Source organism: Janibacter sp. FSL W8-0316 (genome assembly GCF_038004165.1).
GTDB classification, from domain to species: Bacteria; Actinomycetota; Actinomycetes; order Actinomycetales; family Dermatophilaceae; genus Janibacter; species Janibacter indicus.
In genome coordinates this window covers 1,807,731-1,919,669 of record NZ_JBBOQX010000001.1, presented here as the reverse complement: position 1 = coordinate 1,919,669, position 111,939 = coordinate 1,807,731, and the positions used below count along the sequence as shown (strand labels likewise).

Below are 111,939 nucleotides of genomic sequence, written 5' to 3'. Positions count from 1 at the left end.
GGTGGCGAACATGTCCTCGTTGTCCTCAGGGCCCACCCCCTCGACCTCCCACGGCAACTGCAGCTCGCTGGGGCGAGCGAAGGTCTCCCCGAAGTAGCCCAGCTCGCACGCCGCGGAGTGCTTGACGAGGCCGAGCAGGTTGGTGCCCGTCGGCGTGCGCGGCCGGCGGGCCTCGTAATCGTCGAGCCCCTCGAGCTTGAGCAGCAGTGCCGCCCGCTGCACGCGGAGCATGTCGTGGAGCTGGGTCCTGAGGTCCGCCATGCGACCAGCCTGCCACCGGTGGCCGACACGGGGGCGGACGAAGGGGGGAGCGGTGGCAGCCCTCCTCAGCGGGCGGGCTGGCGCTCTTCAGCGTGCTCCAAGGTGACGGGCCTACGGTGCATCGAATGGCACACATCTCGCACCCCGCGCGCTGGCTGACGGGGTTGACCCTGCTCCTGCTCGCCGGCACCGCTGCGGCGGCCGGGCTGCAGAACGTGCGCGCCGACCGCACCGGTGCCCCCGTCTTCGCCTTCCTCTTCTGGAACCTCTTCCTCGCCTGGGTCCCCTACGTGCTCGCGCTCGTCATGACTGGGCTCGACCGGCTCCGGGCTCCCGGCTGGCTGCTCGCAGGCGTCGGCGTCGTGTGGTTGCTCTTCCTGCCCAATGCGCCCTACATCCTCACCGACTTCATCCACCTCGGGGCGATCCCGGGGGCGCCACGGTGGTTCGACGCGCTGCTCATCGGCTCCTTCGCCGCGACCGGGCTCGCCCTGGGCCTGGCCTCGCTGCTGCTCGTGCACCACCTCGTCGCCGCTCGGGTCGGCAAGGTGACGGGCTGGGTCGTCGCGATCGGGTCGCTCGCGCTGTCGTCCGTCGGGATCTACCTCGGGCGCTTCCCGCGCTTCAACTCCTGGGACGTGGTCACCAACCCGCACGGACTCGTCGAGGTCATCACCTCCCGGCTCGCCGATCCCCTCGGCAACCCCTTCCTCCTCCAGTTCGCCGTGCTGATGACCGGTGGGCTCGTCGCCTCCTACCTCGTGACGTGGGGCCTGAGCCGGGCCCTCGCGGGTGGTCGCCGGACCGGGGTGGCACGGTACGGCGGGTGAGCACCCCCGCCCTCCCCGCGCAGGAGCGGCCCGCCGTACCCGTCGAGATCAAGGTCCTCGTCGCTGCGGCCTTCGTCATCGCCGTCGGCTTCGGCCTGATCACCCCGGTCCTGCCGCAGTTCGCCCAGAGCTTCGACGTCGGCGTGACCGCCGCGTCGGTCATCGTCTCGGCCTTCGCCTTCTTCCGGCTCCTCTTCGCCCCCGCGGGCGGCTCGCTCGTCGCCCGCCTGGGTGAGCGGCCGGTCTACATCGTCGGGCTGGTCATCGTCGCGCTGTCGACGGGAGCCTCGGCCTTCGCCCAGACCTACTGGCAGCTGCTCATCTTCCGCTCGCTCGGCGGCATCGGCTCGACGATGTTCACCGTCTCGGCGATGGCGCTGCTCGTGCGGCTGGCCCCGCCGAGCATTCGCGGGCGGGTCTCGTCGATGTACGGCAGCGCCTTCCTCATCGGTGGCGTCATCGGCCCCGTCATCGGCGGCGCGCTCGGCGAGCTCGGCATGCGCGTGCCCTTCGTCGTCTACGGCGTCGCGCTCCTCATCGCCGCGGCCCTCGTCGCGATCATGCTGCGGGGGACCCCCCTTCGCGCCGATCCGCTCCAGGGGGCGCTGCCACCGATGACCGTCCGCGAGGCCCTCGGGGACAGCGCCTACCGGGCGGCGATGGTCTCGGCCTTCGCCAACGGCTGGACCAACTTCGGTGTGCGCGTGGCGATCCTGCCGCTCTTCGCCGTCGCGGTCGTCGGCGAGACGTGGGCCGCGGCCGTCGCGCTCGCCGTCGGGGCCGCGGCCACCGCGCTGACGCTGCAGTTCTCCGGTCGGGTCGCCGACACCCTTGGCCGACGGCGCCCGATCCTCGGCGGCCTCGGCCTCAGCGCCGTCGGCATGGGGGCGATGGGGCTGTCCGGTGACCTCGTGCCGACCCTCGTCCTGACGACCGTGCTCGCCGTCGGGGCCGGCCTGCTCAACCCCGCCCAGCAGGCGACCGTCGCCGACGTCGTCGGCAACGGCCGGTCCGGGGGCAAGGTGCTCGCGGCCTTCCAGATGTGCCAGGACGCGGGCGGCATCGGTGGTCCGGTCGTCATCGGGGCGGTCGCCGACCTCTGGGGTTGGCAGTGGGCCTTCGCCCTGAGCGGGCTGGTGTCGGCGCTCGCGATCCTGCCGTGGCTGCGGGCCCGCGAGACCCTCGTCGTCCACGCGGGATGATCCGCGGGCGCCCCGACGTTGCGGCCAGCATGCAGATCGACATCTGGTCCGACATCGCCTGCCCCTGGTGCTACATCGGCAAGCGGCGTCTCGAGACCGCCCTCGCCGACCACCCGCACCGCGACGACATCCAGGTCACCTGGCACAGCTACCAGCTCGACCCGTCGCTGCCGGAGCACTACGAGGGCACCGAGGCCGACTACCTCGCCTCGCGCAAGGGGATGCCGGTCGAGCAGGTGCGCGAGATGTTCGGTCACGTCGCCGAGCAGGCCGCAGGCGAGGGCCTGGCCTACGACTTCGACCGTCTCGTCGTCGCCAACTCCGCCCGCGCCCACGAGCTGCTCCACCTGGCCAAGGAGCGCGGTCTGGGTGACGAGGTCAAGGAGGCACTGCTCTCCGGTCACTTCGAGCACGGCCTCGACATCGGTGACGTCGACGCGCTCGCACGGGTCGGTGCCGACGCCGGTCTGGACGAAGGGGAGGTCCGCGCGGCCCTCGCGGACGGCCGCTACAAGGCCGCCGTCGCCTCCGACATCGACATGGCTCGCCAGATCGGGGTGACGGGCGTCCCCTTCGTCGTCGTCGACATGAAGTACGCCGTCTCCGGCGCCCAGCCGCCAGAGCTCTTCCGCGAGGTCGTCGACAAGGCACTCGCCGAGCGGACCCCGGCCGTGCAGGTGGTGCAGTCCGGCGACGTCTGCGGCCCCGACGGCTGCTGAGCGCCGCGACCGGGGCGTAACGTCGGGGGCATGACTCCTGCACAACTGCTCATCGACTGCTTCGGCCGGGTGCGCGAGGGCGCGCTGGCCGCCATCGACGGTCTCACTGAGGAACAGCTGACGCACCGCGTCACGCCCGACGCCAACCCTATCGCGTGGCTGGTCTGGCACGCCTATCGCGTCCAGGACGACCACGTGGCCGACGTCGCCGGTCTTCAGCAGGTCTGGGCCGCCCGAGGTTTCATCGAGTTCTTCGACCTCGACCTGGACGAGGACGACACCGGCTACGGGCACACGAGTGCGCAGGTGGGCAAGGTCGTCGCCAGTGCCGAGCTGCTCGCCCGCTACGTCGAGGCCGTGCACGACCAGACGGTGACGTGGGTCGCCGGGCTGGATGAGGACGACCTCGACCGCGTCGTCGACACCTCGTGGGATCCGCCGGTCACGCTCGGGGCGCGGCTGGTGAGCGTCGTCAACGACGACACCCAGCACGTCGGGCAGGCGGCCTACGCGCGGGGCCTGCTCACCGCGTGAGGACGATCGTCGTATCCGTCGAGACCGCGCACCCGCCCGCCGAGGCGTGGGCGCGGCTGTGGGACCTCGATCGCCACACGGACGTCATCCCGCTGACGACGGTGACGCCCCATCCGCCGGCGACGCGGTTGGGCACGGGGGTCTGTTTCACCGGCAGGACCGCGCTGGGCCCGCTCGGCTTCGACGACGTCATGCGGGTCGAGACGTGGGCCCCGCCGGAGTCGGCGACCGTGGTCAAGGTCGGCCGGGTCGTCGGCGGACGGATCGAGGTGACGGTGGCCCCCCTTCGTCACGGCTCGCGCGTCGTCTGGCGCCAGACGGTGCAGCTGCCGTGGCTGCCGGCGCGACTGCGGTGGGCCGAGGCGCTCGCCGCCCGGGTCATGGCGCCCGGCTATCGGCAGGTGATCCGGACCCTGCTGGCGTGAGCCGATGGGGCCGGCGGCGAGCACAACAGGTCGTCCTGGTGCATGTCGTGCCGTTCGCTGGGGCGTGGAGGCCCCATCCGCTACCGGTTGTGCACGGTCTCTGGGACCGCCCGTGGGGGCTGACCGACGTCCGGGTGCACGACCCTGATGGGTACGACCTGCGGATCACCGACCGTCGCTGACGCCAGGGCTCAGGTCCGGCGCTTCGTGCGGGCCGTCGCCGGGGCGGTCCACGGGTCCTCCGGCCACGGGTGCTTGGGATAGCGGCCGCGCATCTCAGCCCGCACCTGGGCGTAGGGCCCGGACCAGAAGGACGCGAGGTCGTCGGTCACGGCGAGCGGGCGACGGGCGGGGGAGAGCAGGTGGAAGAGCACCGGCACGCGGCCGTCGAGGAGCCGCGGCGTCTCGGCGAGGCCGAAGCACTCCTGCAGCTTGACCGCGAGCACCGGTGCGGCAGAAGGCTCGTCGTGCGGCGGCCAGGTGATCGCGGCCGTCGACCCGCTCGGGACCGGCAGGCGCTCGGGGGCGAGCTCGTCGAGCCGGGTCGCCTCGGGCCAGGGGAGCAGGCGACGGAGCGGGTCCGTCAGGTCGAGGCGGGCGAAGGGGGTGCCCGTCGCCACCCGCTGCAGCTCGGGGCCGAGCCACTCGTCGAGCCGAGCGGCCAGCGCCGGGTCGGACACGTCGGGCCACGGGTCGCCGAGGTGGTGGTGGAGCACGGCGAGGCGTCGACGCAGGGTGTCGGCTGTGGGCGACCAGGTGAGCAGGTCGAGGCCGCGGACGGCGAGCGCGCGCCGTACCGCGTCGGCCCCGGTCGCCAGGTCGGCCCGGACCGGGGTCGAGCTGAGCTCGATGGCGCCGAGGGCGTCGACCTCGCGGGCAGTGACCCTTCCTTCGCCCAGGTCGGCGCGGACCTCACGGACCCGCAGCCCGGCGCCGGCGGTCTCCGCCTCGTCCCGGGTCAGGGCCGCGGCAAGCCGGATCACGGCACCGGTTCCGGCCGCGACGCGGCCGTCGGCGCGGGCGACGTCGGCGACGACGAGCCACTCGTGGTGGCGCACCGGGCTGCCGGCGGGCAGGGCCGCGCGGGTGCCGGACGCGAGGAGATAGGTGGGGCCGTCGCCGAGGCGCCGGGCGATCCGGCCGGGGTGGGCGAGGGCGGTCACCAGCCCTGCGCCACCGGGGCGCTCGCGCCCGCCGGGGACGAGACGGGCGAGGCGGTCGGCCTCGCGGCGCCACCGGTCGGCGTCGCGGGAGCGCCCGGAGCGCAGGTCGGCGAGCAGCCGGTCGAGGTCGCCGTCGTCGCTGCGCAGGTCGTCGGCGAGGGCAGCGACGACCTCCGCCGCTGCCGTGGCCCCCACGAGGCCGGCGCCGTCGAGCAGGGCGCGGGCGAGCCGGGGGTCGGCGGGGATGCGGACCGCGGCCAGGCCCTCGTCGGTGACCCGACCGTCCGCGTCGACGAGCCCGAGGCCGTGCAGCGTGGCCTCGGCTGCACCGATGGCGGGCGAAGGGGGCGGTGTCAGCAGCGGCAGACCCTCACCACGCGGCGACCCCCAGGCGGCCAGGGTCAGGGCGGTCTCGGTGAGGTCGGCCGTGGTGATCTGCGGGGTGACGTGCTCGGGAGCGCGGGACCAGACGGACTCCTCGACGAGCCGCACGGCGCGGCCGGGGCCCAGGCGCGCGGCCCGGCCGGCGCGCTGGGTCATCGAGGCCCGGCAGGCCTGCACGGTGACCAGCCCGGACATGTCACGGGCGGCGTCGCGACGGGGCTCGCGGGAGAGGGCCGCGTCGACGACCAGCCGCACGCCGGGGACGGTCAGCGAGGACTCGGCCAGGTCGGTGGAGACGACGATGCGGCCACCGCTCGTGGTGGGCTCGCCGCCGATCGCGCGGTCCTGCTCGCGCGGGGCAAGGCGGCCGTGGAGCGGGAGGACCTCGGCGCCGGGGACGAGTCGGCCGAGCACCTCGACGACCCGTTCGACCTCCCGGGCTCCGGGGACGAAGACGAGGGTGTGGTGGTCGGGGTCGTGGTGCCGTGCGGTCACCTGCGCGACGTGCTCGAGGAAGTCCCGGGTGACACCCCGCGCGTCGGTCCGCGGGCCCGGGCTCGGCTCCCAGAGGACCTCGAGCGGGTGCAGCGCGCCCTCGCTGTCGACGAGTGGGGCCGGACCGGCGTCGTCGCCGAGCAGCGCGGCGATGCCCGGGGCGTCGAGGGTGGCCGACATCGCGACGAGCGGCAGCTCCCGCAGCTGGCGCACCTCGGCGAGCATCCCGAGCAGCAGGTCGGTGTCGAGGGCTCGCTCGTGGACCTCGTCGAGGACGACGGCGGCCGTGCCGGTGAGCTCGGGGTCGGCGAGCAGCCGACGGACGAGCACCCCCGGGGTCACGAACTCCACCCGCGTGCGCGGCCCGACGCGGCGCTCGCCGCGGACGGTGTGGCCGACGAGGTCACCGACCTGCGTGCCGGTCAGGTGGGCCAGCCGTCGCGCCGCCGCACGCACCGTGACCCGCCGGGGGCCGGTGACGACGACCCTTCCGTCGACGCAGTCGGCGACGACCGGGGGCGCCAGTGTCGTCTTGCCGGACCCCGGCGGGGCCTGGACGACAGCGACACCCCGGGTCGTGACCGCCGCCCGCAGGTCGTCGAGCGTCTCGGCGAAGGGGAGTCCCTCCCCGATCGCGCGCAGGTCGAAGCCGGTCATGACGTCGAGCCTCGCACGAGCAGTGCCCGGGTCAGCGCTCGAGGACGAAGAGCCGCGTCGTCGTGGCGTAGTAGCGGTCCGTCAGTCCCTCGTCGCGCATGCCCAGGCGCCGGGCGACCCGCTGCGAGGGCTCGTTGTCCGGGTGGGTGACGGCGACGACGCGGGGGAGGTCGGCGGCGTGGTCGAGCACGCGGGTGGCGGCTTCGGTCGCGATGCCGCGGCCCCACACGTCGGGGTGCAGGTGCCAGCCGATCTCGACCTCCGGGCTGTCGAGCGCCAGCTCCGGGTTGCGCGGATCGGCCGCGAGAGGCGAGCCGCTGATCGGGATCGGCTTGAGCAGCAGTGTCCCGACGAAGCGGTCGGCGAGGTCGATCGCCCAGATGCCCTGCGGCGGCGGGTAGGGCACGTCGCGGCGGCGGGGGATCGAAGCGCGTGCCTCGGCGACGTCGGTCATCGGCTGCCCGTCGCCGATCCACCGCTGCACCTCGGGCCGCGAGTGCAGGTCGAAGAGCGCGTCGGCGTCCTCGTCGAGGAAGGTCCGCAAGGTCAGCCGGTCGGTCGTCAGCATCTCGGGCACGCCTCGAGCCTCGCACAGGTCGGCGCCTCGCACCCGCCCTGCTCTCAGAGCGACTCGAGCTCGCGCACGATCCGCTGCACGGTGAGCCAGGTCCTCGTGGTGATGTCCTTGCCGTGCGTGCGATCGAGCCAGCGCATGACGTCGGGCACCTCCCCGGGGGTGACGCCGTCCTTGAGCAAGGTCGCGACGAGACAGGTCCCGCGCCCGTGCGTCAGACCGTCGAAGGGGTCACGCTCGAGCAGGCCCCGCAGCTCCTTCACGGAGCGGATGATCGTGCCGCCCCGATGCCCAGCTCCCGACCCACTCCAGGCCGAGCCCTTCGTGACCGCCCGCAGCTCGGCATGTGAGTTGTGGGGCAGCGCGGGCGCGATCCCGCGCAGCAGAGCGACGTAGCGCGTCATGGCCGCAGGTGCGAGGCGCCGTTGAGGTCGAGCGTCGCCCCGGACGCCCACTGCGCGTCGGGCGAGGCGAGCCAGAGCACGGCCGACGCCACCTCCTCCGGTCGCCCCACCCGGCCGACGGGGGGAGTCCGCCCGGATCGCTTCTCCAGCAGGGGAGTCGAGTCGATCGGCGACCCGCTCGGTGTCGATGAACCCCGGTGCCACCGTCGCGACCGCGATGCCGTGCGGGGCGAGGGCGATCGCGAGCGATGTGTCCATCGAGTGCAGCGCGGCCTTGGAGGCCGCGTAGGCCGGGTACTCCGGTTCGCCGCGGTGGACTCCGCGGGTGCCGATGGTGATGACCCGCCCCGGGAGCCCGAGCTCGACGAGCCGGCAGGTCATCGCGTGCGTGACCATCGCCGTCCCGAGGGTGTTGATCCGCAGGTAGTCCTCCCAGCTGCGTTGCCACGCATGGGGATCCGTTGTCGCGGGTGGGTGAGCGAGTGCGGGTGTCGTCGCGATGCCGGCATTGTTGACGAGCACCGTGACCGGCGCGCCGAGGGCCTCCTCGGCTGCGGCCGGCAGGCCCGCGGCCTGGTCCGCGTCGCCCAGGTCGCCGACGACGAGGGCGTGCCCCTCGCCGGGGAGGGAGTCGCGCATCGCCTCCCCCTTCGAGGCTCCTTCGTCGCGCCTCGGGGCACCGCCTTCGTCGACCGCGGAGCGGACGTGCACGGCGACCCGATCTCCTTGTCGCGCAAAGGCGGTGGCGCGACCGATGCCGCGGGAGGCTCCGGTGACGAGGACGGCTCGGGGCTCGCTCATGCCGACAGTCTGCTCCCTGCGGCTGTCGTCGTGCTGGGCCGGGCGGCGCGGCGTCGTGCGTACGCCGCCCGGCCATGATGCCGAGCCACAGCTCGACCGTGAAGAGCCACGTCATCACCGAGCCGCCCAACGTGCCGAGCACCACGGGCACCCAGCGGTTTGATCCTGATGCCCCGCCATGCAGCCACCAGCCGCGACGAAGGGGGGTCTGCCCCCGCTCAGGAGCCGGTCGGCAGGACCATCGCGACGACGTCCGGGGCGTCGGCCTCGAGCCACGCGGGGCGGGTCGAGCCCACCTCGCGCCAGCCGGTGCGGCGGTAGAGCTCGACGGCGGAGCCGGTGGGGATGACGTCGAGGCACGGGGCGAGCCCGAGCGCGGCGACCTGGTCGAGGGCGGTGCGCATGAGGGCGGCACCGATGCCCTGGCCGCGCACGCGCGTCGCCGTGAAGTACACGCCGATCTCGGCGAGGCGCTCGGCCGGGAGGCCGTGGCCGGCCATCCACAGGCGGGAGAGGTCCGGCTCCCGGCTCACCGCGGGGTCGAGGACCGGCAGCACCGCGATGTGGCCGACGGGTTCGTCGTCGAGGAGGGCGGTCCAGGTCGCGAGCGTGCCCTCCCGCGCGACGAAGTCCTCCGGGGACATCGGCAGCGGCTCGCGGTGCGGGTACCCCGAGGTCGCCTGCTGCTCGACGAGGACGGCGCCGAGAGCGGGGAGGTCGGCGTCGGTGCGGGGGCGGATGACGAGGGGCACGGGCCCATCTTGCGGCATGCTGGGCCCATGGCCTTCGACGGTCCTTGGATCCAGCTCTTCCTCGACGTGCCACGGGACGGGTGCGAGAGGTCGGTGGACTTCTGGGCGGCCTGACCGGCGCTGCCCGGGGTCCGTGGCGTGGGCTAGGTTGCTCGATCAAACTCTCTTGCGCGAAGTGAGGTCTCGATGACCCGGACGGCCGCCTCGACGCGTCCCCGCATCCACCCCGCGTGGTGGGTTGCGGCCGTCGCCTTCCTCGCGCTGCTCGGGGCCGCCGGCTTCCGTGCCGCGCCCGGTGCGCTCATGGTGCCGCTCCACGAGGAGTTCGGCTGGTCGATGAGCACGATGTCGCTCTCGGTCGGCATCAACCTCCTGCTCTACGGGCTCGTCGCCCCCTTCGCCGCCGCGCTGATGGACCGCTTCGGCATGCGGCAGATCATCGCCGGCGCGCTCACCCTCGTCGCGCTCGGCGCCGGCGGCAGCACGCTGATGACCGCGTCGTGGCAGCTGCACATCTTCTGGGGCGTACTCATCGGGACCGGCACCGGATCGATGGCCCTCGTGCTCGCCGCGACCGTCGCCAACCGCTGGTTCGTGGCGCGAAGGGGGCTGGTCATGGGCGTCCTCACGGCCGGCTCCGCCACGGGGCAGCTGATCTTCCTGCCGCCCGTCGCGGCGCTGGCGGAGGGCGTGGGCTGGCGCCCCGCCTCCCTCGTCATCGCGGTCGCCGCGCTCGCGGTCGCGCCCATCGCCTGGCTCGTCATGCGGGACCACCCGCACGACCGGGGGGTCCTCCCCTTCGGCGCTGATCCGCAGACCTGGGTGCCGCCGGTAGAGGTGACCGGCGGGGCCATGGGCCGGGCGATCGACGGGCTGCGGTTCGCGGCGCGGCACAAGGCCTTCTGGGCGCTCGCGCTCGCCTTCGCGATCTGCGGCGCGACGACCAACGGGCTCATCGGCATCCACTTCATACCGTCGGCGCACGACCACGGCATGTCGCAGACGACGGCCGCCGGACTGCTGGCGCTCGTGGGCATCTTCGACATCGTCGGGACGATCGCGTCCGGCTGGCTCACCGACGTCTTCGACCCGCGGTGGCTGCTCGTCGCCTACTACTTCTTCCGCGGGGTGGGGCTGCTCGTGCTGCCGCTGCTCCTGTCCGACGCCGTGCACCCGAGCATGCTGCTCTTCATCATCGTCTACGGCCTGGACTGGGTGGCGACCGTGCCGCCGACCGCCGCGCTGTGCCGGGAGATCTTCGGCGAGCAGGGGACGATCGTCTTCGGCTGGGTCTTCGCCGCGCACCAGATCGGGGCGGCGCTCGCGGCCTTCGGTGCCGGGGTCATCCGCGACACCTTCGGCGCCTACACGTGGGCGTGGTGGGGCGGCGCGATGCTCTGCCTCATCGCCTCCGTGCTGTCCTTCGCCGTGCGGCGTGAGCCGGTGCTCGAGCCGGAGTCGGAGCGGGTGGCCGTCGGCTGACCGACGCGGCGGGGGTGGGGCTAGCGTCGGGGGATGAGCGCTGCCTTCCAGGACACCTATCCCGACGACGTCGCGCACTGCTACGGCTGCGGGACGCAGAACCCCGCCGGTCACCAGCTGAAGTCGCACTGGGACGGGGAGGAGACCGTCGCGCGCTTCACCCCGCGGCCCGAGCACACGGCGATGCCCGGCTACGTCTACGGCGGGCTCATCGCCTCGCTCGTCGACTGCCACGGCACGGGCAGCGCGGCCGCCGCCGGGCACCGCGCCCAGGGGCGCGAGATGGGCACCGCGCCCAGGGGCGCGAGATGGGCACCGAGCCCGCGCTGCGCTACGTCACCGCCTCGCTGCACGTCGACTACCTCGCGCCGACGCCAATGGGGGTCGAGCTGACGCTGCGGGGCGTCATCGAGGAGGTCACCGAGCGCAAGGTCGTCGTCGCCGAGACCGTGCACGCCGGCGAGACCCTCGTGGCGAAGGGGAAGGTCGTCGCCGTGCTCATGCCTGCCGGGATGGTCCAGGGCTGACCGGCCGCGTGTCGTCCTGCAGTTCGTCAGGCAGGGCGATGGGAGACCCCGAGGATCCGGGGGAGAGGCGCGCGCGAGTGGATGAACTGCAGTGCGACAGGCCGCGGGCTGCTCAGTCGAGGAGGCCGGCGGCGCGGGCGGGCTCGGCGTAGGCGACCGCCAGCGACTCGACCGTCTCGTGGGCGTTGAGCCCGCTCGGGTTGGGCACGACCCACAGCCGGGCGCCCTCGACGGGCTCGGGCTGCTCGCCCGTCTGCGCCTTGCGCACCCCGAAGGCCTGGCGGTAGGCGGTGATCCCGGCGACGGCGACGACTACTGGCCGGGTGCGGGCGATGGTGGCCAGCAGGCGTTCGCCGCCCTCGCGCAGCTCATCGGCCGTGAGCTCGTCTGCGCGGGCGGTGGCCCGGCGCACGAGGTTGGTGATGCCGACGCCGCGCTCACGCAGGTGCTCGCGGTCCTCGTCGGTCATGCCCGCGGCGGGGTCGACAGCCCGGGTGAGGACGCCCGCCCGCAGCAGCGCCGGGTAGAAGCGGTTGCCCGGGTGCGCGAAGTGGGTCTGCGTCGCCGCGGTCCACAACCCGGGGTTGATCCCGACGAAGAGCAGCCGCAGCTCCTGGCCGGGGCCCGGCAGCAGGTCGGGCACCTCGGCGTCGCGATAGGACTCCAGCTCGGCACGGGTGAAGCTGGGGCGGGCACTTGGCATGTCCGTCACCCTAGATCGGCCTCTGGGTGGAGGTGGGCGCGACCGGATAGTCGGACGCAGATACCTCTACCCGGGACGTAGGGCGAAGTGGGACCCGGCTCAGGCGCTCGCGCGGAAGGTCCGCAGCCGCAGGCTGTTGCTCACGACGAAGACGCTGGACAGGGCCATCGCGGCACCGGCGAGCATCGGGTTGAGCAGCCCGAGCGCCGCGAGCGGGATCGCCGCGGTGTTGTAGGCGAAGGCCCAGAAGAGGTTGGCCTTGATCGTGCCGAGGGTCTTGCGCGAGAGGCGGATCGCGTCGACCGCGGCCCGCAGGTCCCCTCGCACCAGGGTGATGTCGGCGGCCTCGATCGCCACGTCGGTGCCCGTGCCCATCGCCAGCCCGAGGTCGGCCTGCGCGAGCGCGGGCGCGTCGTTGACCCCGTCGCCGACCATGGCGACGACCTTGCCCTCGCCCTGCAGGCGCGTGACGACGTCGACCTTGTCGGCGGGCATGACCTCGGCGATGACCTCGTCGATGCCGACCTCGGCGGCGACCTGCTCGGCGACCGCGCGGTTGTCCCCGGTGAGCAGGACAGGGGTGAGGCCGAGCTTCTTCAGCCCGGCGATGGCCTCGGCGCTCGTCGGCTTGACCGTGTCGGAGACGACGAGCACGCCACGGGCCTGCCCGTCCCAGCCGACGGCGATCGCCGTGCGCCCCTCGGCCTCGGCGGCCGCCTTGGCCGCGGCCAGCTCATCGTCGAGCGCCATCGACCAGTCGGCGAGCAGCGACTCGCGGCCGGCGACGACGGCGTGGCCGTCCACGACGCCGGTGACGCCCTGGCCCTGCACGTTGTCGAAGCCCTCGACGCCCGGCAGGTCGCCGACCTCGGCGGCGGCTCCCTTCGCGATGGCCTGGGCGATGGGGTGCTCCGAGGCGTGCTCGAGGGCGCCGGCCAGCCGGAGGAGATCGGTGCGGTCCACCCCCTTCGCCGGGGTCGCGTCGACGAGGGTCATGGCACCGGAGGTGACCGTGCCGGTCTTGTCGAGGACGATCGTGTCGACCGTGCGCGTGGACTCGAGGACTTCGGGGCCCTTGATGAGCACGCCCATCTGCGCGCCGCGACCCGTGCCGACGAGCAGGGCGGTGGGCGTCGCCAGACCGAGCGCGCACGGGCAGGCGATGATGAGGACCGCGACGGCCGCGGTGAAGGCGGCGCTGACGGGGAATCCGGCGCCGAGCCAGGCGCCGAGGGTCGCGACGGCGATCGCGATGGCGACGGGGACGAAGACCCCTGACACCGTGTCCGCGAGGCGCTGCACCTCGGCCTTGCCGGACTGCGCGTCCTCGACGAGCTGGGCCATCTGCGCCAGCTGGGTGTCGGAGCCGACCCGGGTGGCGCGCACGACGAGCCGGCCACCCTCGTTGACCGTCGCGCCGGTCACGGCATCACCCTCGCCGACCTCGACCGGGACGGACTCGCCGGTGAGCATCGAGGCGTCGATCGCGCTCGTGCCCGAGGTGATGACGCCGTCGGTCGCGACCTTTTCACCCGGCCGCACGACGAACTCGTCGCCGACCGACAGCTCCTCGACCGGGATCCGTACCTCGGTGCCACCGCGCAGGACGGCGACCTCCTTGGCGCCGAGCTCGAGCAGCGCGCGCAGGGCGTCGCCGGCGCGGCGCTTGGACCGCTTCTCGAAGTAGCGCCCCATGAGGATGAAGGTGACGACGCCGGCGGCGACCTCGAGGTAGATGCTGCCGAGGCCGTCGGTGCGCGAGATCGTCAGCTCGAAGGCGTGCGTCATCCCGCGGTCGCCGGCGGTGCCGAAGAAGAGCGCGACGACCGACCACAGCCAGGCCGACAGCGTGCCGACGGAGATGAGCGTGTCCATCGTCGCGGCGCCGTGGCGCAGGTTGGTCCACGTCGCGCGGTGGAAGGGCCAGCCGGCCCAGAAGACGACCGGCGTCGCGAGCACGAGCGAGGCGAAGCCCCAGTAGTCGAACTGCAGGGCGGGGATCATCGCCATCGCGATGACCGGCACGGCGAGCACGGCCGAGCCGATGAGTCGCTGGCGCAGGGCGGTCAGCTCACGGTCCTGCGGCGCCTCCTCCACGGACGAAGGGGGTTCCGCCGCCGGGAGCGTCGCGGTGTAGCCGGTCTGCTCGACGACCGTGATGAGGTCCTGCGGGTCGGTGCCGAAGGGGGCGGTGACGGTCGCCTTCTCGGTCGCGTAGTTGACGCTCGCGGTGACGTCGTCGAGCTTGTTGAGCTTGCGCTCGATCCGGTTGGCGCACGACGCGCAGGTCATGCCGCCGATCTGCAGCTCGACGGTCGAGGTGGTGACCGGGCTGTTGGCCGGGGTGGTCTCAGTGGTCATGGTCGGTGTCTCCGTGCGAGGCGCTGGGGGTTGCGGTGCTGCCCTCGGGGCGGCTGCCTTCGGCGTCGACGACGAGGGGCGCCGTGTGCACCTGCCCGTCGACCTTGACGTCGAGGTAGAGCAGGTAGCGTCCGGGCGTCGGGGCCGTGGTGAGGAAGTCGATCTCGGGACCGCCGGGCTCTGCGGCGGTGGGGGCCTCGCCCTCCGGGTGGACGTGGAGGTAGGCCAGGTCGCCCTCGCGCAGGGCGACGAGGTGGCCGGCGGCGCCGAGGTAGGGCTCGATCGTCGTCACGGGCTCGCCGTCGCGCTCGACCCGCAGGGTCAGGCGTGACTCCTTGCCGGGCACGAGGTCGCCCTCGACACTGACATCGAGGCCGTCGACGCTCGCGGTGCGGGTCGGCTGCGACGCGGTGGGGGTGACATCGCCGGCGACGTCGACGGTGGAGGTGAGGGTCACCCCTTCGTCGGCATCGGCCGGGGTGGTGTCGGCGTAGAGACGGTAGGTGCCGGCCGCCTCCCAGGTCCACGGCAGCGACCACGTGCCGTCGGCGGCGCGCTGCGGGTGGACGTGGCGGAAGTGCTGGCCGTCGCTGCGCACGACGATCAGGTGCAGCTCCTCCTCGTGCTCGACCGTGAAGTCGGTGACCGGCTCGTCGTCGGGGCCGGTGACGGTCAGCTCGAGGCGGCCGCGCTCGTCGACCTCGGTCGGGGCGGAGACGCCGGTGAGGCGGTAGCCGTCCTGCTCCAGCGACAGGCCCGTGGGTGCGGCGGCGCCGTCGTGGGCGGAGTGCTCGTCGTCGGCGTCACCGGTGCCGTCGTCCGAAGGGGAGGCGTGCTCGCCGCCGTGGGTGGTGCTCTCCTGCGCCCAGACCCGCGCGGTCTCCTCGGGCACGACCGCGCGGGCCGTGACCGCGGCGAGCGCGAAGACGACCGCGAGGACGAGACCGAAGAGACCGAGACGAGCCGGGGCGCGCATCGTCAGGCCTTGGTAGCCGTGTAGCCGGCCTCGGTGACGGCGGCGATGACAGCCGCGTCGTCGACGTCGCCGGAGACCACGAGCTTGCCGGTCGCGGAGCTGACCTCGACGACCTCGGCGCCGGGGATCTCGCTGACCTCCTCGCGGACGGACATCTCGCAGTGGCCGCAGGTCATGCCGGTCACCTGGTACTCGGTGGTGGTCGCGCTCATCGTGAGTTCCTCTCGATCTATACCTATGGGGGGTATCCGATGAGGCCAACTGTATACCCCCTTGAGGTATTCCTGCACCGGAGTGTCGAGGAGGCGCGACTCAGTCGCGGGCGTAGCCGCCCAGGCCGCCCCAGAGGAAGTCCGCGTAGTGCTCGACCAGCTCGTCGCGGGTGAGTGACGGGTCCGCGAGCCACCAGTGGCCGAGGCGCTCGGCGACGCCCGACATCGCGTGCGCGGCGGCGGTGATCCGGGCCGGCGGGACGTCCGGTCGGGCGAGCCGGGTCAGCAGGCCCCGGATCATCTCGATCGTCTCGAAGCGTTGTGCCGCAAGCCTTTCCTCGAACTCCACCGGCAGCACGGCGCTGCTCGCGAAGAGCAGCTTCCACCGGCCGGGGCTGTCCTCGAGCACCGAGTAGAAGGCGTCGCCGACCCGCGCGAGCTGCTCGCGCGCCGGCAGCTCGGGGTCGATCGCCTCGACCATGACCGCCTCGTACTCCCGCCGGGCCCGCTCGAGGACCGCGAGGTAGACGCCCTCCTTCGTCCCGAAGTGGCGGTAGGGGACCGGTCGGGTCACGCCGGCGCCGCGAGCGACGTCCTCCATCGAGGTCGCCGAGTAGCCGCGCGTGACGAAGAGGTTCTCGGCGACGTCGAGCAGCTGGTCGCGCCGCTGCGCGGAGGGCATGCGGGCGGTCATCGCGGGGCCCGGCTCCTCGACGCTCATGCCGTCACCTTACGGCCCTTCCCCTGTGCTGGGTACACGGTGTAACCTCTCCTAAAGTTACAACATGTAACAACGCGAAGGGAGTCCCTGTGACCGCAGCAGCACCCACCCCGTCGACCGCGGAGCGCAGTCACCGCACCGTCCGCGTCGGTGCCCGCGACATCCATCTCACCGAGGTCGGTCCCGCCGACGGCACCCCGGTCGTCCTGCTCCACGGCGGTGGCCCGGGTGCCACGGGAGAGTCCAACTACGCGCGCAACATCGATGCCCTGTCCGGCGCAGGCCTGCGTGTCCTCGTCCCGGACATGCCCGGCTACGGCGGCTCGAGCAAGCACCTCGACCACGCCGACCCCTTCGGGGACCTCGCCGCCTTCACCCGGCAGCTCGTCGACGTCCTCGACCTGGGCAGCGCCCACCTCGTCGGCAACTCCTACGGCGGGGCCGCCGCCCTTCGCCTGGCACTCGATCGTCCCGACAAGGTGGCCTCCTTGCTCCTCATGGGCCCCGGCGGCATCGGCACGACCCGCGCTCTGCCGACGCCGGGACTCAACGCGCTGCTCTCCTACTACTCCGGCGAGGGCCCGACCCGAGACAAGCTCGCGAGCTTCATCCGCGACTTCCTCGTCTTCGACGGCGCGAGCGTCCCGGACGAGCTCATCGACCTGCGACATGCAGCCAGCCTCGACCCCGAGGTCGTCGCCGACCCGCCGCTGCGCCGCCCCGACCCCGGCCCGGCAGGTCTGCGCACGCTCGTGCGGATGGACCTCTCCCGCGACCGCCGTCTCACCCGCTGCGAGGTGCCGACCCTCGTCCTCTGGGGCACCGAGGACAAGGTCAACCGGCCGAGCGGCGGCCCGCGTCTCGCCGCCACGATGCCCCGCTGCGACCTCGTCATGTGGTCGCGCACCGGTCACTGGGCGCAGTGGGAGCAGGCCGATCGCTTCAACGCCCTGGCCATCGAGCACATCCGGAGGCACGCATGAGCACCGACGTCTTCGGTCGCGTCCACCTTGGCTACACCGTCGTCGAGACGCAGCGCTTCACCGACTGGCGGCGCTTCGGCGCCGACGCCATCGGGCTGCACGTCGACGAGCCGAGCCGCGACACGATGCGCTTCCGTCTCGACGACCACGAGTGCCGGTTCCTGCTGCGGCGGGGCCCGGCCGAGGACGTCACCGCGGTCGGGTGGCTCGTCGACGACCACGAGACCTTCGACGCGATCCTCGCCCGGGTCACCGCGGCCGGCCTGCCGGTGCTGGAGGGCACCGACGAGGAGTGCGCGCTGCGCGGCGTCGAGCGGCTGTGGCGCTTCGCCGGCCCGAAGGGGGTCCCCACCGAGATCTTCACGACCCCCCTTCGCACGGCGGCGCCGCTGCAGATGCAGGTCACGCAGTTCGTCACCGGTGACTCCGGCATGGGGCACCTCGCGATCACGACGAAGGACGCGCCGGCCCTGCAGCGGTACTACGCAGGCGTCTTCGACGCGCGGCTCACCGACCACATCGACGAGATGATCAGCGGGCTGACCCTGAAGATCCGCTTCCTGCGGGTCAACGAGCGGCATCACTCCATCGCCGTCGCCAACATGCGTGGCGTGTCGCTCGACCCGGTCCGCACGAGCATCCAGCACCTCAACACGCAGGTGGCGACGCTCGACGACCTGCTCGCGTCCCACGGGCGGGTGAGCGACCTCGGCTTCCGCATGGTGTGGGACGTCGGGCAGCACACCAACGACCGCGAGCTGTCCTACTACTGCCAGACCCCCTCGGGCTTCGAGTGGGAGGTCGGCTGGAACCCGATCCTCATCACCCCCGAGGTCGAGGCGACGTGGGAGCCGACGACGCACCAGGGCATCTCGATCTGGGGTCACACCCCGGTCGGCGAGACCGTCCTGACGAAGCTCGGCCAGTTCCGCCAGGCGCTCGCCAGCGCCCGCGAGCAGGAGATCGCCGTCCCCGAGCTGAGTGGAGGCGCGCGATGAGCGACGCGCAGATCATCGTCTCCGGTGCCGGCCCGGTCGGGACCTGCCTGGCCATCGACGCCGCGATGCGCGGCGCGCAGATCATCGTCCTCGAGGCGAGGGCCGCCGACGACCCGCCCGACGCGAAGTGCAACACCATCGCCGCCCGCACGATGGAGACCTTCCGCCGCTTCGGCATCGCCGACCGGGTGCGGGCGGCGGGCCTGACTGACGACTACCCGACCGACACGGTCTACGCGACGAGCCTGTCCGGCCCCGAGCTCACCCGCATCACCATGCCGTCGCGAGCCGAGCGCTCGCAGCCCGGCTTCCACGACAGTGCCTGGCCGACACCGGAGCCGATGGTCCGCGAGTCGCAGCTGTGGCTCGAGCCGATCCTGCGCGAGCGTCTGCTGTCGCTGCCGGGGGTGCGCTTCATGCCCCGCACCGAGCTCGTCTCCTTCACCCAGGACGAAGGGGGCGTGACCGTCACCTGTCGTGACCTGGACGCGGGTCAGGACCTGGACCTGCGCGCGGACTACCTCGTCGGCTGCGACGGCGGGTCGAGCCGGGTGCGCAAGGCGATCGGTGCCCGCCTCGTCGGGGATGCCGAGATCGGGCGCACCCGCACCAGCCTCATCCGCTCCTCCGCGGTGAAGGGCCTCTTCGGCGACCGGCGGCCGGCGTGGATGACGTGGGTCGTCAACCACAAGGTGCGGGGCAATGTCGTCGCCATCGACGGCGAGGACCTGTGGCTCGTGCACCGGGCCCTGCCCGCCGGGGAGAGCGACTTCGACGTCCTCGACCCCGACCAGTCGATCCGTGACGTCCTCGGGGTCGGGGCGGACTTCCCCTTCGACGTGGTCCGGCAGGAGGACTGGGTGGCGCGTCGCCTCGTCGCCGACCGCTTCCGCGACCGGCGGGTCTTCGTCGCCGGCGACGCGGCGCACCTGTGGGTGCCCTTCGCGGGCTACGGGATGAATGCCGGCATCGCCGACGCCGTGCACCTGTCGTGGCTGCTGTGCGCAGTGCTCGACGGCTGGGGCGACCCGGCGATCATCGACGCCTACGAGGCCGAGCGGGCACCGATCACCGAGCAGGTCTCGCGTTTCGCGATGAGCAAGGTCGAGGAAAATCTCGCGGCGCTGTCGGGCCGCTCCGTGCCACCGGTCATCGCCTCGCGCGGTCTCGTCGGACGGCTGCTGCGCCAGCGGCTGGGGCGCCGCCTCTTCGACATCAACCTGCCGCAGATGTCACCCGAGGGGCTGAACTTCGGCTACTACTACGCCGATTCGCCGATCATCGTGGCCGACGGTGAGGCGCCGCCGGCCTACGACATGGGTTCGCACACGCCCTCGACGGTGCCGGGGTGCCGCCTGCCGCACCTCGAGGTCGACGGCACGAGCATCCTCGACCTGCTCGGCCCGGCCTACACGCTGCTGCGCCTGGACCCGACGGTCGACGTCAGCCCGCTGCTCGACTCGGCGCTGCCCGTCGAGCTCGTCGACGCGTCGTGGCCGAGCGCCCCGGCCTTCCGCCACGCGCTGCTGCTCGTGCGGGCCGACGCCCACGTCGTCTGGCGCGGCGATGCCCTGCCGGCCGACGTCGACGCCCTCGTGGCGACCCTCCGGGGTGCGCGTGATGCGCAGCGATCCGAGCTACGGCGCAGGCTGCCGACGACGCCGGACGAGCAGGCCCGCCGCGAGCAGCCCGACCCCGCCGATGCCGGCGAGCACCCCCGACCGTGGTGGCGCGTACGGCGACCGGGTGCACCTGGCCCAGCCCGAGGCCGCGGTCGGGGTCCACGGGATCCGGTGGGAGTTCGCCGGCTAGCCCGGCCCCACCCCTTCGCCGCTACCCCCTGCGCATTGCCCTACGGCAATGCGCGTCGTGGTCGCATTGCCATACGGCAATGCGCGTCGTGGTCGCCTTTCCGCGAGGTGATGCGAAGGGGGTGGGGGCGTCAGCGGCGCAGGATCTCCGTCGCCATCGCCAGGCCGGCCTCGCGCTCGGGCTGGATGATCCGGCTGACCCCGAGGCGGGTGAGTGCCTCGACGTGCCTGCGCGAGCCGGCCTTAGCCCAGATCTCGCGGACGCCGAGCTCGTTGAGCGCCGTCGCGGTCATGAGCGAGGCGGCGACGGGGGCCATGCCGAGGACGACGAGGGTGTCGGGGCGGATGTCGAGCTGCCTCAGGGTCTCCTCGTCGCGGGCCTCGGCGATCGCGAGGTGGTCGATCCGGTCGGCGAGGGCGTCGACCGCGGCCTCGTCGACGTCGACCCCGAGGACCTCCCGCCCCTCCTCGACGAGACGCAGGGCGAGGGCCGAGCCAAACCGGCCGAGCCCGATGACGGCGACGTCGTACCTAGCCAACGAGGATCCTCTCCTCCGGGACCTCGAAGCGCCGAGGTCGGTTGCGCAGCGCCAGGGCGGCGCCGAGGGTGATCGGCCCGAGCCGGCCGAGGAACATCATCGCCACGAGGATCAGCTGCCCGGCCGGTGGGATGTCAGCGGTGATGCCGGTCGACATCCCGACGGTGCCGAAGGCCGAGATCACCTCGAAGAGCACGACGTCGAGACGAAGGGGGGTGAGCACGAGCAGCGCGCCGGTCGCGGCGGCGACGAGGCCGGTGCCGAGCAGGGCGACAGTGAGCGCCTGACGCATGTTGGCGGGGGAGAGGCGGCGGGTGAGTACGCGCACGGTCGGCTCGCCGCGCAGCTCGGCCCAGATGACGAAGCCGAGGATGGCGAAGGTCGCGACCTTGATGCCTCCGGCTGTGCCGGCGCTGCCGCCGCCGATGAACATCAGGCCGTCGAGGAGCAGCAGGCTCTCCTGGCGCACGGCCCCGATGTCGACACTGTTGAAGCCCGCGGTGCGGGCGACGACGGACTGGAAGGCGGCGGCGAGGATCTTGCCGCCGGTGCCCATCGGTCCGAGGGTGCGGTCGTTGTCCCACTCGACGACGGCGAAGAGCAGGGTGCCGACGACCCACAGCACAACCGAGCCCCAGATGGTGATCGTCGCGTGGATCGTCCACCGGCGATAGGGCTCGCGCCAGTGCCTGAAGAGCTCCCACCAGACGGGGAAGCCGAGTCCGCCGACCATCACCGAGATCATGAGCGGCAGGCACATCCACGGGTCCTGCGCCCACTGGACCGCGCTGTCCGGCAGCAGCCCGAACCCGGCGTTGTTGAAGGCCGAGACGGAGTGGAAGACGCCCGAGTAGATCGCCTCGCCCCACCCCTCGTGGTAGGCGATGCGCAGCCGGACGGTGAGCACAACGGCGGACACGAGCTCGACGGCGAGGGTGAAGCGCAGCACGCCGACGAGCACCTGGCCGGGCGTGCGCTGGGTGAGCGAGCGGGCCTCCGCGCCGGTGAGCACCCCTGCAGGAGCGCTGAGCCGGCGTCCGATGAGCATGACGAGCAGGGTCGCCACGGACATGACGCCGAGGCCGCCGACCTGGATGAGCGCGAGGATGACGAGCTCGCCGAAGGTCGACCAGTGGCCACCTGTGTCGACCGTGACGAGCCCGGTGACGCACGTGGCCGAGGTCGCGGTGAAGAGCGCGGTCAGCGCATCGGTCGACTCCCGGCTCTCGGCTGCGAAGGGGGTCATGAGCACGAGCGTGCCGAGCGCGATCGTCGCCGCGAAGCCCAGCATGACCGTGCGGGCCGGGTTCGCCACGAGACGGTTGAGCAGATGCGCGCTCGGCGCGGCCTGGTCCACGCCGCAGGACGCTACTCCTCCTCGGAGCAGACGTCGTTCTCCCGGTCCCTGAGTGGGTCCCACGTTCCGCGTGGGCAGTCGCGCAGCGACTGTCTCGAAGGGCGTCAGGGGGCAGACTGGGCTGATGCGCCGCGTCGAAGAGCTCGCCTGGAGCGAGACCCCCAGAGGTGAGATCAGCCTGCGCCGGCGGATCGAGCCGACGCTCAAGGTCGACGTCTACGAGGTCAAGCTGGGCGACGAGTTCCTCATGTCGAGCCTCTTCACGGTCGCCGAGATCGAGCTGGCCCGCCTCGGTCTGGCCAGGGCGAAGGGGGACCAGCTCGACGTCGTCGTCGGCGGCCTGGGCCTGGGGTGCACCGCCAAGGCGGCGCTGGAGGACCCGCGGGTGAGCTCGATGCTCGTCGTCGACGCCCTGCCCGAGGTCATCGACTGGCACGAGCGCGAGCTGCTGCCGGACGCGCCTGCCGTCGTGCGAGACGAGCGCACTCGCCTGCTGCTCGGCAACTTCTTCGAGCTCGCGGGGTCCGAGGAGGGCTTCGACCCGGACGAGCCGGGTCGGCTGCACGACGCGGTGCTCCTTGACATCGACCACACTCCCCGCCACCTGCTGCATCCGGACCACGCCCCCTTCTACTCCGTCGACGGCCTGCAGCGGCTGAGGTCGCACCTGCGTCCCGGCGGCGTTTTCGCCATGTGGTCCGACGACCCACCGGACGAGGACTTCATGGCCCTGCTGAGGCAGGTCTTCGACCGGGTGGAGGCGCACGTCGTGGACTTCGCCAACTTCCTCACCGGGGGCACGTCGAGCAACACCGTCTACGTCGCGGCCTGAGTCGGCGGGTGGAGGGGGCAGACCTTGGCGGAGGAAGGTGGGCAGCCATGAGCGACATCATCGACGGGCAGGCCGTCGATCCCGACCCCGCGGCGCTGGACGGCCGAGGGATCCTGCGCCCAGATCCCTGGCGAGCCGGAGGCGCGGCAGGGGCTTTTCGGTCCGAGGGCCGCTGTGCCGCAGGGATCTTCGGCGGGACTCAACTGATACGCGTGGCCGGGAACAACTTCCCGTCGCTCGTAGTTGAGCCAAGTGAACTCAACTTTTGAGCCACGGACTTGCGCAGGCCGCGGACCGGCTCCTAAGTTGAGCGACAGCAACTCAACTCGCGTCGGGGTGACCACCTCGACCACCCGAACAAAGGAGCGCCTCATGGCCCGTGCCGTTGGCATCGACCTCGGAACCACCAACTCTGCCGTCGCCGTCCTCGAGGGTGGCGAGCCCACGATCATCCCGAACGCCGAGGGTGGCCGCACCACCCCGTCCGTCGTCGCCTTCTCCAAGGGCGGCGAGGTCCTCGTCGGCGACATCGCCAAGCGTCAGGCGGTGACCAACGCCGAGCGCACCATCCGCTCGGTCAAGCGCCACATGGGCACCGACTGGACGACCGACGACATCGACGGCAAGAAGTACACCGCCCAGGAGATCAGCGCCCGTATCCTGCAGAAGCTCAAGCGCGACGCCGAGTCCTACCTCGGTGAGGACGTCACCGATGCGGTCATCACCGTCCCCGCCTACTTCGACGACGCCGAGCGCCAGGCCACCAAGGAGGCCGGCGAGATCGCGGGCCTCAAGGTCCTGCGCATCGTCAACGAGCCGACGGCGGCCGCCCTGGCCTACGGGCTCGACAAGGGCAAGGAGGACGAGCTCATCCTCGTCTTCGACCTCGGTGGCGGCACCTTCGACGTCTCCCTGCTCGAGGTCGGCAAGGACCCCGAGGACGGCTTCTCCACCATCCAGGTCCGCGCGACCTCCGGTGACAACCAGCTCGGTGGCGACGACTGGGACGAGCGCATCGTCGATCACCTCCTGACCCAGGTGAAGAACAACACCGGCGTCGACCTCTCCGGCGACAAGATCGCCATGCAGCGTCTGCGCGACGCCGCCGAGCAGGCGAAGAAGGAGCTCTCCTCCTCGACGACCACGTCGATCAACCTGCAGTACCTGTCCATGGGAGAGAACGGCCCCATCCACCTCGACGAGTCGCTCTCGCGCGCGAACTTCGAGCAGATGACCAAGGACCTGCTCGACCGGACCAAGACCCCCTTCGAGAACGTCATCAAGGACGCGGGCGTCCAGGTCTCCGACATCGACCACGTGGTCCTCGTCGGTGGCTCCACCCGCATGCCGGCCGTCAGCTCGCTCGTCAAGGAGCTGACCGGCGGCAAGGAGCCCAACAAGGGCGTCAACCCGGACGAGGTCGTCGCGCTCGGCGCGGCCCTGCAGGCCGGTGTCCTCAAGGGCGAGCGCAACGACGTCCTGCTCATCGACGTCACGCCGCTCTCCCTCGGCATCGAGACCAAGGGGGGCCTCTTCACCAAGCTCATCGAGCGCAACACCGCCATCCCGACGAAGCGCTCCGAGGTCTTCTCCACCGCCGAGGACAACCAGTCCTCCGTGCTGATCCAGGTCTTCCAGGGTGAGCGCGAGATCGCGCGGGAGAACAAGAACCTCGGCACCTTCGAGCTCTCCGGCATCGCGCCGGCGCCGCGCGGCGTGCCGCAGATCGAGGTCACCTTCGACATCGACGCCAACGGCATCGTCCACGTGACGGCCAAGGACCGGGGCACCGGCCAGGAGCAGAAGATCACCATCTCCGGCGGCTCTGCGCTGTCGAAGGAGGAGATCGAGCGCATGGTCAAGGAGGCCGAGGCGCACGCCGACGAGGACAAGGCCCGCCGCGAGGAGACTGAGGCCCGCAACAACGCGGAGAACCTCGTCTACTCCACCGAGCAGTTCCTCTCCGAGTCCAGCGACAAGCTGACCGACGAGCAGCGCAAGCCCGTCGACGACGCGCTCGCCGACCTCAAGGAGGCTCTCAAGCCGGAGTCCGGCGTGAGCGTCGAGGAGCTGGCCAAGAAGGTCGACACCCTCAACGAGGAGTCGCAGAAGATGGGCGCCGCCCTCTACGCGGCCTCCGCGGAGCAGGGCGAGGGCGCGGCCCCCGGCGGCGACGCCGGCGCCGAGCAGCCCGCTCCCGAGGGTGACGACGACATCGTCGACGCCGAGGTCGTCGACGACGACGAGGAGAAGAAGTGACCGACCCCAACCAGCCGATCGAGCCCGAGGTGACCGCCGACGCGGCCCACCCGGAGGCCGAGGAGCAGGTCGTCGAGGCCGAGGTGGTCGACGAGGCCGCAGCTGACGCTGCGCCCGAGTCGGCCACCCCGGCCGACGGGGCCACCGCTGCGGGCGAAGGGGAGGCCGTCGGCGACGCCGAGGTCCACCCCGACACGGCCCGTGCCGACCAGCTCCAGGACGACTACCTGCGCCTGCAGGCCGAGTACGTCAACTACAAGCGGCGCGTCGACCGGGACCTCCCGGTGCACAAGGAGCGCGCGGTCCACGACCTGCTCGAGTCGCTCCTGCCGGTCCTCGACGAGATCCACCTCGCCGAGCAGCACGGCGACCTGCCGGAGGGCAGCCCCTTCCGGGCGATCGCCGACAAGCTCGAGCAGGTCCTCGCCAAGCAGGGACTGGAGCGCGTGGGCGTCAAGGGCGAGGCCTTCGACCCCAACGTGCACGAGGCCCTCATGCACGGCGCGTGGGACGCCTCCGACCCGGAGCTGCCGAGCGACGCGACGGCCACGACGGTCGTCACCGTGCTCCAGCCCGGCTACCGCGCCGGCGAGCGCGTCCTGCGCGCCGCCCGCGTCGCGGTCGCCGACCCGCAGTAACCACCACCGAGAGGAGGAGACATGGCCAGTCAGGACTGGTTGGACAAGGACTTCTACGCGGTTCTGGGCGTCGCCAAGGACGCTGATACCACGGAGATCAAGAAGGCCTACCGCAAGCTCGCCAAGCAGTACCACCCCGACCGCAATGCCGGGGACGCCGCCGCCGAGCAGAAGTTCAAGGACGTCGGTGAGGCGCACGCCGTGCTCTCCGACCCGGAGCAGCGTCGTGAGTACGACGCCATCCGCTCGATGGCTGGCGGCGGTGCGCGATTCACCGCCGGCGGCCCGGGTGGGGGCGCAGGCTTCGAGGACATCTTCTCCGCCTTCGGCGGGGGTGGGGGCGGCTCGCGGGTGCGCTACAGCACCGGCGGCGGTTCCCCCTTCGCCGGGGGTGGGGCGGGCGAGCCCGACCTCGAGGACATCCTGTCGATGTTCGGCGGGGGCGGCGGCGCCGGCTTCGGTGGGCAGGGTGCGGGCTTCCGCGCCCCGCGGGGCCCGGTCAAGGGCCAGGACCTCACCGCCCGCACCGAGCTGTCCTTCCGCGACGCGGTCGAGGGGCGCACCATCGCCCTGAACGTCAACGGCGAGAAGGTCAACGCCAGGATCCCTGCCGGCGTCAAGGACGGCCAGAAGATCCGCCTGCGCGGCAAGGGAGGTCACGGCGACCAGGGCGGGCCCCGCGGTGACCTCATCCTCACCGTGTCGGTGGGCAAGCACCCGGTCTTCGGCCGCGACGGCGACAACCTGACCCTCGACCTGCCGGTGACCTTCCCCGAGGCCGCCCTCGGTGCCACGGTCGCCGTGCCGACCCTCGACGGGTCGCAGGTCAAGGTCAGGATCGCGCCGGGGACCCCGAGCGGCCGCGTCCTGCGGCTCAAGGGACGCGGCATCGCGACGAAGGGGGCCACCGGCGATCTGCTCGCTAAGGTCCAGATCATCGTGCCGACCGAGCTCAGCGAGGCCGAGCGCGAGGCCGTCGAGGTCCTGCGCGATGCCCGCACCGACGACCCGCGCGCCGCGCTGTTCGCCGCCGCGAGCGCCTGACCGCGTCGCACTGGTGACGCACCGATGACGAAGGGATGTAGGCACGTTGCAGGGATCTCCGGCATGAGAGGTGACGACCGCACGCCCGTCTACGTCACCTCCGTCGCCGCCGAGCTCACCGGTATGCACGCGCAGACGCTGCGCCAGTACGACCGGATCGGGCTCGTCACGCCCTCGCGCACCCGGGGTGGCGTCCGACGCTACAGCGCCGCCGACGTCACCCGGCTGCGCGAGGTGCAGCGGCTTTCCCAGGATGAGGGCGTCTCGCTCGCCGCGATCCAGCGCATCTTCGACCTCGAACACCAGGTCGAGGCGCTGCGCGAGCGGGTCGCCGAGCTCGACGACGAGCTCGACGCCGCGCGCGAGCAGCTCGGGCGGGGCCGGCGCTTCTTCGCGGTCGGCTCGCAGGGTGACATCGTCGCCCTGCGTCACGGGCAGCGCCCGCGACAGCAGACCGGCGGGCAGGCGCTCGTCGTGTGGCAGCCGTACGGCCGCGCCTGACCGCTCGCCCTGACGTCCGGGTTTCAGACCCGATCGAGTGCCTCGCCCCACGCCTTCAGGCGCCGCTCGACGGCGGCCTGCTCGGCGGCCAGTCGCTTGAGGCCGTCGGCTGGGTGGATCGGGTCCGGCCACTTGGGGCGCGTGGTGTCCCCTTCGTACTCCCCGCGCAGGCGGCGGCGCACCAGCGGCACGACCTCGCCACGGACGAACTTCGCCTCCGCCTCGATCGCCGCGCGCCAGCCCGAGGGCTCGTTGGGCACGAAGTTGCTCAGCTTGAGCGTGTGCCGCACCCCGATCCGCTCCGCGACGGCGGCCGCCATGCGCTTGTGCCCCGGCCGCGACATGTGGATCCGGTCCATGGCCCACAGCGCCCGCTGGTCGTACTCACCCATCCGCGCCTGGTCGACGAGCGTCGCGTCGTGCGTCGCCGCGAGGTCGCGGATCGCGGAGTTGAAGGCCTCGACCCGCCGCACGAGCGGCTTGAGCAGGCCGGAGGCCTGCGGGACGAAGGTCGTGAACACGACGACCTCGGCGCCGGTGTCGACGAGCCGCCGCAGCGCGGCCTCGTAGCGGGTCGCGATGCCGTCGACGTCGGCACGCAGCGAGAGCAGGTCGTTGCCGCCCGCGGCGAAGGAGATGTGCGTCGGGCGCATGGCGATCGCCAGGTCGAGCTGGTCGGTGACGACCTGGTCGAGGAACTTGCTGCGGATCGCCAGGTTGGCATAGCGCCAGGCGGGGTCGGCGCGGCCGAGCTGGCGGGCGAGCCGGTCCGCCCAACCCCGCACCTGGTTGGGGTAGTGGACGTGCGGGTCGCCCACGCCCTCGGTGAAGGAGTCGCCGACCGCGACGAAGAGCCCACTCATGTCGTGGTCATGCTGGCGGGGCGGTCCGCCCCTGATCAAGGGGAGCGGGGCTCCCTTCGCCATCTCGCCGCCGGGAGTTCACCCGCAGGACGAAGGGAGGGCCGTGGCCGTTGTCGGAGGGCGCTGGCAGGCTGTGCTCCATGCCACTTCCCCAGGACGCCGCCTCGATCTTCGACCGGAAGAACACCCCGCTCATGCGTCTCGTCGACGCCACCGACCCGCAGGCGCTCGCGGGCCCGAGCCCGTGCGTCGGGTGGTCGGGTCTCGACGTCGTGCAGCACCTCATCGACACCCAGCGCGACTTCCTGCTCAAGGCGGGCGCCGACCTGCCCAACCCTGCCCCGACGGTCGCGGCGCTCGGTCCGGCCACCGCATGGCGCACCCACGCAGAGGGCGTCGCCCGCCAGCTCGCCGACGACACCCTGGCGGAGCGGCCCTACGAGACGCCCTTCGGCACGACGACGGTGGGCGCGGCCTTCGACCGCTTCTACGGCTTCGACCTGCTCGTCCACCGCTGGGACATCGGTGCGGCCGCGGGCGTCCCGGTCGAGCTGAGCGACCGCGAGCTCGACCAGGTCGAGGAGGCGCTGGCCGGATTCGGCGACGCCGTGCGCAGCCAGGGCGTCTGCGGCCCGGCCGTGGAGGTCGGCCCCGATGCCAGCCGCCAGGAGCGGGTCATCGCCTTCACCGGTCGCGACCCGCGCGCCTGACCGGCCCTCGCCGCGTGGGCGGCGGCCTGGCGGCGTTGATGTCACCTGGTCCCCCGCAGAGGGGCAACCAGGCGACACCAACGACGCCGGGTGGCACCAACGCTGCCGGGGTCGCGGGCGGGCGAAGGGGGGCCGGGGTCAGGCGAGCGCTTCGCCCAACCCGGTGAGCAGCCGGTCGACGTCGGAGTCATCGGTGTAGGGCGCGACACCGACGCGGATCCCGACGTCGACGTCGAGTCCGAGCGCCCGGAAGGGCTCGTGCGCGTAGAAGGTCCCGGGTGGCGCGAGCACGTCCGCCGCGGCGAGCTTCGCGGCGACCGCGCGGGCATCACCGCCCGGCAGGGTGAAGAAGAGCGTCGGGGTGCGCTCGGCGGCCCGCGAGTGGAGCACGACCCGGTTGCCGAGGTCGGCGAGCGCGGCCTCGATCCGCTGCCGCAGGCGTAGCTCGTGGGCGTGGACGAGATCGTGCGCCGCCGCCAGGCGCTCCCGGCGCGACGGGCCCTGCGGGGCCAGCGACGCGATGACGTCGACCGCCACGGTGGCACCCGCCATGATCTCGTAGGGCAGCGTCCCGAGCTCGAAGCGCTCCGGCACCGCATCGGTCGACGGCAGCAGCTTGTCGGGCCGGAGGTCTTGCAGGAGAGCCGGATCCGCCGCCAGCGCCGCGCAGTGCGGGCCGAAGAACTTGTACGGCGAGCACACGTAGAGGTCGGCCCCGAGCGCCGCGACGTCGATGTGCGCGTGCGCCGTCAGGTGCACGCCGTCGACGTGCACGAGCGCCCCGACCGCGTGGGCCCGCTCGGCGATCCGGGCCACGGGCGGACGGCTGCCGAGTAGGTTGGACGCACCGGTCACCGCGACGAGCCGGGTGCGCTCGGTGACGATCTCGTCGAGGTCGGTCAGGTCCAGCTCGGCCGTCGCGGGGTCGAGCCGCAGCCACCGCACGCTCGCCCCGACGGACTCGGCGGCCTGGACCCACGGCCGCACGTTGCAGTCGTGGTCGAGCTCGGTGACGACGACCTCGTCACCCGGCCCCCACCCCTTCGCCAGCGCCCGCGAGATGTCGTAGGTGAGCTGGGTGGCGCTGCGACCGTAGACGATCCCGTCGGGGGAGGCCCCGAGCAGGTCGGCCATCGCGGAGCGAAATCCGGCGATGGCTGCCTCGGCGTTGCGCTCGCTCGCCACCGAGGAGCCGCGGTTGGACAGCGGACCGGTGAGCGTCGCGGCGATCGCCTCGCCGACCTCGGCCGGGGTCTGGGTGCCGCCCGGCCCGTCGAAGTGCGCGATGCCGGAGCGAAGGGAGGGGAAGCGGGCGCGAAGCGCGGCGACGTCGACGGACATGTGGGGATCATGCCCACCGACGTCGCCGCCGGGGAAGGGGGTCAACTCACCGCGGCCGCGAGGCGCGCCAGCGAGTCCTCGAGCTGCGACTCCTTGACGAGTGGGAAGCCGACCTTGTCCAGCAGGGCCTGGTCGGTGACGCCGCTCCAGTCGTAGGTGTGGGTGACGAGGGTGGTGTCCGAGCCCTGCGGCTCCAGCTCCCACAGCCACTCCCACCCGGGAGGCTCGGTGCCGGCGGGCGCGGTCTTCCAGCCGACCATCTTGTTGGTGTCGTAGGCGGTGACGTGGTTGTCCGTCTGGTACTCGCCGCCCATGTGGTCGCCGGACATGTTCATCGTGAAGACGTCGCCGACGGCCTGGATCCGATCGGTCTTCTCGTCCGAGCGGACGAAGCCGGAGCCGTCGAGCTCGGCGTGCCGCTCGGGGTTGGTGAGCACCTCGAAGACGTCCTTGGCGGAGGCGTCGATGGTGCGCTGGACAGTGATCTTCTGCTCCTGGGCCATGCCTTCGACGACACCACGCGCGCCGTCCGATGTCCACCCCCGTGGTCGTGACAGGCTGGTGCCATGTCCGAGCACCTGATGGTCTTCCCCGACCGTGACGACGCCGATCGCATCGCCGAGGACCTGCGCGACGAGGGCTTCACCGAGGTCCGCGTCGTGCGTGAGGCACTCGCCGGTGAGGACGACAGCGAGGACCACGAGTGGGCCGTCCACGTGACCGAGGAGATGGTCGCCGACGAGTCCGGGGCCGTCGCCAAGGGGCTGCGTGAGCGCTTCGCCAAGCTCGCCGAGGACCACGACGGCTGGTACGACCCGGAGCCGCGGACCTGAGCGTCGGCGACCCGCCGCGGGTGCCCTGGGATCGCGCGATGTTGTGGCCTCGGCACTCCCTTGTGTCACGATATGGTGACGAACTACCCACGGACCGTCCCCATTCACCCCGCGTCCACGGGTCCCGACATCGGAGGTTTCGCCCGTGGACACTGGCAGTGAGCCCGAGGGGCGCCATCGCGCCTTGGGCGAGCGCGGCATCGCCTCGCGTCGACAGGCCCGACAGACCCGTCGCTTCTACACGCTGACGGCAGCCAGCACGGTCATCCCCGGCCTCGGCCTGATCCACACCCGACGCCGCACCGGCATCGCCATGGTGGCCGGCTTCTTCCTCACGATCCTCGCCGTCTGCGGGTGGGGTCTGGCGAAGGGAGTGACCTCCTCGGTCATCGGCGTCGGCGTGAGCCGGCAGGCCTTGATGATCCTCATCCCCGTGGTCGCCGTCGGCGCCCTCATCTGGATCTGGGGCATCGTCACCACGGCTCGGGACAACATGCCACCGGGCATGAGCGGACGACCGCGCATCGCCATGGTGGTCTTCGCCTCGCTGGCGGCGCTGCTGATCTTCGCGCCGGCTGCGCAGTCGGTGCGCTACGCGGTCATCCAGCGCTCGCTGATCGGCACCGTCTTCGACCAGCTGCGCCCTGCGGGCGCGGCCGCGCCCGGCGATGGTGACGACCCGTGGGCCGGCACCGGCCGAGTCAACGTCATGCTCGTCGGATCGGACGCGGGTGAGGACCGCGACGGCATCCGCCCCGACTCGATCATGGTCGCGAGCGTCGACACCAAGACCGGCGAGACCGTGCTCTTCGGCATCCCCCGCAACTTGCAGAACATCCCCTTCTCGAAGGACAACCCACTGTCGAAGCAGTACCCAAAGGGGTTCAACTGCGGCGACCAGTGCCTCATGGAGTACGTCTGGACCCTCGGTCGGGACAACGCCGAGCTCTTCCCCGGCGACGACAACCCCGGCCTGACCGTCACCAAGGACGCTGCGTCGCAGATCCTCGGCCTCGACATCGACTACACCACCGTCATCGACCTGCAGGGCTTCACCCAGCTCGTCGACGCGATGGGCGGCGTGACGATCGATGTCAAGGAGCGGGTGTGTATCGGCTGCAAGATCGAGGGTGGCGTCGTCGTCGGCACGACCGGCTACATCGAGCCGGGCGTGCAAAAGCTCGACGGCTACCGAGCTCTCTGGTACTCCCGCTCCCGGGCCGAGTCGACCGATGGTGACTTCTCGCGCATGCGGCGTCAGCGCTGCATGGTCGGGGCGCTGCTCAACCAGGTCAACCCGACGTCGATGCTCGTGCGCTACCCCAAGCTCGCGAAGACGCTCGAGGACAACGTCAAGGTCGACATCCCCCAGCAGGACCTCAAGGCGTGGTCCGAGCTCGTGCTGCGCATCCAGGACAAGGGCAAGATCCAGTCGCTGCCCCTGACCAACAAGAACATCGACGTCAACAAGCCCGACTACGCCAAGATCCACGCGATGGTCGACGAGGCGATCAATCCCCCGCCCCGGGCTCCCAAGACGTCGACCCCGAAGAAGACCTCCAGCTCGACCACGCCGTCCTCCTCCTCGACGACCGATACCGACGAGCTGAGCGACATCACCGCCACCTGCTGACCCTCGAGACTCTGCATTGCCCAACGGCAATGCAGAGTCTCGATGTCAAGACTTCGTGGCCTGCTCTCGTGCGGGGTGGCTCTGGCCGAAGGGGAGCACGCGGCGGAAGGGGGTCGGTTCAGAGTTGAGCGGAATAGACTCAAGTCTGGCAAGGTTGACCGAAGAAGAGACCACCGCCAGACGTAGAGGAGACCCCATGGACTTCCAGCCCACCACCAAGGTGGCCGAGGCGCTCGCCTTGGCCCAGCGTTCGGCCCAGACCCAGGGGCACCCCGAGGTCACGCCCGACCACCTCGTGAGCGCCCTCGTGCAGCTCGACACACCGCAGTGCGACACCCTCCTGCAGGCCGCCGGGACCGGCGCCGGGCACGTCCTCGCGCAGGCCGATGCGGCCGTGCGCTCGTTGCCGACCACGAGCGGCGCGGCGGCCTCCCCGACGCTCGGGCGCAGCCTGCTCGCCGTGCTCCAGCACGCCGACACCCTCATGCGGGCGAAGGGGGATACGCACCTCGCCCTCGACCTGCTCCTGCTCGCGCTCGCCGAGACGGGCCACCTCGCGGCCGTCGAGTCCCGCGGCGCCCGCGACATGGAGGCGAAGATCGACGAGCTGCGCGCCGGGCGCAAGGTGACGTCCGAGACGCCCGCCGAGGGCGGCGAGTCGCTCGAGCAGTACGGCACCGACCTGACCCAGGCCGCCCGCGACGGCAAGCTCGACCCGGTCATCGGGCGGGACGCCGAGATCCGCCGCGTCGTCCAGGTGCTCTCCCGCCGGACGAAGAACAACCCCGTGCTCATCGGCGAGCCCGGCGTCGGCAAGACCGCCGTCGTCGAGGGCCTGGCCCAGCGCATCGTCGACGGTGACGTGCCCGAGTCGCTGCGCGACAAGCGGCTCGTGAGCCTCGATCTCGGCGCGATGGTCGCCGGCGCGAAGTACCGCGGCGAGTTCGAGGAGCGGCTCAAGGACGTGCTCGAGGAGATCAAGGCCAGCGACGGGCAGATCGTCACCTTCATCGACGAGCTGCACACCGTCGTCGGTGCTGGCGCGTCCGGTGAGGGCGCCATGGATGCGGGCAACATGCTCAAGCCGATGCTCGCCCGCGGCGAGCTGCGACTCGTCGGCGCGACGACGCTCGACGAGTTCCGCGAGCACATCGAAAAGGACCCGGCCCTGGAGCGGCGCTTCCAGCAGGTCTTCGTCGGTGAGCCGAGCGTCGAGGACACCATCGCGATCCTGCGCGGGCTCAAGGAGCGCTACGAGGCGCACCACAAGGTCGAGATCGAGGACAGCGCGCTCGTCGCGGCGGCCACGCTGTCGGACCGCTACATCACCGGCCGGCAGCTGCCCGACAAGGCGATCGACCTCGTCGACGAGGCCGCGTCGCGCCTGCGGATGGAGATCGACTCCAGCCCCGTCGAGATCGACGAGCTGCGCCGCGCTGTCGACCGGCTGAAGATGGAGGAGCTGCACCTGTCCAAGGAGTCGGATGCGGCCTCCGTCGACCGGCTCGAGCGGCTGCGCGCTGACCTCGCCGACAAGTCCGAGGAGCTCGCCGCGCTCACCGCGCGCTGGGAGGCGGAGAAGTCCGGCCTCAACCGGGTCGGTGACCTCAAGGCGCGGGTCGACGAGCTGCGCACGCAGGCTGAGCGGCTGCAGCGCGAGGGTGACTACGAAGGCGCATCCCGGCTGCTCTACGGCGACATCCCCGCCGCCGAGCAGGAGCTGGCGGCCGCGCAGGCCCAGGAGTCCGAGGCCGAGGCGAGCGAAGGCTCGCCGATGGTCAAGGACCGGGTCGGCAGCGACGACATCGCCGAGGTCATCTCGGCGTGGACCGGCATCCCCGCCGGGCGCCTGCTGCAGGGCGAGACGGAGAAGCTGCTGAACATGGAGTCGATCATCGGCTCGCGGCTCGTCGGGCAGGCCGATGCCGTGCGCGCGGTCTCCGACGCCGTGCGTCGCTCGCGGGCCGGCATCGCCGACCCCGACCGGCCGACCGGGTCCTTCCTCTTCCTCGGCCCGACCGGTGTCGGCAAGACCGAGCTGGCCAAGTCGCTGGCCGACTTCCTCTTCGACGACGAGCGCGCGATGGTGCGCATCGACATGTCGGAGTACGCCGAGCGGCACGCGGTCGCGCGCCTCATCGGTGCGCCCCCCGGCTATGTCGGCTACGAGGAGGGTGGCCAGCTCACCGAGGCCGTGCGCCGGCGTCCTTACTCCGTCGTCCTTCTCGACGAGGTCGAGAAGGCCCACCCCGAGACCTTCGACATCCTCCTGCAGGTCCTCGACGACGGGCGCCTGACCGATGGCCAGGGTCGCACGGTTGACTTCCGCAATGTCATCCTCGTCATGACCTCCAACCTCGGCAGCCAGTTCCTCACCGACCCACTGCTTGAGGGCGAGGCGCGCCGTGAGGCCGTCATGGGCGTCGTGCGGCAGGCCTTCAAGCCGGAGTTCCTCAACCGGCTCGACGAGATCGTCATCTTCGACGCGCTGAGCCGCGACGAGCTCGGCCACATCGTCGAGCTGCAGGTGCGCGAGCTCGCGAGTCGGCTCGCCGACCGTCGGATCCACCTCGAGGTCACTCCGGCGGCTCGCGAATGGCTCGCCGAGACCGGCTACGACCCGGCCTACGGCGCCCGCCCGCTGCGCCGCCTCGTGCAGCGCGAGATCGGTGACCGGCTGGCCACCGCCCTGCTCGCCGGCGACGTGCGTGACGGCTCGACCGTCGTCGTCGACCTCGACGAGGAGGGCGGCGGGCTCTCCCTTCGCTGAGGGGCGCCGGATGGTTGTGCGTTGAAGCGGTAGTCCCCGGTGCCGGCAGGTCCCCATGAGGGGCTGCCGGCACCGGTGACTTCCTTTTCGTCCCGGGGCTGGCAGGCTGGGGGCGTGCGAGCTCGCGAACACCTCCTCGTCGTCGGTGGCGGCATCGCCGGTCTGGCCCTCGCCGCCGCCCTCGACCCCCGCCGGGTCCGCGTGACCCTCGTCGAGGAGCGGCCCGAGCGGGCCGGTGCCGGCACGGTCCTGGCCCTGTGGCGCGGCGGGCGCGATGCCCTCGACGCGATCGGCGTGGGTGACCGGGTCCGCGCGCGATCGCTGCCCGTGACGGGAGGCGCCCTGCGGCGGGCCGATGGCCGGGCGATCCACGAGCTGCGACCGGCTGGGCACGGTGCGCCGCGCCTGTGGTTTGCCCCCCGCCCGAACCTCGTGGCGGCGCTCGAGGCCGCCCTGCCGCCGGCCGTCACACGACTCACCGAGCTCGTCACCGACCCCCGGGCATTGGCCCGTCAGGTCGGGGCCGACCTCGTCGTCGGCGCCGACGGCGTGCGCTCGGCGGTGCGGCAGCACGCCTTCGAGGGGGCGGCACCCGTCGTCACCGACTGGATCGCGCTGCGCGGCCACCTGCCCGGCCCGCCCGTCACGACCGCGACCGAGTGGTGGGGGCGCGGCGCGCTCTTCGGCGTGACGCCCGGGCCGCGGGGCGCGGCGTGGTTCGCCGCGGTGCGCGGCGACCACCGGGGTGTGGAGGTCGACCGGGACGATGCCGTCGCCCTGGTCCGTGGCCACCTCGCCGACTGGGACCCGCGGGTCGGTGAGGTGCTGACCGCGGTCGGCGACGCCGCCGATGCCCAGCGGGTTCTGCTCGCCCCGCCCTTGCGCACGCCGGTCGACGAAGGCCTCGTGCTCATCGGCGACGCGGCCCACGCGATGGGCCCCAACCTCGGGCGCGGGGCCAATGAGGCGCTTGCCGACGCGGCCGTCGTCGCCGACCTGATCCACCGCCACGGGACGAAGGGGGCTCCCCGCGCCTTCGCTCGACGCCGCCACCTGCGGGGGCAGGTGCTGCGGGCGGCGTCCCTGCCCGCCCTTCGGTTGGCGACGAGCCGGCTCTGGTCACCCGCATCTCCCTAGGGAGATGCGCGCGGGGTGCCCGTATTTCCCTAGCGAAAGGCGCGCGGGGTGCCGTATTTCCCTAGCGAAAGGCGCGCGGGGTGCCGTATTTCCCTAGGGAAATTCGGGGGCGGGGCGTCAGCCCCGGGTGACGAGGACCGGGACGGGGGAGTCGAGCAGGACCCGCTGCACGGTGGAGCCCATGATGAGCTTGCCGACGGGGGAGCGGCGGCGCGACCCGATGACGAGGAGCTCGGCCGAGGCCTCCGCCGCGAGCCCAAGGATCGCCTCGGCGACGTCGCCCCGGGTGGCCGCGCTCGCGATGCGGGTGGGCACGTCACCGGCGCCCTCGATCGTGCGGACGTGCTCGGCGATCGATGCGCGCACCGCGTGCTCGGCCTCGCCGTTCGCGCTCTCTGCACGGTCGACGACGTGCAGGACGACGAGCTCGGCTCCGCGGAGCACCGACTCGCGCAGGGCGAGGTCGAGTGCGGCCCGGCCGGCGGGGGTGCTGCTGTGCGCGACGGCGATGATCATGGGCGTCAACCTACTGGAGCAGCACCCCGTGTGTGATGTGGGTCATGCAATGCTGACATCATGGGGGACCCCTGTCCCCGCCGCTCCGGCTCTTCAACGACGAAGGTGGTCTCACCCGTGGTAGCCCGCGCCCAGGTCATGCGCATCATCGGGATCCTCGCCGTCATCATCCTCGCGGTCTTCGCCGTGCGGGACGCGCGCGGCTCCGCACAAGGGGCCGGCGCCCGCAGCCAGCTCACCCTCATCGCCCCGGCGGCCGTCGGTGGCGGCTGGGACCTCGTCGCCCGCGAGTCGCAGCAGGCGCTGCGCAGCGACGGCATCGTCAACTCCGTCAACGTCGTCAACGTGCCCGGTGCCGGCGGCACCATCGGCCTGAGCCAGCTCATCGGCATGGAGGGTGACGGCTCGACGATGATGGTCACCGGCACCGTGATGCTCGGCGGGATCACCCAGGCCGGTGGCCAGCGTGACCTCGAGGACACGACGGTCATCGCCCGCCTCGCGGAGGACTTCGAGGTCATCGCGGTGCCTGCGGACTCCGAGTTCAAGACCCTCGACGACCTGCTCGAGGCGTGGAAGAAGGACCCCGGCGCCATGCCCATCGGCGGCGGATCCGCCGGAGGCATCGACCACCTCGTCGCCGCGCAGCTGGCCCGGGCGGCAGGGATCGACCCGGAGGAGCTGCACTACACGCCGCACTCCGGCGGGGGCGAGCTGACCCAGTCCCTCACCTCGACCGCCCAGGGCACCGTCGGCGTCGGCATCAGTGGCTACAACGACTTCCGTGACCTCATCGAGGGCGGGCGCCTGCGGGCACTGGCCGTCGTCGCCCCCGAGCGACTCGAAGGTGTCGACACCCCGACGATGGAGGAGCTCGGCTACGAGGAGGTCGACCTCGTCAACTGGCGCGGCTTCGTCGCTCCTCCCGGCATCAGCGACGCGCAGCGTCGTGAGCTCGAGGACATCGTCGACGAGATGGTCGCGACCGACAGCTGGGGCGAGGCCGTGGAGACCAACCGGTGGGTCGTCAACCCCGCCGAGGGCGAGGAGTTCGAGGACTTCATCGCGAGCGAGCAAAAGCGCATCAACGAGCTGATGAAGGAGCTGGGGCTGGTATGAGTTCCGCGCCCGACACCACCACTGCCACCGTCCGCCCCAAGGTCGACCTCGGGGCCCTGATCATCCCGGCCGTCGTCGCCGCCGTCGGGGTCTTCCTCGTCGCCGGCATCCTCGGCATGCGCGTCGCCGGGGACGGCGGGCTCTTCGGGCCCAAGGCCTTTCCGTGGATCGTCGCGGTCCTCTGCTTCGTCGTCGCGACGCTCATGACCGTCGAGGTGCTGCGCCCGCACCCGGTCACCGTGACCGCCGACCCGGGCGACGAGGCCGACGCGATCCTCGACCTGGCGCCGCCGGAGCCCGAGGCCAGCAACTGGCGCTCGCTGCTCATCGTCGCCGCGGGGGTGCTCCTCTTCGTCGCACTGCTCCAGCCGCTCGGCTGGCTCATCGCCGGCTCGCTGCTCTTCGCCGTCGTCGGCTTCGGCCTCGGCGCCCGCAGCCCGCTCGGGCTGGTGCTCGGCGGAGTCGGGATGACCTCCGCGATCCAGATCGTCTTCAGCGGCTTCCTCGGCATCCACGTGCCGGCCGGGATCCTCGGGTGATGTGACGTGGACCAGATCACCAACCTCCTCAACGGTTTCGGCGACATCCTCACGCCCGAAAACCTCGTCTTCGTCTTCGTCGGGGCCCTCATGGGCACCGCCGTCGGGGTCCTGCCCGGCCTCGGCTCGGCCATGGCGGTCGCCCTCCTCCTGCCGCTCACGGCCAGCCTCGACCCCCTCGCCGCGCTGGCGATGCTCTCGGCGATCTACTTCGGTGGCCTCTTCGGCGACTCCATCGCCGGCATCCTCATGAACACCCCGGGCAACAGCACCGCGATCGCGTCATCGCTCGAAGGGCATCGGATGGCCCTGTCGGGTCGTGCCCCGCAGGCTCTGGCCACCGCGGCCCTCGGCGCCTTCATCGGTGGCATCATCTCGACGCTCATCGTCGTCTTCTTCGCGCCGGCACTGGCGGACGCCGCAGTGAAGTTCGGCCCCGCCGAGTACTTCGCCCTCGCCGTCTTCGCCTTCGTCGCCATCGCGACCGTCGTCTCCGACTCGGCGATCCGCGGCCTCGCCGCGCTGGCCATCGGCTTGGCCATCGCCATGGTGGGCATCGACCAGCCGACGGGGACGGAGCGCTTCACCTTCGGCCTGCGGACGCTCTTCGACGGCATCGACATCGTCGTGCTCACGGTCGCCCTCCTCGCGCTCGGCGAGGTGTTCCACCAGGCCTCCCGCATCGGCCGGTCCGACGAGGCCAAGCTGCTCCCGACGAAGGGCAGGCCCTTCCTCTCCCCCGCGGAGTTCCGCCAGGCGCTGCCGGCCTGGCTGCGCGGGACCGGCTTCGGCGTCCCCTTCGGCGTCATCCCCGTCGGTGGCGCCGAGGTACCCACCTTCCTCTCCTACGGCACCGAGCGGGCCCTCGACCGTCGCCGGGCGGAGCCGACCTTCGGCAACGGCTCGATCCAGGGTGTCGCCGGCCCCGAGGCCGCGGGCAATGCGACGGCCGGCACCGCCATGGGCGCGCTGCTCGCGCTCGGCCTGCCGACGTCGGCGACGGCAGCGGTCATGCTCATCGCCTTCCGGCAGTACGGCATGCAGCCGGGGCCGCTGCTCTTCGAGCGCAATGCCGACATCGTGTGGGCGCTGCTCGCCAGCCTCTTCATCGGCATGGTCGCCCTGCTCATCCTCAACCTGCCGCTCGCGCCGATGTGGGCCCAGCTGCTCAAGCTGCCCAAGGCCTACCTCTACGCCGGCATCAGCCTGCTCGCCTCCTTCGGCGTCTACGCGACGGCGGCGAGCACGACCGACCTGCTGCTCATGTTCGGCCTCGGTCTGCTCGGCTTCGCGATGCGACGCTACGACGTGCCGATCGCGCCGGTGCTCATCGGTGTCATCCTCGGCCCGCTCGCCGAGTACAACCTGCGCGACGCCATGGGCAACTCGGGCAACGACCCCTTCGTGCTCGTCAGCTCGCCGATCACGATCCTCCTCTACGTCCTGCTCGCCGCCGGCGTCGTCTGGGGTCTGCTACGGCGCCGCCGCGCCGCCAGCTCGGACTTCTGAGGCCCGACCGGTCTCGGTGCGGCCCAGTCCACGTAGGTGTGGGCTGGGCCGCGGTGGTGTCGCCACCGGTGCCCGGCGGGTTAGGTTGGCCGACATGCGACGTCGATCCGTGCTGGCCGCCGTGCCTCTCGTGCTCACCTTGGCTGCGGGGTGCTCGGCCTTCGAGGAGGCGACCCCGCCCACCGAGGCCCTCGACAAGGCCCGCACGATCTACGTCGACTCGGGCACAGTCACCTTCGACCTGAAGTCCTCGGCGATCCCCAAGGGGCGCAACGGTGTCTCCGCGGCCAACGGCTCCGGCATCGTCGACAAGACGACCCCGAAGTTCCAGGGTCAGGTCACCGGCGTCATCGACGGCGCCTCCGCCGGCGTCGAGATCATCGCCATCGACGACAAGACGTGGATGTCCTTCTTCACCAAGGACTTCAACCCCGTCGACATGAAGGACCTCGGCGCGCCCAACCCCGCAGAGTTCTTCCGCACCGGCAGCGGTGTCGACCAGATCCTCGAAAACACCGAGGACGCCAAGGCGGGGGAGAAGACCCGGGACGGCGACACCGTGCTCCAGGAGTACACCGGCACCGTGCCCAAAGCCGACATCGAGCGGCTCTTCGGCCTTGCGGAGGGCGCCGACACCTTCGACGTCACCTACGGCATCGAGCCCGACAGCGGTGAGCTGCGGCGGGTCGAGATCACCGGTGACTTCTACAAGGAGTCGGAGACGACCTACACGCTCAAGCTCAAGGACTACGGCAAGAACGTCGAGATCACCAAGCCCTCCTCCTGACGTGTCGACGCCCGTCACCACCCCCACCGTCACCGGGCGGGACTCGCGGGTCCTGCTCGCCCTCGCCTCGACCGCCGTGGCCCTCGCCGCGGCCGACACCTACGTCGTCGTCCTCGCCCTGACCGACATGATGAGCGGCGTCGGCCTCGGCCTGGACAACCTCCAGCGGGCCGCGCCGATCATCTCCGGCTTCCTCCTCGGCTACATCGCGGTCCTCCCGCTCATCGGCCGCCTCGCCGACCTCGTCCCGCGCTCGCGGATCCTCCTCGGCTGCCTCGTCGTCTTCGTCATCGGCTCGGGCGTCACCGCCCTCGCGGTGAGCCTCGACGTGCTCGTCGCCGGCCGCGTCGTGCAGGGCGTGGGGGGTGGCGGGCTCGTCCCCGCGACGCTCGCCCTCGTTGCTGATCTCTGGCCGCCGGGCCGAAGGGGGATGCCCCTCGGTGTCGTCGGCGCCGTCCAGGAGCTCGGCTCGGTCCTCGGTCCGCTCCTCGGCGCCGCGGTCCTCCTCGTCGCCGACTGGCGGGCGATCTTCTGGCTCAACGTCGTGCTCGGCGTCGTGCTGTGGGTGGCCATCGCCTTGGCCTCCCGGTCCCTGAGGAACGAGGCCACCCGCGGCCGAAGCCCGTCGAAGGGCCGGGACCGATCGTGGCCTGCGGCGGGGCTGGGGGTCGTCACGGTCGGCCTGCTCTGGCTCACCCTCGCCGCGCCGCGGGCACTGGCGACCGATGTCTACCTCGGGCTGCCCTTCGTCCCCTTCGCCGGCGACAACCGCCTCGTGACGCCGATCGGCCTGGTGACACTCCTGCTCGCGCTGCTGCTCGCCGGGCTCACCGTGCGCCGCTGGTGGCCACCGCTGCGCGAGAGTGACCTGCCCGGGGCGCTGCTGCTCGGCACCGCCCTCGGGTGCGTCGTGCTGACCTTCAGCTCCGCCGACCCCGAGACCGAGGTCGTCGGGCCGCTCGGCTACGCCCTGCTCCCCGTCGCGGTCATCGCGACGGTGCTCTACGTGTGGCGGCACCGGACCGCGGCGGCCCCGCTCGTGCCCCGCGGCACGGTCCGCGGCCGGACCGGCTGGTCGCTCGTCATCTCCCTCCTCGTCGGTGTCGCGCTCGTCGCGGTCGTCGTCGACGTCCCGCTCTTCTCCCGGCTGACGACCGACGGCTCGCAGACCGACGCCGCGATGGAGCTGGTGAAGTTCCTCGTCGCCGTCCCCGTCGGCGCGCTCGTCGGCGGTTGGGTGCTGCGCTGGGTCGGTGACGGACTCTCCGCCGGCGTGGGCCTCGCGCTCGCCGCCGTCGGGCTGCTCGTCATGTCCGGCTGGGAGGACGGCTCGCTCGCCCGGGTCTCGGCGACGGTGACCCTCGCGGTCGTCGGCTTCGGCCTCGGCATGGCGCTCGCCCCGGTCAACGACGCCGCGCTCGCCGACGCCCCGCAGCACGCCCACGGCACGGCGAGCAGCCTCGTCGTCGTCAGCCGGATGGTCGGGATGGTCGTCGGCCTCGCTCTGCTCACCGGCGTCGGCCTGCACCGCTACTACGAGGCGGTCGACGCGCTGCCGCGCGAGCAGCAGACCGACGCGCAGGCGCTGCTCGACGCGGCCCTGCTGCAGGTGCACACGGTCTTCCTCGGGGCGGCCGGGGCCGCGGCGCTCGGCGCCGTCCTCGCGCTCGTCTGCCTCGGGCTCCGCCGCCGCGAGGGCTCAGGCTCGATCGCTCGCAGCTGGGGCGTCGAGGAGTAGCTCGACCTTGTCGGCGACGATCGCCGGCGCTTCGTAGGTGATCATGTGGCCGACGCCGGGCAGCGACCAGAACTGCGCGCCCGGGATGCCCGCGGCCAGTCGTCGGCCCGCCGACACCGGCGTCAGCCGGTCGCGGGCACCGGTGAGCACGACCGTGCGGACCCCGGCGAAGGGGGCGAGGTGCTCCCGGAAGTCGAGCTCGCCGATCGCGCGGTGCCAGTCGGCGACGACATTGGCCCGGGTGCGGCTGGTCAGCCGGCCCGTGGCGCGCACCGCCTGCGGGTCGGGGTCGGGCCCGAAGAGGTTGGCCGCGGTCAGGCGCGGGGTCGTCGGCAGGCCACGGGCACTCGCCGGCAGGCGCCCGAGCACGGCCATCGCGATGCCCTCGCCCGGGACGGGACGACGGGTGCCGAGGTGGGCCGCCGTGCCGACGAGCGCGGCGCCGCGCACCCGCTCGGCGAAGAGCTCGGGCGCGATCTGTGCGAGCGCCATGACGGTCATGCCGCCCATCGAGTGGCCGCCGAGGACCACATCACCCTCGGGAGCCGTCTCGGCGATGACCTCGCGCAGGGTGGCGCCGAGGTCGAGCAGGCTGACCTGCCGGTCGTGGCCGGGCGTGGAGAGCCCGTGCCCGGGCTGGTCGTAGGTGATGACCCGCAGGTGCGGGCGCCGGGCCTGCAGCTCCGCGACGACCCGGTCCCAGGTCTCGGCGCCGAGGCACCAGCCGTGGGCGAGGACCAGGGTCGGGCCCTCGGCGGTGCCGGCAGGAGCCGCGTGCTCACGGACCGCGATGCGGGCTCCGTCCGGGGCGAGGACCGTGCTCAGGCGAGGGTCGGCACTCACCGGGCAGGGCTCCCTTCGACCGGCTTGTCCACGGCCGCACCATCGTCGCCGTCGAGACCGACGATGACCGGCGCGTGGTCGCTCGCGCCCTTGCCCTTGCGCTCCTCGCGGTCGATCGCCGCGCCGCTCACCCGCTCGGCGAAGGACGCCGACCCGAGGACGAAGTCGATACGCATGCCGCGCCGCTTGGGGAAGGCGAGCTGCTGGTAGTCCCAGTAGGTGTAGGTGCCCGGCCCGGGGGCGTGCGGGCGCACGACGTCGGTGAAGCCCGCGTCGAGGAAGGCGTGGAAGGCCGCCCGCTCCGGCGGGGAGACGTGCGTCTTGTCGGCGAAGTACTCCATCGACCACACGTCCTCGTCCTGGGGAGCAACGTTCCAGTCGCCGCAGAGGGCGACCGGGGTGCCGTCGGCGGCCCACTCGACCGCGCGGTCACGCAGCCGCGCCAGCCACTCGAGCTTGTAGGCCATGTGCGGGTCGTCGAGGGTGCGGCCGTTGGGCACGTAGAGGGACCAGACCCGCACGCCGCCGCAGGTCGCGCCGATGGAGCGCGCCTCGGGCGCCACGGGGTCGCCGAAGCCGGGGTCGCCGTCGAAGCCGATCGCCACGTCCTCGAGTCCGACCCGGGAGAGGATCGCCACGCCGTTCCACTGGTTGATGCCGTGGTGGGCCACCTCGTAACCGAGGTCGCGGAAGCGGTCGAAGGGGAACTGCTCCTCCTTCGCCTTCGTCTCCTGGATGGCGAGCACGTCGACGTCGCTGCGCTGCAGCCAGGCCTCGACGCGGTCGACGCGGGAGCGGATGGAGTTGACGTTCCAGGTCGCGATACGCACGGGCGCCACCCTAGCCATCGCAGGTGACAGGGCGGCAGCCGTGGTCAGTGTGGGCAGGATGGCACCGCAGACGAGCACGTCCCGGCCCGTGCCCATCGCGGAGCGCGCTGCTACGGCATCGGCAGCGCCCTGCTCGGGCTCGTCCTTCTGGCCGGGCTGCTCGTCACGAGCGCCTGCCCGCTCGAGGACCTGGTGACCGGGTGCTCTTCACGCCGGTCTTCGGGGTGCTCATGTGGCTCGTGACCCGCGGGGAGGCCCGACTCAGGGCCGGGGCCGAGCCGCTGACCGGCCCCGCCGCCCGCCGTGGCCTCGTCCGGGCATCCCCCCGGGCGGCCTCCTCGGGACCGCCCTGTGGGCCGGCCTCGAGGTGAACGACCATCGGCGGAGTCGCACCACTGAGCGGGAGGTGGGTCTGGCCACGGCGAAGGGGGGTCGTTAGCGTGCGGAGCATGCGCCCCTTCATCGAGATCCCGGCTGCGGACGGGACGGCCGAGGCCGTCGTCGCGCGGCCCGACGACCAGCCGCACCCCGGCGTCCTGCTGTGCATCGACGCGCTCGGGCTGCGGGCCCGCATCGAGGAGATGGCCGACCGCATCGCGTCGTGGGGCTACATCGTCCTCGCGCCCAACACGATGTACCGCTCCGGCACGGCCGCCGAGACCACGCCCCGCACCGACCTGCGGATCCCCAAGGAGCGGGCCGCCTACGGGGCCGTCGCCGCGCCCTACCTCGCCGCGCTCGACGGGCCGGCGATGGAGCGGGACACCCCTCACTACGTCGCTGCGCTGCGGGCGCTCGACGGCGTGACCGACGGGCCGATCGGCGTCACCGGCTACTGCATGGGGGCGAAGTTCGCGACCCGCGTCGCCGGCCTCGAGCCGAGCGTCGCGGCGTGCGGCGGATTCCACGGCGCCCGCCTGGCGACCGACGAGCCGGACAGTCCACACCTGCGACTCGCCTCTGCCACAGCGGAGTTCGTCTACGGGCACGCCGACAAGGACCAGTCGATGCCGCCCGAGAGCGTCGAGCTGCTCGACCGTGCCCTCGCCGAGCACGGGCTGACCGCGACGACCGCCGTCTACCCCGACGCGCCGCACGGCTACACGATGACCGACACCTCGAGCCACCAGCAGGCGGGCGAGGACCGGCACTGGCGCGAGCTGCGCGAGCTCTTCGACCGGACCCTGGGCGCATGAGCACGGCACTGGTCACCGGCGCCACCGCCGGCATCGGGCGCGAGTTCGCCGGGCAGCTCGCCGCGAAGGGGGTCGACCTCGTCCTCGTCGCCCGCGACGAGGCCCGGCTGGCGGCCGTGGCCGGCGAGCTCTCGGGTCGGCACGGTGTGGCCGTCGAGGTCCTGCCGGCCGACCTGTCCGACCGGGCGCAGCTCGAGCGGGTCGCCGAGCGGCTGCGTGACGCGGCCCGGCCGGTCGACCTGCTCGTCAACAACGCCGGCTACTCGCTGAACTCACGCTTCGTCGACAGCGCCGTCGAGGCCGAGGAGCAGCTGCTCGACGTGCTCGTGCGGGCCGTGCTCGTCCTCAGCCACGCGGCGGCGACCGCGATGGTGGGGCGGGGGAGTGGGCAGATCATCAACGTCTCGTCCGTCGCCGGTCTGACCGCGAGCGGCACCTATGCCGCGGCGAAGTCCTATGTCACGACCTTCACCGAGTCCCTCTCCGGGCAGCTCGCCGGGACCGGCGTGCAGGTGATGGCGCTGCTGCCGGGCTACGTGCGCACGGAGTTCCACGAGCGCGCGGGCATCGACAAGGGCGAGCGCTCGGGGCCCTTCTGGCTCGACGCGGGCGATCTCGTGCGCCAGGCCCTCGCCGACTCCGAGCGCGGGCGGGTCATCTCCGTGCCCAGCGCGCAGTACAAGGCGATCATCGCCGTGGCCCGGCACCTGCCGCGCGCCATCGTGCGCAACCCGCGCATCACGGCGCTGCACCGCAAGCCGGACTGACCTCCCCTTCGCCGGAGACTGCATTGCCCTACGGCAATGCGGAGGGGAGGCTGCATTGCCCTACGGCAATGCGAAGGGGAGGCTGCATTGCCGTAGGGCAATGCGAAGGGGAGGTGCCAGAGCGCTCGCGGATCCCCCTTCGGGGGCGGCGCCTCCGGGCCCGGCGCGGTCTGCCACCGGCACGCGACGCTGGCGCCGACGGAGTCCATAGACTGCGGGCGTGACTGACATCGCCGCCGACCGCGCCCGCCTGCTCGAGATCGTCAAGGACAAGGCCATCGTCCACGGACGCGTGACCCTCTCCTCCGGCAAGGAGGCCGACTACTACGTCGACCTGCGCCGCATCACCCTCGACGGCGAGGCCTCCCCGCTCGTCGGTCGCGTCATGCTCGACCTCGTCGCCGATCTGGACTTCGACGCCGTCGGTGGGCTGACCCTCGGCGCCGACCCGGTCGCCACGTCGATGCTCCACGCCACCGCGGCGAAGGGGGAGCGGCTGGACGCCTTCGTGGTGCGCAAGGCCGGCAAGGCGCACGGCCTGCAGCAGCGCATCGAGGGCCCGTCGATCTCCGGTCGCCGCGTCCTGATCGTCGAGGACACCTCGACGACCGGCAGCTCGCCCCTCGAGGCCGCCAATGCCGCCCGCGAGGCGGGCGCCGAGGTCGTCGCCGTCGCGACGATCGCCGACCGGGCGACCGGTGCCGCGGAGAAGTTCGCCGAGGCCGGCCTGGAGTACCGCCACGTCTTTGGGCTCGAGGAGCTCGGGCTCGCCTGAGTCCTCGAGGCGGGCGCCCTTCGAGACGGTCGCTGAGCGACCTCCTCAGGGAGCGGTGGGTATCGGCCTAGGGAAATGCCGGGGCTAGAGGTTAGGCTCTCCTAAGTCAGTTGATTCCGGCACCAGGAGAGTCATGAAGATCGCCGAGCTCAAGGACCGCGTCGTCCTCGGCGCCGCCCGCGCCTACGCGCGCCGCACGATGGCCGACTACGCGGAGCGTCCGGAGGAGTCGCAGTTCACCGTCACGGTGTCGCGGGTCGTCGACCTCAACCCCGTCATGCGTCGGATCACCCTGAGCGCGCCCGAGCTGACCCGCTACGAGCTGCTCGGCCCCGACGAGTACTTCGGCCTGCTCATGCCCGGCGCCGACGGCCGGCTGCACCTGCCCGACCCCGAGCGGACCAATGTGCGCACCGCCATCGCCGACATGCCCGAGAGCGAGCAGCCGGGCCTGCGCTGGTACACCGTGCGCGCGCTGCGCCGGGACGAAGGGGAGCTCGACGTCGACATCGTCACGCACGGTGACTCCGGGCCGGGTTCGGCCTGGGCGACGACCGCGGTCGTCGGCGACGTGGCCGGCTTCCGCTCCGGGGGTGCGCTGTACTCGACGTGGGACGCGCCGCGCCAGCTGATCGTCGCCGACGAGACGGCCGTGCCCGCGCTGCTCGCGATCCTCGAGGAGCGCTTCCGCCGGGGCCTGCCGGGTCTCGGCGAGGGCATCGAGGCGCACGTCGAGGTCGGCTCCCGCGTGGTGCTCGACGGGCTCGACCTCCCGGCCGCGGTGACCGTCCACGAGCGCGGCGACGCCGCGCCGGGCACCGCCGTGCTCGCCGCGCTCGCGACCGCCCCGGACCTGACCGCCGACCTGGACTACGCGTGGCTGTGCGGGGAGTCGGGGCTGGCGACCTCCCTTCGGCGTCACCTCGTGCAGGAGATCGGGATGGACAAGCGGGCCATCACCTTCTCCGGCTACTGGAAGCTCGGCGCCGCCCGCGGCTGAGCCGAGGGGAGGGCGGCGATAGCGTGGCGACCATGGAGCCGCACCTCGTCGCCCTCGATGTCGACGGCACGATCGTCACCCACGCCGGAGAACTCGGGGAGCGCACCCGAGAGGCGATCCGGGCCGTCGCCGACGCCGGCCACGAGATCGTCATCTCGACGGGCCGATCGGTCGTCGCGACGCTGCCGATCCTGCGCCTGCTCGACCTGCAGCACGGGTTCGTCGTGTGCTCCAACGGCGCCGTGACGATCCGCCTCGACCCGACCGCCCCCGACGGCTACACCATCGACGAGACGGTGACCTTCGACCCGCGGCAGGCGCTCACCCTCGTCATGGAGCACGCGCCGCACATCCTCGTCGCGGTCGAGGAGGTCGGCGTCGGCTTCAAGGTGGCCCGGCCCTACCCGGAGGGCGTGCTGCAGGGCGAGCAGGTCGTCGTCCCCTTCGAGGAGCTCGTCTCCCGCCCGACGACCCGCGTGACCTTCCACGACCCCGAGGGGCAGAGCGAGGACTTCCTCGAGCTCGTCGAGCGGATCGGCCTGCACGGCGTGAGCTATGCCGTCGGCTATACCGCGTGGCTCGACCTGGCGCCCGAGGGCGTGTCCAAGGGGTCGGCCCTCGAGCTCGTCCGCCGCAAGCTCGGGATCGAGCCCTCGCACACCTTCGCCGCCGGCGACCAGCGCAACGACCTCGAGATGCTGCGCTGGGCCGCCCGCGGCGTCGCCATGGGTGGCGCCCCGCCGGAGGTCGTCGCGGCCGCCGACGAGACGACCGGGTCGGTCGATGACGACGGTCTCGCAGACGCCCTTCGTCCGCTCTACTGACCGGGGGCACATCGAGGGCATCATGTTCTCGTGACCCGCACCCCTGACATCGACGACGCCCGCGACGCAGTCCGTACGGTCGGCGACCACCCGGCGCTCGAAGCCCTCGCCCGCGTGGGCTTCGCCGCCTCTGGCCTGCTGCACATCGTCCTCGGCTACACCGCCGCCCGCGTCGGCTGGGGCGGAGGCGGGCAGGCCGACCAGTCCGGCGCCCTCGCGACGCTCGCGAGCAACCCCGCCGGCACGGTGCTCATGTGGGTCATCACCGTGACCCTCGCCGGCCTCGTGCTGTGGCAGCTGACCGTGGCGGTCGCGCCGACCGGCGGCGACTCCGGTGCCACCGACCGGGTCAAGGCGCTCGCCAAGGCCGTGGTCTACGCCGCGCTCGCCTGGACCGCGGGGGGCTTCGCCGTCGGGTCGGGGTCGTCCTCGTCCTCCGAGCAGTCCTCCCAGGACGTCACCGCGACCCTCATGCAGGCGCCGGCCGGCCAGGTCCTCGTCGGTGCTGTCGGCGTCGCGATCATCGCCGTCGGCGGCTACCACGTCTACAAGGGCGTCACCCGCAAGTTCCTCGACGACCTCGAGGAGCACCCCGGGCGCCTCGCGACGGTGGCCGGCATGGTCGGCTACCCGGCGAAGGGAGGCGTCCTCGCCCTCGTCGGCGCCTTCTTCGTCATCGCCGCCGTCCAGCACCAGTCCTCGGAGGCCGACGGCCTCGACGGCGCCCTGAAGTCCCTGCGCGACGAGCCCTTCGGCCCCGCGCTGCTCACCGTCGTCGCGGCCGGTCTCGTGGCCTTCGGCCTCTACTGCTTCTCCCGGGCACGCCACCAGCGGATCTGACCTCCCCTTCGGCGTAAACTCTTTGCCACGACGAAGGGGGAGTCCCTACCCTTGTCGGGCCCGACCGGTCGGTGACAGCGCCCGGTCCCCCCCGACCAGAGGTGATGACCCGCCCGATGCGGCACCAGATCTCCCGCGACTGACCAGCGCGACCGACCGCGGCCCACGCACCGCGAGTCCCGTCGGCGTGCGCTCGCCGCCACGGCAGGAGATCACCCATGTCAGCACCCACCGCGGGGGCCGACGCCCTCGTCACCCTCACCCACCTCACCCTCGACTGGCCCGACGGCACCCGTGCGCTCGACGACGTCAGCGGGTCCTTCGGCCACGGCCGCACCGGGCTCGTCGGACGCAACGGCTCGGGCAAGACGACCCTGCTGCGCCTCATGGCCGGCGAGCTCACGCCGACCTCCGGCGCCGTGCACGTCGCGGGCACGGTCGCCACGCTGCCGCAGCAGCTCGGCCTCGACACCACCCGCACCGTGGCCGAGGCGCTTGGCATCGCGCCCGTCCTGAGCGCGATCAGCGCCATCGAGGCAGGCTCGCTCGACCAGGCGAACTTCGATGCGGCAGAAGGCCGCTGGGGCATCGAGGCCGAGGCGCTCAGTGCCCTCGCCGCACTCGGGCTCCTGGCCGGGCCGGAGCTGCTCGACCGGCAGCTCGGCGCCCTCTCCGGGGGTGAGGTCGTCACCGTCGGGCTCGCCGCACTCCAGCTGCAGCGGGCCGACGTCGCGCTGCTCGACGAGCCGACCAACAACCTCGACCGGGCCTCCCGTGAGCGGCTCGTCGCCGCCGTCGACGCGTGGCCGACGCAGCGCTCGCTCGTCGTCGTCAGCCACGACACCGAGCTGCTCGAGCACGTCGACCGGGTCGTCGAGGTGCACGGGCGGGAGCTGCGCAGCTTCGACGGGCCGTGGTCGGTCTACCGCGCGGCGATCGACGCCGAGCAGCAGGCCGCCGCCGACGCCGTGCAGGCCGCGGAGCAGGACCTGCGCCGGCAGAAGCGCGACCGCATCGAGGCCGAGCTCAAGCTCGCCGGCCGGCAGCGGATTGCCGACCGCGACTCTGCGAGCAAGCGCGCGCCCAGGATCGTCATGAAGACCTGGGGCATGCAGGCGGAGAAGTCCGCCGCCAAGCACCGCGACATCCACGACGACCGGCTCCAGCGGGCCGAGTCCTCGCTCGCCGACGCCGAGGCGCGGGTCCGCGAGGACCGTTGGGTGCGCATCGAGCTACCCGCGACCCGCGTGCCGGCAGGGCGCACGGTGCTGACCCTGCGGCTGGTCGGTCCCGACGAGGTGACGGCGGCCCCCCTTCGCGATGTCGTCGTGCGCGGACCGGAGCGGATCGCCCTCACCGGGGCCAACGGCGCCGGCAAGACCACGCTCCTGCGCGAGGTCCTCGGCCTGCCGACGCGCGTGGAGCCGGTGGCGCGACTCGTCGGGCGCATCGACGAGGTCGGTCACCTGCCGCAGCGGATCGAGCTCGACGACGACCTGACGATCCTTGAGACGGTGCGGGCTGCTGCGGCGACCGTGCCGCCGCAGCAGGTCCGGGCGTCGTTGGCCCGATTCCTCTTCCGCGGGGCGCTCGCCGAGCGGCGGGTCGCGGGCCTGTCCGGCGGCGAACGCTTCCGCGTGGCGCTGGCCAGCGTGCTGCTCGCGGACCCGGCACCGCAGCTCGTGGTGCTCGACGAGCCGACCAACAGCCTCGACGTCGACAGCGTCGACCAGCTCATCGACGCGCTCTCGGCCTACGAGGGGGCCCTGCTCGTCGTCAGCCACGACGAGGACTTCCTCTGCCGCCTGGGCCTCACCCGCCGCTGGGAGATCCGCGACGGCCGGCTGGGCGAGACCCCGGTGAGCGCATTGCCGTAGGGCAATGCGGTCAGGACGCTGCATTGCCCTACGGCAATGCAGCGTCGCGGCGAAGGGGGAGGCACGCCAGGGCGAGGGTCGCGGCGGCGGCGCCGAGGGTCAGTCCCATGACGACGTCGCTCACGTAGTGCACCCCGAGGAGGAGTCGGTCTGCGGCCGTCAGGGCGACGGCCGCGAGCGCGAGCAGCGTTGTGCCCCAGCGGACCCAGGCGCTCTCGGCCAGCCGCGCGAGGGAGACGAGCAGGACCGCGCCCAGGGCGATGTTGGTCGCGTGCCCGCTCGGGTAGGACCAGCTGCCGACCTCGGCGAGCGCGACGCTGGGGCGGGGGCGGTCGACGATCTCCTTGCACACCGCACCGAGCGCCCACCCGAGCACGCCCACCGCGACGGTGACGACCGCGGCTCGGAGGGTGAGGCGTCGCCGGGCGACCAGCACCCCGGCCCAGATCGCGACGAGCGGGTGCACGACCCACGGTCCGCTGAGCGCGGCCCACACGTGCGCCGCCGTGCCGAGCCGGTCGTGGTCGGCGAGGACCGCGGTGGCCCGGGAGGCGCTCCCTTCGTCGAGCTCGCGCAGCGTCGCCGACGGGAGGATCGCCCACTCACCCAGCGCCGCGACGAGGAGCATGACGGCGGTCATGGCCGACACCGCAGCGACGACGCGAAGGGGGGAGACGCGGCGGTCGGTCGGCATCCACCGATTGTGCGGCATGCTTGACCCGCCATGTCCGATCTCGTCATCACCTCACCGGCCAACCAGCGCCTCAAGGACCTCGTCACCCTGCGTCGTCGCCGGGCCCGTGAGGCCACCGGGACCACCCTCGTCGAGGGTCTCGAGGAGACCACCCTCGCGCTCGACGCCGGGGTCCGGCCGCTCGCCCTCTTCCACTGCCCCGAGCTCATGCTCGACCCGCAGGTCGGTGCCGCGCTCGTCGAGCGCGCCCGCGACCTGGGGGCCGAGATCGTCGAGCTGGGGCGCACCGCCTTCGACAAGGTGGCCTACCGCGAGGGGCCCGACGGGATCCTCGCCAAGGTGCCCGCTCCAGGTCGCCGCCTCGAGGACGTCGAGCTGCCCGACGGCGCGCTCGTCCTGCTCTGCGAGGGCGTGGAGAAGCCGGGCAACCTCGGCGCCATGCTCCGCACCGCTGACGCCGCCGGCGTCGCGCTCGTCCTCTCGGCGGACCCGGTGACCGACTGGGGCAACCCCAACGTCATCCGCTCGAGCAAGGGGACGGTCTTCAGCGTCCCGGTCGCCGCGGCCAGCGCCGACGAGGCGTGGGCCTGGCTCGCCGAGCACGGGGTCGAGGTCGTCGCGACCACCCCTGACACCGACGTCGAGCACACCGACGCCGATCTCACCGGCGCGGTCGCCGTCGCCGTCGGCTCCGAGAAGTACGGACTGACCGATGCCGCCCTCGCCCGGGCCCAGCACCGCGTGCGGATCCCCATGGTGGGACAGGCGAACTCGCTCAACGTCGCCACCTCGGCCGCGATCGTCGTCTACGAGGCCGTGCGTCAGCGCCGGACGTCCTGACCGACCCCGATTACTGGGGTGGCACTGCCCTGTGCCACGATGCCTGCATGCGCGTTGACCACGTCTCCTATGCTGCAGACCAGTCCGGTGTCAAGACCACGGCCGAGCGCCTCGGCGAGGCCTTGGGCGTCCCGCCCGTCGACGGCGGGATCCACCCGCGTTTCGGCACGCGCAACATGATCCTCCCGCTCGCCCACGAGCGCTATGTCGAGATCGTCGAGGTCCTCGACCACCCGAGCTCCGACAAGGCCCCCTTCGGGCAGGTCGTGCGCGCCCGCTCCGAGGCTGGCGGCGGCTGGATGGGCTGGGTCATCCGGGTCGACGAGGAGATCGAGGCCGTCGAGGACCGCCTCGACCGCAAGGCGGTCGAGGGCAACCGGCGCCTCTCCGACGGTCGCGAGTTCCGGTGGAAGCAGATCGGCATCAAGGGCACCCTCGCCGACCCGCAGCTGCCCTTCTTCGTCAAGTGGGGCGAGGGCTCGCCGCACCCCTCCGAGGAGGCCTCGACCGAGGTGACGATCTCCTCGCTGATGATCGCCGGCGACCAGGCCCGGGTCACCGACTGGCTCGGCGGGCTCCCGCCCGAGGAGACCTCCTCGGTCATCACCTTCGACTTCGTCGCGCCGCACGGCACCCCCGGCCTGATGTCGGTCACCTTCAACACCCCCGGTGGTCCGGTCACCCTCTGACCGCCCTCCCATGGCCCGGCTCGATCGCCTCGGCGAGTTCTTCGCCCTCGACGACGACTGGGTCCGCCCCGGCGGCACCGTCAGCCGCGGTGACGCCCTCTTCACCCTCGCGGTCGTCGCCGCCTCGCTCTTCGTCCTGGAGCTGATGCGCGCGCTCGGCGGGCTCGTCGAGATCGACGCCCCCCGCTGGCAGCAGTGGCTCTACACCGCCGTCCCCGCGCTCTTCCTGCTCACCCGGCGACGCTTCCCCCTTGCTACGGCCATCGGCGCCTCGATCGCCTACTGGGCCATCTCGACGCTCGAGCCGCTCATGGCGAGCCTGCTGTCGACCCAGATCGCCTACTTCCTCGTCATCCTCGGCGGGGTCGCCTGGGCGCGCAGCCGCCGGGCGATGGCAGCGGTCTACGCGGTGGTCCTCTTCCTGATGTTCCTCTGGCTGGTCTGGGGCATCGCCGTCGGCCAGGTCCTCAGCGACATGGTGGAGGCGAGCGACCCCGACGCGTGGGTGCCGGCCACCATCGCCGCCCCGCTCATGCTCGGGGTCATCAACGTCCTCTACTTCGGCGGGGCCGTTCTCGGCGGGCAGGTCGCCTGGCGCTCCGCACGCCAGCGCGCCCGCCTCGAGCAGCAGACGGTCACGATCCGCGAGCAGACCGAACGCCTGCGCGAGAGTGCCGTCATCGACGAGCGCCTGCGCATCGCCCGCGAGCTGCACGACGTCGTCGCGCACCACGTCTCCGGGATCGGCGTGCAGGCGGCCGCGGCCCGTCGGGTCATGGACCGTGACCCCGAGGCGGCGAAGGGGGCCCTCGCCCGGATCGAGGGTGGCAGCCGCGACGCCGTGACCCAGATGCGTGGGCTCCTCGGCACGCTGCGGATGCGCGAGTCGCCCACCGGCGCCGTCGATCACGCGCCGGAGCCGACCCTCGCAGACATCGCCGAGATGGCCCGGGCCCGCAGCGGGTCGGGTCTGACCGTGGTCCACGAGGTCGTCGAGGCCAGCGAGGGTGACGTCGAGGCCGTGCCGGCCTCGGTCGGGCACTCGCTCTACCGCACCGCCCAGGAGGCGCTGACCAATGTCACGAAGCACTCGACCGCCCGCACCGCCCGCGTGACCGTGCGCGTCGACGCCGAGCACGCCGAGGTCGAGGTCACCGACGACGGGCGGCCGCGCCCCGGGACCTCCGGCACCGGCATGGGTCAGCTCGGCATCCGCGAGCGGGTCCAGTCGCACCACGGGAGCGTCGAGATCGGGCCGCGCCCACTGGGCGGATACCGGGTCCGGGCGCGGATCCCCCTTCGCTCCGGGGGTGCCCGATGAGCGAGGTGCTGCGCGTGCTGCTCGTCGACGACCAGCCGATCATCCGGTCCGGCTTCGCGATGATGCTCTCGGTCGAGGACGACCTCGAGGTCGTCGGTGAGGCGGCCGACGGGCGCGAGGCCATCGAGCTCGCCCGGGCGCAGCGGCCCGATGTCATCGTCATGGACGTGCAGATGCCGGTCATGGACGGCATCGCCGCGACCCGCGAGATCGTCGCCGAGGAGCTCGGCCGGGTCATCATCCTGACGACCTTCGACGCCGACAGCTATCTCTTCGACGCGCTGCGGGCCGGGGCCAGCGGGTTCCTGCTCAAGAACGCCGAGGCCGAGCAGCTCGTCGAGGCCCTGCGTGCCGTCGGCCACGGCCACGCGCTGCTCGCGCCCGAGGTCACCAAGCGGGTCATCGAGCAGATGTCGGCGCCGGGCGCCGGCGGGGGAGCGGGTGCGACAGGCGCCGGAGCGCCCACCGGCGGTGCCCACGCCGAGCTGCTGGCGCACCTCACCGACCGCGAGCTCGACGTGCTGCGACTCATCGGGGCCGGGCGCTCCAACTCCGAGATCGCCGCCGACCTCCTCATCGGCGCGGCGACGGTCAAGACGCACGTGTCGAGCATCTTCGCCAAGCTCCAGGTGCGAGACCGGGTGGGCGCGGTGATCATCGCCCACGAGTCGGGCGTCGTCGGCGGGGGCTGAGGCTCCTCCCCCCGCAGGGGGAGGGCCAAGACCACCCCGGAGACGGATCCCGTGGACTCCCTTCGTCCCTAGCGTTGGGGCCATGGACAGGACACCGCAGACGATCACCGTGGAGGGGCTGACGCGACGGTTCGGTGACTTCACCGCCGTCGACCACGTCGACTTCACGGTGCCGCAGGGACAGATGACCGGCTTCGTCGGAGGCAACGGCGCCGGCAAGACGACGACGATGCGCATGATCATGGGCGTCCTCACGATCTCCGAGGGGCGGGTCCTCTGGGGCGACCGGCCGATCACCGCCGCCGACCAGCGCACCATCGGCTACATGCCGGAGGAGCGCGGGCTCTACCCCAAGCAGAAGGTCGCCGATCAGCTGATCTACCTCGGTCAGCTGCGCGGCCTGAGCGCCCGGCGCTCCCGGGAGTCGGTCATGACCCTCCTCGAGCGCCTCGGCCTGGGGGAGCGCACCGACGACACGGTCGAGTCGCTCTCGCTCGGCAACCAGCAGCGGGTGCAGATCGCGGCCGCGCTGATGATCGAGCCGGCCGCGCTGATCCTCGACGAGCCCTTCTCCGGCCTCGACCCCGACGCCGTGGACTCGATGGCCGACCTGCTGCGCGAGCACACGGCGCGCGGTGTGCCGGTGCTCTTCTCCAGCCACCAGCTCGACCTCGTCGACCGGCTGTGCGACCAGCTCGTCATCCTCGCCAAGGGGACGGTGCGGGCGACCGGCACCCCGACGCAGCTGCGGGGCGGCGCCCCGCGCCGGCACAAGCTCGTCGCGGTCCGTGACGCCGGCTGGGTCCGTGACCTGTCGGGGGTCACGACCCTCGACGTCGACGGCCCCACGGCCGTCCTCGACCTCACCGGCGACTCCGAAGCCGAGCGCCAGCGGGTGCTCGGCGAGGTCCTCGCCGAGGGGCTGCGCCGCGGTGGCGTCACCGAGCTGACGCCGATCGTGCCGCCGCTGTCCGAGGTCTACCGGGAGGTGACGGCATGAGCACCGTGACGACCTCCCCTTCGCCCACCTCGACGGGGACCGGCGCCGAGTCCGCCTCGACCCGCAGCGCGTGGGCCCTCGTCGCCCAGCGTGAGCTGTCGGTGCGGCTGCGGGACAAGACCTTCATCGGGTCGACCCTGCTGTCGCTCGTCATCCTCGTGGCCGTCTTCGGCTTCCAGGCGTGGAATGCCAACAAGGAGGTCACCTACGACCTCGCCGTCACCACCCAGTCGCAGCAGATGGGGGAGTCGATCGTCGCGGCCGCTCCGGACATCGACGACAAGGTGACGATCGAGCTCGTCGAGGTCGACGACGCCCGGGCCGCCGAGGCCGCCGTCATGGACGAGTCCGCCGACGCCTGGCTGCACCCCACCGACGACGGCTGGGAGCTCGTCGGCCGCTCGGAGGTCAGCTCGGGGCTGCGGGACATCGCCACCGAGACGGTGAGCAGCACGGTGCTCGCGGCCAACGCGCAGCAGGCAGGCACCGATGTCGCAACCCTCCAGCAGGGGACCGCCGTCACGACCGACATCCTCGACGGGGACGCGGAGCAGCAGGGCATCGCCAAGGCGGTGGGCTTCGGCATGGCGATCCTCTTCTACATGTCGGCCGTGATCTTCGGGATGTACCTCGCGATGAGCGTCACCGAGGAGAAGCAGTCGCGCATCGTCGAGATCATCGCGACGTCGATCCCGCTACGACACCTGCTCTTCGGCAAGCTCATCGCGGCCGTCGTGCTCGCGTTGGCCCAGCTGCTGCTCTACGCGGCCGTGGCGGTCATCGGGGTGAGCTTCACCGACTGGGGTGACATGCTGCCGAGCTTCACGAGCGGGCTGGCGTGGTTCGTCCTCTTCTTCATCGCGGGCTTCACGATGATCGCGGCGCTCTACGCGGTGGCTGGCGCGCTCGCCTCGCGACAGGAGGACATCCAGTCCACGTCGATGCCCGTGACGATGCTGCTGATGTTCATGTTCTTCGGCGCGATGTTCGCCACCGGCCGCCTCGCCGAGGTCCTCGCCTGGATCCCGCCCTTCTCCGCGGTGCTGCAGCCGATGCGCCTGGTGTCGGGCGAGTCGCAGTGGTGGCACGCCCTGATCAGCCTGGGGATCCTCGCGGCGGTCACCGTCGGCGTCATCCTCGTCGCCGAGCGGATCTACCGCCGGGCGCTGATGCAGACGGGCGGCAAGCTCACCTACAAGGAGGCGTGGAACGCCGAGCTGTGAGCACTCGCCGCCGGCGCCGTACCGCGGCGTCGGCGGCCACGGACTCGATCGGCCGGGCACCTGTCAGGGGTGGTGCCCGGCCGGTCGTCTGCCCTGGCTGGCTGGGGGAACGGCGAACGGACAGGGGGGAAGGGGGAAGAGCCGGCTGGGTGTCTACGCCGTTGCTCCGTGCTGTGGGTCAGGCCGGATGCGGTCCGGGGGAGGAGACGGAGTTGGGTTGACATAGTGCTCCGGTCAAGCTGTCAGGTGCCCGTCGTGTGGCGACCCGCACTGGGGAGCAATGGCGTAGGGCTCGGATCGGCCCCGCGGCTCAGTCCGAGATCGCCCGCCGCAGGCGAAGGGAGTTGAGCACGACGAGGATCGAGCTCAGCGCCATCGCGGCGCCGGCGATCATCGGGTTGAGCAGGCCGGCCATGGCCAGCGGGATCGCCAGGATGTTGTAGCCGAAGGCCCACCCGAGGTTTTGCTTGATCACCTGCAGGGTCTCGCGAGACAGCGTGATCGCGCGCGGGACCGACTCGAGGTCGGCGTGCACGAGGACGATGTCGGCCGACTCCATGGCGACGTCGGTGCCGGTACCCATGGCCATGCCGAGGTCGGCCTTGACGATCGCGGCGGCATCGTTGACCCCGTCACCGACCATCGCGACGACCCGGCCCTGCTCCTGCAGCTCGGCGATGACGTCGTGCTTGTCCTGGGGACGCACGTCGGCGACGACGTGCTCGGGGTCGATGCCGACCTGGGCGGCGATCGTCGTGGCGTTGTGCTCGTTGTCGCCGCTGAGCAGCCAGACCTGCAGCCCCTCGGCGCGCAGCGCACGGATCGCATCGCCGGAGGTCTCGCGGATCTCGTCGGCCACGGTCAGCGCGCCCCGGGCGACGCCGTCCCAACCGACGAAGACCGTCGTGCCCGGGCGCTCGAGTGTCGCCAGCTCGGCCGGCACCTCGTCGAAGAGATCGGCTCGCCCGACCGTGACCCGCGTGTCCTTGATGGTCGCGACCGCTCCGGCGCCCGGGAGGGCCTCGAAGTCGCGGATCGCCGGGACCTTGATCCCCTTGTCCTGTGCGCGGCGCACGATGGCGCGCGCGATCGGGTGCTCGCTGCCCGACTCGACGGCCGCCGCAGCGGTGAGCACGGCCGCCGGGTGGAGACCGGGCGAGGCCGCGAGGTCGGTGACCTGGGCGACGCCGGTGGTGATGGTGCCGGTCTTGTCGAGGACAAGGGTGTCGACGCGACGGGTGTCCTCGAGGACCTGTGCCCCCTTGATGAGCACGCCCCGCTGGGCGCCGCGGCTGGTGCCGACGAGCAGCGCCATGGGCGTCGCGAGGCCGAGCGCGCACGGGCAGGCGATGATCAGGACGGTGACGGCGACCCCGAGCGCGGTCGTCGCCGACCCCGAGCCGATCCACCAGCCGACGAAGGTCAGCAGCGCCAGACCCAGGACGGCCGGGACGAAGTAGGAGGAGACCCGGTCGGCGAGCCGCTGGACCTCGGCCTTGCCGGTCTGCGCCTGCTCGACGAGCCGGACGATCTGGGCATAGGTCGTGTCGGCGCCGACGGCGGTCGCCTCCACCACTAGCCGTCCCGAGGTGTTGACCGTGCCGGCGTCGAGGTGGTCACCGGTGCGCACGTCGACCGGCACCGACTCGCCCGTGACGAGGGAGGTGTCGATGGCGCTCGAGCCGTCGACGACGCGCCCGTCGGTGGCGACCTTTTCGCCGGGGCGCACGATGAAGTGGTCGCCGACCTGGAGCTCCTCGAGGGGCAGGACGACCTCGGTCGTCGCACGGCTGCGGGAGTCGATCCGCTGGACGGCCACTCCCTTCGACCCGAGGTCCATGAGCTCGGTGAGGGCGGAGCGGCCCTCGTCCTTGGTCCGGGCCTCGAGCCAGCGCCCGATCAGGAGGAAGGCGGTGATGACCGCGGCCGTCTCGAAGTAGTAGTGACCGTCGACCCCGGCCCCGGTGAGCAGGGTCACCGTCGACCACAGGTAGGCGGCGCTCACGCCGAGGCTGACGAGGGTGTCCATCGTCGACTGCAGGTGGCGGGCGGCTGAGTAGGCGGCCTTGTGGAAGGGCCACGCGGCCCAGCCGACGACCGGCGTCGTCAGCAGCCACTGGAGCCACGGGCTGGCCGCTGGCTCCCACGGACCCATCGCCAGGACGAGGACGACGAAGGCGAGAGCACCGGCGACGGCCGCGCGCCGCTGGAGGTCGGCACGCGCGATCGGCGTGTGCGTCGGCGGGGTGAGGCGCGACTCGCCTTCGATGACCGTGGCGCCGTAGCCGCTGGCCTCGACGGTCTTGATGAGCTCGTCCACCGGGAGGTCCGCCGGGTGGGAGACAGTCGCCCGCTCGGTGGCGAGGTTGACCGTGGCCTCGACGCCGTCGATCTTGCCGAGGTTGCGCTCGATCCGGGCGCTGCAGGACGCGCACGTCATGCCGGTGATCGCCAGGTCGACGCTGCGCGAGGTCGCCTCCGGCTCGGCGACGGGATCGGGGGCGGTGGTGGTGCTCATGGGGGTCATTGTCTCGGCTCGGGCGCGGCGGGTCAGGGAGGCGAAGGGGGCGCGTCGCCGCTCATGAGCGGACGAGGCGGGCGATGGCGGCGCTGGCCTCGGCCACCTTCTCGGCTGCGGCCTCGTCGGACTCCTTCGCGGCGTCGACGACGCAGTGCCCGACGTGGTCCTCGAGCAGGCCCAGGCTCACGGCCTGCAGCGCCTTGGTCGCCGCCGACACCTGGGTGAGGATGTCGATGCAGTAGGTGTCCTCCTCGACCATCCGCGAGATGCCGCGGATCTGCCCCTCGACGCGGCGCAGCCGCTTGAGGTAGTCGTCCTTGCTGCCGCTGTAGCCGGCCATGTGATCCTCCTGGGGGTCGTGCACTGGCCAACAGGATACCCCCCGGGGGGTATTCCGCCGAAGCCCCTCAGCCGATGAAGCGGAAGAGCGGGCTGCCCGGGTCGACCCGCTCGATCGTGAGCGGCGAGGTCTCCATGCGGGCGAGCAGCGGCAGCAGGTCGCGTGGGTCGCCGAGCTCGAGGCCGACGAGCGCTGGCCCGGTCTCGCGGTTGCTCCGCTTGACGTACTCGAAGTAGGCGATGTCGTCGTCCGGCCCGAGCACCTCGTCGAGGAAGCGCCGCAGCGCGCCCGGCTCCTGCGGGAAGTCGACGAGGAAGTAGTGCTTGCGGCCCTCGTGGATGAGCGCCCGCTCGACGATCTCGGCGTAGCGCGAGACGTCGTTGTTGCCGCCCGAGACGACGGCGACGAGGGTCGACCCGGGCGTGATGTCGAGGTCGGCGAGGACCGTGGTCGCCATGGCACCGGCGGGCTCGGCGATGATCCCGTCGGTCTGGTACATCGCGAGCATCTCGACGCAGATGGCGCCCTCGGCGACCGACGTCAGCTCGGTGCCGGTGGCGGCGACGGCCGCGTGGGTCAGGTCACCGGCGCGGCGCACCGCGGCCCCGTCGACGAAGGGGGAGACCGTCTCGAGGTCGACCGGAGCCCCGGCGGCCAGGGCGGCGGCCATCGAGGCGGCGTCCTCGGGCTCGACCCCGACGAGCCGGGTGCTCGAGGAGTGGGCCGCCATCCACGTCGCCATCCCGCCGAGCAGCCCGCCCCCGCCGACGGGCACGGTGACGAGGTCGGGGGTGCGGCCGAGCTGGCGTGCGATCTCGACGGCGACCGTGCCCTGACCGGCCATGGTGTCGAGGGCGTCGAAGGCCGGCACGACGACAGCACCGGACTCCGCAGCGTCTGCCGCGGCTGCGCGTGCTGCGTCGTCGTAGACCTCACCGGTGACGATGACGTCGACCATGTCGCCGCCGAGGGCTGCGACGCGGTCGCGCTTCTGCCGAGGAGTGTTGCGCGGCAGGTAGATCCGGGCCCTGACGCCGAGGCGCTGGCCGGCGAAGGCGACCCCCTGGGCGTGGTTGCCCGCGGAGGCGGCGACGACTCCCTTCGCGCGCTGCTCCTCGCTGAGGTGGGCGATGAGGGTGAAGGCGCCTCGCAACTTGTAGGACCGCACCGGCTGCAGGTCCTCGCGCTTGAGCCAGACGTCGGCGCCGGTCGCGGCCGACAGGCGCTCGCTGCGGTGCAGCGGGGTCGGCGGCAGGACATCGGCGAGCAGGGCTGCCGCCTCGTCGACGGCGGCAGCGGTGAGGAGCGGGGCGGTCACCTGCCCACCGTAGTCGCGCCCGGTCGCCCCGGCCCGGCCGGTCTCACCCGCCCCGTCCACACCGGTGGTCGAGGTGTGAGGAGCTCTGCGACGAGCCTCGAGACCTGGTGCGCGGTCTCGAGGGACTCGCTGCGCTCGGCCACCTCGACCCACGGTGGCTGAGGTGGCCGAGCGCCAGCGAGCCGCGAAGCCCGCTACAGCAGGTCGAACTCCCGCAACTCGTCCTCGGTCATCAGGCGCGACCGGATGAGGAAGCGCACCCCCTCGGGTGCCTCGACCGAGAAGCCCGACCCGCGGCCCGGGACGACGTCGACGGTGAGGTGGGTGTGCTTCCAGTACTCGTACTGCGACACGCTCATCCAGAACTCGATCGGCGTGAAGCCCTCGCCGGTCAACGTGCCGAGGTTGATGTCGGCCTCGCTGGTCAGGAAGTCCCCCGCCGGGTAGCACATCGGCGCCGACCCGTCGCAGCAGCCGCCGCTCTGGTGAAACATCAGCGGGCCGTGGCGCTGCTCGAGCTTCGCGAGCAGTGCTGCTGCCTCGTCGGTGAGGTCGACACGTGCACCCATGGCGGGGGACTCCCTTCGGTCCGGCTCGATCAGAAGAAGCCGAGCTTGTTCTGGTCGTAGCTGACGAGCAGGTTCTTCGTCTGCTGGTAGTGCTCGAGCATCATCTTGTGGTTCTCGCGCCCGATGCCGGACTGCTTGTAGCCACCGAAGGCCGCGTGGGCCGGGTACTGGTGGTAGCAGTTGGTCCACACGCGACCGGCCTGGATCCCGCGCCCCATGGCGAAGGTCGTGTGTGCGCTGCGCGACCAGACACCGGCGCCGAGGCCGTAGAGGGTGTCGTTGGCGATCTGCAGCGCCTCGGCCTCGTCGGTGAAGGAGGTCAGCGAGACGACCGGTCCGAAGATCTCCTCCTGGAAGATCCGCATCGAGTTCTTGCCCTCGAAGACCGTCGGCGCGATGTAGTAGCCGCCGGACAGGTCGCCGCCGAGGTCGACCGACTCGCCACCGGTGAGCACCTTGGCGCCCTCCTCGCGGCCGATCGCCAGGTAGCTCTTGATCTTCTCGAACTGGTCGTTGCTCGCCTGGGCGCCCATCGTCGTCTCGGTGTCGAGCGGGTTGCCCTGCGTGATCGCCTCGACGCGCTTGACGGCGTCGCCGACGAACTGCTCGTACATGCCCTGCTGCACGAGCGCGCGGGAGGGGCAGGTGCAGATCTCGCCCTGGTTGAGGGCGAACATCGTGAAGCCCTCGAGCGCCTTGTCGTAGAAGGCGTCCTGCTCGGCCGCGACGTCGTCGAAGAAGACGTTGGGCGACTTGCCGCCGAGCTCGAGGGTGACGGGGATGATGTTCTGGCTGGCGTACTGCATGATCAGCCGGCCGGTGGTCGTCTCGCCGGTGAAGGCGATCTTGGCGATGCGGGGACTGGAGGCGAGCGGCTTGCCGGCCTCGACGCCGAAGCCGTTGACGACGTTGAGCACGCCCGGGGGCAGCAGGTCGGCGATGAGCTCGACGACCTTGAGGATCGACCACGGGGTCTGCTCGGCCGGCTTGAGGACGATGCAGTTGCCGGCGGCCAGCGCCGGGGCGATCTTCCACACGCCCATGAGGATCGGGAAGTTCCACGGGATGATCTGGCCGACGACGCCGAGAGGCTCGTGGAAGTGGTACGCCATCGTGTTGTGGTCGATCTCCGAGATGCTGCCTTCCTGGGCACGGATCGCGCCAGCGAAGTAGCGGAAGTGGTCGACCGCGAGCGGGATGTCGGCGGCGAGCGTCTCGCGCACGGCCTTGCCGTTGTCCCAGGTCTCGATGACCGCGATGTCCTCGAGGTTGGCCTCGATGGTGTCGGCGATCTTGAGCAGGATGTTGGAGCGGTCGGTGGTCGAGGTGCGGCCCCACGCGTCCTTGGCGGCGTGCGCGGCGTCCAGCGCCTTGTCGATGTCCTCGGCGGTGCTACGGGCGACCCGGGTGAAGACCTGACCGGTCACCGGGGTGATGTTGTCGAAGTACTCGCCGTCCACCGGGGCGACCCACTCGCCACCGATGAAGTTGTCGTACTGCTCCTTGACCTCGATGGTCGAGTCTGAGCTGCCGGGCGGGCTGTAGACGGCCATGTCTGCCTCCTGGGGTCAATCGACGACGCACCGTTGCGAAGTCGTCCTGGGCCGACCGTAGGACGAGGAAGGTTGGCCAAAGGTTGGTCGGTCGTCAGCCACCCAGCGCCGCGTCGACGACGGCCTTGGCGTCCGCCTGCACCTGGGCCAGGTGCTCGGGTCCGCGGAAGGACTCGGCGTAGATCTTGTAGACGTCCTCGGTACCCGAGGGGCGGGCGGCGAACCACGCCGACTCGGTGGTGACCTTGAGCCCGCCGATGGCCGCGCCGTTGCCGGGGGCCTCGGTGAGCTTCGCCGTGATCGCCTCTCCTGCAACCGAGTCCGCGGAGACAGCGGCCGGGGTCAGGGCCTTGAGCGCGGCCTTCTGCTCGCGGGTCGCGGGGGCGTCGACGCGGGCGTAGGCGGGCTCGCCGTGGCGGGCGACGAGGTCGGCGTAGTGCTCGCTGGGGGACCGGCCGGTGGTCGCGAGGATCTCCGAGGCGAGCAGCGCGAGGATGATGCCGTCCTTGTCGGTCGTCCACACCGACCCGTCGTGCCGCAGGAAGCTCGCCCCCGCCGACTCCTCGCCGCCGAAGCCGACCGACCCGTCGAGCAGCCCGGGGACGAACCACTTGAAGCCGACCGGCACCTCCCACAGCTCCATCCCGAGGTCCGCGGCGACCCGGTCGATCATCGAGCTCGACACGAGCGTCTTGCCGATCCGCCGGCTCGACCACCCCGGTCGCGCGCCGCCGTGCAGGTACTGGATCGCGACGGCGAGGTAATGGTTGGGGTTCATCAGCCCGGCGTCGGGCGTGACGATGCCGTGCCGGTCGGAGTCCGCGTCGTTGCCGGTCGCGATGTCGTAGCGATCGCGTTGCGCGACAAGGCTGGCCATCGCGGACGGCGAGCTGCAGTCCATCCGGATCCTGCCGTCCTTGTCGAGGGTCATGAAGCGCCAGGTCGGGTCGACGAGCGGGTTGACCACCGTGAGGTCGAGGCCGTGCCGCTCGCCGATCTCGCCCCAGTAGTGCACGGCCGCGCCGCCCATCGGGTCGGCACCGATCCGCACGCCGGCGTCTCGGATCCGTTGCAGGTCGACCACATCGGGCAGGTCGGTGACGTAGGCGTCGAGGTAGTCGTGGTCGGTCGCGATGGCCCGGGCCCGGGCGAAGGGAGTCCGCCGCACCTGCCGCAGCCCATCGCGCAGGTGTGCATTGGCGGCGTCCGCGATGGCGCTCGTGACGTCGGTGTCGGCGGGGCCGCCGTGGGGCGGGTTGTACTTGAAGCCGCCGTCGCTCGGGGGGTTGTGCGACGGGGTGACGACGATGCCGTCGGCGAGGCCACCCCCCTTCGCCGTGAGGTCCTTGCCCCGGTTGGCGGTGAGGATCGCGTGCGAGATCGCGGGCGTCGGGGTGTAGCCGTCGCGGGAGTCGACGAGGACGGTGACGCCGCCGGCGACGAGGACCTCGAGGGCGGTGGTCCACGCCGGCTCGGAGAGGGCGTGGGTGTCGCGGCCGAGGAAGAGCGGGCCGTCGATGCCGGCCGCGCGGCGGTGGTCGACGATCGCCTGGGTCGTGGCGAGGATGTGGGCTTGGTTGAAGGACGCGGTGAGCGAGGAGCCCCGGTGCCCGCTCGTGCCGAAGGCGACCTGCTGGTCGACGTCCTCGGGGTCGGGCTGGACCGCGTAGTAGGCGGTGACGACGTGGCTGACGTCGATGAGATCCTCGGGCAGGGCGGGCTGGCCCGCGCGGTCGGCTGCGCTCATGCGTTTCTCCTATGTCAAGCAGCTGCTGGCAGGGCAGTCGATTGATCAGTGGTGTGGTCGGTGGTCAGGTGGTGGAAAACGACGCGTGCCAGGCGTCGCTTGAGGCAACGCAGGGCCTCGCGGTTGGACATGCCTTCGGCCTTCTTCTTCTCGTAGTACGTCTTGCCCAGCGATCCTTCGAGGCGGATCTGGGTGATCGCGATGCGGTGCAGCGCGGCGTTGAGCTGGCGGTTGCCCGAGCGGGTCATCCGAACTCGCCCGGCGGTGTTGCCCGACCAGACCGGGATGGGCGCGACCCCGGCGTGGCGTGCGAACGCGGCCTCGGAGTGGAAGCGGGATGCTCCGGCGGACTCACCGACCAGCTTGGCGGCGGTCAACGCGCCCACCCCGGGCATGGCCAGCAGGGTCGGCGCGGCCTGCTCGGTCATCGCGGTGATGCGCTTCTCGTACGCCTTGGCCCGGGCGGTCAGGGCGATGATGTCGTCGAGCTCGTCCAACGCCAGTTCGGCCACGACCCCGTCCAGGGTGGTCAGCCACCCCCGCAGGGCTTGCTGGTGCTTGGCCAGGTCCAACGAGCCAGCCTTGGGCGCGTGGGCAGGGTCGAGCTCGTGCACCCGCCACAACAGCGAGTTGATGACCGCGGTGCGTTGCGCGACAAGGGTTTCGCGGCGGTCGACAAGCAGCTTCAGCTCCCGGGAGGTCTCGTCGTGCGAGGCCACCGGCAGGCTCGGCTCGCGCAGGTAGGCCCGGGCCACGGCCAGCGCGTCGATCGGGTCGGACTTGCCTCGGGTACGCGCCACCCGACGCTGCTCGGCCATCATCTTCGGCGGCACCCGCACCACGTGCTGCCCAGCGGTCAGCAGGTCACGCTCCAAGCGAGCGGACAGGTGCCGGCAGTCCTCGATGGCCCACACGAGCTCGTCCCCGAAACGTTCCCGGGCCCAGGCCAGCGCCTTGCGGTGGCCCTCTGTGACAGCCGCGACGGTGACCTGCCCGACCTGCTTGCCCACGGCATCAACCGCGACAAAGGTGTGCGTGCGCTTGTGGACATCGGCTCCAACAACAACCATGGTGGTTGCCTCCTTCACTGACGAGTGACTGGACGGTTGGGCCGGTCGGCGGACACATCTCAGTGGGGGCGATGCCACGCTCCTATCAAGTCACGCCGGCCGGTCCTTCACACCAGGTGCCGGCAAAACGCATGCTCATCAGCCCGAAGGCGACAACGACGCTACGAGCCAGACACCCAGTGCTCAGGATCCAACCACCGCAACAGCGGCAACATCACCCTGACACTGACCCGACGCTACCGCCCTACCGCAGCACCGCCGCCAACCGCGCGGTGAGCGGCGCCGTGGCCGGGTGGCGAGCCTCGCCGAGCTCGTCGAGCGCCCGCTGGAGCACCTCGGCGTCGGCCACGACCTCGCTGTAGGCGAGCACGGCCGAGGGATCGGGGTCGGTGAGCAGGCACTCGCGGACGGCGACGGCGAGGTAGTCGGCGGTCTCGGTGAGCAGCGGCGAGCTGGTGCCGGGGACGAGGTCGCCGCCGTAGGCGTCGACGGCAGCGCGGGCATCGCCGCGGCGCACGGCCGCCCGCACCGCGTCGACATCGCTCGTCACGGGCAGGTCGAGCCGATAGGGCCTGGAGGCCAGGCGGCCGCCGAGGGCCGATCGCAGCTGACTGACCTCGGACTTCAGGGTGCTCGTCGACACCCGCTCGTCGCCGTAGAGGTGGGCGTGCAGCTCGCCGAGCGCGAGTCCCTCGCGGCGCAGGGCGAGGATCGCGAGGATCTCGACCTGGCGGCGGGTGAGCAGCACGCGCGAGCCGTCGAGGTGGACCTCGCTCGCGCCGAGCAGCCGTAGGTGCAGGCCCTGCTGCGCGGGCACGGTCAGCGTAGAGGCGATCGACGAGGCGGGGATCGCGGTCTCGAGCAGCCTGGCGAGCGCCTGCGCGGTCGCGGCCCCGATCGGGTGGCTGCGGTCCCACGTCGTCGACAGGTCGAGCACCCCGAGCTGCGCGCCGGTTACCGGGTCGTGCACGGGCGCGGCCCAGCAGACCCAGTTGTGGATGATCGGGGCGAAGTGCTCGGCGGCGAAGACGGTCGAGACGGCATCGGTGCGCAGCGCGAGGTTGAGCGCATTGGTACCGACGCTGCCCTCGTCCCACCGGCCGCCGGCGACGAAGTTGACCTGCTCGGCGGCGCTGCGCATGACCCGCCCGCCGTAGGTCCACAGGATCCGGGTCTGGGGGTCGGTGACCGCGACGACGAGATCGCCGTCCTCGGCCGCGGAGCGCAGCGCCCCCTCGAGCCGAGCGACCGCGGCCGACAGCGGTGACTCCGCGAAGAGGCTGGCGGTCTCCCCTTCGTCGGCCAGGGGGGCCGCGTCGACGCTGGCGGGCAGGTGCTCGGCGGACCGCTCCCACGACGAGAGGATCTCGGGGCGCACCTGCTCGGGAGCACTGCCCTCGCGCCAGTGCTCCCAGGCGCGCTCCAGCGTGCGCCGTCGGCCGGACTCCGCCATCGGTCACCTCCTCGTGGTCACCGACAGCCTAGGTCGGGGCGGGCATAGGGTCGAGGGATGACCACCGCAGCCGGCACTCTCACCTGGGCTCCCGCGAGCGAACACACCGACCTGCTCGCCGCGCCCGTCGCCGCGGCGATCGCAGCGCTCCCCTCGGCCCGCGTGGCCGAGATCGACCCCGAGCTGGCGGACACCGCCGCCTTCTGCGAGGCCTATGCGTCGCCGCCGCAGTTCTCCGCCAACTGCGTCGTCGTCGCGGGCCGAAGGGGAGGGGAGACCCGGCACGCCGCCGTCCTCGTCCTCGCGACGGACCGGGCGGACATCAACGGCGTCGTGCGCCGGCACGTCGACGCACGCAAGATCTCCTTCGCCCCGATGGACGAGGCCGTCGAGGTCACCGGCATGGAGTACGGCGGCATCACCCCCGTCGGGCTGCCGGAGGGGTGGCCCGTGCTCGTCGACGAGGCGGTCGTTGCCGCCGGCGAGGTCGTCATCGGCTCGGGCGTGCGCGGCTCCAAGCTGCTCGTCGACGCGGCCGAGCTCGCGGCGCTGCCGAGCGCCGAGGTCCTCGCCCTGGCGCAGCCCACCGGCTGAGGTCCGCGACCCACCGTTGGTCGAGGTGCGAGGCCGTCCACGGCTGAGCCTCGAGACCCGGTCAGTGATCCGTCACGCGTCCATCCCGAGCGAGGCGAGCAGCTCCTGCACCCGCCCCCGGATCTCGTCGCGGATCGGCCGCACGGCCTCGATACCCTGGCCGGCGGGGTCGTCGAGCTGCCAGTCCTCGTAGCGCTTGCCGGGGAAGATCGGGCAGGCATCACCGCACCCCATTGTGATGACGACGTCGCTGGCCTGCACGGCGTCGGTGGTCAGCACCTTGGGCCGCTCGGCGGACAGGTCGATGCCCTCCTCGAGCATCGCCGCGTGGACGGCCGGGTTGATCGAGTCGGCGGGCGCGGAGCCGGCGGAGCGCACCTCGACGGCGCCCCCGGAGAGGGCCCGTGTGTAGGCCGCGGCCATCTGCGAGCGGCCCGCGTTGTGCACGCAGACGTAGAGCACGGACGGGGTCATCGGACCTCCTGCAGGTCGGGCGAAGGGGAGGGAAAGCGCGTGCGAAGGGCGAGGCTGACGTAGACCAGGCCGACGAGGACGGGGACCTCGATGAGCGGCCCGACGACGCCGGCGAGGGCCTGGCCGCTCGTCGCGCCGAAGGTCGCGATGGCCACGGCGATGGCGAGCTCGAAGTTGTTGCCCGCCGCGGTGAAGGCGAGCGTCGTCGTGCGCTCGTAGCCCATGCCCAGGGTCCGGCCGAGGAGATAGCCGGCACCCCACATCAGGGCGAAGTAGGCGAGCAGCGGCAGGGCGATCCGGACGACGTCGAGGGGCCTGGAGGTGATGGCCTCGCCCTGCAGGGCGAAGAGCACGACGATGGTGAAGAGCAACCCGTAGAGGGCCCAGGGCCCGACCTTCGGCAGGAAGGTCTCCTCGTACTCCCTTCGCCCCCAACGGCGCTCGCCGATGCGACGGGAGAGGTAGCCGGCGAGCAGGGGGATGCCGAGGAAGATCAGGACGGACTTGGCGATCTGCCACGCAGAGACGTCGAGGACGGCCTGCTCGAGGCCGAGCCAGCCGGGCAGGACCGACAGGTAGAACCAGCCGAGCCCGGCGAAGGCGACGACCTGGAAGAGCGAGTTGAGTGCCACGAGAACGGCGGCGGCGTCGCGGTCGCCGCAGGCCAGGTCGTTCCAGATGATGACCATGGCGATGCAGCGGGCGAGCCCGACGATGATCAGGCCGGTGCGGTACTCGGGCAGTTCGGGCAGGAGGGCCCAGGCGAGGGCAAACATCAGCGCCGGCCCGACGAGCCAGTTGAGCAGCAGCGAGGACCCGAGCAGGCGGCGGTCGGAGGTCACGGTGTCGAGCCGGTCGTAGCGGACCTTGGCGAGCACGGGGTACATCATCACGAGCAGGCCGAGCGCGATCGGCAGCGAGATCCCGTCGACCTCGATGGCGCTCAGCACGCCACCCAGGCCGGGGACGAGCCGGCCGAGGAGGAGGCCGGCGACCATCGCCAGCCCGATCCACGCTGGCAGCCACCGGTCGAGGGTCGACAGGCGAGCGGGCGCCTGTCCGGGGGCGGTGTCGACGCTCACTGCTCGGCGGGCTTGCTCGCGCGGACGAAGGCGCTGGCGAAGGACCCGTCGAGCGCGTCGACCACCTGCTCGAGCGTCCAGCCATGCGGCAGCTGGTCGCCCACGAGGCCGGACAGGCGGTGCAGGTCGTCGCGGCCGTAGGTGCGCGTGATCTCCACGGAGGCGTCGGTGAAGCCCACCGCCGTGAGCCGCTCGACATAGGCGGTGTCGAGCAGGGCTCCGGAGATGCAGCCGGTCCACAGACCGACGATGCCGCGCAGCGCATCGGGGATCCCGCGGAGGAGGACGACGTCGGCGACGGCGAAGCGTCCGTCCGGCCGCAGCACGCGGTGCGCCTCACGGATCACGGCGTCCTTGTCCGCGCTGAGGTTGATGACGCAGTTGGAGATGACGACGTCGACGCTCGCGTCATCGAGCGGGATGGCCTCGATCCGGCCACGGACGAAGCGCGCATTGGCGATGCCGGCCTCGGCCTGGTTGCGGCGGGCGAGCTCGAGCATCTCGTCAGTCATGTCGAGCCCGGTCGCGGTGCCGGTGGGGCCGACGCGGCGCGCGGAGAGCAGCACGTCGAGACCGCCGCCGGAGCCCAGGTCGAGGACGTCCTCGCCGGGGGAGAGGTCGGCGAGGGCCGTCGGGTTGCCGCACCCGAGCGAGGCTGCGAGTGCCGCGTCCGAAGGGGAGTCCGTCCTCTCGTAGAGACCGACGGTGATCGGGTCGGGCTCGCCCCCGGAGCGGGACCCGCTGCAGCACGGGCTGGCGTCTCCCGTGAGGTGGGACCGGGCGGCAGCGGCATAGCGCTCGCGCACGGCGTCGCGGGTGGGGGTCGTGGGGATCACGAGAAGCTCCTGCTTCGATGGATGTCGAATCAACTGCTGTGGCCAGCATGGTCCGTTGATTTGAAAAGTGTCAAGATAGGTCCGTGAGCATCCTCGAGTCGGTCCCCGGTGAGCAGGCGGTGACCTGCTGCGGGCTGGCGACCTCGCCCGTCACCGAGGCCGACGCGGCTCGTCTGGCGCCGGTCTTCAAGGCGCTCGGCGACCCGGTCCGGCTGCGCATGGTCTCGATGATCGCCGCGCAGCCCGAGTTGTGCGTCTGCGAGATCACCCCGGCCTTCGACCTGTCGTCGGGAACGATCTCGCACCACCTCAAGCTGCTCCGCGAGGCCGGGCTCGTCGACTGCGAGCGGCGCGGCACCTACGTCTACTACTGGATCAACCCCGAGGCCCTCGGCGCCCTCTCGACCCTGCTCGCGGTCGCCCCTGCCGGCTGAGCCCCCGCCCCCTTCGCTTTGACGCCAGCCGCCCCGGCGCGGTCCTATGGGTCCATGACCGACCTCGCCATCGTCGCCGCCGACTCCACGCCGCTCACCGCCACCGTGGGGACCAAGTTCGCCTACGGCACGACCGGCGTCCGCGAGGCGCTCCTCTCCTTCGCCGTGTCCAGCGCGCACGACATCCTCGAGGAGGAGATCCTCATCCACGCGGGTGGCAAGCAGGTCGAGGCGCGAGAGCTTGCCGGCAACCACGGCACTCGGCTGCACGTCGTCGACGAGGTGGGCGACGGCTGGCTCGAGGTGACCTATCGCGCGGTTGTCGACATCACCAGGCCGACCGGTGACCAGGTGGGGCGTGAGATCGACTTCGACCGCTGGGTCTTCACCCGGCCGAGCCGCTACGCGGAGTCCGACCGCCTCGCCCCGATGGCGGCGCAGCTCTTCCCGACGCAGGGTGGGGTGGAGCGGGTCAACGCGATCGGCGAGTGGGTCAACACGCACATGGCCTACATCTCCGGCTCGAGCCGCGGCACGGACGGCGCGGTCGACTCGATCCTCCAGGCCTCGGGGGTGTGCCGCGACTTCGCGCACGTCGTCGTCGCGCTGTTGCGGGCGCTCGGCACCCCCGCGCGGCTCGTCTCGGTCTACGCCCCGGGGCTGCAGCCGATGGACTTCCACGCCGTGGCCGAGGCCTGGGTCGACGACGCGTGGCACATCGTCGACGCGACCCGACTGGCCCCCCGCGAGGCGATGGTCCGCATAGCCACCGGCCGCGACGCGGCCGACACCGCCTTCCTCACCACGCGCGGTGGCCGCACGACCTTCAACCGTCAGGTCGTCACCGCCACACTCACCGAGGGCAGGCTCCCGCAGGAGGACCCCTCGGCGCTCGTGCGCCTGGCCTGAGCCCACGGCCCCGGACGAAGGGGGTCGGCCGCACCTTCCCGCATCCCGAGACGTCGTGCGCCTGGCCGTGCGCGTCACCGGACCGGAAGTTACTGTCAAGTAACACCGGTCGACGGCGACCGGCTCTGCCCGGGAGGAAGCCATGCGCGCTCGCACCTTGTCCATCGTCACCGTCGTTGCGGCCGCGGCCGCCACCGTCGGTGCGGGTCCCTCGAACGCCGCTCCGAGCGCCCCGGTCGAGTCGCGCCAGCACTTCGTCCAGCTCGGCGACTCCTTCTCCTCCGGCAACGGCGCGGGCAGCTACGAGGAGAAGTCGTGCTGGCGCTCGCCGAACAACTACGGCGCCCGGGTCGCGCAGCTCAAGGGCGCGACCTACACCAATGCGGCGTGCAGCGGTGGCGTGACCGCAGACATCCTCCAGCCGCGCGACATCGGGTCGCCGTCGTGGCGCACGCGCACCTACCGGATCCCGGCCGGGGCCGTCGATGCCCGGGCCCAGTGGCTGGCGAGGGCGAAGGCGGACCACCTCTGCGGCGCGCCCGCCGAGCCGGACTTCTCCTACGTCTACACCCTCAGCTCGAGCGCGTCGGCGGGCGATCTCTACACCGCGACGGTCCGCTGCCAGCTGCAGGCCGCACCGCAGATCGACGCGGTCGACCGTTCGACGGACGCCGTCTTCGTCACCACGGGCGGCAACGACGTGGGCTTCACCTCGATCGTCATCGACTGCCTCGTGCTGCGCGCGGCGGGAAGCTGCAAGGCCCGCATCGACGCGGCAAACGTGGAGCTGACGTCGCTGAAGCCCCGGCTCGTAGAGACGCTGCAGGCGGTCCACGACCGCTCCGGCGGGCGTGCGCACGTCTACCTGCTGGGCTACCCGCACCTGATCAACACCGACAGCTTCCGCCTGAGCTCGACCTACGACGCCGGGCAGGAGCTCTCGCGGATGCAGCTGCGCGGCGACACGCTGCAGCGGGCGGCGATGGCCGAGCTGTCACGAGCCAACGGCGGTCAGGGCGGGTTCACCTTCGTCGACGTCAAGCGTGACTGGGGCGGCTACACGCACGGTATCGACCCGCACGTCGTCGCGAACAACAGCAATGCCTGGCTGGTCCCGGTCCTCGCGCCGGGGCGTGAGCTCAAGGAGTTCGTCCACCCGACGGCCGCGGGCTGGGGTGCGAGCGCGCTGGCGCTCGCCGACGCGATGCGTTGACTCAGCCCCCGACTGGGTCGATCGCGAGGCCGTCCGTATGGTGCAGGGCCTTCGGTATGGACGGTCGCCAGCCACTGTCGGCCCGTCCCGGCGTCTACTCTCGAGTCACCAGACGATCGACGCGGAGCGGCCACCAGGAGGTCGCCATGCGCCGACGTCGTCGCACCCTGTTCATCGCCACTGCCTCGGCCCTGAGCGCCCTGCGCTGAGGCACGCCGGGGCCGGTCACCGCGCTGGCGCCGTGGAGGATTGTTCAATGTTCGTCTAAGGTTTGGGCATGCCCTCCCTCTCGCGGTCCGGAGTCGTCCCCCGACTCCTCGCCGGTCTCGTCATCGTTCTCTGGTTCGTCGTGGCGGCTGTGGGTGGCCCGCTCGTCGGCCAGCTGTCGAGCGTGCAGGACAACGACCAGGCTTCTTTCCTGCCCCAGGAGGCCGAGTCGACCCGCGTGGCCGAGCAGCTCCCCGACTTCGAGGCCGACGCGACGCTGCCGCTCATCGTGGCGGTGGAGTCCGGCGAGGGGTTGGACCGCCAGCAGCTGGGGGAGCTCGGCGCTTGGGCGAAGGAACTGCCGGGTCAGCAGCTCGACTCAGCGCCGGGCACGGTGTCGGACTACCTTGCGGCGCAACGGATCCCGGTGATCCCGTCGGAGGACGGCGACGCGGCGATCGTCGTCCTGGCTCTCGACGCGGCTGCCGTCGAGGAGACCGTCGACGAGACGGCCATCTCCGACCTGGTTGTCGACGACCTGCGCGGTGACCTCGCTCCCGACGTCGACGGGGCGCAGGTGTCGGTGACCGGTCCGGCGGGCTTCGCCGCCGACCTCGGCGAGGCCTTCGCGGGGATCGATGGTCTGCTGCTTCTCGTCACGCTCGTCGTCGTGCTCGTCATCCTGCTCGTCGTCTACCGCAGTCCCGTCCTCCCCTTCGTCGTGCTCCTGACGAGCATCTTCGGGCTGGCGCTCGCGGCCCTGGTCATCCATCCGATGGCCGCGGCCGATGTGATCCAGCTGTCCGGGCAGAGCCAGGGGATCCTCTTCATCCTCGTCGTCGGTGCCGCGACGGACTACTCGCTGCTGCTCGTCGCCCGCTACCGTGAGGAGCTGCACGCGGCCGATCCCCTGCCGGCGCTGCGCATCGCGTGGCGCCAGACCCTCGGCCCGGTCGCCGCCAGCGGCGGCACCGTGATCGCCGGTCTGCTGTGCCTGCTCCTGTCCGACCTCGGCAACATCTCGGGCCTGGGGCCGGTCGGTGCCCTCGGCATCGCCGGCGCCATGGTCGCCTCGCTTACCCTGCTGCCCGCGGCCCTGGCGCTGCTGGGCCGGGCGGCCTTCTGGCCGTCGGTGCCGCGTCGCGGGTCCCGACCCCAGCACCGGCTGTGGTCCGGCGTGGCACGTCGGGTGACCGCCCGCCCGCGCGCCACCTGGGTGGTCACCACCGGCGTGCTGCTCGTCGCCGCGGCTGCCGCGCTGACCTTCCCGACCCAGGGCATCTCCCAAGCGCAGTTCTTCACCACCGACGTGGAGTCCGTCGACGGCCAGGGCGTCCTCGACCGTCACTTCGACGGCGGTGACCAGCAGCCGGTGCAGGTCGTCGTTCCCGACCGGGCCGTCCGCGAGGCGAAGGGGGTCCTCGCCGGCCACGACGACGTCTCCGGGCGGGTCGAGTCGCGGGAGTCCACGACGGGGTCGGACTCGACCCTGCTCTCGGCCACCCTGACCGTCGGGTCGGAGTCGCCGGAGGCCCGCGAGGTCGTGCGCGACCTGCGCGACGAGCTCCACGAGGTCGATCCCGGCATCATCGTCGGTGGCGCGACCGCGACCTCGGTCGACACCGACGACGCGAGCACGCGCGACTACCGCGTCGTCGTGCCCGCGATCCTGCTCGTCGTCACCCTCATCCTCATGGCCCTGCTGCGCTCCGTCGCCGCGGCCGGGCTGCTCGTGGCGGTCAACGTGCTGACCTTCGCCGCAACCCTGGGCGTCTCGGCGATCCTCTTCACCCGTGTCCTCGACCAGCCCGGCGCTGACCCCTCGACGCCCGTCCTCGGGTTCGTCTTCCTCGTCGCCCTCGCGGTGGACTACTCGATCTTCCTCATGACCAGGGCCAGGGAGGAGTCGCTGCACGTCGGGACCCGCCGCGGCGTGCGTCGCGCCGTCGCGGTCACGGGTGGGGTCATCACCAGCGCCGGCGTCGTCCTGGCCGCCACCTTCTCCGCGCTGTGGGTGATCCCGCTGCTCTTCCTCGCGCAGATCGCCTTCATCGTCGCCTTCGGGGTGCTCCTCGACACGATCGTCACCCGCTCGGTCCTCGTGCCGGCACTCGCCGCGGATCTGGGCAACCGCATCTGGTGGCCCGGGTCCGGGCGGATGGCCGACGACGAGCCGCGCTGAGGCGCTCAGTCGAGCAGGTCGACCAGCTGGGGCGCGATGCCGGTGTAGGTCGCGGGGGTCATCGCTGCGACGCGCTCCTCGACGTCGGCCGGCAGGCCCAGCCCGCGGACGAACTCGACGAGCTCCGGCTGGCCGATGCGTTGCCCGCGGGTGAGCTCCTTGAGCCGCTCGTAGGGCTCCTCCATGCCGGACACGCCCTGCGCGCCGAGGGCCCGCATCACCGACTGGATCGGCTCGCCGAGCACCTCCCAGTTGCGGTCGAGGTCGGCAGCCATCGCCTCGGGCACCGCGTCGAGCCCGGCCAGACCGCGGCCGGCGTTGTCGATCGCCAAGAGGGAGTGACCGAGCGCCGTGCCGATGTTGCGCTGCATCGAGGAGTCGGTGAGGTCGCGCTGCAGCCGCGAGGTGACGAGCGTGGACGCGAGGACGTCGAGCAGCGCATTGCTCACCTCGAGGTTGGCCTCGGCATTCTCGAAGCGGATCGGGTTGACCTTGTGCGGCATGGTGCTCGAGCCGACGGTGCCCTGGCCGCGCACCTGCGCGAAGTAGCCCATCGAGATGTAGCTCCACACGTCGGTGCACAGGTTGTGCAGCACGCGGTTGTACCGGGCGATGTCGGCGTAGATCTCCGCCTGCCAGTCGTGCGACTCGATCTGTGTCGTGAGGGGGTTCCACGTCAGGCCGAGGCCCTCGACGAAGGACTGCGAGATCTCCAGCCAGTCGGCCTCGGGCACGGCCGCCAGGTGCGCACCGAAGGTGCCGGTCGCGCCGTTGATCTTGCCGAGGTACTCGTCCTTCTGGATCCGCTTCAGCTGGCGCATCAGGCGGTGCGCGAGGACGGCCAGCTCCTTGCCCATGGTCGTCGGCGTCGCCGGCTGGCCGTGGGTGTGCGCCAGCAGCGGCACGTCGCGCAGGTCGTCGGCCATCGATGCGACCGCCTCGGCCAGTGCGTCGGCGCGCGGCAGCCAGACCTCCTCGACGGCGCCCTGGACCATGAGGGCGTAGGAGAGGTTGTTGATGTCCTCGCTCGTGCAGCAGAAGTGGATCAGCTCGGCGAGGCCGCGGTCCTCGGGGGCGGGGGCGATCTGTGCCAGCCGCTCCTTGAGGTAGTACTCGACGGCCTTGACGTCGTGCTGGGTGACCTTTTCGGTGGCGGCGAGCTCGGCGATGTCGTCGGGGCCGAAGTCCTCGACGACCTGGCGCAGCGCCGCCTGCTCGTCGTCGGTGAGCTGCCGCACGCCAGGCACGACCTGGCGGGAGGTCAGGTGGATCAGCCACTCGACCTCGACGTGGACCCGCATGCGGTTGAGCGCGGGCTCGCTCAGGTAGTCGATGAGCGGCGAGACGGCGGGCCGGTAGCGGCCGTCGAGCGCGCCCAAGGCGATCTGGGGAGTGGCGTCAGCAAGGCTCTGCATGGCGCCCATCCTCCCACTGGCGAAGGGGGTGCCCGTCACCTCGCTCAGGTGACGGGCACCCCCTTCGTCGCCGTTACCGATTTGAGACCTGGCGGGGTGGTGTGCTTACGGTGGGCGACGCCCGGTGGTTGGACCGCCGGGGTGACCGATGCGGTCAGGATCGACTGCTCGCGGCCCTCGACGGGCCGCGCCACGAGACGAGGAGGCGTCATCACCATGGCCACCACCCGTCACAGCACCACCCGCCGCGCCGCCCAGGCCACGCCGGAGCAGCAGGTCGAGATCGCCCAGGAGGTCCTCGAGGGCCAGGGCCCGGGCGCCTGGCCGGTCTGCTCGGTCAAGGCGGGCCTGACCGCCACCCACGGTGCCTGACGGGCACCGGCTCGGCGCCTGACCAGCGCCCCACCCACGTGACGGGCGTCGACTCTCAGGGGAGTCGGCGCCCGTTGCTCATGCCTCGAGCTGCCCGCGCACGTGGTCGACGATGCCGTCGGCGGCGCCGGTGATCTCCGCGTAGGTGCGGTCGAAGTCGGAGTCGTCGCCGTACCAGGGGTCGTCGATGGCCAGGGCGTCACCCTTGAGGCCGGCGGGGTCGAAGGAGCGGATCATCCGGATACGGTCCTTGGCCTCGGGGACCCCGGCGAGGCGCCGCAGCACGGTGTAGTGCCCGTGGTCGGCGGCGAGCACGAGGTCGCGGTCGGCGAACCAGCGCTTGTCGAAGACGCGGGCGCGGTGCTGCGCGTAGTCGCCGGTGTGGCCGTGGCGGTGCATCGCCGCGATGGTCCGCGGGTCGGCGGGGTTGCCCTCCTCCCACGCGGTGGTGCCGGCGGAGTCGACCGCGACCCGGTCGCCGAGCCCGGCCGCCTCGAAGCGCTCACGCAGCACCCACTCCGCCATCGGCGAGCGGCAGATGTTGCCCGTGCACACGACGGTGATCCGGTAGGTCATGACGACATCGTCCACCAGTCGTCTGGGGAGAACCATGCGGGGGCCTGTGAGGAGAGCGTGGCCGCGTCGAGGTCGGCGGCCCCGGCAGGTACGAGGGCGAGCAGCGGGGCGCCGGCCAGGCGCGGGAGCGACTGCAGGTGTGCCCGCTCGAGAGCGCCCTCCGTGCCGACTCCGGTGACGACGACCCCCACGACCGGCAGGTCGCGCCGGCCGAGAGCCTCGGCGGCGAGGGCGACGTGGTCGAGAGCGGTGGCGGCCAGGTCGGTGACGAGGACGATCCCCGTGGAGACCCCCTTGTAGCGAAGGGCGGTGCCCACGTCCGCGAGCGTCCCGCCGCGGGCGTCGAGGGGCACGAGCAGGCCGTGGGCGCCGTGGAGGAGCAGGGCGTCGTGCTCGGTGCCGGCGGCCCTCAGGGCGTGCTTGACCGCCGGCGCGAGGCTGACTCCGGCCCGCTCGGCGGCCGCGACCGGTGGGAGGGCTTCGTGCAGGCGCTGCCACTCCTGCGCCGACCGACCGCTCAGTCGCGTAATGACCTCGGCGTCGCCCTCGCCGGCCGCCGTGACGACCGGGACGGCGATGCCCACGTCGCGACCGGCGACGGCGAGGAGCACGGCCAGGGCCGCGGTGGCCGCAGCGAGCTCGGGCCCGGTGGCGCCGGCGCCCGTGACGAGGACGACCCGCGGCAGGGCGAGCTCGGCGAGCGTGGTCTCGACGCTCACAGGCCCACGGCCGCCCGCAGCTGGGCACCGCTCCAGCGCCGACGGTCGGGGCCGCTCGCCTCGGCCTCGCGGACGAGCTCGACGATCCGGGCGCACACCGGGGCCGCCGACCCGTGGTCGGCGCCGAGCTGCACGACGACCCCCTGCAACTCGTCGATCTCGGTCGGACGACCGGCATCGAGGTCGTCGGCCATGGAGGAGCGGGCCGTCGGCGCGACCTTGAGCGAGGCGCGAGCAAGGTTGCTGAAGACGGGCGTGGGGGAGCGCAGCAGGGCCGGCATCGCGGCGGCCGGGAGCGGGGTCATCCGCGCGGGGGAGATCCCGATTCGCCGGGCGAGGGCCAGCGCCTCGTCCTGGCAGGCGGCCAGGACGGCCCGGCAGTCACGGTCGCGCAGCTCGACGGCGAGGGGCAGGCCGGTCAGCGCGTTGACCGCGTTGTTGAGGTTGAGCAGGAGCTTGCCGAAGAGCACCGCCCGCATGTCGGGGTCGACCTCCACGCGCAGCCCGCCGCCCTGTGCGACGCGGACGAAGGGGTCGACGCGCGGGTGGTCCTTGAACACTGGCCGTCCGCTCGTCGTCTGGGTCCAGTGCGTCTCGGCGGTGCGCACGACGTTGAAGGGGACCATGCCCGAGAGCACGAGCGGGCGGGAGGCCCGGCTGGGGAAGGCGCCGGCGAGAGCCTCGTCGATCGCGCTCGCATTGCGCAGGCCGTTTTGCAGGGAGATGACGACCGAGTCGTGCTGGAGGTAGGGCGCGATCTGCTGGGTCGCGGCGGCCAGGCCGTGGGTCTTGGTCGTGAGGAGCACGTAGTCGGCGCCGACGACGGCACTCGGCTCGGTCGCGAGCGTGAGCGTCTCGGGGGGCACCGTGCGGGTGCGCCCGGCGAGGTCGGTGACGGTCAGGCCGTCGCGGGTGATGGCGTCGACGTTCGGCGCTCGGCCGATGAGCGTCACATCGGCCGCGGCGGCCAGCCACCCGCCGAAGTAGGTGCCGATGCTGCCCGCACCCATGACGGCCACGCGCGTGCGCTCCACTGCTGCTCACCCCTTGCCGAGCCATCGGCGTGCCGATCCCGGCTGCCGTTGCCGCGATCCTAACCTCCGGGTTGCCGAAGCGGCCGGTCCGACGAGGTGTCGGGCCGGCCGCTTCCGAGGCCGCGAGGCGAAGGGAGGTCACCTCGCCGCGGTGGGCTCCTCCACGGGCCGGTCCTCGGTCTGCGCCGCGGACGTGAGCTGGGTGAGGGCCTCCCCTTCGACGTCGACATTGGGCAGGAGCCTGTCCAGCCACCGCGGCATCGACCACGCGGCGTCGCCCATGAGGTACATGAGCGCCGGGATGAGCGTCATCCGCACGACGAAGGCGTCGAGCAGGACGGCCGCGGCGAGGGCGAAGCCCATCGACTTGATGAGGTTGTCCGGCTGCAGCATGAAGGCGGCGAAGACCGAGATCATGATGAGCGCGGCGGCGGTGACGACCCGGGCGCCGTGGCGGAAGCCGTCGACGACAGCTTCGCGGGCGGTGTCGCCGTGGACATAGGCCTCACGCATCCGGGTGACGAGGAAGACCTGGTAGTCCATCGCCAGCCCGAAGACGATGCCGATCATCAGGATCGGCAAGAAGCTCACGAGCGGGGCGCCGTCGACGAGGCCGAGGGCCCCCTCCTGGAAGATCAGGACGGTCGCGCCGACCGTGCCGAGCGTCGAGAGCACGAAGCCGAGCGTCGCGGTGAGCGGCACGAGCAGCGAGCGGAAGACGAGCATGAGCAGCACGAAGGCGAGCCCGACGACGACGCCGAGATAGGGCAGCAGCGCGTCCTGGAGCTTTTCGGACACGTCGGTCTGGATCGCGGTCAGGCCGGTGACGCCGATCGTGGTGCCGGTCATCTCCTCCTGCTGGCCCTGACCCGCGCGGATGTCGGTGAGCAGGGTCTCGGTGGCCTCGTCGGCAGCGCCGGTCTTCGGGGTGACGAGCAGCTGGGCGCCCGTGCCCTCCTCGTTCATGCCGACGACCTGCGCGTTGGCGACGCCGTCGAAGCCGCTCAGCCACTCGACGACCTGGCCGTAGGCCGCCGGGGCCTGGCGCGGGTCCTCGAGGTCACGGCCATCGACGACGACGATCATGCGGGCCTCCTGGCCGACGCCGAAGCCGTCGGCGATGAGGTCGGCCGCCCGACGCTGCGAGGTGTCCGCCGCGGCCGTCGAGTCGCTCGGCAGGGCGAGGTGGAGGTCCTTGGCCGGCACGGCGAGGGCGCCGAGCGCGAGGACCGCGACGAGAGCGGCGATGATCGGGTGCGCACCGATGGCGCGCGCCCAGCGGGTGCCGCCGTTGTCGACGTGCTCGCCCTCGTCGACGACCTTGTCCTTGCGGATCTGTCCGGCGAAGGCCCGGGTCCCGAGGGCGCCGACGATCGCGGGGAGCAGGGTGAGCGCCACGAGGACGGCGACGAGGACGGTCCCGGCCGCGGCCAGACCCATCGCGGTGAGGAAGGGGATCTGCACGACGGCGAGGGCGGCGAGGGCGATGATCACCGTCAGGCCGGCGAAGACGACCGCGGAGCCGGCGCGCCCGACGGCCAGGCCGATGGCGTGCTGGCGGTCGTCCGTGTGCCGCAGCTCGGTCCGGTAGCGGGAGAGGATGAAGAGGGCGTAGTCGATGCCGACGGCGAGGCCGAGCATCGAGGCGAGGATCGGGGTCGTCGTGCCGAGGTCGAAGAAGGCGGTCGCGGCGGTGATGCCGAGGATGCCGGTGCCGACGCCGACGAGGGCGGTGAGGATCGGCAGGCCCGCGGCGACGAGCGAGCCGAAGGTCAGGACGAGGACGAGCAGCGCGACGGCGATGCCGATGAGCTCGCTGGTCATGCCCATTTCGGGGATGCCCTGCATGCCGGTGCCGGTGACCTCGGCGGTCAGGCCGGCGTCGCGCGCGTCGTCGACGGCCTCGGTGACCGCGTCACGGCTGGACTGCTCGACGTCGGTCACGGTGTCGACGTCGAAGTTCCACTGGATCAGGCCGGTGCGCCCGTCCTCCGTGAGCGGGGAGAGCGCGGCGGCGTTGGTCTCGGCCACCGCCTGCGGCTGGCCGTTCTTCTTCGCCTCGGCGAGCATCTGGCGCTCGAGTCCGGCGGCCGCGGTGACCGGGTTGACGAACTGCTCGGGGTCACCGACCTGCGGGGCCTCGCGCAGCTCGGCGAGCAGGTCGTCGACGGCGGCGGAGTTGGCCGGGTCGGAGAGCTTTTCGCCCTCGGGTGCCTGGACGACGACGGTGCCGGTGGCCTGGTCGAAGGCGTCCTGGGTCTGCGGGAAGAGCTCCTGCTGCAGGTTCTGCGCCTGCTCGGACTCGATCCCGGGGATGGAGAACTTGTCGCTCATCGGCTGCGACATCGTCGCGGCCGCGCCGCCGATCGCGACGAGGACGACGAGCCAGCCGATGAGGAAGGCGGGCCAGCGTCGGTGCGCGAGGCGTCCGAGCCGGTAGAGGGCGTGGGCCATGGGGTGCCTTTCGGGGCGTTGAGGGTGGGCGACCGCGTCGTCGGGGCCGGTGGTGCGGGTCGGGGGGGACGGGCAGGACGAAGGGGGGTCACGCCGGGTCGGCGAGGATCTCCCGGGCGGTGGTCAGGTTGGCGCGGGCCCGGTCGGACAGCGGGCCGAGGCTGGGGGTGGCGATGCACTGGACGACGGAGTGCTGGACGATGCCGCCGACGATCGCCAGAGCCATGCGTGAGCGGGAGTCGTCGGCGTCGTCCCGGGCCGACAGGTGGGTCACGAGCTGTTCGCTGAGCTCCTCGACGTGGGTCTTGACCCGCACGAAGAGCTCGGGGTTGCGCTCGATGACGTCGTACAGCTGCTCGAAGTCGGCGGGTGTCCCGTCGTCGGCGTGCAGGCAGTCGAGGACGACGGTGAGCACGTCGTCGACGAGGTGCCCGGTCGGTCCGCCCGAGCGCAGGGTCGCGGCCTGCTCCTCGGTGAGGACGGGGAGCAGGCCGAGGACGGCCTCCTCCTTGGAGGAGACGTGGTTGAAGAGCGTGCGGCGGGAGACGCCGACGGCGCGGGCGAGGTCCTCGACCGTGAAGCCCGCGTAGCCGCAGTCCACGGCCAGCCGCTGCGCGGCGGTGATGATCGCGGAGCGACGGCTATCTGCCCGCGTGGTTGCACTTTCGGTCACGGAGTGCAGTTTTGCACTTTCTCCGCCTTCGTGCAAAATCCGCTGGTCTGGGTCCGCGGGCACGGCGAAGGGGGTCGGCCTCCGGCTGGAGGTCGACCCCCTTCGTGTCACGCTCCCTGAGGAGGTCGCGCAGCGACCGCCTCGAAGGGAGGCGGGTCAGGCGGCGACGGGGGCGCCGAGGCGCGCGACGAGCGCCTGCAGTGCGGCGTCGGCCTCGCCGTCGACGAGGCGGCCCTCGGCGAAGGCCTCGTAGGAGGCGCCGATGCCGAAGGTGTCCTCGACGACGTCCGCGCCGGCGATCTGCAGGGAGCGGACGGCGTCCTTGCGGGCCCACTCGGCACCGTAGGGAGCGCCCGAGGCGGCCAGGACGATGGCCTGCTTGCCGTGGATGGATGCGGCCTCGCGGGGGCGCGAGGCCCAGTCGATGGTGTTCTTGACGACGCTCGAGAGGGTGCCGTTGTACTCGGGCGTGACGACGACCAGGGCGTCGGCGGCGGCGACCGCCTCGCGCAGCTCGGTGGCGACCTGCGGGACCGAGCCCTCGACGTCGAGGTCCTCGGAGTAGTGCGGCAGGTCGGCGCCGCGGTTGAAGTAGGTCGCGGTCGCGCCCTCGGGCAGGTGGGCGACGGCGGCCTCGGCGAGCGTGCGGTTGGTCGAGCCGTCGCGCAGGCTGCCGAGGAGGACGAGGACGTTCATCGGGGGACTCCTGGGGGAGGTTGGTCAAGTGCTTGACCATGGTGCGCGCGGCTCGCCAGCAAAGTCAAGTCCTTGACCAATGGCTTACCATTGACGCATGACCCCCGACCTGTCCTCCCCGCTGGCCGGCCCGTGCGCGGGCGGCGACGGGCAGCCGCCGCTCGTCAACCTCATCGCCCGCGCCCAGGCGAGCTTCGTTGCCGACTTCGAGGCCCGGCTGCGTGCCTCCGAGATCGAGGGGCTCTCCCTCGCGCACTCGACCAATGTCCTGCGGCACCTGTCCGAGGGGCCCCGACGGGCCCGCGAGATCGTCGAGCGCTGCGGCGTGACCAAGCAGGCGATCAGCCAGCAGATCGCTCACCTCGAGCGCAACGGCTACGTGGCCGTCGGTCGCGACGACGAGGACCAGCGGGCGCGCATCGTCAGCCTCACCCCGAAGGGGGAGTGCGCCCAGGCGATCGTCCACCGCCTCTTCGGCGAGGTCGAGCAGGAGTGGGCCGAGCGCATCGGGCAGGCGCAGGTGGCCTCCCTTCGGCAGGCCCTCACCGACCTCCTCGGCGACGCGACCTGCTGAGCCAGGCGCCCGACCGACCTGAATCCGCATTGCCCAACGGCAATGCGCGCACCCGACCGATCTGAATCCGCATTGCCCAACGGCAATGCGGGCGAAGGGGAGGGTCAGGCGTCCTGGACTGTCCCGCTGGTCTCACCGTGCTTCTTGCACACGGCGGTCCACGTCGTGCCCTCGGTCGTCACGGTGAGCGTGCGGCGGCAGGTGGTGCAGAAGGTCGGGGCGTGCGCGGCGAGCTCCTCGTGGCACAGCACGTGGTTGCCCTTGTTGGCGGACTTGCCGCAGTGACCGCAGTAGGTGACCGCCACGACGGGCGGGATCGCACCGAGCGTGTCCGGGTCGCTCCAGCCGGAGTCGCCGGCGGTGGGGAGGTCAGTCATGTCACCGATTGTGTCGCATGCTCGCCGGGGCCTCGCCGCCGCATCCACAGGTCACGTCTCGGTCACTCCTGGTCAGGACGCAACCGGACAGCGCTCCCGGACGTCCACAATGACGAGGACCGGCCGCAGGGGGCGGCTGGCCGCACGATCAGGGGACACTTCCATGACTCAGGGACGAGCAGCGCTGGTGGCGCTGATGGCAGGGGCGGCGCTCGCAGGCTGCGGCACCCAGGCGGCGCCGACGGGGGAGCCGACCGCCGCGACGTCGGCGAGCTCGAGTGGTTCGACCACGAGCAGCACGCCGCCGACGTCGTCGCGCACGACGACGACAGCCACGACCACGACACCCACGACCACGGCGCCGTCGACGACGGCGGCGAGTCGCCCCCTTCGTCCGGGTGACGAGGGTCGGGCCGTGCGCACCCTGCAGCGCGAGCTCAACGCTGCCGGCTACTGGCTGGGCACCCCCGACGGCACCTACGGGCACCTGACCGAGCAGGCCGTCATGGCCCTGCAGAAGTCCGCGGGCCTCACCCGCGACGGGGTCGCCGGACGCAAGACCCTCGACGCGCTCGCCGAGGGCACCCTGCCGCCGCTGCCCAGCGGCCCGGCCGACCGCGTCGAGATCGACCTCGAGCGCCAGGTGCTCATGGTCGTGCGTGGGGGTCGCATCACGTTCGTCATCAACACCAGCACCGCCTCCGGCGAGACCTATATCTCCCGCGGTCAGCCGGCGGTCGCCGTGACGCCGACGGGGACCTTCCGGGTCGGGCGCACCTTCCGCGGGGCGGAGGTGGCCCCGCTCGGCACGCTCTACAGCCCGCGCTACTTCTACGGCGGCTACGCCGTCCACGGGTCCGGCTCGATCCCGGCCTATCCCGCCTCGCACGGCTGCGCCCGGGTGAGCAACCCAGCGATGGACATGATCTGGGACGAGGACCTCATGCCCGTCGGGTCGACCGTCGTCGTGCGCTGACGTCGGGGGCGAAGGGGGCGCCCGTCACCTCGCGTCGCGGAAGACCTCGTCGGGATAGGTCGCCGTCATGTCCGCGTCGTTGTGCAGGGTCACCTCGCCGTCGCCGAACTCCACCTCCACCTCGCCGGACAGGGGCCAGGGGTGCGGCTCGAAGCGCACGCCCCCGGTGTCGCCGTAGTAGAACTCCACGAGGTGCTCGTCTGGCGCGACAAGGTTGCGGTTGTCGCGCTCGCGGACGCACCGCTCACGCACGGTGACCGTCGGGTCGTCGGTGAGCTCCTCGCACCACTCCCGCGTCTGCCCGCCGACGAGCACCGACTCGGCGACGCCGACGGCGCCGACCGTGAGCAGCAGGCCGGCGGCGCCGGCGGCGAGTCCGCCGAGCGCTGCGGGCCAGCGCCGCACCCGGTCAGCCACCGAGCAGGTCGCTCAGCCCGCCGCTGCTGCCGCCGGAGCCCTGGTGGCCGCCGTCGGTCACCGACTCCGCGGGCTGGACGAGGACGTAGCCCTGCCCGCCGAAGGCCATCTGGAAGGTCTCGCCGGTCCCTCCGCGGACCATCGACCTCAGGCCTCCGGTGTCGACCTTGATGTCCATCCGGACGCCGCCGGTCCACATCACGACGGCCTGCGCGTCGCCGAAGGTCGGGGCGCTCGCGACGTCGAGGGCGACGGGCTCTCCCTTCGTCGTGAGGGCCACGTAGCCGCTGCCGCGGAGGGTGACGTTGTAGAGGCCGCCGGTCATCGCGGCACCGCGTGCCTGGATGCGGTGGATGTCCCAGTCGATCGAGGCGCTGAAGGCGAGGATGTTGTTGCCGTTGACCGAGATCATGTCGTTTTCCAGGTAGATCACCTGGATGTCCTGCGCCTCGTTGGCGACGAAGAGCTCGCCCTGGCCCGAGCACGTCATCATCCGCACGCCCTCGCCCGTCGCGGCCTGCTTGAGGAACTTGCCGACGCCGCCCGAGCCCTTGTTCTCGAAGCGTCTGTCGCCCTGGTAGGCGACCATCGAGCCCGTCCGGGCCATGACCGGGCCGTGGCCCATCTGGACCTTGAGCAGCTTCTTGTTCTGCAGCGAGAACTGGTCGGTCGAGGACTCCTCGCGGAAGTCCTGGAAGAGGGAACCGTGGATCGGCATGGTCTGCGAGCCCTTCGGGTGGGGCGCCCCCTGCGGCGCCGTCTGGACGCAACTGTAGAGCCATCCGCCTGAGCCCTCTAGGGTGTTGACCCCCTGCTGGCCTTGTTGCCACCCCCCCGAGGCAAGGACGATCGATGAGCTTCTTCGAGCGAGCACGCGCTGGCTATGACAACCTCGCCGGGCGCACCGACGATGCCTTCGATCGTGCGACGGCGAGCAAGGACCTCGGCGAGATCGACAAGCACTACCGCGACCTCGGCGTCCTGGCCTATCTCGCGGCGACCGGGCGCCCGGCAGACCAGGCGACCCAGCAGCGCCTGCTGGGCGCGCTGACCGCCCTCGAGCAGCGCGGCGCGATCCGCGACTTCACCCTCCACACGACCGGTGGTTCCCCCGCCGGAGCACCCCAGTCCCCACAGCGCGAAGGGGGGTCCGACGGCATCCCGACGCCTCCGCCGGAGCGGGCCGGCCGGCACGGCGACTTCCTCAGCCAGCCGCGCGACCAGGCCTTCCCGGCCTCGACGATGCCTCCACCGGCCCCGCCCGCCGCTGCGGGTGCGGGCTCGGGTGGTGCCGGCGTGGCCGGCGGCGGGGCTCCGGGGCAGCCGGAGCGGACCTGGCCGGCGAGCGACCCGGACGAGACGACCGGCCCGCGGCCGGTGCCGCCCCCGCCGCCGCCGTCAACCGGCGGCACCTGGGGGCCGCCGCAGCAGGACAACCAGGGCCCGACCCGGTGGCAGCCGGTCCGTCGCGGAGAGGAGTGAGCCCCGCTCAGAGGGCCACCGTGACCGCGAGCAGCGGCGGGGTGACGAAGGCCGCCACGCAGATGCCGTAGAGCACGAGGGTCTGCCACGGGGCCGGGTCGTCGGCGACGAGCAGGCGGATCCGTGCCGCGGCCGCGCCGGCGCCGACCGATGCCCCGGGGGTGAGGTCCTCACCCGTGGCCTCGGCGAGTGCCACGAGGGCTCGCCCGAGCGCGACCTCGCCGACCTCGTCGCGTGCCGCGCGGTCGGCGAGCACCTCGACGAGCAGCGCGACCTCACGCAGGGCGGCGTCGGTGCGCAGCAGGCGCGGCGTGGCGGTGTGCAGCACGGTGAAGAACTCGAGCACGAGGTCGTGCCGCTCCCGCAGGTGGGCCTCCTCGTGGGCGACCACGGCGACGAGCTGCTCGTCGGGCAGGGCCGCCAGCGCAGCCTCGGTGATGACCAGGCGCGACCCCGCACCCGGGACGCAGTAGGCCGAGAGCTCCTGGGAGGGCAGCACGCGGGTGTGGTCGCCCTCGTGCCGCCCCACAAGGTCGACGAGCCGACGGTGCTCGTCGCGGGAGGCACGGATCCGGGTGCCGACGTTGTGCCCGTTGACGAGGAGCCGCACGAGCACGCCGACGGAGGCGATGGCGGCGACGACGAGGATCGCGACCTCGACGGGCGCCGGCCAGGGTTGCGGGTGGACGAGGGCGAGCGGGGCGGCCGTGAGCAGGCAGAGGACGGCCGACAGGGAGAGCGACTGCCACACCAGGAGCGCCGCCCGGGGGCTCGTGCGCAGCCGCTCGACGCGCACGAGCAGGCGCGGGGCGGCGAGGAGTGCCGCTGCGCAGAGCAGCAGCAGGGCGGCGATCACCCTCGTGAGTGTGCCGCACCCCGACCGCGTCGCCGTGCAGGGCGATCGCCCTGGGCCTCGACCGCGGCCATTGCCTCGCGGACCGCGGCCAGGTCGTCGGGGCTCGCCTCCGCGAGGAAGTGCAGGATCGCCGCCTGTCGCTCGGCGCCGCTCAGGTCGTGCAGCGGGCTGCGCATGGCCTCGGCGGTGAGGGACTCCCGGCTGGTGGCCGGGCGGTAGCGCCAGGCGCGGCCGTCCCGCTCACGGGCGGTCACCCCCTTCGCCTCGAGGCGGGAGAGGACCGTCATGACGGTCGTGTAGGCGAGGTCGCGACCGGTGAGGCCGTCGAGGACCTCGCGGACGGTGAGGCCGAGGTCGGCGTCGGCGGACCACAGGACGTCCATGATCGCCTGCTCGAGGTCACCGAGGGACGCGTTCTTGGCCATGGTGGGCTCCTTCCCTGGTGATGGTGACGGTGCGGTCGAGACGATCGAGGCCGACGCCATGGTGGGTCACCATGATCACCGACCGCCCGCCGGCGTGCTGCAGCAGGTCGGCGATGACTGCGTCGGCGGTCGGGTGGTCGAGGTGGGCGACGGGCTCGTCGAGGAGGATCACCGGTCGCTGGCTGGCGATGGCGCGGGCGATGGACAGGCGGGCGCGCTCGCCTCCGGAGATGCCACGACCGTCGGCGCCGAGTCGCGTGTCGAGGCCCTCGGGGAGGGCGTGGAGCCACGTGCCGAGCCCCGCCCGACGAAGGGAGTCGACGAGCGCCTCGTCGTCCGCCTCCGGAGCGGCCAGGACGAGGTTGGCGCGCAGTGTGCCGGCGAAGACGTGGGGCTCGTCGTCGACGACGGCGATGTGGGAGCGGATCTCGGCGAGGTCGGTCGTCGTGACGTCGCGGTCGTCGACGGTGTAGGTGCCGGCGGTGGGGTCGAGGTGGCGGGCGAGGACCGCAAGCAGGGTGGACTTGCCGGCGCCGTTGGGGCCGGTGACGGCGAGGTGCTCACCGGGCTCGACGACGAGGTCGACCGGCCCCAGGTCGGTGCGGCCGGGGACCCACCCGGCGGTGAGCCCGCGCAGCTCGAGCCGCGGGGCGGGAGTCTGCATTGCCGTAGGGCAATGCAGACTCCGGGGCGACGAAGGCGGGGCGCCCGCGGCCCGGTCGGTCACGGCCGGGCTCTGGTCGAGCAGCTCGTCGAGTCGCGCGGCGCAGGCACGTGCTCGCGCCAGGGCTCGGGTGGCGTCGGTGAGCACGCCGAGCGCTTCGCCGGTGGCGACCGGGGCGAGGACGAGCAGTGCCTGGACCGGGGTGCTGGCGCCCGAGGTCGTGGCGAGCCCCGCGGCGGCCAGCGTCGCGACGCCCGTGATGACGAGCACCGCTGCGGCGGAGAGGGATCGACCCCACGCCTGCCTGGCGACGCTGGCACGCAGCTCGCCGTGCGCCTCGTGCAACCAGCCGGCTGCCGTCTCGGTGCCACCGACCGCTCTCAGCTCGTCGGCGTGCGTGGTGATGAGCTCGGCGATGCGGGAGACCTCGGCGCGGGCGTCGAGCACGCGGGTCTGCGCCCGCGACTCGAGCCGGTCGGCGAGCCACGCGACGCCGGCGACGGCGAGGAGCATCGCCGCGAGGACCAGGCCGACGCGAGGGTCGACGAGTGCCGTGAGGGCCGCGGCGAGGACGCCGGCGACGAGCGCTGCCAGGGCCGGCACGGTGACCCGCACCGAGGCCTCGACCACGTCGGTGAGGTCGTCGACGACCCCGGTGAGCACCTCGGTGCGGCCCCGTCGCCCGAGCCGCGCGGGCGTCAGGGGGATGAGCGCCGCATAGGTCGCGGTGCGGGCCTCGGCGAGGTCGGCGAGCGCGGTGTCGTGGCTGCGCAGTCGCTCCCAGTAGCGGAATACCGGCCGGGCGAGACCAAAGGTGCGTACCGCGACGATCGCCGTGAGCAGCAGCATGATCTGGGGTCGCTGGTCAGCCCGGACGATGAGCCAGCCGGAGGTCGTCGTCAGGGCGATGCCCGACGCCGTCGCGACGCCGCCGAGCAGGCCGGCGACGACGAGCCCTCGACCCAGGTGCAGGAGCTTCATCGGGCCACCTCCGGCTGGCGCAGGGCGAGGTGCGCGTCGGCGCGGGCGACGAGGTCGCTCTGGTGGGTCACCGCGATCACGGTGCGGGTGCGGGCGAGGCGCCCGACGACCTCGCCGATCGTCGCGGCCGAGTCGGCGTCGACGTGGGCGGTGACCTCGTCGAGGAGCACGACGGTGGCGGGGGAGAGGAGGGCCCGTGCCAGGACCAGCCGGGCACGCTGACCGGCCGACAGGCCGAAGCCGTCGTCGCCGATCCGGGTGTCGAGCCCGTCGGGCAAACCGGCGACGGTGCCGTCGAGGCCGACCTCGCGCAGCGCCTCCCACAGGTCGTGGGACTCCTGCGGACCGCCGATGGTGAGGTTGTCGCGGAGGGTCCCGGCGCCGAGGAAGGGGCGCTGGGTCACGAGGTGGACGGGCGGAGCGCTGACCCGGCCGCTGTCCGGTCGGCGGATGCCGGCGACGAGCTCGAGCAGCGTCGTCTTGCCGCACCCGGACGGTCCGGTGACGACCGTGAGGCCGGGGCCGGCGACGAGCTCGACGCCGGTGAGGGTCGCCCCCTTCGCCCCGGGGTGGGTGTAGTCGACCCCGGTGACGGTGACGACGTCCTCGGCCCCGCCCCCTTCACTCCGCATTGCCCTACGGCAATGCGGATCCTCGCCCTCTTCATCGCGCATTGCCGTAGGGCAATGCGGACTGTCGAGCTCGGCGAGGATGTCGTCGAGGGCCGCGGCGCCGTCGGCGGCGGAGTGGAACTCGGTCCCGACCCGTCGGATCGGCCAGTAGGCCTCCGGCGCGAGGAGGATCGCGGTGAGCCCGACGAGCAGGTCCATCGAGCCGTGGGTCAGGCGCAGCCCGACGGCGACGGCGACGATGGCGACCGAGATCGTCGCGAGCAGCTCCAGCGCTGCGGCCGACATGAAGGCCAGCCGCAGCGTGCGCATCGTCGCCCGCCGGTGCCGCTGGCTCACCTCGCCGATCGTGTCGACCTGCCGCTCTGCGCGGCCGTAGGCCACGAGCGTCGGCAGGCCGCGCATGACGTCGAGGAAGTGCCCCGACAGGTCCGTCAGCGCGCCCCACCTGCGCTCGGTGTCCTCCTGCGTCGTCGCGCCGATGAGCGCCGCGAAGAGCGGGAGCAGCCACACCGTGCCGACGACGATCGCCGCGCTGGGCCAGTCGACGATGACGAGGCAGGCGATGGCGAGCGCCGGCACGACCGCGGCGGAGACGAGGGCGGGCAGGTACTTCGCGACATAGGGTTCGACGGCGCTCGTGCCCTGCGTCGCGAGAGTGAGTGCCCGCGAGCGGCCCCGGGCGAAGGGGGGCTCCCCGGCCTCGTCCGTGACGTCACGCTGGTCCGTCGGTCGCCGTGACCAGGCCGCGAGCAGCTGCTCGCGCAGCCCCGTCGCCACGGTGGCGCCGGCCCGCGCCGCCACCGTCTCGGAGAGCGCCCCGAGCACGGCACGGGCCGCGAAGAGCCCGCCGGTCCACAGCACGGGCCCGGTGAGGTCGGACCCACGCACCACCGCGACGACGAGCGAGGCGAGGGCGAAGGCCGTCGCGATCGTCGCGATGCCCTGCACGATGCCGATGCCGGCCAGCGCCGCCACCGGCCTGCGGGTGTCCGGGACCACCCGCAGGATGCGTGGGTCGAAGGGCCTCATGTCAGTGCGCCCCCGCGCCGGCCTGCTCGCGGACCGGCATGTGCTCGACGGACAACCGACGGCGGAAGACCCAGTAGGTCCACACCGTGTAGGCGAGCATGATCGGCGTGAAGACGACGGCGGCCCACGTCATGATCGTCAGGGTCATCGGCGAGCTGGCCGCCGCCTCGAGGGTCAGGTCGGGGCTGTCGCCACGACCGTTGATGGCATTGGGCGTCAGCATGAGGAAGTAGGCGACGACCGTCAGGCCGATCGTCACGGAGGTGCCGACGAAGGCCCAGCCCTCCCTCCCCTTCGTGTTGGCGGCGATGGCGGCGAGCAGCGCGACGGCGGCCAGGGCCATCGCGACCCACGCGGCGGTCGTGCCGCGCTGGGTGCCGAGCCAGACGAAGAGCGCGACGGCGAGCACCGCGGTGACCAGGCCGGCGCGGGTTGCGACCGACCGGGCCCGGGTGCGGATGTCGCCGGTGGTCTTCAGCGCGAGGAAGTGGGCGCCGTGCGTCAGGCAGGCGGCCGTGACGGTGAGGCCGCCGAGGATCGCGACCGGCGTGAGCAGGCTGAGCAGGTTGCCGTCGAACTCGGTGTAGGCCGTGCTGCCCATCATGTGCTCGGTCATCGGCAGGCCGGCGACGAGGTTGGTCAGGGCGACGCCGACGAGGAAGGGGGCGACGAAGGAGCCGGCGACGATCGCCAGGTCCCAGCGCCGCACCCACTCGCGGTCGTGCCGCTTGTGCCGGTACTCCAGCCCCATGTTGCGCAGGATGAGGGTGACGAGCAGGAGCAGCAGCGCGAGGTACATGCCCGAGAACATCGTCGCGTACCAGTGGGGGAAGGCGGCGAAGGTCGCGCCGCCCGCGGTGAGCAGCCACACCTCGTTGCCATCCCAGTGGGGGCCGATGGTCGTGAGCATCGTGCGCCGCCGCGTCTCGCTCTCACGCTGGTCCCCCCCACGTTGATCGAGGTCGCTCTCTCCACGTTGATCGAGGTGCGAGGCCGCCTGCGGCCGAGCCTCGAGATCGCCGGCGCCGGAACCCTTGTCGAGCACGGGCAGGAGCATCCCGACCCCGAAGTCAAAGCCCTCGGTGACGAGGTAACCGGTCCACAGGACCGCCAGCAGGACGAACCAGATGGTGATGAGATCCATGTCAGTGCTCCCGGTCAGTAGGCGAACTCGAGCGGCTGGTCGTCCTCGACGAGACGTGGCTGCTCGAAGGGCTCGGCGCCCTTGCGGATGTAGGCGAGGAGGAGCCGGACCTCGACGACGGCCAGGCCTCCGTAGAGCAGGGTGAAGACGATCATCGACGTCCACACGTCGGCGGCACCGACCGAAGGGGAGACGGCGGTGTGCGTGGCCATCTCACCGAAGACGACCCACGGCTGGCGCCCGACCTCGGTGAAGATCCAGCCGAAGCTGTGCCCGAGGACGGTGGCGATCGGGGTGAGCACGATGATCGGGAAGACCCACCGCTGCATCGGCACGCGGTCCTTGCGCGTGGCCCACAGCGCCCAGGCCCCGACGGCCATGGCGAAGAAGCCGGTGGCCATCATCAGGCGGAAGTTCCAGTAGCTCATGGCGATCGGCGGGATGTAGGTGTCGGCCTGCGTCAGCGCGTCGTCGCCGAAGCTCTCGCGGTACTCGGCCTCGAGGTCGGCGATGCCCCGGACCTCACCATCGAAGCTCCCGGTGCCCAGGAAGGAGAGCAGGCAGGGGATCTCGATGACGTGCTGGGGGTCCTCCCCGCCGAGGCCGGCGACGGTCAGCACGGAGAAGGGAGCGCACTCGCCCTCGGGCGGGGTGTCGTAGAGGGCCTCTGCCGCAGCCATCTTCATCGGCTGGACCTCGGTCATGACCTTGCCCTGGAGGTCGCCGCTGATCGCCACACCGAGGCCGCCGAGCAGGACGACGACGGCGCCGAGCCGGGCCGCGTGCCGGTACATCCTGCGGTCGGCGTCGGGTCCCCCCTGCGTCACGGTCCGGCGCAGCTTGTGCAGCCCCACGGCCATGACCAGGGCGCCGCCGACGAGGTAGCAGGCGGTGATGACGTGGGGGAAGGCGACGAGCTGGACCTCGTTGGTGAGGACCGCGACGAAGTCGGCCATCTCGGCCCGACCGGTCTCGGGGTTGATCCGGTAGCCGACGGGGTGCTGCATGAAGGAGTTGGCGGCGAGGATGAAGTACGCCGACAGGAGGGTGCCGACGTGCACGATCCACATGCAGGCCGCGTGCAGGCGCTCGGGGATGCGGCCCCAGCCGAAGATCCACAGGCCGAGGAAGGTCGACTCGAGGAAGAAGGCGAGCAGCGCCTCGAGGGCCAGCGGCGCGCCGAAGATGTCACCGACGAAGCGGCTGTAGCTGCTCCAGTTCATCCCGAACTGGAACTCCTGGACGATGCCGGTGACCAGGCCGAGGGCGAAGTTGATCGTGAAGAGCTTGCCGAGGAACTTCGCCATCCGCAGGTGGCCCTCGTCGCGCGTGCGGATCCACCGCGAGTGGTACCAGGCCACGATCGCGGAGAGCCCGATCGTGATCGGCACGAAGAAGAAGTGGTAGACGGTGGTGATCGCGAACTGCCACCGTGCGAGGTCGAGGACGTCCATCCAGGTTCCTTCTACTACGTCGATGAATACGACATGACGTAGTAGATGCTACTCCCTCGCTGGTCGAGGTGCGACGAAGGAGCCTCGAGACCTCCAGTCCGTTGGTCTGGGTCCCACGCTCCGCGTGGGCGGTGCGACGAAGGAGCCTCGAGACCTCCAGTCCGTTGGTCGAGGTGCGACGAAGGAGCCTCGAGACCCGGACGGACGAAGGGAGACCCCGCCGCCCGCCGAAGTCCCTGCGTCCGCGGGACGCTCACGTCGTCGCGACGAACTTCGGCTTGATGTGCGGCGAGGCCTCCCTTCGCCCGCTCCCCACGGCTCACCCCTTGCGACTCACCCCACGGGCTGCAGTCCCCGCTGCCCGTCGGCGACTTCGAAGCTCGCCTGGGTCGCCACGGCCCCGCCACGGGTGGTCACCCGGTCGACCGAGCGGAAGTCGGCCCGCAGACCGGCTGGGGTGACCGTCGTGCGCAGGTACCCGCGCAGGTCGCCGGAGAAGCGCAGGTGCGGGTTCCACTCCATGATCGGGTCCGACCACGCGGCATTGCCGTTGCCGCCGGAGGTGATCGACGACGCGACGAGCTCGGTGCCGACGACCGGTGCGTCGGGGTCGGCGTAGTCGGTCTTGACGTCGGCGGCCCAGTGCTTGTGGACGTCACCGGTGAGCACGACGGGGTTGCGCACGCCGGCGTCCATCCAGGCGCGGGTGACGCGGTCGCGCGAGCCGACGTAGCCGTCCCAGGCGTCATTGCTCGTGTGGAGCAGCTCCTGCTCGACCTTGCCGTCACGCTGCGTGAAGAAGACCTGCTGGCCGAGGAAGTCCCAGCGAGCACCGCTGCGGGAGAAGCCCTCTCGCAGCCACTGCTCCTGAGCGGTGCCGGTGATCGTGCGGCTCGGGTCGAGTGCCCCGGCGCAGTTGGTGTCCCAGCCGTCGTCGCACGCCTGGTCATCGCGGTACTGCCGGGTGTCGAGCATGTGGAAGCTCGCGAGCCGCCCCCACCCGAGGCGCCGGAAGATCTGCATGTCCGGGCCGCTGGGGATCGAGGAGCGACGCAGCGGCATGTTCTCGTAGTAGGCGCGGAAGGCATTGGCCCGCCGGGCGAGGAAACGCTCGGGGGTGTCGTTCCACTCCGGGGCCTTGACGTCCTGGGGGACGCCGGCGGCCCAGTTGTTGTCGACCTCGTGGTCGTCCCAGACGACGAGCCACGGGGCGATCGCGTGCGCGGTCTGCAGGTCGGGGTCGGTCTTGTACTGCGCGTGCCGCAGCCGGTACCCCTCGAGCGTCACGGTCTCGCTGCCTGCGTGGACCCGCGGTGCGGCCGGGTTGGTGGTGCCCTTGCCCTCGTACTGGTAGTCGCCCAGGTGCAGCACCAGGTCCGGCTCGTCGTCGGCGAGGTAGCGGTAGGCGGTGAAGAAGCCGGCCTCCCAGTTGGCGCAGCTGGCCGCGGACATCGCGAGCGTCGCCGGCATCTCGTCGCGTCGCGGGGCGGTGCGGGTGCGGCCGACGGGGCTGAGGTGGCCGTCGACGCGGAAGCGGTACCAGTACTCGCGGCCGGACCGCAGGCCCTCGACCTCGACGTGGACGCTGTGGGCGTCGGCGGCGCGGGCTCGTGCGGCGCCCCGGGCGACGGGGCGGTGCATCCGCGCGTTGTCGGCGACCTCCCACTGCACCGTGATGTCGCGGGCGGGCATGCCGCCCCGACCGTCGGCGGCGAGCGGCTCCACCGCGAGCCGGGTCCACAGGACGACCCCGCTGGGGGTGGGGTCGCCGGAGGCGATGCCCAGGGCGAAGGGGGAGGTCCGCACCGGCCCCGCAGCGGTGAGGAGCGGGGCCGCCGAGGCGGGGGAGATGGCGATCGTGGTGGCGCCGGCGGCGATGCCGCCGGCGAGGACGTGGCGTCGACTCAGGGTCATGACCTGCAGCCTGTCGACGCCGGGTGAACCCAGCAGCCCCCCTTCGTGAACCAGCCTGCCCTGCAACGTGGTCCACGCATGAAGGTCCGGTCAGGCAATGGTCAGGCTTGTCCCCGCGGTTGGTCGAGCGCCCTTCGCTGGTCGAGGTGCAAAGCCCGTCCGCTGGTCGAGGTGCGAGCTTCGAGACCCCGTCCGCTGGTCGAGGTGCGAGCTTCGAGACCCCGTCCGCTGGTCGAGGTGCGAGCTTGCGAGCCTCGAGACCCCTCAGGCCCGCGGCACCCGGTACTTCGCGAAGGCCGGCACGAGCGCCGAGGCGAGCAGCGTCAGGACGATGACGAGGAGGCCACCGACGATGGTCGTCGTGGCCGCGCCGATCTGCCCGGCGACGAGCCCGTGGAGCACGTCGGCGACGCGCGGACCGCCGGCGACGACGACGATGAAGACGCCCTGGAGCCGGCCGCGCATCGCATCGGTCGCCGAGCTCTGCAGCATCGTCGAGCGGAAGGCCGCGGAGGCGACGTCGGCCGCGCCACCCGCGGCGAAGAAGACGACCGCGACGGCGAGCCACAGCCCGGCCGACCCGTCGGCGAGGGCGACCGCGATGCCGAAGCCGGTGATCGCGCCACCCCACACGAGGATCGCGACCATGACGGCCAGGCCGTGCCGCTCCACCCGCGAGACCCACCCGGACATCACCCCGCCGAGGAAGGCGCCGGCGGGCATGGCGGCGAAGAGCACCGCGAAGGCCAGCCCACCGTCGACCGGTCCGCCGAAGTCGAGGTGCGCCATCTCGGGGATGAGCGCTCGCGGCATGCCGAAGACCATCGCGATGAGGTCGACGACGAAGGACATGAGCAGCACCGGGTGGCCGGCCAGGTAGACGAAGCCGTCGAGGACCGAGCGCAGCCCGGGGGAGGACCCGGCGATCGCCTCGACCGGCAGCGGCGGAAGGGAGATCACCGCCCAGAGGGTGGCGAAGAGGCAGATCGTGTCGATGAGGTAGATCCATGAGAAGCCGAGGATCGGGATCAGCGCCCCGCCGACGAGCGGTCCGGCGATCGCACCGCCGGTGAAGACGGTCATGCCGAGCGTGTTGGCGGCGGGGAGCAGCTCGGGCGGGAGGATGCGCGGGTAGACCGCCGAGCGGGTCGGTTGGTTGACCGCGAAGAAGGCCTGCTGCAGGGAGAAGATCGCGAGCAGCAGCCAGACGTTGGTGTTGCCGAGCGCGGCCTGCACGAAGAAGAGCGCCGAGGTGATGATCAGGCCCCACGTCGTCACGGTGAGGATCCGGCGCCGGTCGAAGTGGTCGGCCAGGGAGCCGCCGTAGAGCCCGAAGACGACGAGCGGCACCAGCCCGAAGATGCCGGTCAGCCCGACGTAGGCGCTCGAGCCGGTCATCGAGTAGATCTGCGCGGGGACGGTGACGACGGTCAGCTGGGCCCCGATGACGGTGACGATCTGGGCGGTGAAGAGCCGCCGGTACGCCGGCACCTGCAGGGGACGGGTGTCGGCCAGCAGGCCCCGGAGGCGACGCACCGCGTCACCTTACGCCCCGGCCTCACGAGATCAGGGCAGCCGCTCCCTCGCCCGGACGACCACGGGAGCGCTTGCTCCGGGTAGCAGTGCCGCACCGGTCGTGGGCAGCCTGACCTCGACGCTGACCGAGGGGGCGATCCGGTAGGGCCGCGTGAGCAGCAGACCACCAAGGATCCGCCGTAGCCGCGACAGCTCGGCCCGCACCGTGACGACCCGGGCGGGGTCGGCGAAGACCTCGTCCGCGAGCGCGGCGGCCCCCAGCCCGCCGTCGCCCGCACCGATGATGGCGAGCAGCAGCTCGGCGTGCCGAGGGGTGAGTCGACGGGTCCACGGTCCCGACTCGGCGACCACCTGGATGTGCGGCTCGCCGTCGAGGTCGAGGACGGCTCGCGTGCCGAGCGGGCTCTCTGTCGGTCCGCGCAGCAGCCAGCCGCCGGGCAACGGTTCGACGGTGACGTCGCCGATCCCGTGCAGGTGGACGACGCCGGGCTGGAGGTCGTCGGGAAGGGCGACCCGCCGCTGGGTCAGCAGGCCGGAGGTCGCGGCGACGTGCCCGGCGCGGTCGACGACGGCGGCGGGGCTGCTGACGCGGGTGAGGACGTGGCCCGACCCGGTGCGCAGCTCCTCGAGGGAGCGGCGGTGCCGCTCGAGCAGCTCCATCGAGGCGAGCCGGGAGGCCATGGCCGCGGTCGCGAGCACGCTCGGGTGCATCGCCGTGCGCGGACCGCTGATGTTGACGACCCCGACGACCTCGTCGGTCCACGGGTCGCGCAGCGGAGCGGCGGAGCACCCCCACCGGGCGTGTGACTCGACGAAGTGCTCCGAGCCCTGGATGTGCACCGGTTCGCCGAGGACGAGGGCGGTGCCGATGGCATTGGTCCCGACATTGCCCTCGGTCCACTCGGAGCCGGGGACGAAGCCGAGGTCGTCGGCGAAGCGGCGCACCCCGGGGCGGCCCATCCGCCACAGCACGTGCCCGTCGGCGTCGGTGACGACGACGAGGTGGCCGCCGTCGACGACCGACTGGAGGTAGGGGGTGAGCTCGGAGGTGATGCGGTCGAGCCCGTGGTGGGTGCGGCGGCGCTGCACCTCGGCCTCATCGAGGGGCGCGATGCGGGGCCGTCCGCCGGGGTCGACCCCCGCGGCGCTCACCCTTCGCCACGACGCGATGACGTCCGCGCGGCCGGGGGGATCGCCCTTCGAGCGCGCGCCGAGGTGGGCGTCGCGCTGCCGCGCACGCTCCCGCTCGCTCGGGTCCATGGCTCGCTCCTCACCCGACCGCGGGGGGAGCGGGAGGGATGCAACGTCATGCAACCCTGTCGCCCGGCGCCGCTGCCGGAGTTGTGTGGGTCACGGTACAACGCAAAGGAGCGGATCGTGACCCAGATGACCGAGCAGCAGACGACGACGGCGACCGAGCGGGCAACGGCCTGGTTCGGTGCCCTCGAGGCAGCCCTCACGGCGCAGGATGTGGCGGCGGCCGCAGATCTCTTCGCCACCGAGAGCTATTGGCGAGATCTCGTCGCCTTCTCGTGGAACCTCACCACCGTCGAGCACCGGGAGGGGGTGAGCGAGCTGCTCGAGAGCACGGCGCGTGCGACCGCGGCTCGCAGCTTCGCCCTCTCGGAGGAGGCGACCGAGGAGGACGGGGTGATCACCGCCTGGTTCACCTTCGAGACCGCGGTCGGCCGCGGCCGCGGGCTCGCCCGGCTCGTCACCGAGGACGGCGAGGACCGCGCCTGGACCTTCCTCACCACCCTCTACGAGCTCAAGGGCCACGAGGAGCCGCGCGGCGAGTACCGGCCGAAGGGGGCCGAGCACGGGGTCGACCCCCAGCGCCTCAGCTGGAAGGAGAAGCGCGAGGCCGAGGACGCGGCGATGGGCGTGAGCACCCAGCCCTACGTCCTCGTCGTCGGCGGCGGGCAGGGCGGCATCGCCCTCGGCGCCCGGCTGCGCCAGCTCGGGGTGCCCTCGCTCGTGCTCGACCGCAACGAGCGACCCGGTGACCAGTGGCGACAGCGCTACAAGTCCCTCTGCCTGCACGACCCGGTCTGGTACGACCACCTGCCGTACCTGAAGTTCCCCGACAACTGGCCGGTCTTCGCCCCGAAGGACAAGATCGGCGATTGGCTGGAGAGCTACACGAAGATCATGGAGGTGCCCTACTGGGGCTCCACGACGGTCAAGAGCGCCAGCTACGACGAGGCGAAGGGGGAGTGGACCGTCGAGATCGAGCGTGACGGCACGCCGATGACGCTCCACCCGACCCAGCTCGTCCTCGCGACCGGCATGTCGGGCAAGCCCAACGTGCCGACCGTGCCCGGTCAGGACATCTTCCGCGGCGAGCAGCACCACTCGTCCGGGCATCCCGGCCCGGACGCCTACGCCGGCAAGAAGGTCGTCGTCATCGGGTCAAACAACTCGGCCTTCGACATCTGCGGTGCGTTGTGGGAGCACGACGCCGACGTGACGATGGTGCAGCGCTCGTCGACCCACATCGTCAAGAGCGCCAGCCTCATGGAGATCGGTCTCGGCGACCTCTACTCCGAGCGGGCGCTCGCCGCCGGCATGACGACGGAGAAGGCCGATCTCGTCTTCGCCTCGTTGCCGTACCGGATCATGCACGAGTTCCAGATCCCGCTCTACGACAAGATGAAGGAGGTGGACGCCGACTTCTACGACCGTCTGGAGAAGGCCGGCTTCGACCTCGACTTCGGTGACGACGGCTCCGGGCTCTTCCTCAAGTACCTGCGTCGCGGCTCCGGCTACTACATCGACGTCGGCGCGGCCGAGCTCGTGGCCGACGGCAGCGTCAAGCTCGTCAAGGGTCAGCTCGACCACCTCACCGAGGACGCGGTCGTCCTCGCCGACGGCACCGAGTTGCCAGCCGACCTCGTCGTCTATGCCACGGGCTACGGCTCGATGAACGGCTGGGCTGCCGACCTCATCAGCCAAGAGGTGGCGGACAAGGTCGGCAAGGTGTGGGGCCTCGGCTCCGAGACGACCAAGGACCCCGGGCCGTGGGAGGGCGAGCAGCGCAACATGTGGAAGCCGACCCAGCAACCCGGCCTGTGGTTCCACGGCGGCAACCTGCACCAGTCGCGGCACTACTCGCTCTACCTGGCGCTCCAGCTCAAGGCGCGCTATGAGGGCCTCGACACCCCGGTACACGCCCTGGCGCCGGTGCACCACCTCGGGTGAGCCTCGCCGAGGCGGTCGCTCACCCCAGGTCGGCGACCGCCTCGGCGACCTTCTCGTGCTCGGCGCGCAGTCGCTTGAGGAAGTCCTTGGTCCGGGCGTGCTGCGGGTTGTTGATGACCTCGTTCGGCTTGCCCTGCTCGACGACGACGCCGGCGTCCATGAAGACGACCCGGTCGGCGACGTCACGGGCGAAGGCCATCTCGTGGGTGACGACGATCATCGTCATGCCCTGACCGGCGAGGTCGCGCATGACCTCGAGGACCTCGCCGACGAGCTCGGGGTCGAGCGCCGAGGTCGGCTCGTCGAAGAGCATGAGCTTGGGCTTCATCGCCAGGGCCCGGGCGATGGCGACGCGCTGCTGCTGGCCGCCAGAGAGCTGGTTGGGGTAGGCGTGCCCCTTGTCGCCGAGGCCCACCTTGTCGAGCAGCTCGGTCGCCTCGGCACGGACCTCGGACCGGGATCGGCCCTGCACGCGGACCGGCGCCTCCATGACGTTGTCGATGGCCGTCATGTGCGGGAAGAGGTTGAACCGCTGGAAGACCATGCCGATCTCGCGACGCTGGGCGGCGATCTCCTTGTCCTTCAGCCGGTGCAGGCGCTCGCCCTTGAGCTTGTAGCCCATGAGGTCGCCGTCGACGAAGATCCGCCCGGCCTGGATGTCCTCGAGCTGGTTGATGCACCGCAGGAAGGTCGTCTTGCCCGAGCCGGAGGGCCCGAGCAGGCAGACGACCTCACCGGGGGAGACCTCCATGTCGATGCCCTTGAGCACCTCGTTGCTGCCGTAGGACTTGCGCACCTGGACCGCGCGCACGAGTGGCTGGCTCACTTGCCGCCTCCGATCGTCAGGCCCATGAGGCGGGTGCGGGTGGTGTCGTCCTTGGTCTGCGTGCGGGTGTTGCCGTAGCCGCGACCGAAGTGCCGCTCGAGGTAGTACTGCCCGACCATGAGCAGCGACGTGAGGATCAGGTACCAGGCGCACGCAGCGACGAGCGTCGGCATGATCTTCAGCGTCCGGTTGCCGATGATCGAGGTTTGGTTGAACAACTCGGTGCCCAGCGGTAGTGCGACGAGGAGCGAGGTGTCCTTGAGCATCGCGATGGTCTCGTTGCCCGTCGGCGGGATGATCACCCGCATGGCCTGCGGCAGGACGATGCGACGCATCGACAGGCTCGGCTTCATGCCCAGGGCCGCGGCGGCCTCGCGCTGGCCCTCGTCGACCGACATGATGCCGGCGCGGGCGATCTCGGCCATGTAGGCCGCCTCGGACAGGCCCATCGCGATGATGCCCCAGATGAGCGTCGTGCTGATCTGGTTGACGTTGAGCGTGAAGAGGGTGAGGTCGCTGCTCAGCCCGAGATAGCCGGCGAGTTGCTGGCTGAAGGGGAAGGGCCCGATGTCGAAGCGCGGGTAGAGGTAGCCGATGCCGGTGCCGAAGAGCGTGACGAGCACCAGGCGCGGGATCCCGCGGAAGAACCACGTGTAGAGGAAGCCGACGAACTTCAGCACCGGGTTGTCCGACAGGCGCATGACGCCGATGACGATGCCGAGGCTGACACCGATGATCATCGACCCGATCGTCGCGATGATCGTGCCCTTGAGCAGCCCCTCGAGCACCGGGTTGAAGTTCATCACCTGCAGCGCGAAGGGGATGTCCCACCGCGGGTTGGTGACGAAGCTGGAGATCATCATCGCGAAGATCACCGCGATGACCACCAGCGCCACCCACCGGCCGGGGTGGCGCACCGGGACGGCGTTGATGGGGCCGGCGTCCTCGGACACGGGGGCGGTCCCCCCTTCGCCTGCCGAAGGGGGGACCGCCGCGTCGTTCGTGCCGGACATCAGGGGTTGACGGCGAACTCGTCGATGCCGCCGGACTCGTTGCCCCAGTCCTTGAGGATCTGCTCGTAGGTGCCGTCCTCCTTCATGGACTCGAAGGCGGCGGCGATGGCCTCGCCGAACTCCTCCTGGTCCTTCGGGATGACGATGCCGTAGGGGGCGGAGTCGTAGATGTCGCCGAGAGCCTCGAGCTCCTCGCCCTGCTGCTTGACGGCGTAGAGGCTGATCGGGGAGTCGGCGGCCATGGCCTCGGTCTTGCCGGAGACGAGGCTCGCGGTGACCTTGGACTGCTCCTGCTCGACGACGAGCTTGATCTTGTCGTCGCACTTCTTGTTGAGCTCCTCGAGCTCGTCGAACTGGACCGTGCCCTTCTGCACGCCGACGGTCGCGCCGCACGGGTCCTTGGGGTCGACCTTGCCGGGGTTGCCCTTGGCGGTGACCCACTGCGTGCCGGCGTCGAAGTAGCTGATCATGTTGACCTGCTTCTTGCGCTCGTCGTTGATCGTGAAGGAGCTGACCGCGACGTCGTACTTGTCCGAGGAGACACCGAGGATGAGCGAGTCGAAGGAGGCATTGCTCCACTTCGTCTTCAGGCCCATCTTGGCGGCGGCCGCGTCGAAGAGCTCGACGTCCATGCCCTCGACGGTCTTGCCGTCGTCCCCGAGGAACTCGTTGGGCGCGTAGGAGGCGTCGGAGCCGATGTTGAGCGTGCCCGTGCTCTTGATGTCTTCGGGCACGAGCTCGGCGACGGCGTCGTCGACCTCGACCTCGGCCGCGGAGGTGGTCTCGCCGCCCCCGCCGGAGTCGGAGCCCTCGAGCGAGTCGGACCCGCAGGCGGTGAGGGCGCTGACCCCGAGGGTCAGCGAGGCAAAGAGAGCGACGTGGGCGCGGCGCATGGTGGATCCTCCATCGAGCAGTGGGGCACTGGGTGCGTGCCCGGTGCGGGCCATGGTGCCACCACGGTGGTCGCGGCGGGGACTGCCCCGCCGCGACCTTGACCGTCTCGTGACTCAGCCGCGGCGGGCGAGCAGCGCTTGGACGAAGACCCGCTCGATGTCGTCGGGGGTCTCGGCGATGTAGCTCGTGCCGCCCGTCTCGTCGGCGATCTTCTGCAGGGCCGTGGGGTTGGCCTCGCCCATGCCGATGGTGATGACGCGGACCGGCCGCTTCGGGTCATAGGACTTGTCGAGCTTGCTCAGCAGCTGGTTGAGCGAGAGGCCACCGTTGGGGTCATCGTTCTCGCCGTCGGTGAAGACGATCGAGTTGACGTAGTCGTCGTCGTAGTCCTTGACCATCTGCTGGTGGGCGGCCCAGATCGAGTCGTAGAGCGCGGTGTCGCCCTCGACGAGCTTGTCGCTGCCCTCGACGATCCGCTGGAGCCGGTCGCGGTGGGAGCCGGAGCCGGCCGCGGCATCGAGCCGCTTGACCGGGGCGAGCTCCTCGTAGTCCTTGCCCTTGCTGCGCTCGCTGCTGAAGACCCACGCGCCGACCTGGCTGCCGGCGGGGAGCATGTCGGCGCCCTGGGTGAGCGCCCCCTTCGTCACGTCCCACCGGGTCTCGCCGGGCGTGGGGCTGTCCCACTTCATCGAGCCGGAGGCGTCGACGAGCGCGAGCATGCGCATGTCCGTGCGCATGACGTCCCACTGCTCGACGGCGGAGATCCGCTCGTTGCGGTCGAGCGGCTCGAGCTCGGTGAGCTTCGGCGGGGTGGCACCGTCGATCTCGGGGCCGCCCTGTCCGTTGGAGTCGCGGAAGCCGGCCTCGGTGAGGGCCTCGCGCACCTCGAGCGAGCCCAGCTCGGTGCGGGCCCGGTCGGCGGTCTTGAGCTCGTCGCCGGCGAGCTCGGGGTTGGTGATCCACGGGTAGTCCAGCGTCAACGTCCCCTTCTTCGGCATCACCGCGCGAAGGGGGGAGGCGTCACCGTTGTCGGCGTTCCACGCGGCGATCTGCTGCTCGGAGGCGGGGAAGGGCTGGGTCTTGCTTGGGTCGGCCGCGTAGTCGTCGAGGAGCTTGTCGATCGAGGGGGCGGCGAAGCGCGACATGAAGATCAGTCGCTTGCCGGTGTCGAGACCGATCCGGCCGGGCTGCCCGATGCGGCTGGCGTGGAAGGCCAGACGGCTCGCGGTGTCGGAGTCGGGGTTGGCCATGCGCAGGCCACCGTCCTGGTTGAGCAGCGAGGACCACGAGGTGAAGCCGGTGCGGTTGTCCTTCTGCTCGTCGCTCGTCGCGAGGACGACGGGGGAGGAGGCGATCGACTGGCCCTCGAGCCACTGGCCCGTGCTCTTGCCCGGGTCGACCGCGTCGATCCAGGTCGAGCTGTCGGGGATCCAGACATCTGGGGCGGTGCCGTCGTTGATGCCCTGGGCGGCGTCGGCGGCCGAGGTGGCCGAGACGTCGAAGTTGGCGCACTCGTCCTGCTCGCGCACCTTGTCCAGGGCGTCCTCGAGCGCATCGGCGATCTCGGGGGTCGCGGCGACGGTGAGGGCGTCGCCGCCGCACGCGCTGTCGTCACCGCCGCGGCCGAAGGCCGCGAAGCCGCCACCGCCGCACAGGGCCAGCACGAGCAGGGCAGCGATCGGCAGCAGCCAGCGCTTGCGCTTGCTCGCGGCCTCGTCCCGGCGACGGGAGTGCCTCGACGGGGCGGGCTCGCCCCCCTTCGTCGGGGTCGCCGCAGCGGAGCTCCCGGCTGCGGCCGAGGTGTCGGCTGGGCCCGAGGTGGTGCCGAGGTCGTCGTCCTCGTCCCAGAGGTCGTGCCGTCGTCCGGGGCGGCCGTCGCTCATCCGTCTCTCCTCCATCGCCGGTGCTCCCTCGCTACCGGCCGGTCAAGTATGACCCACTAGGGGACCACAGCCGCCGCCCGTCGGGCGGGTCCTGTGCCCACGGTCACGTGTGCTGCCATGCTGGGCCCATGACCAACTTCCTCATCCGGACCGGCGTCAACGCCGTGGCGCTGTGGGTCGCCGCGTGGCTCATCGACGGGATCCACCTGGCCGACGGTGACGCGACCTTCGCCTCGAAGTTCGCGACCATCGTGCTCGTTGCGCTGATCTTCGGTGTCGTCAACGCGGTCGTGAAGCCGATCGCCAAGGTGCTGACCTTCCCCTTCATCGTCCTGACGCTGGGGCTGTTCACCTTCGTGGTCAACGCCTTCCTGCTCCAGCTCACCGAGTGGATCTCCTCGCCGCTGGGCCTCGACTTCGAGATCACCGAGTTCTGGTGGGACGCGGTCATCGGCGCCCTCGTCATCACGATCGTCTCGATGATCCTCAACTGGGTCCTGCCGGAGAAGGAGGACCTCGACCGCTGACCCCCCGGACTCTGCATTGCCCTACGGCAATGCACTCTCTCGAGATCAAGACATTGCATTGCCGTAGGGCAATGCAGAGTTGGGGGGGCTCACCCAGCCTCACTGTGGATAACTCCGGAACTCGGGTCGGTGATTCGGTCAACGTGGTCGCATGGCACCCGTCATCGCGCGACACGTCGACCTCTCCGCCTTCCGTGGCCTCCCGCTCTTCACGACCGAGCAGGCCCGTGAGGCGCGGATCTCCGGGCACGACCTGACCGCCCTCATCCGTCGCGAGCAGGTCTGGCGCGTTGCGCCCGGTTGGTACTCCTGCCTGGTGGACGCGACCGATGAAGAGCGGCACGTCCTGAGGACGGTCGCCCGGTTGCGGCTCCTCGGGGAGGGGGCAGCCGCGTGCCGCGTCTCGGCGGCCCTGTTGCTCGGTCTGCCGATCGCCCGGTGCGATCTGGCCACCGTGGAGATCGCGACCGCCGGTTGTGGTCACGGCCGTACCCGCACGGGAGTGCGCGTCAGCGAGTACGCGGCGAAGGGGGGAGCCTGCCGTGACGTCAACGTCCCCTTGGTGGGCGGCGCGGTGCGCGTCGTGGACCCCGCGACGGCGATCGTCGGGATGGCCGCGATCAACAGCGCGCCGGGCGCCCTCGTGGCCGCGGACTTCGCCGTGGCCCAGGGCATGTGCACCGTGGAGGACATCGCGGCGTCGCTGAAGGCGCACGCGGGATCCACGGGCATCGACCGTGCACGAGCGTGGCTGGCGGACATCGATCCGCGCCACGAGTCGGCGGGCGAGACCCTCACCGCGGTGATCCTGCGGCAAGGGTCCTGGGAGTTCGAGCCGCAGCTGTGGGTGCGTGCGGGCGGCCGCAGGTTCCGGCTGGACTTCGCGCTGCGTGAGTACAAGGTCGCCATCGAGTTCGACGGCGAGGGCAAGTACACCGGCCCCGAGGTGATGGTGGACCAGTTGGCGCGGCAGGCGGCCCTCGAGGCCGAAGGATGGGTCTTCGTGCGACTGGGCTGGGCCGACCTGGACGACCCTTCGACGCTCCTGCGGCGGATCGCCGAAGCCGTCGCCGTGGCCGAGGCCCGCTGACCTCCCCTTCGCCCGGGTGAGACTGCATTGCCCTACGGCAATGCAGAGGCTTGACGTCGAGAGGTTGCATTGCCGTAGGGCAATGCAGAGTCCACGGGTGTCAGGAAGCGGCGCGCAGGAACTCCCGGGCCACCTCGATCAGCCGGTCGTTGGCCTCGGTCTCGCCGATCGTCACCCGCACGCCGTCGCTGCCGTAGGGGCGTACCGACAGGCCCGCCTCGGTGCACGCCGCGACGAAGTCGGCCGTGCGCTCGCCGAGCGGGAACCACACGAAGTTGGCCTGGCTCGGCGTCATCTGCCAGCCCGCCTCGGCGAGGGCGGCGAGCACCCGCTCGCGCTCGGCGACGATCTCCTTGACCCGCACGTCGAGCTCGTCCTTGGCCTCGAGCGAGGCGATCGCCGCGGCCTGAGCGATGAGGTTGACGCCGAAGGGGGTCGCGGTCTTGCGCAGCGCCTCGGCCACCGGCTCCGGCGCGACGGCGTAGCCGACCCGCAGCCCGGCGAGGCCGTAGGCCTTGGAAAAGGTGCGCAGGAGCATGACGTTGCCGTGCTCGCGGCGAAGGGAGAGGCCGTCGACCTCCCCTTCGCCCTCGACGAACTCGAGGTAGGCCTCGTCGACGACGACCAGGACATCGCGGGGCACCTTGGCGAGGAAGGTCTCGAGCTCGGCGTGCGTCACCGACGGACCGGTCGGGTTGTTGGGGGTGCACACGAGCACGACGCGGGTGCGGTCGGTGATCGCGGCGGCCATCGCGTCGAGGTCGTGGCGCTGGTCTTCGGTCAGGGGCACCTGGACCGACACCGCGCCGGCGATCGCCACGACGATCGGGTAGGCCTCGAAGGATCGCCACGCGTAGACGACCTCGTCGCCCGGGTCGCACGTCGACTGGATGATCTGCGCGAGCACCCCCACCGACCCGGTGCCGGTCGCGATCTGCTCGCGCGGCACGTCGAGGTGCGCGGCGAGGGCGTCGGTGAGGGCCGTGACGCCCATGTCGGGGTAGCGGTTGACCCCTTCAGCCGCCTCGCGGATGACCTCCACGACCGAAGGGAGGGGAGGGTGCGGGTTTTCGTTGGAGGAGACCTTGTAGACCGTCACTCCGTCACGCGGGGCAGGCGGTTTGCCGGCCACGTAGGCGGGGACCTGGTCGAGGGCGGAGCGCAGCCGCGGGGTGTCCATGCGCGCACCCTAGCCCCCTTCGCGCAGTGGGTCGGGACCGGTTTGGGCGTCCACCTGCTGAGACGCTAGGTTGGCCCCAGCCAGTGAACTGTGGCTCGGGTCACAAGCCCGCCGCAGCCGACCGGGGCGTCGACGCCGACGCCCCCAGTGCCGCGGACGGGTGACCCCCGGGCCGGGCCGAAGGGAGCACACCGTGAGCGACAGCGACGTCGCCGGCCACGCCGGCACCCGAGGACATGTGGCGGGGGCCTTCGAGCCCTCGCCCGAGATGGGGCCGACGCCACCGTCCCAGATCACCGGGCACTTCTCCGACGACAACCCCGAGATGGTCCAGTTCGTCGATGCCGAGGGCACCCGGCTGGAGACCAACGCGACCAACGCGCCCTACGCCCGGATCGTCGAGGACATGACGAGCGAGGACGCGCGCACGATCTACCGCGACCTCGTCCTCGTGCGCCGCATCGACGCCGAGGGCTTCGCCCTCCAGCGCCAGGGCGAGCTTGGCCTGTGGCCGAGCCTCTTTGGCCAGGAGGCCGCGCAGGTCGGGGCCGGCCGCGCGCTGCGCCCCCACGACTACGCCTTCCCCGGCTACCGTGAGCACGGTGTCGCCTGGTGCCGCGGCGTCGACCCGGTGAGCCTCTTCGGCATGTTCCGCGGGGTCAACCACGGCGGGTGGGACTCCAACGAAAAGAACTTCCACCTCTACACGATCGTCATCGGCAACCAGATGCTCCACGCGGTCGGCTACGCCATGGGCATCACGGCCGACGGGGCCATGGGCACCGGCGACCCGGAGCGCGACAGCGCCGTCATGGCCTTCACCGGTGACGGCGGCACGAGCCAGGGCGACTTCAACGAGGCGCTCGTCTTCGCGGCCGTGACCAACGCGCCGGTCGTGTTCTTCGTGCAGAACAACCAGTGGGCGATCTCCGAGCCCAACGACAAGCAGTTCATCATCCCGCCCTACCAGCGCGCCCGCGGCTTCGGCTTCCCCGGCGTGCTCGTCGACGGCAACGACCCGCTGGCCACCTATGCCGTCGCCAAGGACGCGCTCGACAAGGCGCGCAGCGGTCAGGGCCCGACGCTCATCGAGGCCTACACCTACCGGATGGGCGCGCACACGACCTCCGACGACCCGACGAAGTACCGCAGCGACGCCGAGGTCGAGATCTGGAAGCACAAGGACCCGATCAAGCGCATGCGCGGCTTCATGACCGAGCGTGGCCACGCCGACCAGGCCTTCTTCGACGCGGTCGACGCCGAGGCCGGGCAGGTCGCCGAGCGCATCCGCACGGCCTGCCAGGAGATGCCCGACCCGGAGCTGCCGACGATGTTCGACCACCAGTACACCGAGCCGCACCCCGTCGTCGACGCCGAGCGCGAGGAGTTCCTCGCCTACCACGCCGGCTTCGCCGAGGAAGGAGACGCCCGATGAGCGGCCAGCGCCTCTCCCTCGCCAAGGGCCTCAACGCCGGCCTGCGCAAGGCCATGGACAAGGACCCCAAGGTCGTCCTCATGGGCGAGGACGTCGGCAAGCTCGGCGGCGTCTTCCGCATCACCGAGGGCCTGCAGAAGGACTTCGGCGAGCACCGGGTCCTCGACACCCCGCTCGCCGAGTCCGGCATCGTCGGCACCGCCGTCGGTCTGGCGCTGCGTGGCTACCGGCCCGTCGTCGAGATCCAGTTCGACGGCTTCGTCTACCCGGCCTTCGACCAGATCGTCAGCCAGGTCGCCAAGATGCACGCGCGTTCCCTCGGTCACCTCAAGGTGCCGATGGTCATCCGCATCCCCTGCGGCGGCGGCATCGGTGCGGTCGAGCACCACAGCGAGTCCAACGAGGCCTACTTCGCGCACACCGCCGGCCTGCGGGTCGTCTCGTGCAGCAATGCGGCCGATGCCTACTGGATGATCCAGCAGGCCATCGAGACCGACGACCCGGTGATCTTCTTCGAGCCCAAGCGCCGCTACCACGAGCGCGGCGAGACCGAGATCGACGAAGGGGGTGCCCCTGACCTCGGTCTCTACGACGCCCGCGTGGTCCGGGAGGGTCGTGACGCGACGCTCCTGTGCTACGGCCCGATGGTCAAGACCTGCCTGCAGGCGGCCGAGGCCGCGCGCGAGGAGGGCCGCGACCTCGAGGTCGTCGACCTGCGCTCGCTCAGCCCGCTCGACCTGCCGACGATCACCGACTCGGTGAAGAAGACCGGTCGCGCCGTCATCGTCCACGAGGCGCAGACCTTCGTCGGGCTGGGTGCGGAGATCGCGGCCCGGGTCCAGGAGGAGTGCTTCTACCACCTCGAGGCGCCCGTGCTGCGGGTCGGTGGCTACAACATCCCCTACCCGCCCAGCCGCTTCGAGGAGGAGTTCCTCCC

The 111,939-nt window shown here is 71.9% G+C and carries 109 protein-coding genes and 1 pseudogene (2 of these 110 running past the window's edge); 55 read left to right on the top strand and 55 right to left on the bottom strand.

Translation table 11 applies throughout. The features are described 5' to 3' along the window. Positions 1-261: the 5' end (the start) of a DinB family protein gene (locus tag NYE39_RS09455; RefSeq protein ID WP_341012499.1), read on the bottom strand. It extends 327 nt beyond the left edge of the window; only the first 261 of its 588 coding nucleotides appear in the window; the start codon lies at positions 259-261; the stop codon falls past the left edge of the window. A gap of 125 nt (positions 262-386) precedes the next feature. On the opposite strand from NYE39_RS09455, the gene NYE39_RS09450 reads away from it, so the two are divergent. Genes NYE39_RS09450 through NYE39_RS09430 form a run of 5 tightly spaced genes read left to right on the top strand, consistent with a single transcriptional unit; the run spans position 387 to position 3,971 of the window. Then, positions 387-1,091, top strand: a complete 705-nt coding sequence (locus NYE39_RS09450) for a DUF1361 domain-containing protein (RefSeq protein ID WP_341012498.1) — start codon at positions 387-389, stop codon at positions 1,089-1,091. Beyond that, entirely contained in the window at positions 1,088-2,293 is a 1,206-nt protein-coding gene (locus tag NYE39_RS09445) for an MFS transporter (RefSeq protein ID WP_341012497.1), read from the top strand. Before NYE39_RS09450 ends, NYE39_RS09445 begins: the two co-directional genes overlap by 4 nt. 29 nt (positions 2,294-2,322) lie before the next feature. Further along, the gene (locus tag NYE39_RS09440) at positions 2,323-3,012 is read left to right on the top strand and encodes a DsbA family oxidoreductase (protein WP_236953387.1); all 690 of its coding nucleotides are present in this window, start codon (positions 2,323-2,325) and stop codon (positions 3,010-3,012) included. 30 nt (positions 3,013-3,042) lie between these two features. Next, positions 3,043-3,546, top strand: coding sequence for a mycothiol transferase (locus tag NYE39_RS09435; RefSeq protein WP_341012495.1), 504 nt, complete (start codon positions 3,043-3,045; stop codon positions 3,544-3,546). Beyond that, positions 3,543-3,971, top strand: a complete 429-nt coding sequence (locus NYE39_RS09430) for a hypothetical protein (RefSeq protein ID WP_072625759.1) — start codon at positions 3,543-3,545, stop codon at positions 3,969-3,971. The genes NYE39_RS09435 and NYE39_RS09430 overlap by 4 nt, the downstream gene beginning before the upstream one ends. A gap of 191 nt (positions 3,972-4,162) precedes the next feature. On the opposite strand, the gene hrpB is transcribed toward NYE39_RS09430, so the two are convergent. The 4 genes from hrpB to NYE39_RS09410 all read right to left on the bottom strand — a co-directional run bounded on the left by hrpB (position 4,163) and on the right by NYE39_RS09410 (position 9,201). Next, positions 4,163-6,670 carry an ATP-dependent helicase HrpB gene (gene hrpB / locus NYE39_RS09425; protein WP_192911029.1) on the bottom strand — a complete coding sequence of 836 codons (2,508 nt, stop codon included), beginning with the start codon at positions 6,668-6,670 and terminating at the stop codon, positions 4,163-4,165. Between the two features lie 31 nt (positions 6,671-6,701). Beyond that, positions 6,702-7,238, bottom strand: a complete 537-nt coding sequence (locus NYE39_RS09420; protein ID WP_192912331.1) for a GNAT family N-acetyltransferase — start codon at positions 7,236-7,238, stop codon at positions 6,702-6,704. A 53-nt stretch (positions 7,239-7,291) separates the two neighbouring features. Further along, entirely contained in the window at positions 7,292-8,449 is a 1,158-nt protein-coding gene (locus tag NYE39_RS09415; RefSeq protein ID WP_264158405.1) for an SDR family oxidoreductase, read from the bottom strand. Between the two features lie 218 nt (positions 8,450-8,667). Then, on the bottom strand, positions 8,668-9,201 hold the full coding sequence (locus NYE39_RS09410; protein ID WP_192911027.1) for a GNAT family N-acetyltransferase: 534 nt from the start codon (positions 9,199-9,201) through the stop codon (positions 8,668-8,670). 186 nt (positions 9,202-9,387) lie between these two features. Between NYE39_RS09410 and NYE39_RS09405 the strand changes: the two genes are divergently transcribed. From NYE39_RS09405 to NYE39_RS09395, 3 genes are read left to right on the top strand one after another with little or no spacing between them, the layout of a single operon-like run. Continuing rightward, a complete protein-coding gene (locus NYE39_RS09405; protein ID WP_341012493.1) occupies positions 9,388-10,683 on the top strand; it encodes an MFS transporter in 1,296 nt (431 codons plus the stop codon). Between the two features lie 33 nt (positions 10,684-10,716). Continuing rightward, positions 10,717-11,076, top strand: coding sequence for a hypothetical protein (locus NYE39_RS09400; RefSeq protein WP_341012492.1), 360 nt, complete (start codon positions 10,717-10,719; stop codon positions 11,074-11,076). Continuing rightward, a complete protein-coding gene (locus tag NYE39_RS09395) occupies positions 11,061-11,210 on the top strand; it encodes a hypothetical protein (protein ID WP_341012491.1) in 150 nt (49 codons plus the stop codon). The genes NYE39_RS09400 and NYE39_RS09395 overlap by 16 nt, the downstream gene beginning before the upstream one ends. A 112-nt stretch (positions 11,211-11,322) precedes the next feature. Here the strand turns inward: NYE39_RS09395 and NYE39_RS09390 are convergent, their stop codons facing one another. From NYE39_RS09390 to NYE39_RS09370, 5 genes are all read right to left on the bottom strand, one after another. After that, positions 11,323-11,913 carry a mismatch-specific DNA-glycosylase gene (locus tag NYE39_RS09390; protein WP_341012489.1) on the bottom strand — a complete coding sequence of 197 codons (591 nt, stop codon included), beginning with the start codon at positions 11,911-11,913 and terminating at the stop codon, positions 11,323-11,325. Between the two features lie 99 nt (positions 11,914-12,012). Beyond that, the gene (locus tag NYE39_RS09385; RefSeq protein ID WP_341012488.1) at positions 12,013-14,274 is read right to left on the bottom strand and encodes a heavy metal translocating P-type ATPase; all 2,262 of its coding nucleotides are present in this window, start codon (positions 14,272-14,274) and stop codon (positions 12,013-12,015) included. Then, positions 14,264-15,250 carry a heavy metal-binding domain-containing protein gene (locus NYE39_RS09380; RefSeq protein ID WP_072625749.1) on the bottom strand — a complete coding sequence of 329 codons (987 nt, stop codon included), beginning with the start codon at positions 15,248-15,250 and terminating at the stop codon, positions 14,264-14,266. Before NYE39_RS09380 ends, NYE39_RS09385 begins: the two co-directional genes overlap by 11 nt. 2 nt (positions 15,251-15,252) lie before the next feature. Then, complete coding sequence (locus NYE39_RS09375) at positions 15,253-15,462, bottom strand: heavy-metal-associated domain-containing protein (RefSeq protein WP_072625748.1); 210 nt, start codon at positions 15,460-15,462, stop codon at positions 15,253-15,255. 100 nt (positions 15,463-15,562) lie between these two features. Next, a complete protein-coding gene (locus NYE39_RS09370; RefSeq protein WP_083546213.1) occupies positions 15,563-16,183 on the bottom strand; it encodes a TetR/AcrR family transcriptional regulator in 621 nt (206 codons plus the stop codon). 89 nt (positions 16,184-16,272) lie between these two features. Here NYE39_RS09370 and NYE39_RS09365 point away from each other — a divergent pair, with 89 nt between their 5' ends. From NYE39_RS09365 to NYE39_RS09350, 4 genes and pseudogenes are all read left to right on the top strand, one after another. Beyond that, positions 16,273-17,166: an alpha/beta fold hydrolase gene (locus tag NYE39_RS09365; protein ID WP_072625747.1), complete on the top strand. Its 894-nt coding sequence runs from the start codon at positions 16,273-16,275 to the stop codon at positions 17,164-17,166. Next, positions 17,163-18,164, top strand: coding sequence for a VOC family protein (locus NYE39_RS09360; protein ID WP_192911021.1), 1,002 nt, complete (start codon positions 17,163-17,165; stop codon positions 18,162-18,164). The genes NYE39_RS09365 and NYE39_RS09360 overlap by 4 nt, the downstream gene beginning before the upstream one ends. Further along, a pseudogene (locus NYE39_RS17300) lies at positions 18,161-19,726 on the top strand (FAD-dependent monooxygenase); the annotation flags it as partial. The gene NYE39_RS09360 and the pseudogene NYE39_RS17300, both read left to right, overlap by 4 nt. A gap of 58 nt (positions 19,727-19,784) precedes the next feature. Continuing rightward, the gene (locus NYE39_RS09350; RefSeq protein ID WP_072625745.1) at positions 19,785-19,976 is read left to right on the top strand and encodes a hypothetical protein; all 192 of its coding nucleotides are present in this window, start codon (positions 19,785-19,787) and stop codon (positions 19,974-19,976) included. A gap of 130 nt (positions 19,977-20,106) precedes the next feature. Here NYE39_RS09350 and NYE39_RS09345 read toward each other — a convergent pair whose 3' ends face one another. Continuing rightward, positions 20,107-20,514, bottom strand: a complete 408-nt coding sequence (locus tag NYE39_RS09345) for a potassium channel family protein (RefSeq protein ID WP_072625744.1) — start codon at positions 20,512-20,514, stop codon at positions 20,107-20,109. Next, the gene (locus tag NYE39_RS09340; protein WP_072625743.1) at positions 20,507-21,871 is read right to left on the bottom strand and encodes a TrkH family potassium uptake protein; all 1,365 of its coding nucleotides are present in this window, start codon (positions 21,869-21,871) and stop codon (positions 20,507-20,509) included. The genes NYE39_RS09345 and NYE39_RS09340 overlap by 8 nt, the downstream gene beginning before the upstream one ends. Before the next feature lie 124 nt (positions 21,872-21,995). Here NYE39_RS09340 and NYE39_RS09335 point away from each other — a divergent pair, with 124 nt between their 5' ends. The 6 genes from NYE39_RS09335 (at position 21,996) to NYE39_RS09310 (ending at position 27,145) form a co-directional block, all read left to right on the top strand. Continuing rightward, positions 21,996-22,703 carry a spermidine synthase gene (locus tag NYE39_RS09335; RefSeq protein WP_341012487.1) on the top strand — a complete coding sequence of 236 codons (708 nt, stop codon included), beginning with the start codon at positions 21,996-21,998 and terminating at the stop codon, positions 22,701-22,703. A gap of 47 nt (positions 22,704-22,750) precedes the next feature. Next, a complete protein-coding gene (locus NYE39_RS09330) occupies positions 22,751-22,972 on the top strand; it encodes a hypothetical protein (protein WP_341012486.1) in 222 nt (73 codons plus the stop codon). 103 nt (positions 22,973-23,075) lie between these two features. Beyond that, positions 23,076-24,962 (top strand): molecular chaperone DnaK, encoded by a 1,887-nt coding sequence (gene dnaK, locus NYE39_RS09325; protein WP_341012485.1) that lies wholly within the window; start codon positions 23,076-23,078, stop codon positions 24,960-24,962. Next, positions 24,959-25,600, top strand: a complete 642-nt coding sequence (locus NYE39_RS09320; protein ID WP_341012484.1) for a nucleotide exchange factor GrpE — start codon at positions 24,959-24,961, stop codon at positions 25,598-25,600. Before dnaK ends, NYE39_RS09320 begins: the two co-directional genes overlap by 4 nt. Before the next feature lie 21 nt (positions 25,601-25,621). Further along, entirely contained in the window at positions 25,622-26,644 is a 1,023-nt protein-coding gene (locus NYE39_RS09315) for a DnaJ C-terminal domain-containing protein (RefSeq protein ID WP_341012483.1), read from the top strand. A gap of 63 nt (positions 26,645-26,707) precedes the next feature. Continuing rightward, positions 26,708-27,145: a heat shock protein transcriptional repressor HspR gene (locus NYE39_RS09310; protein WP_341012482.1), complete on the top strand. Its 438-nt coding sequence runs from the start codon at positions 26,708-26,710 to the stop codon at positions 27,143-27,145. Positions 27,146-27,168: 23 nt separating this feature from the next. Here the strand turns inward: NYE39_RS09310 and NYE39_RS09305 are convergent, their stop codons facing one another. Next, complete coding sequence (locus NYE39_RS09305) at positions 27,169-28,008, bottom strand: SGNH/GDSL hydrolase family protein (RefSeq protein ID WP_341012481.1); 840 nt, start codon at positions 28,006-28,008, stop codon at positions 27,169-27,171. A gap of 140 nt (positions 28,009-28,148) precedes the next feature. On the opposite strand from NYE39_RS09305, the gene NYE39_RS09300 reads away from it, so the two are divergent. Then, complete coding sequence (locus NYE39_RS09300; protein WP_341012480.1) at positions 28,149-28,718, top strand: TIGR03086 family metal-binding protein; 570 nt, start codon at positions 28,149-28,151, stop codon at positions 28,716-28,718. 138 nt (positions 28,719-28,856) lie between these two features. On the opposite strand, the gene NYE39_RS09295 is transcribed toward NYE39_RS09300, so the two are convergent. Both NYE39_RS09295 and NYE39_RS09290 read right to left on the bottom strand, forming a co-directional pair. Further along, entirely contained in the window at positions 28,857-30,059 is a 1,203-nt protein-coding gene (locus NYE39_RS09295) for a cysteine desulfurase-like protein (protein WP_341012479.1), read from the bottom strand. Positions 30,060-30,100: 41 nt separating this feature from the next. After that, positions 30,101-30,562, bottom strand: coding sequence for an SRPBCC family protein (locus tag NYE39_RS09290; RefSeq protein ID WP_072625715.1), 462 nt, complete (start codon positions 30,560-30,562; stop codon positions 30,101-30,103). 63 nt (positions 30,563-30,625) lie between these two features. Between NYE39_RS09290 and NYE39_RS09285 the strand changes: the two genes are divergently transcribed. From NYE39_RS09285 to NYE39_RS09270, 4 genes are all read left to right on the top strand, one after another. After that, on the top strand, positions 30,626-30,892 hold the full coding sequence (locus tag NYE39_RS09285; RefSeq protein ID WP_072625714.1) for a ribonuclease E inhibitor RraB: 267 nt from the start codon (positions 30,626-30,628) through the stop codon (positions 30,890-30,892). Positions 30,893-31,037: 145 nt separating this feature from the next. After that, positions 31,038-32,525, top strand: coding sequence for an LCP family protein (locus tag NYE39_RS09280; protein WP_341012478.1), 1,488 nt, complete (start codon positions 31,038-31,040; stop codon positions 32,523-32,525). Positions 32,526-32,721: 196 nt separating this feature from the next. After that, positions 32,722-35,295: an ATP-dependent chaperone ClpB gene (gene clpB, locus NYE39_RS09275; protein WP_072625712.1), complete on the top strand. Its 2,574-nt coding sequence runs from the start codon at positions 32,722-32,724 to the stop codon at positions 35,293-35,295. Between the two features lie 114 nt (positions 35,296-35,409). Continuing rightward, on the top strand, positions 35,410-36,432 hold the full coding sequence (locus NYE39_RS09270; RefSeq protein WP_341012477.1) for an FAD-dependent oxidoreductase: 1,023 nt from the start codon (positions 35,410-35,412) through the stop codon (positions 36,430-36,432). A gap of 117 nt (positions 36,433-36,549) precedes the next feature. On the opposite strand, the gene NYE39_RS09265 is transcribed toward NYE39_RS09270, so the two are convergent. Continuing rightward, on the bottom strand, positions 36,550-36,948 hold the full coding sequence (locus NYE39_RS09265; protein ID WP_341012476.1) for a universal stress protein: 399 nt from the start codon (positions 36,946-36,948) through the stop codon (positions 36,550-36,552). A 117-nt stretch (positions 36,949-37,065) separates the two neighbouring features. On the opposite strand from NYE39_RS09265, the gene NYE39_RS09260 reads away from it, so the two are divergent. The 5 genes from NYE39_RS09260 to NYE39_RS09240 all read left to right on the top strand — a co-directional run bounded on the left by NYE39_RS09260 (position 37,066) and on the right by NYE39_RS09240 (position 42,640). Then, positions 37,066-38,067, top strand: coding sequence for a Bug family tripartite tricarboxylate transporter substrate binding protein (locus tag NYE39_RS09260; protein ID WP_341012475.1), 1,002 nt, complete (start codon positions 37,066-37,068; stop codon positions 38,065-38,067). Next, the gene (locus NYE39_RS09255; RefSeq protein WP_341012474.1) at positions 38,064-38,606 is read left to right on the top strand and encodes a tripartite tricarboxylate transporter TctB family protein; all 543 of its coding nucleotides are present in this window, start codon (positions 38,064-38,066) and stop codon (positions 38,604-38,606) included. Before NYE39_RS09260 ends, NYE39_RS09255 begins: the two co-directional genes overlap by 4 nt. A gap of 6 nt (positions 38,607-38,612) precedes the next feature. Further along, positions 38,613-40,115: a tripartite tricarboxylate transporter permease gene (locus tag NYE39_RS09250; protein WP_341012473.1), complete on the top strand. Its 1,503-nt coding sequence runs from the start codon at positions 38,613-38,615 to the stop codon at positions 40,113-40,115. Positions 40,116-40,209: 94 nt separating this feature from the next. Further along, positions 40,210-40,902, top strand: coding sequence for an LppX_LprAFG lipoprotein (locus NYE39_RS09245; RefSeq protein WP_341012472.1), 693 nt, complete (start codon positions 40,210-40,212; stop codon positions 40,900-40,902). 1 nt (position 40,903) lies between these two features. Continuing rightward, positions 40,904-42,640, top strand: coding sequence for an MFS transporter (locus tag NYE39_RS09240; RefSeq protein ID WP_341012471.1), 1,737 nt, complete (start codon positions 40,904-40,906; stop codon positions 42,638-42,640). Here NYE39_RS09240 and NYE39_RS09235 read toward each other — a convergent pair. Continuing rightward, positions 42,602-43,483, bottom strand: coding sequence for an alpha/beta fold hydrolase (locus NYE39_RS09235; protein WP_072625707.1), 882 nt, complete (start codon positions 43,481-43,483; stop codon positions 42,602-42,604). The two genes, NYE39_RS09240 and NYE39_RS09235, sit on opposite strands and share 39 nt — an antisense overlap. Continuing rightward, positions 43,480-44,313, bottom strand: a complete 834-nt coding sequence (locus tag NYE39_RS09230; RefSeq protein WP_072625706.1) for an exodeoxyribonuclease III — start codon at positions 44,311-44,313, stop codon at positions 43,480-43,482. Before NYE39_RS09230 ends, NYE39_RS09235 begins: the two co-directional genes overlap by 4 nt. A 449-nt stretch (positions 44,314-44,762) precedes the next feature. On the opposite strand from NYE39_RS09230, the gene NYE39_RS09225 reads away from it, so the two are divergent. From NYE39_RS09225 to NYE39_RS09195, 7 genes are all read left to right on the top strand, one after another. Next, complete coding sequence (locus NYE39_RS09225) at positions 44,763-45,509, top strand: dienelactone hydrolase family protein (protein ID WP_341012470.1); 747 nt, start codon at positions 44,763-44,765, stop codon at positions 45,507-45,509. Then, positions 45,506-46,276 (top strand): SDR family NAD(P)-dependent oxidoreductase, encoded by a 771-nt coding sequence (locus NYE39_RS09220; RefSeq protein ID WP_072625705.1) that lies wholly within the window; start codon positions 45,506-45,508, stop codon positions 46,274-46,276. The genes NYE39_RS09225 and NYE39_RS09220 overlap by 4 nt, the downstream gene beginning before the upstream one ends. 220 nt (positions 46,277-46,496) lie before the next feature. Continuing rightward, a complete protein-coding gene (gene pyrE, locus NYE39_RS09215; protein WP_072625704.1) occupies positions 46,497-47,051 on the top strand; it encodes an orotate phosphoribosyltransferase in 555 nt (184 codons plus the stop codon). A gap of 133 nt (positions 47,052-47,184) precedes the next feature. Next, positions 47,185-48,051 (top strand): siderophore-interacting protein, encoded by an 867-nt coding sequence (locus NYE39_RS09210; RefSeq protein WP_072625703.1) that lies wholly within the window; start codon positions 47,185-47,187, stop codon positions 48,049-48,051. A gap of 32 nt (positions 48,052-48,083) precedes the next feature. After that, positions 48,084-48,875, top strand: coding sequence for an HAD family hydrolase (locus NYE39_RS09205; protein ID WP_341012469.1), 792 nt, complete (start codon positions 48,084-48,086; stop codon positions 48,873-48,875). Between the two features lie 30 nt (positions 48,876-48,905). After that, entirely contained in the window at positions 48,906-49,715 is an 810-nt protein-coding gene (locus tag NYE39_RS09200) for a DUF1206 domain-containing protein (protein WP_236953383.1), read from the top strand. A 218-nt stretch (positions 49,716-49,933) separates the two neighbouring features. Continuing rightward, positions 49,934-51,592, top strand: coding sequence for an ABC-F family ATP-binding cassette domain-containing protein (locus tag NYE39_RS09195; protein WP_341012468.1), 1,659 nt, complete (start codon positions 49,934-49,936; stop codon positions 51,590-51,592). A 28-nt stretch (positions 51,593-51,620) separates the two neighbouring features. On the opposite strand, the gene NYE39_RS09190 is transcribed toward NYE39_RS09195, so the two are convergent. Then, positions 51,621-52,286: a phosphatase PAP2 family protein gene (locus NYE39_RS09190; protein ID WP_341012467.1), complete on the bottom strand. Its 666-nt coding sequence runs from the start codon at positions 52,284-52,286 to the stop codon at positions 51,621-51,623. 30 nt (positions 52,287-52,316) lie between these two features. On the opposite strand from NYE39_RS09190, the gene NYE39_RS09185 reads away from it, so the two are divergent. The 6 genes from NYE39_RS09185 to NYE39_RS09160 all read left to right on the top strand — a co-directional run bounded on the left by NYE39_RS09185 (position 52,317) and on the right by NYE39_RS09160 (position 58,051). After that, positions 52,317-53,126, top strand: a complete 810-nt coding sequence (locus tag NYE39_RS09185; RefSeq protein WP_341012466.1) for a TrmH family RNA methyltransferase — start codon at positions 52,317-52,319, stop codon at positions 53,124-53,126. A 47-nt stretch (positions 53,127-53,173) separates the two neighbouring features. Continuing rightward, the gene (locus NYE39_RS09180; RefSeq protein WP_341012465.1) at positions 53,174-53,815 is read left to right on the top strand and encodes a VOC family protein; all 642 of its coding nucleotides are present in this window, start codon (positions 53,174-53,176) and stop codon (positions 53,813-53,815) included. A 10-nt stretch (positions 53,816-53,825) separates the two neighbouring features. Beyond that, the gene (locus tag NYE39_RS09175) at positions 53,826-55,136 is read left to right on the top strand and encodes a sensor histidine kinase (RefSeq protein WP_341012464.1); all 1,311 of its coding nucleotides are present in this window, start codon (positions 53,826-53,828) and stop codon (positions 55,134-55,136) included. Continuing rightward, complete coding sequence (locus tag NYE39_RS09170) at positions 55,133-55,828, top strand: response regulator transcription factor (RefSeq protein ID WP_341012463.1); 696 nt, start codon at positions 55,133-55,135, stop codon at positions 55,826-55,828. Before NYE39_RS09175 ends, NYE39_RS09170 begins: the two co-directional genes overlap by 4 nt. Before the next feature lie 82 nt (positions 55,829-55,910). Further along, a complete protein-coding gene (locus NYE39_RS09165) occupies positions 55,911-56,828 on the top strand; it encodes an ABC transporter ATP-binding protein (protein ID WP_192910998.1) in 918 nt (305 codons plus the stop codon). Beyond that, entirely contained in the window at positions 56,825-58,051 is a 1,227-nt protein-coding gene (locus NYE39_RS09160) for an ABC transporter permease (RefSeq protein WP_192910997.1), read from the top strand. Before NYE39_RS09165 ends, NYE39_RS09160 begins: the two co-directional genes overlap by 4 nt. Before the next feature lie 310 nt (positions 58,052-58,361). On the opposite strand, the gene NYE39_RS09155 is transcribed toward NYE39_RS09160, so the two are convergent. From NYE39_RS09155 to NYE39_RS09120, 8 genes are all read right to left on the bottom strand, one after another. Continuing rightward, positions 58,362-60,569 (bottom strand): heavy metal translocating P-type ATPase, encoded by a 2,208-nt coding sequence (locus NYE39_RS09155; RefSeq protein WP_083546206.1) that lies wholly within the window; start codon positions 60,567-60,569, stop codon positions 58,362-58,364. 61 nt (positions 60,570-60,630) lie between these two features. Then, positions 60,631-60,912, bottom strand: a complete 282-nt coding sequence (locus tag NYE39_RS09150) for a metal-sensitive transcriptional regulator (RefSeq protein ID WP_072625692.1) — start codon at positions 60,910-60,912, stop codon at positions 60,631-60,633. Between the two features lie 67 nt (positions 60,913-60,979). After that, positions 60,980-62,230: a threonine ammonia-lyase IlvA gene (gene ilvA / locus NYE39_RS09145; RefSeq protein ID WP_072626361.1), complete on the bottom strand. Its 1,251-nt coding sequence runs from the start codon at positions 62,228-62,230 to the stop codon at positions 60,980-60,982. Between the two features lie 194 nt (positions 62,231-62,424). Then, a complete protein-coding gene (locus NYE39_RS09140; protein WP_072625691.1) occupies positions 62,425-62,799 on the bottom strand; it encodes a DUF779 domain-containing protein in 375 nt (124 codons plus the stop codon). Between the two features lie 29 nt (positions 62,800-62,828). Continuing rightward, positions 62,829-64,352 carry an acetaldehyde dehydrogenase ExaC gene (gene exaC, locus NYE39_RS09135; protein WP_072625690.1) on the bottom strand — a complete coding sequence of 508 codons (1,524 nt, stop codon included), beginning with the start codon at positions 64,350-64,352 and terminating at the stop codon, positions 62,829-62,831. Positions 64,353-64,446: 94 nt separating this feature from the next. After that, positions 64,447-66,099, bottom strand: coding sequence for a phosphoglucomutase (alpha-D-glucose-1,6-bisphosphate-dependent) (gene pgm / locus NYE39_RS09130; RefSeq protein WP_072625689.1), 1,653 nt, complete (start codon positions 66,097-66,099; stop codon positions 64,447-64,449). A gap of 14 nt (positions 66,100-66,113) precedes the next feature. Continuing rightward, entirely contained in the window at positions 66,114-67,187 is a 1,074-nt protein-coding gene (locus NYE39_RS09125; RefSeq protein WP_341012462.1) for an IS110 family transposase, read from the bottom strand. A gap of 226 nt (positions 67,188-67,413) precedes the next feature. Continuing rightward, entirely contained in the window at positions 67,414-68,622 is a 1,209-nt protein-coding gene (locus NYE39_RS09120) for a histidine kinase (RefSeq protein ID WP_072625688.1), read from the bottom strand. Positions 68,623-68,679: 57 nt separating this feature from the next. Here NYE39_RS09120 and NYE39_RS09115 point away from each other — a divergent pair, with 57 nt between their 5' ends. Beyond that, positions 68,680-69,216: a YbaK/EbsC family protein gene (locus NYE39_RS09115; RefSeq protein WP_072625687.1), complete on the top strand. Its 537-nt coding sequence runs from the start codon at positions 68,680-68,682 to the stop codon at positions 69,214-69,216. A gap of 72 nt (positions 69,217-69,288) precedes the next feature. On the opposite strand, the gene NYE39_RS09110 is transcribed toward NYE39_RS09115, so the two are convergent. Genes NYE39_RS09110 through arsM form a run of 3 tightly spaced genes read right to left on the bottom strand, consistent with a single transcriptional unit; the run spans position 69,289 to position 71,608 of the window. Continuing rightward, positions 69,289-69,690 (bottom strand): arsenate reductase ArsC, encoded by a 402-nt coding sequence (locus tag NYE39_RS09110; RefSeq protein ID WP_341012461.1) that lies wholly within the window; start codon positions 69,688-69,690, stop codon positions 69,289-69,291. After that, positions 69,687-70,772 (bottom strand): ACR3 family arsenite efflux transporter, encoded by a 1,086-nt coding sequence (gene arsB, locus NYE39_RS09105; protein WP_072625685.1) that lies wholly within the window; start codon positions 70,770-70,772, stop codon positions 69,687-69,689. Before arsB ends, NYE39_RS09110 begins: the two co-directional genes overlap by 4 nt. Continuing rightward, a complete protein-coding gene (arsM, locus tag NYE39_RS09100; RefSeq protein WP_205703070.1) occupies positions 70,769-71,608 on the bottom strand; it encodes an arsenite methyltransferase in 840 nt (279 codons plus the stop codon). The genes arsB and arsM overlap by 4 nt, the downstream gene beginning before the upstream one ends. An 83-nt stretch (positions 71,609-71,691) precedes the next feature. Between arsM and NYE39_RS09095 the strand changes: the two genes are divergently transcribed. The 4 genes from NYE39_RS09095 to NYE39_RS09080 all read left to right on the top strand — a co-directional run bounded on the left by NYE39_RS09095 (position 71,692) and on the right by NYE39_RS09080 (position 76,553). Continuing rightward, a complete protein-coding gene (locus tag NYE39_RS09095; protein WP_072625684.1) occupies positions 71,692-72,042 on the top strand; it encodes an ArsR/SmtB family transcription factor in 351 nt (116 codons plus the stop codon). A gap of 54 nt (positions 72,043-72,096) precedes the next feature. Further along, on the top strand, positions 72,097-72,951 hold the full coding sequence (locus tag NYE39_RS09090) for a transglutaminase-like domain-containing protein (protein WP_072625683.1): 855 nt from the start codon (positions 72,097-72,099) through the stop codon (positions 72,949-72,951). A 142-nt stretch (positions 72,952-73,093) separates the two neighbouring features. After that, positions 73,094-74,164: an SGNH/GDSL hydrolase family protein gene (locus tag NYE39_RS09085; RefSeq protein WP_341012460.1), complete on the top strand. Its 1,071-nt coding sequence runs from the start codon at positions 73,094-73,096 to the stop codon at positions 74,162-74,164. Positions 74,165-74,441: 277 nt separating this feature from the next. Then, entirely contained in the window at positions 74,442-76,553 is a 2,112-nt protein-coding gene (locus NYE39_RS09080) for an MMPL family transporter (RefSeq protein WP_341012459.1), read from the top strand. Between the two features lie 5 nt (positions 76,554-76,558). On the opposite strand, the gene purB is transcribed toward NYE39_RS09080, so the two are convergent. Further along, positions 76,559-77,968 (bottom strand): adenylosuccinate lyase, encoded by a 1,410-nt coding sequence (gene purB, locus NYE39_RS09075; RefSeq protein WP_192910986.1) that lies wholly within the window; start codon positions 77,966-77,968, stop codon positions 76,559-76,561. A gap of 216 nt (positions 77,969-78,184) precedes the next feature. Here purB and NYE39_RS09070 point away from each other — a divergent pair, with 216 nt between their 5' ends. Continuing rightward, a complete protein-coding gene (locus NYE39_RS09070) occupies positions 78,185-78,340 on the top strand; it encodes a transglycosylase family protein (protein ID WP_083546205.1) in 156 nt (51 codons plus the stop codon). 78 nt (positions 78,341-78,418) lie between these two features. Here NYE39_RS09070 and NYE39_RS09065 read toward each other — a convergent pair whose 3' ends face one another. From NYE39_RS09065 to NYE39_RS09040, 6 genes are all read right to left on the bottom strand, one after another. Next, entirely contained in the window at positions 78,419-78,916 is a 498-nt protein-coding gene (locus NYE39_RS09065; protein WP_341012458.1) for a low molecular weight protein-tyrosine-phosphatase, read from the bottom strand. Further along, positions 78,913-79,635, bottom strand: coding sequence for an ATP-dependent dethiobiotin synthetase BioD (gene bioD / locus NYE39_RS09060; RefSeq protein WP_341012457.1), 723 nt, complete (start codon positions 79,633-79,635; stop codon positions 78,913-78,915). The genes NYE39_RS09065 and bioD overlap by 4 nt, the downstream gene beginning before the upstream one ends. Then, the gene (locus tag NYE39_RS09055) at positions 79,632-80,669 is read right to left on the bottom strand and encodes a 2-dehydropantoate 2-reductase (RefSeq protein WP_205703069.1); all 1,038 of its coding nucleotides are present in this window, start codon (positions 80,667-80,669) and stop codon (positions 79,632-79,634) included. The genes bioD and NYE39_RS09055 overlap by 4 nt, the downstream gene beginning before the upstream one ends. Positions 80,670-80,807: 138 nt before the next feature. After that, on the bottom strand, positions 80,808-83,123 hold the full coding sequence (locus NYE39_RS09050) for an MMPL family transporter (protein ID WP_072625679.1): 2,316 nt from the start codon (positions 83,121-83,123) through the stop codon (positions 80,808-80,810). A gap of 88 nt (positions 83,124-83,211) precedes the next feature. Next, a complete protein-coding gene (locus tag NYE39_RS09045) occupies positions 83,212-83,796 on the bottom strand; it encodes a TetR/AcrR family transcriptional regulator (protein WP_341012456.1) in 585 nt (194 codons plus the stop codon). A gap of 156 nt (positions 83,797-83,952) precedes the next feature. Beyond that, a complete protein-coding gene (locus NYE39_RS09040; protein WP_341012455.1) occupies positions 83,953-84,492 on the bottom strand; it encodes an NADPH-dependent FMN reductase in 540 nt (179 codons plus the stop codon). Between the two features lie 97 nt (positions 84,493-84,589). Between NYE39_RS09040 and NYE39_RS09035 the strand changes: the two genes are divergently transcribed. Continuing rightward, positions 84,590-85,066 (top strand): MarR family winged helix-turn-helix transcriptional regulator, encoded by a 477-nt coding sequence (locus NYE39_RS09035; RefSeq protein WP_192910982.1) that lies wholly within the window; start codon positions 84,590-84,592, stop codon positions 85,064-85,066. 104 nt (positions 85,067-85,170) lie between these two features. On the opposite strand, the gene bsaP is transcribed toward NYE39_RS09035, so the two are convergent. Continuing rightward, positions 85,171-85,443 carry a biotin synthase auxiliary protein BsaP gene (bsaP, locus tag NYE39_RS09030; RefSeq protein ID WP_341012454.1) on the bottom strand — a complete coding sequence of 91 codons (273 nt, stop codon included), beginning with the start codon at positions 85,441-85,443 and terminating at the stop codon, positions 85,171-85,173. Between the two features lie 168 nt (positions 85,444-85,611). Then, a complete protein-coding gene (locus NYE39_RS09025) occupies positions 85,612-85,866 on the bottom strand; it encodes a hypothetical protein (protein ID WP_125932869.1) in 255 nt (84 codons plus the stop codon). Here NYE39_RS09025 and NYE39_RS09020 point away from each other — a divergent pair. Continuing rightward, entirely contained in the window at positions 85,859-86,419 is a 561-nt protein-coding gene (locus tag NYE39_RS09020) for a L,D-transpeptidase family protein (protein ID WP_072625674.1), read from the top strand. The genes NYE39_RS09025 and NYE39_RS09020 overlap by 8 nt on opposite strands. Before the next feature lie 24 nt (positions 86,420-86,443). On the opposite strand, the gene NYE39_RS09015 is transcribed toward NYE39_RS09020, so the two are convergent. Both NYE39_RS09015 and NYE39_RS09010 read right to left on the bottom strand, forming a co-directional pair. Beyond that, positions 86,444-86,836 carry a hypothetical protein gene (locus NYE39_RS09015; protein ID WP_072625673.1) on the bottom strand — a complete coding sequence of 131 codons (393 nt, stop codon included), beginning with the start codon at positions 86,834-86,836 and terminating at the stop codon, positions 86,444-86,446. Beyond that, positions 86,829-87,554 (bottom strand): AIM24 family protein, encoded by a 726-nt coding sequence (locus NYE39_RS09010; protein ID WP_072625672.1) that lies wholly within the window; start codon positions 87,552-87,554, stop codon positions 86,829-86,831. Before NYE39_RS09010 ends, NYE39_RS09015 begins: the two co-directional genes overlap by 8 nt. Positions 87,555-87,688: 134 nt before the next feature. Here NYE39_RS09010 and NYE39_RS09005 point away from each other — a divergent pair, with 134 nt between their 5' ends. Further along, positions 87,689-88,318 (top strand): hypothetical protein, encoded by a 630-nt coding sequence (locus tag NYE39_RS09005; RefSeq protein WP_072625671.1) that lies wholly within the window; start codon positions 87,689-87,691, stop codon positions 88,316-88,318. Between the two features lie 7 nt (positions 88,319-88,325). Here the strand turns inward: NYE39_RS09005 and NYE39_RS09000 are convergent, their stop codons facing one another. From NYE39_RS09000 to NYE39_RS08960, 9 genes are all read right to left on the bottom strand, one after another. Beyond that, complete coding sequence (locus NYE39_RS09000; protein ID WP_072625670.1) at positions 88,326-89,174, bottom strand: M56 family metallopeptidase; 849 nt, start codon at positions 89,172-89,174, stop codon at positions 88,326-88,328. Beyond that, positions 89,171-89,599 carry a BlaI/MecI/CopY family transcriptional regulator gene (locus NYE39_RS08995; RefSeq protein ID WP_072625669.1) on the bottom strand — a complete coding sequence of 143 codons (429 nt, stop codon included), beginning with the start codon at positions 89,597-89,599 and terminating at the stop codon, positions 89,171-89,173. Before NYE39_RS08995 ends, NYE39_RS09000 begins: the two co-directional genes overlap by 4 nt. Then, positions 89,574-91,244 (bottom strand): thiol reductant ABC exporter subunit CydC, encoded by a 1,671-nt coding sequence (cydC, locus tag NYE39_RS08990; RefSeq protein ID WP_341012453.1) that lies wholly within the window; start codon positions 91,242-91,244, stop codon positions 89,574-89,576. The genes NYE39_RS08995 and cydC overlap by 26 nt, the downstream gene beginning before the upstream one ends. Then, entirely contained in the window at positions 91,241-92,905 is a 1,665-nt protein-coding gene (gene cydD, locus NYE39_RS08985; RefSeq protein ID WP_341012452.1) for a thiol reductant ABC exporter subunit CydD, read from the bottom strand. Before cydD ends, cydC begins: the two co-directional genes overlap by 4 nt. Before the next feature lies 1 nt (position 92,906). Beyond that, positions 92,907-94,049 (bottom strand): cytochrome d ubiquinol oxidase subunit II, encoded by a 1,143-nt coding sequence (gene cydB, locus NYE39_RS08980; protein WP_341012451.1) that lies wholly within the window; start codon positions 94,047-94,049, stop codon positions 92,907-92,909. Positions 94,050-94,063: 14 nt separating this feature from the next. Continuing rightward, on the bottom strand, positions 94,064-95,503 hold the full coding sequence (locus NYE39_RS08975; protein ID WP_072625665.1) for a cytochrome ubiquinol oxidase subunit I: 1,440 nt from the start codon (positions 95,501-95,503) through the stop codon (positions 94,064-94,066). A gap of 333 nt (positions 95,504-95,836) precedes the next feature. Continuing rightward, positions 95,837-97,417, bottom strand: coding sequence for an alkaline phosphatase D family protein (locus NYE39_RS08970; protein WP_341012450.1), 1,581 nt, complete (start codon positions 97,415-97,417; stop codon positions 95,837-95,839). Positions 97,418-97,681: 264 nt separating this feature from the next. Further along, on the bottom strand, positions 97,682-98,953 hold the full coding sequence (locus tag NYE39_RS08965) for an MFS transporter (protein WP_341012449.1): 1,272 nt from the start codon (positions 98,951-98,953) through the stop codon (positions 97,682-97,684). Between the two features lie 30 nt (positions 98,954-98,983). Next, a complete protein-coding gene (locus tag NYE39_RS08960; protein WP_341012448.1) occupies positions 98,984-100,213 on the bottom strand; it encodes a GAF domain-containing protein in 1,230 nt (409 codons plus the stop codon). 126 nt (positions 100,214-100,339) lie between these two features. Between NYE39_RS08960 and NYE39_RS08955 the strand changes: the two genes are divergently transcribed. Continuing rightward, on the top strand, positions 100,340-102,154 hold the full coding sequence (locus NYE39_RS08955; RefSeq protein WP_341013393.1) for a flavin-containing monooxygenase: 1,815 nt from the start codon (positions 100,340-100,342) through the stop codon (positions 102,152-102,154). Positions 102,155-102,173: 19 nt separating this feature from the next. On the opposite strand, the gene NYE39_RS08950 is transcribed toward NYE39_RS08955, so the two are convergent. From NYE39_RS08950 to NYE39_RS08935, 4 genes are all read right to left on the bottom strand, one after another. Beyond that, positions 102,174-102,980 carry an amino acid ABC transporter ATP-binding protein gene (locus NYE39_RS08950; protein ID WP_341012447.1) on the bottom strand — a complete coding sequence of 269 codons (807 nt, stop codon included), beginning with the start codon at positions 102,978-102,980 and terminating at the stop codon, positions 102,174-102,176. Next, positions 102,977-103,993, bottom strand: coding sequence for an amino acid ABC transporter permease (locus NYE39_RS08945; protein ID WP_341012446.1), 1,017 nt, complete (start codon positions 103,991-103,993; stop codon positions 102,977-102,979). The genes NYE39_RS08950 and NYE39_RS08945 overlap by 4 nt, the downstream gene beginning before the upstream one ends. Beyond that, on the bottom strand, positions 103,993-104,886 hold the full coding sequence (locus NYE39_RS08940) for an ABC transporter substrate-binding protein (RefSeq protein ID WP_341012445.1): 894 nt from the start codon (positions 104,884-104,886) through the stop codon (positions 103,993-103,995). Before NYE39_RS08940 ends, NYE39_RS08945 begins: the two co-directional genes overlap by 1 nt. Positions 104,887-105,000: 114 nt before the next feature. Next, positions 105,001-106,770, bottom strand: a complete 1,770-nt coding sequence (locus NYE39_RS08935; RefSeq protein ID WP_341012444.1) for a substrate-binding and VWA domain-containing protein — start codon at positions 106,768-106,770, stop codon at positions 105,001-105,003. A 128-nt stretch (positions 106,771-106,898) separates the two neighbouring features. On the opposite strand from NYE39_RS08935, the gene NYE39_RS08930 reads away from it, so the two are divergent. Continuing rightward, positions 106,899-107,297, top strand: coding sequence for a phage holin family protein (locus NYE39_RS08930; protein WP_072625657.1), 399 nt, complete (start codon positions 106,899-106,901; stop codon positions 107,295-107,297). A 151-nt stretch (positions 107,298-107,448) separates the two neighbouring features. Then, positions 107,449-108,387, top strand: a complete 939-nt coding sequence (locus NYE39_RS08925) for an endonuclease domain-containing protein (RefSeq protein ID WP_341012443.1) — start codon at positions 107,449-107,451, stop codon at positions 108,385-108,387. A gap of 100 nt (positions 108,388-108,487) precedes the next feature. Here the strand turns inward: NYE39_RS08925 and hisC are convergent, their stop codons facing one another. Next, positions 108,488-109,567, bottom strand: a complete 1,080-nt coding sequence (hisC, locus tag NYE39_RS08920; protein WP_341012442.1) for a histidinol-phosphate transaminase — start codon at positions 109,565-109,567, stop codon at positions 108,488-108,490. Between the two features lie 193 nt (positions 109,568-109,760). Between hisC and pdhA the strand changes: the two genes are divergently transcribed. Next, positions 109,761-111,002, top strand: coding sequence for a pyruvate dehydrogenase (acetyl-transferring) E1 component subunit alpha (gene pdhA, locus NYE39_RS08915; protein WP_445667068.1), 1,242 nt, complete (start codon positions 109,761-109,763; stop codon positions 111,000-111,002). Then, a protein-coding gene (locus NYE39_RS08910; RefSeq protein ID WP_341012441.1) for an alpha-ketoacid dehydrogenase subunit beta crosses the window boundary here: on the top strand, positions 110,999-111,939 show its 5' portion. 49 nt of this gene lie beyond the right edge of the window; the window shows 941 of its 990 coding nt (coding positions 1-941); it begins with the start codon at positions 110,999-111,001; its stop codon lies beyond the right edge, outside the window. The genes pdhA and NYE39_RS08910 overlap by 4 nt, the downstream gene beginning before the upstream one ends.

Bases quoted from the DNA above. Each gene is read 5' to 3' on its own strand.
- NYE39_RS09450 (WP_341012498.1), top strand. From the start codon at position 387: ATGGCACACATCTCGCACCCCGCGCGCTGGCTGACGGGGTTGACCCTG.
- NYE39_RS09440 (WP_236953387.1), top strand. From the start codon at position 2,323: ATGCAGATCGACATCTGGTCCGACATCGCCTGCCCCTGGTGCTACATC.
- NYE39_RS09435 (WP_341012495.1), top strand. From the start codon at position 3,043: ATGACTCCTGCACAACTGCTCATCGACTGCTTCGGCCGGGTGCGCGAG.
- hrpB (WP_192911029.1), bottom strand. From the start codon at position 6,670: ATGACCGGCTTCGACCTGCGCGCGATCGGGGAGGGACTCCCCTTCGCC.
- NYE39_RS09420 (WP_192912331.1), bottom strand. From the start codon at position 7,238: ATGCTGACGACCGACCGGCTGACCTTGCGGACCTTCCTCGACGAGGAC.
- NYE39_RS09415 (WP_264158405.1), bottom strand. From the start codon at position 8,449: ATGAGCGAGCCCCGAGCCGTCCTCGTCACCGGAGCCTCCCGCGGCATC.
- NYE39_RS09405 (WP_341012493.1), top strand. From the start codon at position 9,388: ATGACCCGGACGGCCGCCTCGACGCGTCCCCGCATCCACCCCGCGTGG.
- NYE39_RS09400 (WP_341012492.1), top strand. From the start codon at position 10,717: ATGAGCGCTGCCTTCCAGGACACCTATCCCGACGACGTCGCGCACTGC.
- NYE39_RS09395 (WP_341012491.1), top strand. From the start codon at position 11,061: ATGGGGGTCGAGCTGACGCTGCGGGGCGTCATCGAGGAGGTCACCGAG.
- NYE39_RS09390 (WP_341012489.1), bottom strand. From the start codon at position 11,913: ATGCCAAGTGCCCGCCCCAGCTTCACCCGTGCCGAGCTGGAGTCCTAT.
- NYE39_RS09385 (WP_341012488.1), bottom strand. From the start codon at position 14,274: ATGACCACTGAGACCACCCCGGCCAACAGCCCGGTCACCACCTCGACC.
- NYE39_RS09380 (WP_072625749.1), bottom strand. From the start codon at position 15,250: ATGCGCGCCCCGGCTCGTCTCGGTCTCTTCGGTCTCGTCCTCGCGGTC.
- NYE39_RS09375 (WP_072625748.1), bottom strand. From the start codon at position 15,462: ATGAGCGCGACCACCACCGAGTACCAGGTGACCGGCATGACCTGCGGC.
- NYE39_RS09370 (WP_083546213.1), bottom strand. From the start codon at position 16,183: ATGAGCGTCGAGGAGCCGGGCCCCGCGATGACCGCCCGCATGCCCTCC.
- NYE39_RS09360 (WP_192911021.1), top strand. From the start codon at position 17,163: ATGAGCACCGACGTCTTCGGTCGCGTCCACCTTGGCTACACCGTCGTC.
- NYE39_RS09350 (WP_072625745.1), top strand. From the start codon at position 19,785: ATGCGCAGCGATCCGAGCTACGGCGCAGGCTGCCGACGACGCCGGACG.
- NYE39_RS09335 (WP_341012487.1), top strand. From the start codon at position 21,996: ATGCGCCGCGTCGAAGAGCTCGCCTGGAGCGAGACCCCCAGAGGTGAG.
- NYE39_RS09330 (WP_341012486.1), top strand. From the start codon at position 22,751: ATGAGCGACATCATCGACGGGCAGGCCGTCGATCCCGACCCCGCGGCG.
- dnaK (WP_341012485.1), top strand. From the start codon at position 23,076: ATGGCCCGTGCCGTTGGCATCGACCTCGGAACCACCAACTCTGCCGTC.
- NYE39_RS09315 (WP_341012483.1), top strand. From the start codon at position 25,622: ATGGCCAGTCAGGACTGGTTGGACAAGGACTTCTACGCGGTTCTGGGC.
- NYE39_RS09310 (WP_341012482.1), top strand. From the start codon at position 26,708: ATGAGAGGTGACGACCGCACGCCCGTCTACGTCACCTCCGTCGCCGCC.
- NYE39_RS09305 (WP_341012481.1), bottom strand. From the start codon at position 28,008: ATGAGTGGGCTCTTCGTCGCGGTCGGCGACTCCTTCACCGAGGGCGTG.
- NYE39_RS09300 (WP_341012480.1), top strand. From the start codon at position 28,149: ATGCCACTTCCCCAGGACGCCGCCTCGATCTTCGACCGGAAGAACACC.
- NYE39_RS09295 (WP_341012479.1), bottom strand. From the start codon at position 30,059: ATGTCCGTCGACGTCGCCGCGCTTCGCGCCCGCTTCCCCTCCCTTCGC.
- NYE39_RS09290 (WP_072625715.1), bottom strand. From the start codon at position 30,562: ATGGCCCAGGAGCAGAAGATCACTGTCCAGCGCACCATCGACGCCTCC.
- NYE39_RS09285 (WP_072625714.1), top strand. From the start codon at position 30,626: ATGTCCGAGCACCTGATGGTCTTCCCCGACCGTGACGACGCCGATCGC.
- clpB (WP_072625712.1), top strand. From the start codon at position 32,722: ATGGACTTCCAGCCCACCACCAAGGTGGCCGAGGCGCTCGCCTTGGCC.
- NYE39_RS09265 (WP_341012476.1), bottom strand. From the start codon at position 36,948: ATGATCATCGCCGTCGCGCACAGCAGCACCCCCGCCGGCCGGGCCGCA.
- NYE39_RS09255 (WP_341012474.1), top strand. From the start codon at position 38,064: ATGAGTTCCGCGCCCGACACCACCACTGCCACCGTCCGCCCCAAGGTC.
- NYE39_RS09245 (WP_341012472.1), top strand. From the start codon at position 40,210: ATGCGACGTCGATCCGTGCTGGCCGCCGTGCCTCTCGTGCTCACCTTG.
- NYE39_RS09225 (WP_341012470.1), top strand. From the start codon at position 44,763: ATGCGCCCCTTCATCGAGATCCCGGCTGCGGACGGGACGGCCGAGGCC.
- NYE39_RS09220 (WP_072625705.1), top strand. From the start codon at position 45,506: ATGAGCACGGCACTGGTCACCGGCGCCACCGCCGGCATCGGGCGCGAG.
- NYE39_RS09210 (WP_072625703.1), top strand. From the start codon at position 47,185: ATGAAGATCGCCGAGCTCAAGGACCGCGTCGTCCTCGGCGCCGCCCGC.
- NYE39_RS09205 (WP_341012469.1), top strand. From the start codon at position 48,084: ATGGAGCCGCACCTCGTCGCCCTCGATGTCGACGGCACGATCGTCACC.
- NYE39_RS09195 (WP_341012468.1), top strand. From the start codon at position 49,934: ATGTCAGCACCCACCGCGGGGGCCGACGCCCTCGTCACCCTCACCCAC.
- NYE39_RS09190 (WP_341012467.1), bottom strand. From the start codon at position 52,286: ATGCCGACCGACCGCCGCGTCTCCCCCCTTCGCGTCGTCGCTGCGGTG.
- NYE39_RS09185 (WP_341012466.1), top strand. From the start codon at position 52,317: ATGTCCGATCTCGTCATCACCTCACCGGCCAACCAGCGCCTCAAGGAC.
- NYE39_RS09180 (WP_341012465.1), top strand. From the start codon at position 53,174: ATGCGCGTTGACCACGTCTCCTATGCTGCAGACCAGTCCGGTGTCAAG.
- NYE39_RS09175 (WP_341012464.1), top strand. From the start codon at position 53,826: ATGGCCCGGCTCGATCGCCTCGGCGAGTTCTTCGCCCTCGACGACGAC.
- NYE39_RS09170 (WP_341012463.1), top strand. From the start codon at position 55,133: ATGAGCGAGGTGCTGCGCGTGCTGCTCGTCGACGACCAGCCGATCATC.
- NYE39_RS09165 (WP_192910998.1), top strand. From the start codon at position 55,911: ATGGACAGGACACCGCAGACGATCACCGTGGAGGGGCTGACGCGACGG.
- NYE39_RS09160 (WP_192910997.1), top strand. From the start codon at position 56,825: ATGAGCACCGTGACGACCTCCCCTTCGCCCACCTCGACGGGGACCGGC.
- NYE39_RS09155 (WP_083546206.1), bottom strand. From the start codon at position 60,569: ATGAGCACCACCACCGCCCCCGATCCCGTCGCCGAGCCGGAGGCGACC.
- NYE39_RS09150 (WP_072625692.1), bottom strand. From the start codon at position 60,912: ATGGCCGGCTACAGCGGCAGCAAGGACGACTACCTCAAGCGGCTGCGC.
- NYE39_RS09140 (WP_072625691.1), bottom strand. From the start codon at position 62,799: ATGGGTGCACGTGTCGACCTCACCGACGAGGCAGCAGCACTGCTCGCG.
- exaC (WP_072625690.1), bottom strand. From the start codon at position 64,352: ATGGCCGTCTACAGCCCGCCCGGCAGCTCAGACTCGACCATCGAGGTC.
- pgm (WP_072625689.1), bottom strand. From the start codon at position 66,099: ATGAGCGCAGCCGACCGCGCGGGCCAGCCCGCCCTGCCCGAGGATCTC.
- NYE39_RS09120 (WP_072625688.1), bottom strand. From the start codon at position 68,622: ATGGCGGAGTCCGGCCGACGGCGCACGCTGGAGCGCGCCTGGGAGCAC.
- NYE39_RS09115 (WP_072625687.1), top strand. From the start codon at position 68,680: ATGACCACCGCAGCCGGCACTCTCACCTGGGCTCCCGCGAGCGAACAC.
- NYE39_RS09110 (WP_341012461.1), bottom strand. From the start codon at position 69,690: ATGACCCCGTCCGTGCTCTACGTCTGCGTGCACAACGCGGGCCGCTCG.
- NYE39_RS09090 (WP_072625683.1), top strand. From the start codon at position 72,097: ATGACCGACCTCGCCATCGTCGCCGCCGACTCCACGCCGCTCACCGCC.
- NYE39_RS09085 (WP_341012460.1), top strand. From the start codon at position 73,094: ATGCGCGCTCGCACCTTGTCCATCGTCACCGTCGTTGCGGCCGCGGCC.
- NYE39_RS09080 (WP_341012459.1), top strand. From the start codon at position 74,442: ATGCCCTCCCTCTCGCGGTCCGGAGTCGTCCCCCGACTCCTCGCCGGT.
- purB (WP_192910986.1), bottom strand. From the start codon at position 77,968: ATGCAGAGCCTTGCTGACGCCACTCCCCAGATCGCCTTGGGCGCGCTC.
- NYE39_RS09070 (WP_083546205.1), top strand. From the start codon at position 78,185: ATGGCCACCACCCGTCACAGCACCACCCGCCGCGCCGCCCAGGCCACG.
- NYE39_RS09065 (WP_341012458.1), bottom strand. From the start codon at position 78,916: ATGACCTACCGGATCACCGTCGTGTGCACGGGCAACATCTGCCGCTCG.
- NYE39_RS09050 (WP_072625679.1), bottom strand. From the start codon at position 83,123: ATGGCCCACGCCCTCTACCGGCTCGGACGCCTCGCGCACCGACGCTGG.
- NYE39_RS09040 (WP_341012455.1), bottom strand. From the start codon at position 84,492: ATGAACGTCCTCGTCCTCCTCGGCAGCCTGCGCGACGGCTCGACCAAC.
- NYE39_RS09035 (WP_192910982.1), top strand. From the start codon at position 84,590: ATGACCCCCGACCTGTCCTCCCCGCTGGCCGGCCCGTGCGCGGGCGGC.
- bsaP (WP_341012454.1), bottom strand. From the start codon at position 85,443: ATGACTGACCTCCCCACCGCCGGCGACTCCGGCTGGAGCGACCCGGAC.
- NYE39_RS09010 (WP_072625672.1), bottom strand. From the start codon at position 87,554: ATGCCGATCCACGGTTCCCTCTTCCAGGACTTCCGCGAGGAGTCCTCG.
- NYE39_RS09005 (WP_072625671.1), top strand. From the start codon at position 87,689: ATGAGCTTCTTCGAGCGAGCACGCGCTGGCTATGACAACCTCGCCGGG.
- NYE39_RS08995 (WP_072625669.1), bottom strand. From the start codon at position 89,599: ATGGCCAAGAACGCGTCCCTCGGTGACCTCGAGCAGGCGATCATGGAC.
- cydC (WP_341012453.1), bottom strand. From the start codon at position 91,244: ATGAAGCTCCTGCACCTGGGTCGAGGGCTCGTCGTCGCCGGCCTGCTC.
- cydD (WP_341012452.1), bottom strand. From the start codon at position 92,905: ATGAGGCCCTTCGACCCACGCATCCTGCGGGTGGTCCCGGACACCCGC.
- cydB (WP_341012451.1), bottom strand. From the start codon at position 94,049: ATGGATCTCATCACCATCTGGTTCGTCCTGCTGGCGGTCCTGTGGACC.
- NYE39_RS08975 (WP_072625665.1), bottom strand. From the start codon at position 95,503: ATGGACGTCCTCGACCTCGCACGGTGGCAGTTCGCGATCACCACCGTC.
- NYE39_RS08970 (WP_341012450.1), bottom strand. From the start codon at position 97,417: ATGACCCTGAGTCGACGCCACGTCCTCGCCGGCGGCATCGCCGCCGGC.
- NYE39_RS08960 (WP_341012448.1), bottom strand. From the start codon at position 100,213: ATGGACCCGAGCGAGCGGGAGCGTGCGCGGCAGCGCGACGCCCACCTC.
- NYE39_RS08955 (WP_341013393.1), top strand. From the start codon at position 100,340: ATGACCGAGCAGCAGACGACGACGGCGACCGAGCGGGCAACGGCCTGG.
- NYE39_RS08945 (WP_341012446.1), bottom strand. From the start codon at position 103,993: ATGTCCGGCACGAACGACGCGGCGGTCCCCCCTTCGGCAGGCGAAGGG.
- NYE39_RS08940 (WP_341012445.1), bottom strand. From the start codon at position 104,886: ATGCGCCGCGCCCACGTCGCTCTCTTTGCCTCGCTGACCCTCGGGGTC.
- NYE39_RS08935 (WP_341012444.1), bottom strand. From the start codon at position 106,770: ATGAGCGACGGCCGCCCCGGACGACGGCACGACCTCTGGGACGAGGAC.
- NYE39_RS08930 (WP_072625657.1), top strand. From the start codon at position 106,899: ATGACCAACTTCCTCATCCGGACCGGCGTCAACGCCGTGGCGCTGTGG.
- NYE39_RS08925 (WP_341012443.1), top strand. From the start codon at position 107,449: ATGGCACCCGTCATCGCGCGACACGTCGACCTCTCCGCCTTCCGTGGC.
- hisC (WP_341012442.1), bottom strand. From the start codon at position 109,567: ATGGACACCCCGCGGCTGCGCTCCGCCCTCGACCAGGTCCCCGCCTAC.